This window comes from Streptomyces aculeolatus, assembly GCF_020400605.1.
In the GTDB taxonomy this organism is placed as follows: Bacteria; Actinomycetota; Actinomycetes; order Streptomycetales; family Streptomycetaceae; genus Streptomyces; species Streptomyces aculeolatus.
In genome coordinates, this window is the sequence record NZ_JAINRD010000015.1 from 114,394 (window position 1) to 204,331 (window position 89,938).

Annotated in this window: 90 protein-coding genes and 2 pseudogenes (1 of these 92 cut by a window edge); 48 read left to right on the forward strand and 44 right to left on the reverse strand. The window is 70.3% G+C overall.

The annotated features are described in order from the left end of the window. Nucleotides 1-171: the 5' end (the start) of an SAM-dependent methyltransferase gene (locus LG396_RS23765; protein ID WP_225796296.1), read on the reverse strand. 312 nt of this gene lie to the left of the window's left edge; 171 of the gene's 483 nt are visible here — the first part of the coding sequence; the start codon lies at nt 169-171; its stop codon lies off the left edge, out of view. 61 nt (nt 172-232) lie between these two features. Next, complete coding sequence (locus LG396_RS23770) at nt 233-1,618, reverse strand: NsdA family TPR-like regulatory protein (protein ID WP_225796297.1); 1,386 nt, start codon at nt 1,616-1,618, stop codon at nt 233-235. A 523-nt stretch (nt 1,619-2,141) separates the two neighbouring features. Between LG396_RS23770 and LG396_RS23775 the strand changes: the two genes are divergently transcribed. From LG396_RS23775 to LG396_RS23880, 22 genes are all read left to right on the forward strand, one after another. Next, on the forward strand, nt 2,142-2,744 hold the full coding sequence (locus LG396_RS23775; protein ID WP_225796298.1) for a class I SAM-dependent methyltransferase: 603 nt from the start codon (nt 2,142-2,144) through the stop codon (nt 2,742-2,744). Nucleotides 2,745-2,871: 127 nt separating this feature from the next. Then, nucleotides 2,872-3,516, forward strand: coding sequence for an HAD family hydrolase (locus LG396_RS23780; protein ID WP_225796299.1), 645 nt, complete (start codon nt 2,872-2,874; stop codon nt 3,514-3,516). Next, nucleotides 3,513-5,369, forward strand: a complete 1,857-nt coding sequence (locus LG396_RS23785) for a CDP-glycerol glycerophosphotransferase family protein (RefSeq protein WP_225796300.1) — start codon at nt 3,513-3,515, stop codon at nt 5,367-5,369. Before LG396_RS23780 ends, LG396_RS23785 begins: the two co-directional genes overlap by 4 nt. Continuing rightward, nucleotides 5,366-6,316 carry a thymidylate synthase gene (locus tag LG396_RS23790; protein WP_225796301.1) on the forward strand — a complete coding sequence of 317 codons (951 nt, stop codon included), beginning with the start codon at nt 5,366-5,368 and terminating at the stop codon, nt 6,314-6,316. The genes LG396_RS23785 and LG396_RS23790 overlap by 4 nt, the downstream gene beginning before the upstream one ends. A gap of 8 nt (nt 6,317-6,324) precedes the next feature. Then, nucleotides 6,325-8,043: a carbamoyltransferase family protein gene (locus tag LG396_RS23795; RefSeq protein WP_225796302.1), complete on the forward strand. Its 1,719-nt coding sequence runs from the start codon at nt 6,325-6,327 to the stop codon at nt 8,041-8,043. Further along, a complete protein-coding gene (locus LG396_RS23800; protein ID WP_225796303.1) occupies nt 8,040-9,092 on the forward strand; it encodes a glycosyltransferase family protein in 1,053 nt (350 codons plus the stop codon). The genes LG396_RS23795 and LG396_RS23800 overlap by 4 nt, the downstream gene beginning before the upstream one ends. 96 nt (nt 9,093-9,188) lie before the next feature. Continuing rightward, the gene (locus tag LG396_RS23805) at nt 9,189-9,701 is read left to right on the forward strand and encodes a P-loop NTPase family protein (protein ID WP_225796304.1); all 513 of its coding nucleotides are present in this window, start codon (nt 9,189-9,191) and stop codon (nt 9,699-9,701) included. A 31-nt stretch (nt 9,702-9,732) separates the two neighbouring features. Beyond that, a complete protein-coding gene (locus LG396_RS23810) occupies nt 9,733-10,578 on the forward strand; it encodes a class I SAM-dependent methyltransferase (protein ID WP_225796305.1) in 846 nt (281 codons plus the stop codon). Next, nucleotides 10,575-11,336 (forward strand): phosphotransferase, encoded by a 762-nt coding sequence (locus LG396_RS23815; RefSeq protein ID WP_225796306.1) that lies wholly within the window; start codon nt 10,575-10,577, stop codon nt 11,334-11,336. Before LG396_RS23810 ends, LG396_RS23815 begins: the two co-directional genes overlap by 4 nt. Next, a complete protein-coding gene (locus tag LG396_RS23820) occupies nt 11,333-11,989 on the forward strand; it encodes a histidine phosphatase family protein (protein WP_225796307.1) in 657 nt (218 codons plus the stop codon). The genes LG396_RS23815 and LG396_RS23820 overlap by 4 nt, the downstream gene beginning before the upstream one ends. Further along, a complete protein-coding gene (locus LG396_RS23825) occupies nt 11,986-12,822 on the forward strand; it encodes an aminoglycoside phosphotransferase/kinase family protein (RefSeq protein WP_225796308.1) in 837 nt (278 codons plus the stop codon). Before LG396_RS23820 ends, LG396_RS23825 begins: the two co-directional genes overlap by 4 nt. Before the next feature lie 34 nt (nt 12,823-12,856). Beyond that, nucleotides 12,857-13,855, forward strand: coding sequence for an NAD-dependent epimerase/dehydratase family protein (locus tag LG396_RS23830; RefSeq protein WP_225796309.1), 999 nt, complete (start codon nt 12,857-12,859; stop codon nt 13,853-13,855). 29 nt (nt 13,856-13,884) lie between these two features. Beyond that, on the forward strand, nt 13,885-15,006 hold the full coding sequence (locus LG396_RS23835) for an adenosylhomocysteinase (protein WP_225796310.1): 1,122 nt from the start codon (nt 13,885-13,887) through the stop codon (nt 15,004-15,006). Between the two features lie 5 nt (nt 15,007-15,011). Continuing rightward, the gene (locus LG396_RS23840) at nt 15,012-15,563 is read left to right on the forward strand and encodes an NUDIX hydrolase (protein ID WP_225796311.1); all 552 of its coding nucleotides are present in this window, start codon (nt 15,012-15,014) and stop codon (nt 15,561-15,563) included. A 34-nt stretch (nt 15,564-15,597) separates the two neighbouring features. Continuing rightward, nucleotides 15,598-16,362: a 3-deoxy-manno-octulosonate cytidylyltransferase gene (locus LG396_RS23845; RefSeq protein WP_225796312.1), complete on the forward strand. Its 765-nt coding sequence runs from the start codon at nt 15,598-15,600 to the stop codon at nt 16,360-16,362. Between the two features lie 211 nt (nt 16,363-16,573). After that, nucleotides 16,574-17,188 (forward strand): hypothetical protein, encoded by a 615-nt coding sequence (locus LG396_RS23850; RefSeq protein WP_225796313.1) that lies wholly within the window; start codon nt 16,574-16,576, stop codon nt 17,186-17,188. Nucleotides 17,189-17,953: 765 nt separating this feature from the next. Beyond that, nucleotides 17,954-18,478 (forward strand): hypothetical protein, encoded by a 525-nt coding sequence (locus LG396_RS23855; RefSeq protein ID WP_225796314.1) that lies wholly within the window; start codon nt 17,954-17,956, stop codon nt 18,476-18,478. A gap of 1 nt (nt 18,479) precedes the next feature. Further along, nucleotides 18,480-21,020 (forward strand): hypothetical protein, encoded by a 2,541-nt coding sequence (locus LG396_RS23860; RefSeq protein ID WP_225796315.1) that lies wholly within the window; start codon nt 18,480-18,482, stop codon nt 21,018-21,020. Between the two features lie 83 nt (nt 21,021-21,103). Beyond that, nucleotides 21,104-21,799, forward strand: coding sequence for a hypothetical protein (locus LG396_RS23865; protein ID WP_225796316.1), 696 nt, complete (start codon nt 21,104-21,106; stop codon nt 21,797-21,799). Nucleotides 21,800-22,696: 897 nt separating this feature from the next. After that, nucleotides 22,697-23,485 carry a DUF1883 domain-containing protein gene (locus tag LG396_RS23870; protein WP_225796317.1) on the forward strand — a complete coding sequence of 263 codons (789 nt, stop codon included), beginning with the start codon at nt 22,697-22,699 and terminating at the stop codon, nt 23,483-23,485. Nucleotides 23,486-23,691: 206 nt separating this feature from the next. Beyond that, the gene (locus tag LG396_RS23875; protein WP_225796318.1) at nt 23,692-24,399 is read left to right on the forward strand and encodes a hypothetical protein; all 708 of its coding nucleotides are present in this window, start codon (nt 23,692-23,694) and stop codon (nt 24,397-24,399) included. 191 nt (nt 24,400-24,590) lie between these two features. After that, entirely contained in the window at nt 24,591-26,720 is a 2,130-nt protein-coding gene (locus LG396_RS23880) for a toll/interleukin-1 receptor domain-containing protein (RefSeq protein WP_225796319.1), read from the forward strand. A gap of 953 nt (nt 26,721-27,673) precedes the next feature. Here the strand turns inward: LG396_RS23880 and LG396_RS23885 are convergent. Together LG396_RS23885 and LG396_RS23890 are read right to left on the reverse strand one after the other, a co-directional pair. Further along, a complete protein-coding gene (locus LG396_RS23885) occupies nt 27,674-28,087 on the reverse strand; it encodes a hypothetical protein (RefSeq protein ID WP_225796320.1) in 414 nt (137 codons plus the stop codon). 440 nt (nt 28,088-28,527) lie between these two features. Next, the gene (locus LG396_RS23890) at nt 28,528-28,842 is read right to left on the reverse strand and encodes a PadR family transcriptional regulator (RefSeq protein WP_225796321.1); all 315 of its coding nucleotides are present in this window, start codon (nt 28,840-28,842) and stop codon (nt 28,528-28,530) included. A gap of 150 nt (nt 28,843-28,992) precedes the next feature. Between LG396_RS23890 and LG396_RS23895 the strand changes: the two are divergent. After that, a pseudogene (locus LG396_RS23895) lies at nt 28,993-29,674 on the forward strand (winged helix-turn-helix domain-containing protein); the annotation flags it as partial. Nucleotides 29,675-29,743: 69 nt separating this feature from the next. Here LG396_RS23895 and LG396_RS23905 read toward each other — a convergent pair. Both LG396_RS23905 and LG396_RS23910 read right to left on the reverse strand, forming a co-directional pair. Next, complete coding sequence (locus tag LG396_RS23905) at nt 29,744-30,700, reverse strand: DUF6615 family protein (RefSeq protein ID WP_225796374.1); 957 nt, start codon at nt 30,698-30,700, stop codon at nt 29,744-29,746. Between the two features lie 125 nt (nt 30,701-30,825). Then, nucleotides 30,826-31,950: a hypothetical protein gene (locus LG396_RS23910; RefSeq protein ID WP_225796322.1), complete on the reverse strand. Its 1,125-nt coding sequence runs from the start codon at nt 31,948-31,950 to the stop codon at nt 30,826-30,828. Between the two features lie 699 nt (nt 31,951-32,649). On the opposite strand from LG396_RS23910, the gene LG396_RS23915 reads away from it, so the two are divergent. Then, entirely contained in the window at nt 32,650-33,948 is a 1,299-nt protein-coding gene (locus tag LG396_RS23915; RefSeq protein WP_225796323.1) for a geranylgeranyl reductase family protein, read from the forward strand. A gap of 99 nt (nt 33,949-34,047) precedes the next feature. Here the strand turns inward: LG396_RS23915 and LG396_RS23920 are convergent, their stop codons facing one another. Next, a complete protein-coding gene (locus LG396_RS23920) occupies nt 34,048-34,734 on the reverse strand; it encodes an NADPH-dependent F420 reductase (RefSeq protein WP_225796371.1) in 687 nt (228 codons plus the stop codon). A 79-nt stretch (nt 34,735-34,813) separates the two neighbouring features. Here LG396_RS23920 and LG396_RS23925 point away from each other — a divergent pair, with 79 nt between their 5' ends. Beyond that, nucleotides 34,814-35,191: a winged helix-turn-helix transcriptional regulator gene (locus tag LG396_RS23925; RefSeq protein WP_026276981.1), complete on the forward strand. Its 378-nt coding sequence runs from the start codon at nt 34,814-34,816 to the stop codon at nt 35,189-35,191. Between the two features lie 164 nt (nt 35,192-35,355). Here LG396_RS23925 and LG396_RS23930 read toward each other — a convergent pair whose 3' ends face one another. The 7 genes and pseudogenes from LG396_RS23930 to LG396_RS23955 all read right to left on the reverse strand — a co-directional run bounded on the left by LG396_RS23930 (nt 35,356) and on the right by LG396_RS23955 (nt 40,089). Continuing rightward, a complete protein-coding gene (locus LG396_RS23930) occupies nt 35,356-36,186 on the reverse strand; it encodes an ABC transporter permease (RefSeq protein WP_225796324.1) in 831 nt (276 codons plus the stop codon). After that, nucleotides 36,186-37,109 (reverse strand): ABC transporter ATP-binding protein, encoded by a 924-nt coding sequence (locus LG396_RS23935; protein ID WP_225796325.1) that lies wholly within the window; start codon nt 37,107-37,109, stop codon nt 36,186-36,188. Before LG396_RS23935 ends, LG396_RS23930 begins: the two co-directional genes overlap by 1 nt. Nucleotides 37,110-37,195: 86 nt before the next feature. After that, nucleotides 37,196-37,864 carry a response regulator gene (locus tag LG396_RS23940; RefSeq protein WP_225796326.1) on the reverse strand — a complete coding sequence of 223 codons (669 nt, stop codon included), beginning with the start codon at nt 37,862-37,864 and terminating at the stop codon, nt 37,196-37,198. Continuing rightward, complete coding sequence (locus LG396_RS23945) at nt 37,861-39,048, reverse strand: sensor histidine kinase (RefSeq protein ID WP_225796327.1); 1,188 nt, start codon at nt 39,046-39,048, stop codon at nt 37,861-37,863. The genes LG396_RS23940 and LG396_RS23945 overlap by 4 nt, the downstream gene beginning before the upstream one ends. A gap of 147 nt (nt 39,049-39,195) precedes the next feature. After that, nucleotides 39,196-39,333: pseudogene (locus tag LG396_RS40040) on the reverse strand (tyrosine-type recombinase/integrase); the annotation flags it as partial. Continuing rightward, nucleotides 39,284-39,466, reverse strand: a complete 183-nt coding sequence (locus tag LG396_RS23950) for a hypothetical protein (RefSeq protein ID WP_225796328.1) — start codon at nt 39,464-39,466, stop codon at nt 39,284-39,286. The gene LG396_RS23950 and the pseudogene LG396_RS40040, both read right to left, overlap by 50 nt. A 329-nt stretch (nt 39,467-39,795) precedes the next feature. Next, complete coding sequence (locus tag LG396_RS23955; RefSeq protein ID WP_225796329.1) at nt 39,796-40,089, reverse strand: DUF1330 domain-containing protein; 294 nt, start codon at nt 40,087-40,089, stop codon at nt 39,796-39,798. A gap of 266 nt (nt 40,090-40,355) precedes the next feature. On the opposite strand from LG396_RS23955, the gene LG396_RS23960 reads away from it, so the two are divergent. From LG396_RS23960 to LG396_RS23965, 3 genes are all read left to right on the forward strand, one after another. Further along, the gene (locus tag LG396_RS23960) at nt 40,356-40,652 is read left to right on the forward strand and encodes a winged helix-turn-helix transcriptional regulator (protein WP_225796330.1); all 297 of its coding nucleotides are present in this window, start codon (nt 40,356-40,358) and stop codon (nt 40,650-40,652) included. Nucleotides 40,653-41,477: 825 nt separating this feature from the next. Continuing rightward, nucleotides 41,478-41,600 carry a hypothetical protein gene (locus LG396_RS39385; RefSeq protein WP_263979520.1) on the forward strand — a complete coding sequence of 41 codons (123 nt, stop codon included), beginning with the start codon at nt 41,478-41,480 and terminating at the stop codon, nt 41,598-41,600. A 1-nt stretch (nt 41,601) separates the two neighbouring features. Beyond that, nucleotides 41,602-42,126: a hypothetical protein gene (locus tag LG396_RS23965; protein ID WP_225796331.1), complete on the forward strand. Its 525-nt coding sequence runs from the start codon at nt 41,602-41,604 to the stop codon at nt 42,124-42,126. A 473-nt stretch (nt 42,127-42,599) separates the two neighbouring features. Here LG396_RS23965 and LG396_RS23970 read toward each other — a convergent pair whose 3' ends face one another. Further along, complete coding sequence (locus tag LG396_RS23970) at nt 42,600-42,914, reverse strand: hypothetical protein (protein WP_225796332.1); 315 nt, start codon at nt 42,912-42,914, stop codon at nt 42,600-42,602. Nucleotides 42,915-43,038: 124 nt separating this feature from the next. Here LG396_RS23970 and LG396_RS23975 point away from each other — a divergent pair, with 124 nt between their 5' ends. Then, nucleotides 43,039-43,827 carry a class I SAM-dependent methyltransferase gene (locus tag LG396_RS23975; RefSeq protein WP_372483556.1) on the forward strand — a complete coding sequence of 263 codons (789 nt, stop codon included), beginning with the start codon at nt 43,039-43,041 and terminating at the stop codon, nt 43,825-43,827. A 232-nt stretch (nt 43,828-44,059) separates the two neighbouring features. Here the strand turns inward: LG396_RS23975 and LG396_RS23980 are convergent, their stop codons facing one another. Further along, nucleotides 44,060-45,301 (reverse strand): PP2C family protein-serine/threonine phosphatase, encoded by a 1,242-nt coding sequence (locus LG396_RS23980; protein WP_225796333.1) that lies wholly within the window; start codon nt 45,299-45,301, stop codon nt 44,060-44,062. Between the two features lie 534 nt (nt 45,302-45,835). Between LG396_RS23980 and LG396_RS23985 the strand changes: the two genes are divergently transcribed. Continuing rightward, the gene (locus tag LG396_RS23985; protein WP_225796334.1) at nt 45,836-47,077 is read left to right on the forward strand and encodes a PP2C family protein-serine/threonine phosphatase; all 1,242 of its coding nucleotides are present in this window, start codon (nt 45,836-45,838) and stop codon (nt 47,075-47,077) included. 271 nt (nt 47,078-47,348) lie between these two features. Here LG396_RS23985 and LG396_RS23990 read toward each other — a convergent pair whose 3' ends face one another. The 5 genes from LG396_RS23990 to LG396_RS24010 form a co-directional block, all read right to left on the reverse strand. Continuing rightward, nucleotides 47,349-47,711, reverse strand: a complete 363-nt coding sequence (locus tag LG396_RS23990) for a GvpU-like protein (RefSeq protein WP_225796335.1) — start codon at nt 47,709-47,711, stop codon at nt 47,349-47,351. A 54-nt stretch (nt 47,712-47,765) separates the two neighbouring features. Continuing rightward, entirely contained in the window at nt 47,766-48,599 is an 834-nt protein-coding gene (locus LG396_RS23995; RefSeq protein ID WP_225796372.1) for a DUF1206 domain-containing protein, read from the reverse strand. Between the two features lie 66 nt (nt 48,600-48,665). Next, on the reverse strand, nt 48,666-51,125 hold the full coding sequence (locus tag LG396_RS24000; protein ID WP_308190121.1) for a SpoIIE family protein phosphatase: 2,460 nt from the start codon (nt 51,123-51,125) through the stop codon (nt 48,666-48,668). 110 nt (nt 51,126-51,235) lie between these two features. After that, entirely contained in the window at nt 51,236-52,156 is a 921-nt protein-coding gene (locus LG396_RS24005; protein ID WP_225796337.1) for a hypothetical protein, read from the reverse strand. Then, entirely contained in the window at nt 52,153-52,560 is a 408-nt protein-coding gene (locus tag LG396_RS24010) for a hypothetical protein (protein ID WP_225796338.1), read from the reverse strand. Before LG396_RS24010 ends, LG396_RS24005 begins: the two co-directional genes overlap by 4 nt. Nucleotides 52,561-52,761: 201 nt before the next feature. On the opposite strand from LG396_RS24010, the gene LG396_RS24015 reads away from it, so the two are divergent. Genes LG396_RS24015 through LG396_RS24025 form a run of 3 tightly spaced genes read left to right on the forward strand, consistent with a single transcriptional unit; the run spans nt 52,762 to nt 56,114 of the window. Next, complete coding sequence (locus LG396_RS24015) at nt 52,762-53,169, forward strand: tetratricopeptide repeat protein (RefSeq protein WP_037750276.1); 408 nt, start codon at nt 52,762-52,764, stop codon at nt 53,167-53,169. Nucleotides 53,170-53,175: 6 nt separating this feature from the next. Continuing rightward, nucleotides 53,176-55,011: a helix-turn-helix domain-containing protein gene (locus LG396_RS24020; RefSeq protein ID WP_225796339.1), complete on the forward strand. Its 1,836-nt coding sequence runs from the start codon at nt 53,176-53,178 to the stop codon at nt 55,009-55,011. Further along, entirely contained in the window at nt 54,972-56,114 is a 1,143-nt protein-coding gene (locus tag LG396_RS24025) for a CHAT domain-containing protein (RefSeq protein WP_225796340.1), read from the forward strand. The genes LG396_RS24020 and LG396_RS24025 overlap by 40 nt, the downstream gene beginning before the upstream one ends. A 76-nt stretch (nt 56,115-56,190) precedes the next feature. On the opposite strand, the gene LG396_RS24030 is transcribed toward LG396_RS24025, so the two are convergent. Then, nucleotides 56,191-57,288 (reverse strand): beta family protein, encoded by a 1,098-nt coding sequence (locus tag LG396_RS24030; protein ID WP_225796341.1) that lies wholly within the window; start codon nt 57,286-57,288, stop codon nt 56,191-56,193. Nucleotides 57,289-57,551: 263 nt separating this feature from the next. On the opposite strand from LG396_RS24030, the gene LG396_RS24035 reads away from it, so the two are divergent. The 4 genes from LG396_RS24035 to LG396_RS24050 all read left to right on the forward strand — a co-directional run bounded on the left by LG396_RS24035 (nt 57,552) and on the right by LG396_RS24050 (nt 59,279). Continuing rightward, nucleotides 57,552-57,866, forward strand: a complete 315-nt coding sequence (locus LG396_RS24035; protein WP_225796342.1) for a hypothetical protein — start codon at nt 57,552-57,554, stop codon at nt 57,864-57,866. Nucleotides 57,867-57,963: 97 nt separating this feature from the next. Then, nucleotides 57,964-58,434 (forward strand): hypothetical protein, encoded by a 471-nt coding sequence (locus tag LG396_RS24040; RefSeq protein WP_225796343.1) that lies wholly within the window; start codon nt 57,964-57,966, stop codon nt 58,432-58,434. 105 nt (nt 58,435-58,539) lie between these two features. Beyond that, nucleotides 58,540-58,965: an ester cyclase gene (locus tag LG396_RS24045; protein ID WP_225796344.1), complete on the forward strand. Its 426-nt coding sequence runs from the start codon at nt 58,540-58,542 to the stop codon at nt 58,963-58,965. A gap of 56 nt (nt 58,966-59,021) precedes the next feature. Beyond that, nucleotides 59,022-59,279 carry a hypothetical protein gene (locus tag LG396_RS24050; protein ID WP_225796345.1) on the forward strand — a complete coding sequence of 86 codons (258 nt, stop codon included), beginning with the start codon at nt 59,022-59,024 and terminating at the stop codon, nt 59,277-59,279. A 4-nt stretch (nt 59,280-59,283) separates the two neighbouring features. Here the strand turns inward: LG396_RS24050 and LG396_RS24055 are convergent, their stop codons facing one another. The 3 genes from LG396_RS24055 to LG396_RS24065 form a co-directional block, all read right to left on the reverse strand. Then, nucleotides 59,284-60,210, reverse strand: a complete 927-nt coding sequence (locus tag LG396_RS24055; RefSeq protein WP_225796346.1) for a hypothetical protein — start codon at nt 60,208-60,210, stop codon at nt 59,284-59,286. A gap of 229 nt (nt 60,211-60,439) precedes the next feature. Next, entirely contained in the window at nt 60,440-61,024 is a 585-nt protein-coding gene (locus tag LG396_RS24060) for a TerD family protein (RefSeq protein ID WP_027744029.1), read from the reverse strand. Nucleotides 61,025-61,182: 158 nt separating this feature from the next. Beyond that, a complete protein-coding gene (locus tag LG396_RS24065; RefSeq protein ID WP_225796373.1) occupies nt 61,183-62,553 on the reverse strand; it encodes a BTAD domain-containing putative transcriptional regulator in 1,371 nt (456 codons plus the stop codon). A 97-nt stretch (nt 62,554-62,650) separates the two neighbouring features. Here LG396_RS24065 and LG396_RS24070 point away from each other — a divergent pair, with 97 nt between their 5' ends. Then, on the forward strand, nt 62,651-63,193 hold the full coding sequence (locus LG396_RS24070) for a hypothetical protein (protein ID WP_225796347.1): 543 nt from the start codon (nt 62,651-62,653) through the stop codon (nt 63,191-63,193). A gap of 37 nt (nt 63,194-63,230) precedes the next feature. On the opposite strand, the gene LG396_RS24075 is transcribed toward LG396_RS24070, so the two are convergent. The 15 genes from LG396_RS24075 to LG396_RS24145 form a co-directional block, all read right to left on the reverse strand. After that, nucleotides 63,231-63,518, reverse strand: a complete 288-nt coding sequence (locus LG396_RS24075; RefSeq protein WP_225796348.1) for a type II toxin-antitoxin system RelE family toxin — start codon at nt 63,516-63,518, stop codon at nt 63,231-63,233. After that, nucleotides 63,515-63,802: a type II toxin-antitoxin system Phd/YefM family antitoxin gene (locus tag LG396_RS24080; protein ID WP_225796349.1), complete on the reverse strand. Its 288-nt coding sequence runs from the start codon at nt 63,800-63,802 to the stop codon at nt 63,515-63,517. Before LG396_RS24080 ends, LG396_RS24075 begins: the two co-directional genes overlap by 4 nt. Before the next feature lie 74 nt (nt 63,803-63,876). Beyond that, nucleotides 63,877-65,460 (reverse strand): AfsR/SARP family transcriptional regulator, encoded by a 1,584-nt coding sequence (locus tag LG396_RS39790; RefSeq protein WP_225796350.1) that lies wholly within the window; start codon nt 65,458-65,460, stop codon nt 63,877-63,879. Continuing rightward, complete coding sequence (locus LG396_RS24090; protein WP_225796351.1) at nt 65,457-66,266, reverse strand: S1 family serine peptidase; 810 nt, start codon at nt 66,264-66,266, stop codon at nt 65,457-65,459. The genes LG396_RS39790 and LG396_RS24090 overlap by 4 nt, the downstream gene beginning before the upstream one ends. Continuing rightward, a complete protein-coding gene (locus LG396_RS39795; RefSeq protein ID WP_308190122.1) occupies nt 66,263-66,571 on the reverse strand; it encodes a CU044_2847 family protein in 309 nt (102 codons plus the stop codon). Before LG396_RS39795 ends, LG396_RS24090 begins: the two co-directional genes overlap by 4 nt. 89 nt (nt 66,572-66,660) lie before the next feature. Then, nucleotides 66,661-67,653, reverse strand: coding sequence for an ABC transporter ATP-binding protein (locus tag LG396_RS24100; protein WP_018840537.1), 993 nt, complete (start codon nt 67,651-67,653; stop codon nt 66,661-66,663). After that, a complete protein-coding gene (locus tag LG396_RS24105) occupies nt 67,650-68,666 on the reverse strand; it encodes an ABC transporter ATP-binding protein (protein WP_225796352.1) in 1,017 nt (338 codons plus the stop codon). Before LG396_RS24105 ends, LG396_RS24100 begins: the two co-directional genes overlap by 4 nt. 17 nt (nt 68,667-68,683) lie before the next feature. Continuing rightward, nucleotides 68,684-69,589: an ABC transporter permease gene (locus LG396_RS24110; RefSeq protein WP_018843226.1), complete on the reverse strand. Its 906-nt coding sequence runs from the start codon at nt 69,587-69,589 to the stop codon at nt 68,684-68,686. Then, complete coding sequence (locus LG396_RS24115) at nt 69,586-70,512, reverse strand: ABC transporter permease (protein WP_018840540.1); 927 nt, start codon at nt 70,510-70,512, stop codon at nt 69,586-69,588. The genes LG396_RS24110 and LG396_RS24115 overlap by 4 nt, the downstream gene beginning before the upstream one ends. Beyond that, nucleotides 70,512-71,600, reverse strand: coding sequence for a LacI family DNA-binding transcriptional regulator (locus tag LG396_RS24120; RefSeq protein ID WP_018840541.1), 1,089 nt, complete (start codon nt 71,598-71,600; stop codon nt 70,512-70,514). Before LG396_RS24120 ends, LG396_RS24115 begins: the two co-directional genes overlap by 1 nt. Nucleotides 71,601-71,619: 19 nt before the next feature. Further along, nucleotides 71,620-73,155: an ABC transporter substrate-binding protein gene (locus LG396_RS24125; protein WP_225796353.1), complete on the reverse strand. Its 1,536-nt coding sequence runs from the start codon at nt 73,153-73,155 to the stop codon at nt 71,620-71,622. A gap of 15 nt (nt 73,156-73,170) precedes the next feature. Next, the gene (locus LG396_RS24130; RefSeq protein WP_018840543.1) at nt 73,171-73,557 is read right to left on the reverse strand and encodes a hypothetical protein; all 387 of its coding nucleotides are present in this window, start codon (nt 73,555-73,557) and stop codon (nt 73,171-73,173) included. Between the two features lie 5 nt (nt 73,558-73,562). Further along, on the reverse strand, nt 73,563-74,498 hold the full coding sequence (locus LG396_RS24135) for a DUF6772 family protein (protein WP_018840544.1): 936 nt from the start codon (nt 74,496-74,498) through the stop codon (nt 73,563-73,565). Next, nucleotides 74,495-75,583 carry an exonuclease/endonuclease/phosphatase family protein gene (locus LG396_RS24140; RefSeq protein ID WP_225796354.1) on the reverse strand — a complete coding sequence of 363 codons (1,089 nt, stop codon included), beginning with the start codon at nt 75,581-75,583 and terminating at the stop codon, nt 74,495-74,497. The genes LG396_RS24135 and LG396_RS24140 overlap by 4 nt, the downstream gene beginning before the upstream one ends. 235 nt (nt 75,584-75,818) lie before the next feature. Next, nucleotides 75,819-76,754, reverse strand: a complete 936-nt coding sequence (locus LG396_RS24145; protein ID WP_225796355.1) for a threonine ammonia-lyase — start codon at nt 76,752-76,754, stop codon at nt 75,819-75,821. A gap of 24 nt (nt 76,755-76,778) precedes the next feature. On the opposite strand from LG396_RS24145, the gene LG396_RS24150 reads away from it, so the two are divergent. The 5 genes from LG396_RS24150 to LG396_RS24170 all read left to right on the forward strand — a co-directional run bounded on the left by LG396_RS24150 (nt 76,779) and on the right by LG396_RS24170 (nt 81,629). Further along, nucleotides 76,779-77,306, forward strand: coding sequence for a peptide deformylase (locus LG396_RS24150; protein ID WP_225796356.1), 528 nt, complete (start codon nt 76,779-76,781; stop codon nt 77,304-77,306). Further along, complete coding sequence (locus LG396_RS24155) at nt 77,303-78,037, forward strand: GntR family transcriptional regulator (RefSeq protein ID WP_225796357.1); 735 nt, start codon at nt 77,303-77,305, stop codon at nt 78,035-78,037. The genes LG396_RS24150 and LG396_RS24155 overlap by 4 nt, the downstream gene beginning before the upstream one ends. A 138-nt stretch (nt 78,038-78,175) precedes the next feature. Next, a complete protein-coding gene (locus LG396_RS24160) occupies nt 78,176-79,471 on the forward strand; it encodes a family 43 glycosylhydrolase (protein ID WP_225796358.1) in 1,296 nt (431 codons plus the stop codon). After that, nucleotides 79,468-80,940, forward strand: a complete 1,473-nt coding sequence (locus LG396_RS24165; RefSeq protein WP_225796359.1) for a sulfatase family protein — start codon at nt 79,468-79,470, stop codon at nt 80,938-80,940. The genes LG396_RS24160 and LG396_RS24165 overlap by 4 nt, the downstream gene beginning before the upstream one ends. A 14-nt stretch (nt 80,941-80,954) precedes the next feature. Beyond that, on the forward strand, nt 80,955-81,629 hold the full coding sequence (locus LG396_RS24170; protein WP_225796360.1) for an N-acetylmuramoyl-L-alanine amidase: 675 nt from the start codon (nt 80,955-80,957) through the stop codon (nt 81,627-81,629). A gap of 31 nt (nt 81,630-81,660) precedes the next feature. On the opposite strand, the gene LG396_RS24175 is transcribed toward LG396_RS24170, so the two are convergent. Continuing rightward, entirely contained in the window at nt 81,661-82,383 is a 723-nt protein-coding gene (locus LG396_RS24175; RefSeq protein ID WP_225796361.1) for an alpha/beta fold hydrolase, read from the reverse strand. A gap of 249 nt (nt 82,384-82,632) precedes the next feature. Between LG396_RS24175 and LG396_RS24180 the strand changes: the two genes are divergently transcribed. Next, nucleotides 82,633-83,379 (forward strand): hypothetical protein, encoded by a 747-nt coding sequence (locus LG396_RS24180; protein ID WP_225796362.1) that lies wholly within the window; start codon nt 82,633-82,635, stop codon nt 83,377-83,379. A 118-nt stretch (nt 83,380-83,497) separates the two neighbouring features. Then, on the forward strand, nt 83,498-84,892 hold the full coding sequence (locus LG396_RS24185) for a serine/threonine-protein kinase (protein ID WP_225796363.1): 1,395 nt from the start codon (nt 83,498-83,500) through the stop codon (nt 84,890-84,892). Between the two features lie 18 nt (nt 84,893-84,910). On the opposite strand, the gene LG396_RS24190 is transcribed toward LG396_RS24185, so the two are convergent. Next, entirely contained in the window at nt 84,911-85,585 is a 675-nt protein-coding gene (locus LG396_RS24190; protein ID WP_225796364.1) for a formylglycine-generating enzyme family protein, read from the reverse strand. 836 nt (nt 85,586-86,421) lie between these two features. Between LG396_RS24190 and LG396_RS24200 the strand changes: the two genes are divergently transcribed. The 3 genes from LG396_RS24200 to LG396_RS24210 all read left to right on the forward strand — a co-directional run bounded on the left by LG396_RS24200 (nt 86,422) and on the right by LG396_RS24210 (nt 88,500). After that, entirely contained in the window at nt 86,422-87,267 is an 846-nt protein-coding gene (locus LG396_RS24200) for a helix-turn-helix domain-containing protein (protein WP_225796366.1), read from the forward strand. Then, nucleotides 87,251-87,469, forward strand: coding sequence for a DUF397 domain-containing protein (locus LG396_RS24205; RefSeq protein WP_225796367.1), 219 nt, complete (start codon nt 87,251-87,253; stop codon nt 87,467-87,469). Before LG396_RS24200 ends, LG396_RS24205 begins: the two co-directional genes overlap by 17 nt. 128 nt (nt 87,470-87,597) lie before the next feature. Then, the gene (locus LG396_RS24210; protein WP_225796368.1) at nt 87,598-88,500 is read left to right on the forward strand and encodes a TIGR03619 family F420-dependent LLM class oxidoreductase; all 903 of its coding nucleotides are present in this window, start codon (nt 87,598-87,600) and stop codon (nt 88,498-88,500) included. A gap of 17 nt (nt 88,501-88,517) precedes the next feature. On the opposite strand, the gene LG396_RS24215 is transcribed toward LG396_RS24210, so the two are convergent. Together LG396_RS24215 and LG396_RS24220 are read right to left on the reverse strand one after the other, a co-directional pair. Continuing rightward, on the reverse strand, nt 88,518-89,204 hold the full coding sequence (locus tag LG396_RS24215; protein WP_037752281.1) for a ribonuclease H family protein: 687 nt from the start codon (nt 89,202-89,204) through the stop codon (nt 88,518-88,520). A gap of 143 nt (nt 89,205-89,347) precedes the next feature. Further along, a partial coding sequence (locus LG396_RS24220; protein ID WP_504968324.1) for a phosphatase PAP2 family protein occupies nt 89,348-89,938 on the reverse strand: 591 nt, incomplete at its 5' end.

Consider the following 89,938-nt stretch of genomic DNA (forward strand, 5'->3'; position numbering starts at 1 on the left):
GAAGTGCCACGTCACGGTCAGGTGGGAGAACTCCTCGATCCCCTGCAGCGTTTCGAGGGGGTACGCCTCGTTGAGGCGGATGACCGACTCGACCCCGGCCTGGTAGTCGTCCTGGACGCGGGTGTGGCCCCCGACGACCGTTCCGATCGATTCGACCTGGTACGTCGCCATCGGCGCTCGTCCCTCCCTCAGAGATGCAGCCGTCAACCGGCACCGCAGAGCTGCTTGGCGGTCAGCCTACGATCCGCAGCAAGTCCCGTGCCCGGCGGTCCAGCTCCGCGACCTGCCGGCCACCCCGTTTCCGGACGGGCGAGAGGTCACTCTGCATGCGGACGATGACGTCACGAGCACGACCGGAGTGAATGCCAGACATGGCGTCCAACGACTGCGTCCAAGTAGCGCACGCCTCGTCGAGACGCCCCTGCCGCACCTGAACCGCTCCGAGATATCCCAGCGTCACGCTGTGGGTACGGGCGTAGAGCTGGCGACGGCGGGTCGCGACGCTGCGCCGGAAATGGATCTCGGCGTCGCGCGGCTGCCCGAGGTCGCGCAGCGCGCAGGCTGTCTCGTGGGCCAGCGATGCTTCCTGGAAGAACCCGACGCGGCTCGGGGCCTCGTCTGCGTCGGCTTGGGACAGGTCACGTTCAGCGCGGCTAACCGCGGAGAGGGTGCCGGACCGGTCGCCGGTCACGGCGAGGGCACGGGCGTGCACGATGCCGAGCAAGGCTCGTTCTCTGGGGCCGGCCTGTCCGTAGCGGTCGTTCGACATGGAGGCGCCTGCGAGTTCAAGCGCTCGTTGGGGATGTCCCAGATCCACGGCCTGGTGGGCGAGGGCTCGCAGGATGTGGCCGCTAAGCGGCCCGTCGCCCGCCTCTGCCGCGATCCGGGCCGCGAGCGTCAGGTAGCGCTGGGCGGTGCGGTGCTCGGAGGCGTCGAAAGCCATCCAACCTGCGAGGTACGTCATTTCAGCGACGGCCGAGTACGTCTCGCGCCGCCGCGACTCGGTGCTGAAACGACTGCTGAGCAGCGGTAATGCTTCCCCTCGCAAGTACCCGACGAGCGCACGGCGTCCTTTGCTACCGCCACGCTGCTGATCACGCGCGGAGAAGAAGTCGGTCAGCTCGCGCACATCGTCAACGTCCGCAGACGTAACCCGCTGTGGAGAGGCAGGTTGTCGCTCCTGGGCAACCCTGGGTGCGGATTCCCACCACGCCGCTGGGGGAAGCGCAAGGCCGGCTACAGAGTAGGCAGTCGAGGCCAGCATCTTGCGTCGGTGCATGTCCAGGTCGTCGCTTCCCAGTTCGGCCAGCAGGGTCAAAGGGTCGACGCTCCAGTCGGAACCGTCTGCCGCCTGCGCGGTTGGGGCTGCGAGCCCGATCTCCGCCAGGGTGATCCGGCGTCCGAGCTTGCGCGACAGCGTCTCGCAGAGGATATGGGGCGCCTGCCCGCTCGGGCGCGTGCCCGCCAGCCACATCGAGACGTGCGACCGCGTGACCCTCATCTCATCTCGGGCTCCGCACGCCGACGCGACACGGACGAAGGCAGCCGCTGTCTGAGTCTGTGACCAGCCGGTTTCGGTGAGCACTGCGGCAAGGGCGGTGTTACGCGTACGGGCCATGGCGTGCCCCTCCGTTCCAAATGATCTTTGGCGCTTTGGCGGCCTTGGCAGCCGCTCGGGGATACCCCTCTCCGCGAATCCACGGTTCGCTCAACGTAGTCGCCAGATCACGCACTCTGCACTGCATCTGCATAGCCCCCGACTGCCCGCACCTGCAAGTGGCCGACGTCAGATGGGAGTTCCGGAATGTCTCGATCACTGCGATCCCTTCTGGGACCGCTCGTGGCGCCATCGTCGAGCACCCGATCCGATCGTGACGTGCGGAGGGCACGATGACGTTTGAAGGTCACACCGACCGTGCGCCGCGCCTCCTGCCGGACCGCGAGCGGGGCGAGGCCCCGCTCGCCATTCAGGAAACCGTCCCGGAATCGCCCTGGGAAGCCAGCAGCGCTCTCTTCGCCATCCCCGCCGCCGAAGTACAGGGAGGCGGCTCCAGCCGGACCCGCTTCCACCACCCCTCCCGACTGCCTTCAGCGGAGAACACGACGCCCCCGGCATCTACCGATGACCCCCAGGACGCGGCATGAAGACGGGCACGGAGCACGTCACCGCCGCCCGGTGGGACGGCTGGTACCGAGAACGCCGGGCGATAGACCGCCTCGTCACCGACGCCGAATCCGACCGCTTCACGCAGCACATGAGACCGCGCTCAGGAGCGACCGTGCTCGACGTCGGCTGCGGCATCGGCAGCTTCAGCAGGCAGCTCTTCCGCTGGGGCTACGACGTGCTGGGCCTGGACTTCTCACCGGCCGCGATCCAGATCGCACGCGGCCAGGGCATCGAGAAGCGGCTGCAGTACGGCGTACACGACTTCGACGCGGCGGCGATTCCTCCCGCCCTGCAGCCCGGCTCGCTCGACGTCGTGGTCTGCCGCAACGTCCTCCCGTTCATTGACCATCCGCGCTTCATGGGTGACGTACGTCGGTGGCTCAGGCCCGGCGGGCAGTTGTACGTCCTCGTCCGCGTCTGGCCCGAGCGAGGAGCCGAGCCGGACGACAGACCGTGGCAACGAGGCTTCACCGAGGAGCAGGTACAGGACCTCCAAAACGGCTGGGCGCACCGGGAACGCTGCTGGCTCGGCCGGCACACCGCCCTCTATCTGTCCGGCGAGCCCCGGGATTGCTGACGGGTCGCCTGCACGGCCCCGTCACATCGACAGCCCGACACCTCATTCCCCTCGACCAGGGAGAACTACCGTGCCGCATCAACCGCCTCCTCCCCCTTCGGGGCCTTTCCGGCTCGTGAAGCAGTCCATGTCACCCCGCGCTCTCCTCCTCGATCTCGACGGTGTGCTGCTGGACACACGGCCGGTCATGGAGGTCGCGTGGCAAGAGGTACGAAGCGCGCACGGTCTCGACATCCCGTTCGCCTCGTACGAGCGGTATCTGGGACGCGAGTTCGGCGACATCATGCAACGGCTGGGCGTGGCCGATGGCGAGGCAGTCCGCCGGACGTACGAGGCCAAGGCCGTGGCCGCCTCACACCTCGCCCAGGAATTCCCCGGCGTTAGCGAGATGCTCCACGACTTCGTGGCCGCCGGCTGGCGTCTGGGTGTGGTGACGTCGAAGCACATCGACCGCGCCGCCCCGCTCCTCGGACGGTTCGACTGCCACTTCGCGACCGTCCGTACCCCCGCTGGGTTGGGCCGCGCGAAGCCGGCCCCCGATCCGATCCTCCTCGCCCTGGTCGATCTCGGAGTCGACCCCGCCGCCGCCGTCTACGTGGGGGACATGGCGGTCGACCGGGAATCGGCTGCCCGCGCCGGCATCGCCTACATCCATGCCGGGTGGGGATACGGGCAGCCCAGCTCACCCGCACCAGAGATCGCCGGTTCGCCAGAGGAGTTGCTGCAACTCCTCTGCTCCGCCGAGCCGTTCGTCGAGGGGAGCCTGGTGTGAACCACCTGCGTACGACCGGTGGGCTGGGTCTGGTCCGCTCCGACTGGCCCGGCAAGCCCAGGTGGACTCTCGTCGGCAGCGGCGCTCTGGACCACGTGAAGACCGACTACACCCGGACCCGGCATCTGGAGACCCTCCCCGTCGACCGGCGGGAGGTGCGCGATCTCGTCACGAACGTCATGGACGCCTTGGAGCGCTACGGCTCCGCGCTCACCTCCACACCGGGCGGGGCCGACTGGCTTCACGTCCAGCACGTTCCCGTGAGGCGCTTCGTGACCGAGATCGTGCGCAAGCTCCTGGCCCTCAACGCCTGGGAGCCCTTCGCGTCGGCTCCAGGGCCCCTGGCTCTGGCCCCGTACGAAGGGCTCGTCGGACTACGTACGAACAGCTCGCGCGAGTATCTCGCCTACACCGTCACCTGGTCCGGCATCGCCTACCTGCTCGGGACCGCCGCTCCGCACAACCCGAGCCGCTCGGCCCAGTTACGCAATCGCACACGTGCCGGAACGGTGCACACGGAGCCGGACCCGCTTCCCTCGGACCTCCGGCAGCGAGACGTCGTGGCGCTGTCGTGGAACTCGCGGCACGCAGGCACCCTCATGCCTGTTCTCGTCGAGCTGGAGCGCGACGGACGGTCGAGCCTCGTGCTCGACCTGGCCACCGATCCGGCGGAGCGGTGCTCTGCGCCGACGGCCGCGGACATCGACTTGCGCTCGGCGCCGAGTGCCCTCTTCACCCTCTCCGGCACCGTCGAGGGCTTGCACCGCACCGATGATGCGCAGCTCGTCCACATCAGGGGCCACGACCTCCAGCTCGCACGTCTCGTACGGCTCTTGTCCGTGCTTCTCGAAACCAGCGGCGGATGCACCCAGCCGTCGTGGCGGACCCTGGTGCAGGCGGAGAGCTGGCTCGACGGCGTCCTGTCCGCGATCCGGCCGCACACCGTCCTCCTCAGCAACGACACCAGCCCACTGGGTGCCCTGGCCGCGCACGCGGCCGAGCGTCACGGCGCGAACACCGTCCACGTCCAGCACGGCGCGTGGACCGCGGAGTCGGTGGCCTGGCCGGCACTGCACAGCCGCGACATCGTCGTCATGGGCGAACGGGACCTTCCCCTGGCCCGCGCGTGGGTACGCCACCCCGCGGCCGAGGTGCACGTGCTGGGACAGCCACGCTTCGATGTGCTCGCCGGCCTCGGCCGTCAGACCCAGCGGCGGTACCTGGAGAAGCTGCTGGCCCCGGGCAGCCGCCGCACTCCCGCCCGGATCGCGGTGTGGGCCTCCCAGCCGTTCAGACCCGATCACCTCAAGGCACAGGCGGACCTCCTCTTGGATGGCCTGAGTAAGGCGGACGGCGACTGGGGGCTCGTCATTGCTCCGCATCCGGCGCAGAACGCCGATGCCTTCACGACGCTGCTGAAGCAAGGCGGCGGGCCGCCCGTGGCCGTGGCCGATCCGCGGGTCGGCGCGCGGGGCTGCCTCGCCGGGGCCGACGCGCTTGCGAGCGCGTACTCAACGTGCGGGATCGAGGCTGCGCTGCTCGATGTCCCGGTCCTCGAAATCGGCCCGCCGGGCGAACGCACGCTGGCACTGGCAGACCACGGCCTGGCGACCCGGTGCCACAACGCGGTTGACGTCGCCGAAGCGCTCTCCGCACTGCGTGAATCACGCTCGCCCGTCCCGCAGACGTGCATGGACGCGGTGTGCCGCTGGCGCGGCGACAGCGCGGCACAGGTCGCCCGCCTCATCATCCACCGCGCCGAAACCCCCGCCAGATCATCCGACCCCGTCCACCACGATGCCCGGGGCGCGGCCCCGACATCGCCCCAGGGCGAAGGAGCATCCGTCCGATGACACACCTCACCGCCGACAGCATGGCCGAGCTGTTCGCCGGCGCCGTCACGCTGGCCAAGTCCGGCGAGAAGGTCAGCCCGCGGGGCATGTCCACCCGGGAAGTCCGTGACGTCCACCTGCTGCTCACCCAGCCGCGCGCCCGCCTGCTCTACGCGCCACCAACCCGGCTCGTGAACCCCGCCTTCGCGGTCGCCGAGACCGTCTGGCACCTCTCCGGATCCGACGCCCCGTGGATCTTCGACTACAACGCGCGGCTGCGGCAGTACGCCGACGATGGCGTCCTCCGCGGTGCGTACGGGCCGAGGATGCGGAACTGGGCCGGCAGGGTGGACCAGCTCGCGCGTGTCGTGGAGATCCTCAAGGAAGACCCCGACTCCCGGCGGGCCCTGATCCAGCTCTACGACCCGGCCCAGGACGCCGCCGGGCACAAGGATGTGCCCTGCACCCTCGGCTTCCGCTTCCACCTTCGCAACGGCCGCCTGCACATGGCGACGATGATGCGCGGCCAGGACGTGTGGATCGGCATGCCGTACGACGTGTTCTTCTACTCCGTGCTGCACGAGCTGGCCGCCGGGTGGCTCGACGCGAAGCTCGGCGAGTTTCACCTGCACATCGGCTCGCTGCACATCTACGACGAGCACGTCGAGCAGGCCGAGCTGCTGACCTCGCTCACGGCGAGCCCGCTCATGCCCGAGCTGCGAACGCCGTGGACGGGCTTCGACGACCTGCTCGACCAGGTCGAGGCCCACGACGTGACCGGCCACCCCGGCTGGGACGCGATGGCCGAGACGCTGCACAGCTACCGGCTGTGGAAAGACGATCAGCGAGCGCAGGCGTGGCGAGCGGCTGACAAGATCGACGGTCCCCTCGGCCAGGCCCTCACCGCCTGGTACGGCGAGTTGCAGCGACGCTCGTCCAAGCCCGCCGCTACCGCTGGCGTGAGGTGACCGCCGTCATGAAGCGCACCCCTGCGGTCATCCTCGGCCTGTGCTCGTACACCCACGACTCGTCAGCAGCCCTCCTGGTGGACGGCGAACTGGTCGGCTTCGTGGAGGAGGAGCGACTTTCCGAGCAGAAGCACACCAAGCTCTACCCGGCCCGCGCCATCGAGTGGCTGCTCGGCCAAGCCAAGCTCACCGCCGCCGACGTGGAGGCCGTCGCCTACAACTTCCAGCCCATCCGCTACCTCGCCGAGTCACCTGCCGCCCTACGCCTGGCGCTCTCCCCGGCGACGCGCGATCGGAGCCTTGCCCGAGCCCGCGGGTTCGCGAAGGTGGCCGTGCGCACCCAACGGCGCCTGCGGATGCTCGGCCGGCGGTTCCCCTCTGCCCGCGTCACGCCGATCCTGCACCACCGTGCCCACCAGCTCACCGCCTTCGCCGCCGCAGGCTGGGATGAAGCCGCCGTACTCGTGGTCGACAGCCTCGGCGAGCGGCAGACCACCACCATCGCCTGCGGCTACGGCACACTCCGCCCGCGCACGCAGACTCTGGAAGCGATCAACGACCCGGCCTCCCTGGGGTACGTGTACGGCGCCGTCACCGAGCACTTGGGCTGGCGACGGGGCGACGAGGAAGGCACCGTCATGGCGCTGGCCGCCCTCGGTGACCCCGCCCGCTTCCGCCCCCTGTTCGCCCAGGCCGTCCGCACGACGGAGACGGGCTTCCGCATCCACCCTGGCTACTTCCCCACGCGCACCCTCACGTCGGGATACCCGAGGACATCCCGGCGGTTCGTAGCCGAGACCTGCCCCGAGCGGCACCCAAGCGAGTCCCTGACCGACGTCCACCGGGACCTGGCGGCTGCCCTCCAGGAGCGGACCGAGCAGGTGATGGTGTACCTGGCGCGCCGCGTCCGCGTGCTCACCGGCTCCCGGCGCCTATGTGTGGGAGGCGGTGTCGCCACGAACTGCGTGAGTATCGGCCGGATCATCGAGGCTGGCATCTTCGACGAGGTGTTCGTGCCGCCCGCACCCGGTGACGCCGGCACCGCGATCGGCGCAGCCCTCGCCGTCCACGTCGACGGATGCACCCCTCGCCCGATCTCCGGCGTCGCCCACACCTGCTACCTCGGCCCCTCCTACGAGGACCAGCCCCTCGACCTCACGCCCTGGCCCAGCCTCCGCCAGAAGACCCTGGGCCTCGAAACTGCCGAGTTCCTCGCCGAACAGCTCGCCCGTGGCACGATCGTCGGCCTGTTCCAGGGGCCCGTCGAAGCCGGGCCCCGCGCCCTGGGCAACCGCTCGATCCTCGCCTCCCCGCTGGAGCCCGGCGTCGTCGAGCGACTGAACGCCACCGTGAAGTTCCGCGAACCGTTCCGCCCCTTCGCCCCCGTGGTCCCGGCCGAGCGCGCCGACGAGTTCTTCACGCTCGGCCAGCAGACGCCGTACATGTCCATGGCCTCCGGCGTGACGGCCAAGACGCGCGAACGTGTGCCGGCCATCGTGCACGCCAACGGCACCTCCCGCCTGCAGACCGTCACGCAGTCGCAGAACCCGTTCATGCACGCGGTCCTGACCGCCTTCGGCCGCCGTACAGGTGTGCCCGTGCTGATCAATACCTCGCTCAACGTCAAGGGCAAGCCGATCTGCGGGACGCCCGAGATGGCCCTGGACTGCCTGGCCAGCTCCGGACTCGACGCCCTGCTCCTCAAAGGGCGGTGGATCACCAAGTGAAGATCGGATACAGCTTCTGGGGCTTCCTCGGCAACGGCGTCACCGACACCCCGGACGGCGGACGCAGCCACCGCCGCCCCTTCATCGACGCCCTCATCGCCCGCGGCCACGACATCGTGTTCCTACAGGCCGACCGCGACCGCCTCGAAGCCGGCGACGACCTCGGCGGCGCGTACAACTTCGACGACGGCACGCCGGACATCGAGGTCCTCTTCCTGGAATGGCGCTGGGCGATCACCGGCCGCAACACCACGGCCTGCGGGACCGAGGGGCACACCTGCGACCTGCACCGCCAGGCCCAGCTCATCAACCACTTCACCGTACGGCAGCAGACGCCCACCGTGATCTGGGACAAGGACCGCACCCTGCGGGCCGAGAGCGTATGGCGGCGCACTGCCCACACCCTCGTCTGCGAGGCCGCCCTCGCCCCCACCCCGGGAGCGCGCTCCCTGCTCTTCCCGGTCCCGGAGACCCTCATCGCCCAGGCCGACCCTCTCGCCCTCGCCGCGCGACCGCGGGACCTCGCGCTCGGCTACGTGGGCAACCAGTACGACCGCGACGAACCCTTCGACCGCTTCTTCGCCCCTGCGGCTGCCCAGGTCGAGCACCTGGTCGCGGGGAAATGGACGAAGACCGACCGCTGGCCGCATATTCGCTTCGTCGGCCGGGTCCCCTTCGAAGCCGTCGCCGGCGTCTACAGCAGGTCCCTGGCCACGGTCCTCATGCTGCCCGAGCGGTACGCCGCCGTCGGGCAGATGACACAGCGCATCTTCGAGGCCGTGCTCGCCGGATGCCTGCCTCTGGCCCCGGCGGACATCCGCTTCGCGGACCACTTCGTACCGGAGGAGCTGATCGTGCACTCCGGACGGGATGTCATCGAGCGGCTGTCCCACCTCCGCAGGATCGACGGCACGCAGCAGCACGTCGACCTGATCGCCGCCTGCGTGGACCGCCTGCGCCTGTTCAGCCTGACCAAGCAGGTCGACACCCTCGAATCCGTGCTGCGCGGGCTCGTCCAGACCACGGCGGCCAATCAGGGAGCTGCCTGATGGCTTCCGCCCGACAGGCCCTGTCGCCTGGATCAGTCGAACGTGTCCGGGGGGATGCCCCCGCCGCCCACCCGAACCTCTCTACGCTGGAGCACCGTGAAGAAGGTCGCCATCGTCGGCTGCGGAGGCAGCGGCAAATCCCACGTGGCCCGCGAGCTGGGCAGGATCCTCGACGCCCCGGTCACGCACCTGGACGCCGCGTTCTACGACGACGAGTGGAACGCGCTGCCCATGGACAAGTTCGCCGAGTTGCAGCGCGAGCTGGTGGCGCAGCCGCAGTGGGTGATCGACGGCAACTACAACTCGACGCTGCCGGTGCGGCTCGAAGCCTGCGACACGGTGGTTCTGATGGACGTGTCGACCGTGGCGGCCCTGTACGGGATCTTCTCCCGGCAGATCCGGCATGGCGCCGGGCACAAGGGCAACGGCGTGCACAACCGCATCCACTGGGGCGTGATCAAGTACGTCGCCACGTACCGCCGCAAAATGCGGCCCCGGGTGATGGCGAAGATCGAGGAGTACGCCGCCGGCCGAGCCGACGTGGTGCTGCTGGCCAACCGGCGCCAGACGCGCCGCTGGCTGCGGAAGGTGGCCGCCGAGCAGTCCTGAACGGCCCGCGCCCCCGGAGCGGGGGTGCGGCATGAACCAGCCCAACCCGTTCCTCGACCCCGCCCGCCAGCGCGAGCTGTATGGGCACGCCTCCCGGCTGGCCGGACGGGCCAGCGCCTTGATGCGCGCGAAGTCCTCCGGCCGCCCCGTGCCCGAGGCGATCGTCGCCCTGGTGCAGACCCACCATGCGCGTCCGGACCGCCTCGGCGTGGTGCTCGACATCGGCTGCGGTCGTGGCACGAGCACCCTGGCCATCGCCGAGCAACTCAGGCCCCAGCGCGTCGTCGGCCTGGACGCCGCCCCCACCCTGCTCGCTCAAGCCCGCGAACGCGCCGAGGACCTGCCCGACACCGATGTGGATTTCATCGAAGGAGACTTCCACGACCTCCCGCTGCCCGCTGGGACGTGCGATGCCGCCGTCGCCGCGTTCTGCCTGTACCACTCGACGCAGCCCGAGGGCGCCATCGCGCAGATCGCCAAGGTTCTGACCCCTGGCGGCCTGGCCGTACTCGTCACCAAAGGACTCGACAGCTACCGAGAGATGGACCAGCTGGTCGCTGCGGCCGGCCTCGATGTGCGGGCCGAGAAGCACGAGAGCCTCTACACCGCTGCGCACAGCGGCAACCTCGCCAAACTGGCCGCGACCTCACTCGACGTCATCGCCACCCTGGACGAGGACCACGTCTTCACCTTCGACGGCCACGACCACGTGGCACAGTACGTCGCCACCAACCCCAAGTACGACCTCCCGCCCGGCCTGTACGGGAATCCCGAGGCCCTGGCAGCGGCCTTGCACGAGGTCGTCCCGGACCAACCGCTGACCACTCGGTCCCTCATCACCTTCGTCGTCGCGCAGTCGAAGGAGGGACCGGCATGACTCTCCCGCCCTTCACCAAGCGCTACGAGACACCTGGGCGCGCGGCGGAGGCTGTGCGCCACTACCGGTGGATCAGCGAGCACGCGAGGCCGCTGCGGCAGCCGGCCCTCCACGACATCGGGGCAGCCAGCCTGACGTTCGAGCGTGTCGAGGGCCGCTCCGTACGCCCGGAAGACCTGCGGCGCATGGCGGAACTGCTGGGCCACGCACACGGTGCCGCCTGGCACAGCGACCTCCAGTCCGCCTCGCCGGGCACCCCGCACCACCACCAGGACGGCACGCCGTTCGACGACTACCTCGGCCCCCGGGAGATTGCGCTCCGGCGACGCCACGACCAGGGCCATCTGCCGAACAAGGTGGCCCTGTACGCGATGCTCGGCCTGCTGGAAGACACAGCGCAGGGACCGTTCGCCTTCTACAAGGACAGCAACCCCCGGAACTTCATCATCACCGCGGCCGGCGACATCGTCACCGTCGACACCGACGACCTGTCCCTCGCCCCGATGGGATACGACCTCGCCAAGCTCATCGCGACGCTCCACCTGACGTACGGACCGCTCGCGGACCAGGCCGTCAACGCCGCCCTCTTCGCGTACAACGCGGCGGCCGGATGCTACGGCGCACGGCTCGGCACAACGGACCGCGGACGCCTCGACGACTTCCTGGCACTGCACGCCGTCCTCACCGCTCCGTACGTCGGGCGCAACGGCTACCGCCACCGCTGGCCGCTCCGCTCCCACCTCCGAGGAACCCGATGATCACCACCGAACTCGTCTTCGTACGGCACGGCCAGGCCCAATGCAACGCCGACGGCCTCGTAGGGGGCCCGCGCACCTGCACCGGACTGACCAACCTCGGGTACGCCCAGGTCGAGCAGGCCGCAGGTCGCCTGGTCGCCGAACACAGCAAGCAGCCCTTCGACCTCGTCTACACCGGTCCGCGCATCCGGCTGGCCCAGACCGGCGAGATCATCGGCCGGACGCTGCGGATACCGGTCTCCACCGACGAGCGCCTCGACGGCCCTATCCACGGCGACGCCGACGGCAAACCCTGGGCCGCGGTGAAAACCGCCGCAGATGGCGGCCCCCACGCTCATCCAGACCAGCAGTGGGCCGCCGGCTCCGACACCTGGAACGGATACCTGGAGCGCGCCAGCGCCTTCCTGCGCGACATCATCGACGGGCTCCAGGGCCAACGGATCCTCTTCGCCGCTCACGGCGAGACCGTGATCACCGCCCACACCCTGCTCCTGGACATTCCGATCGGCTCCCCCGCAGGCTTCACGGTCGACCACGCCTCCATCACCCGCTGGCAGCAGCACCACAACCGGCTCGGCCAGACCCGCTGGATGCTCGACCGTCACAACGACACCGAGCACCTGGTCTCCCTCGCGCCCGAGGAGTCCTCGTGATCACAGTGGCAGACGATCCGAGGATGCAGCTGGCGCGCGACGTCCTCGGCGCCGTTGAGATCGCTCCCGACCCCCTGCTCCCTCCACGAGTTCTGCGGCTGGTGACCAGCGACGGGAGGCACTTCGTCGCCAAGCAGCACGCCCAGCCCGCCCGGTACGCGAGGGAACTCCACGCCTACCGTGCCTGGGGCGCCCACCTGAGCGACCACGCCCCGACACTCGTCGGCCGCGACGACACCACCCGCACCCTCCTGCTTACGGCGCTGGCGGGAGACCGGGCAGACACCGTGGCACCGGGCTCATCCGAGGAAGAACTCGCACACCACCAAGCCGGCCACGTCCTCGGCACACTCCACCGGTCCACCTCCATGCCCCAGGGCGGCGCCGTCGGCGCAGCGCTCGCCGAGCGCCTCCGGAGCTGGATCGACCAAGCCGCTCACGCCCAGCTCATCGACACAGCCGAGCAGGACCTGCTGAACCACCACGCGGCCATTCTGGACACCAGCCTCATGGACAGCACGATCTGTCACCTTGACTACCAGCCGCGCAACTGGCTGGTCGGCGACGCCTTCGGTGTCTGCGACTTCGAGCACATGCGACGCGACGCCCGCATCCGCGACTTCGCCCGGCTCGAATTCCGCCGCTGGCAAGCCGCACCCCACCTGCGTACCGCGTTCCTCGACGGGTACGGCCGCCCGCTGACCGACACCGAACGGCGCCTTCTGGAGTCCTTCGGCGCCATCGAGGCGATCACCGCCCTGGTCAAGGGCCACCAGGAGAACGACCTCACCTTGAGCACGCACGGCCGAACCGTCCTGTCGCGCCTCACGTGACCTTCCCCCTTCGATCACCTTCCTGGAGATTTTCGTGCCGCAGCATGAGCAGCACCCGACGACCGCACCTCTCCGCCGGGCCGTGGTGACCGGCTCCGCCGGATTCATCGGCTCCCACCTCGCACACGCCCTCGTCCAGGCCGGCACCACCGTCATCGGCGTCGACCGCCGCGCCCCCGCCACCGACGCCACGGCCCACGCCAACCTCGCCTGCTTACGCGGTCTCCCGGGCTACCACCACATCACCGCCGACCTCCTCAACTGCGCGATCGACCCACTCCTGATCGACGCGGACGCCGTATTCCACCTCGCCGGCATTCCCGGCGTTCGGCCCTCCTGGGGCCCGCAGTTCGGCGACTACCTCGCCTCCAACGTGCTAGCGACCCATCGAGTCCTGGAAGCCTGCACCCGCATCGGCGTCCCGCGACTGGTCGTCGCCTCCTCCTCCAGCGTCTACGGACCGACCGGCGGCGGCGCGAGCGTCGAGGCCGACCGCCCCAGGCCACCCTCCCCGTACGCCGTGACCAAACTCGCCGAGGAACAGCTCTGCCTCGCCTACGCCGAGCACCCCGCAGGCCCCAGCGTCGTCGCCTTGCGGTACTTCACCGTGTACGGCCCCCGCCAGCGCACCGACATGTTCACCCACCGCGCTTTGCACGCTGCCCTGACCGGGGAGCCGCTGCGCCTGTACGGAGACGGTCACCAGCGACGCGACTTCACCTACATCGACGACGTGGTCGCCGCCACGATCGCCGCTGCGACCGTGTCGACCGGGCAGGGCGCGATCAACGTGGGTGGCGGATCGAACGCGTCGCTGCTGGAAGTGATCAACATCGCCAGCAGACTCACCGGCCGCGACATCCAGCTCCAGCAGGAACACGCACGCAGCGGTGATGTCCTGCTCACCCGCGCCGACCCCAGCCGTGCCCGCGAAGTCCTGGGCTGGCAGCCGCGAGTCGACCTCCACAACGGTCTGCGCGCCCACATGCAGGCCCTGACTGCCCAGGTCCCCGACTACAGCCGAGCCGCGTAACCCGCGGTCCGGAACCCGAGAGGAACGCGATGGAGAGTCCCGAGCGAGCGCGGTTGGACGCCTTCTTCCGGCAGATCACCACGCAGTTCCCCGCCGGGGAGGAGATCACGACGCTGGTCATCACGCATCTGCTCCCCGAACGGCCAGCGTTCCTACGAGCGATGACCGCGGTGTCCACAGTCGGCGCCGTGCTCCCGAAACCCCGGTCGATCCACCAGCCAACTCTCGACGCCGTACGCCGCACCTTCCGCGTCCACGCCCTGACCCGAGAACGGTTCACCGACAACACCCAGGCCCTGCACTACCTGGAGGACACGGCGGGCGGCCGGGACGTCATCCTGGTAGACATCGGCGGCTACTTCGCGGCAAGCCTCGACACCCTCGCCAGCAAGTTCTCCGGTCGCCTCCTCGGCGTCGTCGAGGACACCGAGAACGGACACCAGCGGTACGCCGCCCTCGGAAACCTGCCGTGCCCGGTCGTCTCCGTGGCCCGCTCCCCGCTCAAGGACTGCGAAGACCACCTCGTCGGCCGCTCGATCGTGTTCTCCACCGAAGCCCTCGTCCGCGCCCACGGGGACATTCTCACCAGCCGCAACGCCTGCGTCATCGGCTTCGGCAAGATCGGCCGCGCCATAGCCCAGACCCTGCGCGCCCACGACCTGCGTGTCACCGTGTACGACAGCGACCCGGTCAAGCGAGTCCAAGCGCACTCCCTCGGCTTCCGCACAAGCGCCTCCACCGCTGATGGCATACGCGACGCGGAACTCGTCCTGTGCGCCACCGGCAACCTCGCCCTGCGGCAGGGCGACTTCGCCGCCCTGCGCAACGGCGCGTACCTCGGATCGGTGACCTCCTCCGAGGACGAACTCGAACTCGGCAGCCTCCACGACCTCTACCAGCGCACCCCGGTCAGCGCTCAGCTCACGCGATACGAAGTCACCGGCCACTACTTCTACGTGCTCGCCGACGGCGGCGCCGTCAACTTCGTGCACGGCGCCGCCGTCGGCACGTACATCCACCTCGTCCAGGCCGAGATACTCGCCGCCACTGCCGCCCTCAGCCACACCCGCTTCCAGCCCGGACTGCACGAGATGCCGGCGGCCGACCGCGACGCCATCGCCAGAACCTGGCTCCACCACTTCGAAAGGTGATCTCAGTGCCGCCGTCCGTCGACCACATCCGCTCGGTCACCGAGGCGTACCTCGCCCGCCGTCCACACGAACGCAACACCCTCGCAGCGCTGTTCTCCGCGCTGGCCGCCTCGGACGATCCCACCCGCCGAAAGACGTTCCCCACCCACGTGACGTGCAGCGCCATCGTCATCGACAGCGACCGTCGCGTACTCCACATCGCGCACAGGGCGTCCGGGAAACTGCTGGCACCCGGAGGCCACAACGAACGGGACGACCACGACCTCCGCGGCGCGGCACTGCGTGAACTGCACGAGGAGGCGGGCATCCCGCCCAGTGCCGTCGTTCCTCTCCCGGGCTTCGAGGACGTGCCCCTCGACATCGACGTGCACAGCATCGACGCGAACCCGGCGAAGGACGAGCCGGCCCACCAGCACGTGGACTTCCGCTGGGTCTTCCATCTCGCCGCCGAACACGCGGTGACGCTCCAGGCAGACGAGGTCGACGCCTACGAGTGGCGGCCGTTCGCGAGCGCCGCCTCACCCACCATCCGCTCCAAGCTCGCCCTGCTGCCCTGAACCCACCGGCCCACCCGACCACCAGGAGGACGCCGTGACCAACGCCAAGCCGCGCCGGCACATCGCCGTCATACCCTGCCGCTGGGGCGCCTCACGCTTCCCCGGCAAGCCGTTGGCCATCCTCGGCGACAAGCCTCTGCTCTGGCACGTCCACCAGCGCTGCCTGGAGGCCAAACGCCTCGACGGAGCCGTCGTCGCAACCGACGACGAACGCATCGAAGCGGCATGTCACGACCTGGGCATCGAATGCATCCGCACGGGAAAGCACCGCACCGGCACCGACCGCGTCGCGGAGGCCGCCGGGCGCCTGCCGGCCGAGGCGTACCTCAACGTCCAGGGCGACGAACCGTTCATCTCACCGACCGCCATCGACGCGGTCTCCCAGGCCCTAGGCCACCTTCCTCCGGGCACGCACGCCGTGAACGCGTACACCGAACTGGTCGACGCCGGCGCCGTCCTGGACCACAACGTCGTCAAGGTCGTCGTCACGGCCCAAAACGAGGCGCTGATGTTCTCCCGCCAGCCCATCCCCTACCCCAAGGGCGACCGACCCAAATACCTACGCCAACTGGGCTTATATGGCTTCACCAGCGCAGCCCTGCAGTGCTTCCGACAGCTCCAACAAGGTCCTCTGGAGCGCGTCGAGGGGGTGGAGATGCTGCGCTACGTCGAACACGGCCACACAGTGCGGATGATCTCGGTCACCGACGACGGTGTTGCGGTAGACACCCCGGAGGATCTCGCGCGAGCCGAGAGCCTTCTCACCAATTACGCAGAGCGACGATCTGCCACCCGCTGACCCTCGACCGACCGTCTGCAGACGCCTGTGAGGCGACGCAGCCAGCCGCCAAGGCTGCTCCCTCGATCGAGTGGATCGTTGATCTCCTGGCCGAAGCCATGAAGCAACGCTCCTATTGTCGGTCCGCATGACAAGTGGAACAGGTCCTGTGCAGCAGCGGATTCGCGAGGCGCTCCAGTCTGCTCGCTCAACTGAGCCGTACCCGGTGTGGATGACCTGGCGCAGCCTGGCTCGCCAGGTGTACGGCGGCCCGATCTATGACAACAAGATCCGCAACGTACGCCAGGCTGCCGACGGCATGGCGGACGTTCAGTTTCTGCGTTACGCCAGCGGTCGTCGCCATGCCGGAGCCCGCTTCACGCCGACCGACGAAGAGCGATGGCTCGTGTCCCAGGTGGCCAAAGTGGTACCGGCAACCTTCTTCGCGGTTGACTATGCCGGCTATCGGGCCCCAACACGCGCGGAAATCCTGGAGGCGTTCGATCGGGGTTCCCGCGACGAACGCATCTGGGCCGACTTGGGCAAGGTCGCTCTGCTGGTGAACGAGTTCTGCCAGACATCGTTCGATCCCCCCGAGGTCCGCTGGTGGCGTGTGGCCCTTGAACGATGGCGTGATGAAGAGCGAGCCGCACTGATGATGCGTTTGCGGAACGGACTTGAGCGAGCACGTCGAGAGAAGGAGCGACAAGCGGTCGAGGCCCGGAAAGTGACCTTGGGGCCTTACCGAGTAGATCCATTCGCGACTGTTGATCGATGTCCGTGCTGCCTGCAATCGGTGGAAGCGGCCAGACTTCTCCAAGACTTGCCCCAAACGCTGAGCGGGTAGATGCAGGTCCCGAGAAACTCGCCATGCTGAACCACCATCCGTCGACGAATACCTGTGGTGCAGCCGTCAAGTAACTGCGTGGAGAATTCTGGGAGCGGTAAACCATCTTGGCGAGGCGACACGTAGCGACCGGCTACGCCGCAACTACAACAACACCCTCGCCAACGCTTTACACCTCTCCCCTGGCATCACCCCCAGTCGAGACATCCGATCCCAATCGCAGCCCTTGTCGCGCATCGCTGCACACCACGCGCCGAGGGGGCACTCCCCCTTCCCGAGGCCCTCCTACACCACCCGAGAACGCCCATTCTTACCCCCTGACCAGGCAGAACAATAAGATCATCCGGCATCAGTCTCGTCCGAACCTCATCGGCCGCAACGCGTCCACGCCAGCGAAGATCAGTCGTTAGCCCTCATCACGTGGAACGACACCGCGAGAACGTTCGCCGGCGACCCCCAGCGACAGAAACCAGACAACGCTGCACTGCGAACAGCCATCGAACATGGCGTGCTTCCGGCCGTCCATCGACGAGTGCGCCGCACTCGATGTCCGCCCCCACCACACAGTCACCTCCTGTCAAATCGAAGACACTCACCGTCAACACCGCCTCGTCGGCCACCGTGCGGACTGACTGGTTTCTCCCCTATCCTTCATAATGATCACTCTCATACGGTTAACTCTGATCTTGTCTGGATACGTGCCAGTCGCCTCCGTCACGGACGCGACCGCCTTGGAGACCCATGGCGCAGGGGGAGGAAGCACACATGGATCCGTTCGCATTTCCTGTACTGGCCGGGACGGTGCTAACCGAGGCGGTCAGGTTTCTCTTTGATCGAGCAAGCGCGGTGCTGGACCGACGAGCAGGTCGGTTGCCAGTAGAGGAGCCGGAGCAGAATCTAGGACAGCCGCAGCCCTTACTGATCAGGGAGACCGCGCTCACCGACGAGCGAATAGCACGCATCACCGGGGCCCACGGTGCGCTCCGTGTCTATCTTTCACGGCCCGAACTCCTTCAGGGCGACGACAACGATCTGAGGGATGTGCTGGGGGGACTGCGGCAGGATTTGGAGGAGGTTTACGGACGTCGATTGCCCTTTGGCGACGAGGCGGAGGCAGCCCGACCTGGTGTAGAGGTCTATCAGCAGGCCGATTCGCTTAAGGGCAAGCAGGTCGGCATCCGCGTCGGTGACACCACGGAGCGTGGACGAGCACGAGTTGACCAGAAGGCCGGCACCATCGAAGAGGCAGGTGAGCAGGTAGGCATCGAGGTAGAAGGCACCATCGGATGAGGTGGGCGGCAACAGCATGAACTTCGATGACGATCGCGTTGGCCAGAGCCCGCAGCAGATGCTGTCTCCGCCGAGTGATGACGGGACACGCAGGGGTGTGCAGTCAACACCCACAGGGCAAACAGCACCGGTACCGCCAAGCCCAGGCACCGACCCGAACAGCGCGCCCGAACAGCTCTCCCGGCCTCCTGGACCGCCCGGCACCGTCCCTCTGTCCCCGCTGCCAAACGGAACGTCTCACGATGAGAACGCGGCAGCCGAGCAGGCTCTCAACGACCGCTCCCCGCAAACTCCTGCAGCAGGGGCACCCGCGCGCGAAGCGGTGGAAGCAGTCGGGCAGGATGCCGTACTCCAATGGGCTTTCGTCAACTACGGCGAGCAGATCGGCACCAAGTACGTGTACGAGCAGACGCTCGACTCGCACGCCCCGATCTCGTCCGAGTACCTGGCCGTCGTCCGCGAGGTGTACGCCGAGCCACGCCGTGACGACCGCCACGCGCCGACTACGTTCGCGGAGGCAGTGGAAGCACTGCGTGCGGCGGGGGCCGTGCTGGTCATCAACCGCCCGCCGAATAGCAGTCGTACCTTCACCGCCTACGCGTTGCTCGCGCATCTTCTGGACGACGAGGTCATCACTGAGGTGCGGCCGTTGCCCTTCGGTGGCTCCAAGCACTTTCCGACCAAACGATTGCCACACGACCAGCAGTGCGGCTTCCTGCTGGAACTTCCACCCGACGAAGACGACTTCGCTGTCGATGAATCATTCGGCGGCACGCTGAACAAGCTCGTCGTGCGACTCCAGCGACGCAACTGCCGACTGATCGTCCTCACTCGCCCCGAGCAGTGGAGGCGGTTAAGTCACGGGGCACCGGACAGCCTCGCACCGGAGTTGGGTGCAGTGAGCCCTCACGACATCGCCGAACGGTGGCTTTGCGGGCTGGAGCCTGGCTTCCCGGTGGCCCGGTGGCTTGCGCACAACGACATCAAGCCGCTGCTAACCGGCCAGCCTCCTACCGATGTGCTGAATCTCGTGCACCTCATGCTGCAACAGCACCGGGCATCGCAGTCCTCCGCGACGGATGCCACTGCGCCGGGCAGAGCGGTTGGTCCCCGACGGGGACGACCTGCACCCCTGACGTTCGAACAGCAGGTGGCCAACGTCGCAGCGGCCCAGCAGAACTGGGAGGACGCGCTCTACGGCTGGCACGAGCCCGCAGAACGGTCTCGTACAAGTTTCGAACGTAACTTCCTACTCACTGCGGCTGTTCTTCGCGGTGCACCGGTGGGGCATGTGTACGCGCAGGCCGCTGAGTTGACCGAGCAGCTCGGTGACACAAACGTCCAGATCGAAGGGCAGCGCGAACCCGGTGTCATCGCCATGACCAGGGCCATCGAGGCCGAACGTGAGGTTGATGGCACCCTCAACTTCACCCGTCCAAATTGGGATGACGCCGTCATCGAGTACTTCTGGAACGACCGTCCTCTGGCACGTGCGGCCTTCCTCAAGTGGCTCGCAAAGGCCCCCGTTGGAGATTCCAGCACGAGCAAGGAAGCGCTGGAAGTCATCAGCAAGGAGGGACGGCTTGCCCTAGCCAAGCGCGTGGGGCAGTTCGCTCTGCGTTGGGCGGTTCGGCACCGTCGCCAGACCCCCCTGGAGCAAATAGTCGAGGAGTGGTACCAGTCAGGCGCAGCCAAGGAACTGTGGCCCTTGGCTGTGGAACTCCTGGATTCCGCGGCTACCCACGCTGCCAGCGCACCGTACGTGCACTCCATGCTGCTCACCTGGTCGAACCGGAATCCGCCACACCTGCAAAGAGCCGTCGTAGAGGTGTGTACAGGCACGTTTGGCCGCAGGCACACGGCCAAGGCGCTGCGTCGACTCAGGAATGTCGCCGCGAAAGGTCACCCTGAAGTGCTAGATGCGCTTCGCGATGCGGTTCGCGTTCTCTGGGAGGACGCGACCGTACGGCAGATGCTGTTCGGGTATGTCATTGACTGGTGCAGGTCGGAGGAACTCAGTCAGACCGTGGGGCACCGTACATTCACGGCGTTGGCGCTGAACTCCCCTCCCGAGGCGGCCGGCCTACCGCCTCTCCTGCAGGCATGGGCAGACGTGTCCCCTGATGCGGAGGACGCCTTCCGTCCTACCCCGCAGGGACTCGTAATCGGCTGGCGCTGCCTGTTGCACCAGGCAGCCGGAGCGACCGGAGAACGAGACCTTGACAAGGCAGTCTTCACCTGGCTGGATGCGGCTCTTCAACAGCAGGCACTCAAACCCCTCGTCTTCGACACTCTGCGCCATGCCGTTAACGTCCATGGGTCCGCCGGACCACCCCTTCGCGAGGCACTGCGCACCTCCGCCCAGTGGTGGGTGCAAGGGCCAGATCGCTCCTACAGCGCGGAGAAGGCGGAGCTGAAGGTCGAATTGTCCGCCTTGCTCGACCAGGATCTCACCACCCGACGAAGCCAGCCGCCTGCACAGCAGGAGTCGTCGATCCCACCCGAGGAGCCTTCGGCGATTGCAGGAAGTGGCGCTCCATGAAACGCCATAGAGCCAAGAGGCGTAGCTCCGAGGCAGGGGGCGCCCCTGGTTGGACGTCAGTCTTCACGGATCGTCCCACAAGCATGGACCGCACGCTGTCGTTCACAGCCGAGATCCGAGCGACATGGCGTTACCACACCGACTCCACCACCGTGCCGAGCTCTCATACGGCGTCGCTCCTGGCTAGGCAGGAAATCGAGAAGGCGGCCCAGCACTGTGACGTGCTGCGGCCGACGGCTGCCGAGCAGGACATCGCTACCGCTGTCCGCAAATGCCTACCTCTCACACAAGACGGTGTCGTGGTGCTTGACGTCCAGGTACGCATCACCGTTGACGACTCGACCCGTGAGGCCGCCCTCCTCGCAGAGCGCTTGCGACAGGAATACCAACGGAAAAGGGAACGCCTCAGACGCGACCACGAGCTCGACGACTTGGCACAACGACAGGCGCGAGCTCGCGAAGCGTTCCTCCGCGAGGAAATCCTCTCCGACCCTGCAGCTGCCCGTCTGTACGGGCTTCTGGAAGGTGCATCCAACAACTGGCCCAGACTAGGCGGACCACCTGCTGGTACCAATCTCGAAGAACTGGTACGCGAAATCCGTCAATGGCAGCCGGGCCAGCGATGGGTCACCGCTGCGCAGCTCCTTCACACCTTTGTCTCTGGCTTATCGGAGGAGGGGCGCAAGGAACTGCTCATCATCTTCTCCGACGCTGTCCGCGCGTTTGGCGACGAGCACACGGCTCACCGACTCGCTCGATTGTCAAGCGAGGAACGGTGAAGACCGCCGCGCTACGCTGGGCACTCGATCCACTCACCAGTCTGTTAGCTCTGCGGCTGCGCGCACGGGAGCACGGCCGTATTTCCTACGACGCCGCCTGGCGGATGGCACGAGTAATGCGCCACCCTGACGAGATGGGCTACCGCCTGCGCGGACACCAGCGCGACGATAAATAGCGACACTCAGAAAGCCAGACGGGCCTTCAGGAGGTCGTCAAGTACCGGAGAGGTCGGGGACAAGCCCCTCGCTGATCCATCGCCATCTCCGACCACTTGGTCAGCCCAAACATGAAGTGCTTACGCATGCCGGGGTGGGTGCCGCGCGCGGGGAGCGAGCCGTCGACGTGTCCATGCCTTCGCCCCTGAGCACCTTCACGGTGCCGAGTTCGTCCGTCATCATCTGATGGGCTGTGGCGGAGGCCGTGGCGCTGGGCCAGGACGCCGAGGCCCGTGGGCGGACTTCGGCATCGCCTGGTTCACGCCCCCGTTGTGTCGCGCACCCTCCGCTTCGACGGCGGGCAGCGGGCGGAGGGCTTCGCCCGCGGTGATTCCCCGACGCCTGACAGCTCTGCTGTGCCACGGAGCCTGCCGCCGAGGGCTGGCCCTTATCAGTCGTCCCACCCATATCCACAGGCCGGCGCGACAGGGAGGTACCAGGTCAGGCCCTGATCCGCTCCCTTGAGTGGCTCCGGGGGAGTTCTTGGAGCCGTTTGGGGGTCGAGTTCCGGATCCGGCTCCCAATGGAGCACCGATAGGGGCTGCGATCAGGACGCGGATCCCGGGGCGGTAGCCAGCCACCGTGGCGGAGCCGCCCAGGACGGCTCCCGTTCCGCGAAGTGTCCCTGTCAGTGCCGGTCCCTAGACTTAGACGTGCGTACACGCCTCCCCTAGGAGAGCTATGCAGTACCTCTACAAAGACCTCGGCAGCCTCAAGAGAGGCTCGACCGTCGTCGTTACTTTGCGCAAGCAAGCCAATGTCCAGGTGATGACCCGGAGCGAGTACGGTAAGTACAAGTCGGGGAAGCGGTACCGGTACCTGGGTGGTCGTGTCACTCGCTCCCCCTTCAAGGTCACCATCCCCAGCAGCGGGCACTGGGTCGTGGCCTTCGACCTTGGGGGGTACGGGGGACGCATTGACGCATCTGTGCAGGTACAGCCGCCCCCGCGGGGTTTCCTCCCTCCGGCCAGGGAACCGCAGCGTAACCCGGCTCGGTCCGTCGCAGTCCATGAGCCGGAAGTACCTCCCGCAGACGTGCTGGGCGGCCAGACCTGGGATGTCTTCATCTCGCACGCTTCTGAGGACAAGGCGGCCGTTGCCCGCCCCCTCGGGGACGCGTTGGCCACGTTGGGTGTGGCTGTCTGGCTCGACGAAGCCCAGATGCGGATCGGCCACAGTCTCCGCCGCAAGATCGACGAGGGCATCAAGGCAAGCCGAATTGGCGTCGTTGTTCTCTCGGCGTCTTTCATCACCAAGGGCTGGCCCAACCACGAGCTTGACGGACTAGTAACTCGCAACGTGGCTGGAGAGCAGTCGCTCCTGCCGATCTGGCACAACCTGAGTGCTGATGACGTTCGGCGCTACAGCCCATCCCTCGCAGATAAAGTGGCGATGAGCACCGACGCCTACTCAATCGAAGAGATCGCAGCGCAAATCGCTGACGTAGTTCGGGAGGAGTGCGCCACTTAAGCCCGGCGAAGCTGTCTCCGAGTCAGCTACAGATGCGCCCGTCTAGACTGGCATGACCACGCCCGCCGGAGCAGAGTCCAACATACCTCGGCGAGCAGGAGCGGCTGCCACGGGAGAGGCGAGGGCCGCCAGACATAACGGAACGTCAGCGCTAGGGGGGGCAGGTGGCCAGGCGGAATGGGCGTGTAGGCAACGACACGGTTCGTATGGCTTTGCGCGCGGTGTTAGCCGGCGTGACCGGCAGCGTGATCGGTATCGCCGCGTACTCGATCAGCCAGACCGGTGGTCAGCGGCTGTCGATCATCGTGGGCACCCTCATCGGCGTCGCAGCCGCCCTCGGTCTGGAGCTGTACCGCAGATCCGCTCAGCTGACCGAGGTGCGCCTCGTCCTCCTCGGCAACGAGATGTCGTTCACCACCAAGGCTGACATGCGTCAGGCTGCTCAACGGATGTTCTTCCAAGCCGCCACTCGGGTAGCCACCCGTCCGCTGGAGGACGGCAGCGGGAACCTGCGCGAGGCCCTGACTTCGCTCAAGACGCTGTTCGATCTCTATCGCGAGCCGCTGGAGGGCTACACGACCCCTCCTCCCCCTGCCAAGGGGGACTCGGTATACGAACTGGCCCTGGACATCCTCAACTTCGAGCTGGCTCCTTTCCTGTCCAAGTGGCATCCCAGCCTCAAGGAGTTTGAAGACCGTCACCCCGACCAGGACGAGTCGGAGTGGCCGCAGAACGCCATGTTCCGCACAGAGCTCCGCCACTTGCAAGAGCGGCTGAGACCGTACGTGATCGGGCTGGGGGAGATCGCCGGCATCCGCGATCCGGAGCGGCATCTACGCCCGTCGCGCCGCTCGGTAGAGTCCGGTCCCACTCTGCCGCAGCAGGACGGGCCGAGACCTGGGCCGCGGGAATGACACGGCCCCCGCCGGGGTCGTGCAGCGGACGTGGTGTCGCATGATGGCAAGGTGACGATCTTCATCGTGCAGTCGCCTCGTGGGCCGGCCCCGGACGACCGAGCAATCTACTCACCCCCCCCCCCGTCGATTTTGGGTCATCGAGCGGGAGGGGACAGTCCATCGACTGAGGTCCACGCGAGGAGGCCGAGATGAGCAGTCGCGACGCCTCCGAACCAGAGTGGGACGTCTTCATCAGTTACAGCCGGTCGGATGCCGGCAAGGTCGGCTCGCTGGTGCCCGCGCTCCAGGCACTCGATCTGCGGGTGTTTGTCGACGACACCGCCGTGGACGATTTCGCGTCTATCACTGCCACCATCACGGACGCACTTTCTCATTCAAGGATTCTGCTCGCCCTTTACTCGGCGGACTATCCGCAGCGGCGAGCGTGCCAGTGGGAATTGACCTACGCCTACCTGACTGGACAGCGCGAGGGAAATCCTCGTGGGCGCGCATTGGTAATCAACCCCGAACCGGATTCCGACCACGTGCACCCGGTGGAACTGCGAGACACCCGGCACTGGCCCTGGCCCACCACCCCGGAGGGATTCAACCGCCTCGCCGCACGGGTGACCGACCACCTTGGCACCGTCACCACCGTCATGGGAGACGCGGCGGACACGCCTTTCGTACCGTGGCTGCCCGCGCCGGCCCGCACAGGCTCGTTCCGGTTCACCGGCCGCCTGGCTGAGCAGTGGCGCATTCACACAGCCCTCCACCGCCATCGTGCTCCACTGGTCGCCCAGGCCGGTGGGGGACGCGGCGCGCAGCTACGGGGCATGGCCGGGATGGGCAAGTCCCTGCTAGCCCAGGAATACGCCCTGCACTTCAGTTCAGCCTTTCCTGGCGGAATCTTCTGGTTCGATCTACACGCTTACGAAGAGGCACCCTCGGAAGCGATGGAGTCCTACGCCGATCAGGTCTCCACGGTGCTGGCGGCTCTCCGGCTCACTGCCTCGACGTCCTCCCTGCCCGGCCTGCTCAGCCACCTCGCGGTCGCGCTGGGAGAGCACAACCTGCCCTGTCTTTGGGTAGTGGACGGTGTCCCCGACGGACTGACGCCGGACCAGCTCAATCTCCTGCGCGGCCCGCACCTACTCACGGCGACCTTGATCACGACCCGGTCCCAGCGGTACACGGCCTTCGCCGAGTGCGTCGAAGTGGGTCCGTTGTCAGATGCCGACGGGTACCACCTCCTCACCTCGCGCCGCACACCCCACAACGAGCTGGAACACGCTGGCGCTCTCGCGCTCGTCCGCGATGTCGGCGGGCATCCAGAGGCGCTGGATCTACTCGCCGAACTCGCAGCCACCGGTGACTTCGCCGCGGTGCGCAATCGCCTGCATGCACACGGCCCGGACGTGCTGGCCACCCGCCGAACCGCGTCCGATACCGGCGCGTACGCTCCCCGTCCACTCGCAACCGCCTTGCTGCCGAGGCCACTCTCCGACACGAACCCCGCTGATGACGTCCTGCGACTGCTTGCGCTCGCCTGCCCAGCGCCGCTGTCCCAAACAGCCCTGGAAAACGTGCTGTCCTCCATTGGCCCCTACGATCCATGGGAGGTGGGCGTCCTCGTTACAGAAGCCGTGGAAGTTCTTCGCGGCGCCGGCGCGCTGTACCACGAGCCCCTGCGCGACCGTTCCTGGACCACCCATCCGCTGATCGCCCGAGCCGTACATCGCCGTGACTCGAACGTGGCCCGCCAAGAAGACCTCCGTCGCCTGCTCCTGCACACGCTCGTGCCGGACGCCTCGGCCCGGACCGCAGTCCCGGACCGGCCTGCGAAGACAAGCCCGGCTGACACCCGGCGCACCCCTACCGCTTCAGTCGGCACCCGCCCCAGCCTGCTGGAACGAGCTGCGGCCTTCGACCTCCAGGTCGAGTTGGTCACCCGAGTCGGTGTCCAACCCCTCCCAGAAGACCATGGCTCCCTACGAGAAGCGCTGACCTCCCTGCACTCAGTGTTCGCCACAACACGCGATCTCCTCCACCGAGTCGCGACCGAAACCGCCACCCCGCTGGCACTTCCCGCCATCGCCGCGCGGCTGATCAACACCCATCTGCGGCCCTTCCTCACGACTTGGCACCCCGCTCTCCAAGAACACGAGACCAATCGGCCGCCGACCGTCAGCCCCGTCGAGCATGAGCGGCGCTGGAAGCACGCCCCCGACATGCGTGCGGACCTGACCGAGCTACGAAAACCACTCACCTCCATCGCCGAAGAACTCGCAGACCTGTGCGGCGTCGACCTCCTGACTCCTTCTCCACCCCGTAAGTGAACTGCAAGAGGCGGCCCATGAGCCCTCGAAGCCAGCCCGAGTAACGTGGCGCAGCTCTATCGAGGCGCGTCAGAATCAAGGCTGGCGATATGGACGCAGCGCGCCGGCTGCCAGCACCGGCGCCGGCGCCGCGCGGCATGCGTAGCCGGGTTGAAGAATCCAGGGCAAGCCAGCGGAAGACCCTGCCGCTGACCGCCTTCCATGACCAGTTCGGCGTACGCTCCCCTCCTCTCAACGCCAACCCAAAAGATCAACACGGCTCGCAGGAGCAAACGCAACCGCGTCCCTCAAACGAGAGAACCAACGCCACATAGCCCTCCCGCCAACGAGGCACCGAGGCCCGGCCGATGTCCGCCCCTCCGTGCTACTCGCATGCCATACATCAAGGAGGGGACGGTCAGCAACGGACACAGAGCATGCCCACCGGCGCCCCGCGGTACGTGCGTCGCCGCAGGCCAGAGACATATGAGCGTGACGAGGCGGTGGGATTCCCAAGCTCAGAGCGCGGGTTCGATTCCCGTCGACCGCTCCAGACAGAGGGCACAGGTACACTTGGGGTGTCGTCAGCTGAGGCTAGGGGCAGGAGTTTGGGGTTCGACTCCCCTTGCGCCCTTCCTCGTACTCGCTTCGGCCGCGTTGGCCTTGAGGTTCGTTGCTCTGACCCTAGGGAAAATAATGTCAGGGAATCCAACTGCCGGCGCTACGCGAAGGGAGAGCACTATGAGCAGAACGCGAAATTCAGTTGAGGTCGTCTCGATGGTGGCCGCGGCAGTCGCAGAAGGTTCCGCAGCGGGTCTGCTGCTCCCCGCCTGAGCTGACGAACCGTGGCCCTGACGCCTGCTAAGGCGTCAGGGACACGCCTTGCCCGATCCAAGGCCGACATAATTCGTTTCCTGCACTTCAAGACTGTCAGTCGCAACTTGTTGCGGGATGTAAGTTCCAGTTTGAGTTGCCTACTCGTCCCGACGCGCCGCCGCCAACTCGATACCCCGCACGGCACGCATCCAGCGAGCCAGGACGTAGAGTGCACCGCCGAGCACTCCGCACGGCTCCCAGATCTCGGTCACCAATGCCGGAATTCCACCGTCGCCCACGATGTAGATCGCCTGTGCGCCCACAATCAGCGTGATGAAACAATTGGTGCGTGATTCCTTGGACAGGAGCCAATCGACAGGACGCAAGAGTGGGGTCGCCAGGTCATGGAGGCGCATTCTCAATGCTGCGAGGACGAAACCTCGGGCAAGATACTGCTGTTCAGCCAGGGGCAGGGAGATTCCTGGGTCGGCGCTGCTTGCCAGTATGGCCGTCCACTCATCATGGAGGTGCGATCGCCCTCCCCCGGCAATCGACGCGGCAAGCATCGTCAAGCGCTGGACCCGACGGGCTGACGCCGGCGCCGGAAGAGTTCGAATAAATACACCCCCGACGAAGAGGAGCCCCGCGATGCTTCCGACAACGCCGTACCGCCACTGAAACAATTGTACAAGTGTCATGGCCGCAGCCACTGCTAGCGAGAGGAGCGTCGTGAAGCCGATGTTTCGGAAAGTCGCAACGTGCCGACATCCTCTCCACAGTGCTCGCCAATCGAGGCTGCGTAGCCATCGATAGATCCTCACACGCCCGTGCCAGAGCCCCGGCAGGAAGAGCATTCCAAAGAGCATCAATGGCCCGTAATCAATCCAGAGAATGCCTGTCGAGAGATCAAGTACCGTCGATGCCGAACTGAACGTTGTGGAGACCGAAGGAGAGAACTCCGTTCCGATGAGGAGAGCGGGCCCAGAAGCTGCCACGGCCAAGCCAAGCCGTCTCAAGCGACACCCCCCGCGAAGCCCAGACGAGCCCGACGCTTGCGGCGAGCTTCAAGCACTGCATTGGCGCTCGCTCGACCTTCCCCTGTGAGTTGGTAATACCGCCGTGGCGGTCGGCCTGGATGTGGCTCCGCCTCCTTCCAACTAGTCACCCACCCACGCTCGGCGAGTCGGTCAAGGATCGGATAGACCGTTCCAGATCCGAGGTCGGCGTCGCGGCAGATACTCAGCCCCCACGCGGGAGAATCGTCCGTCGACGCCAGCAGCACCTCCAGCACAGCGATGGTCGGCTTGGTCAGCCTGGGAGTTGACATAGCGTCAGTCAACCATGTGTCGACTACGACATACAAATCAGATGACCTTGATCCGGAGCAGGGACCGGCCTCAGCTATGCGCGCTACTGAGCTTCAATGGGTGGTGTCGTGTGGGCTGACGCCTCGTGATCCCTGCGGTATGCCGGGTGTGTGAGGTATGCGCAAGGTGGTGGGCTGACTGATGAGCGGCGGGCCTTCCGGGAGAAGTTACGGCTTGAGGCGGCCGAGCGGTTCAGGGCCGGCGACGACAATGCGGTGATTGCGCGTGACCTGCGGGTCAGCGTGCGGTCGGTGCAGCGCTGGCGTAAGTCTGGTCGCAGGGCGGGGCACGAGCGCTGGCGTCCAAAGGGCCGGCGTCGCTGCCGTTGCTGAGCGACGAGTTGTTCACCGTGCTGGAGCGTGGGCTGGCCATGGGTGCGGTGGCGCACGGCTGGCCGGACCAGACATGGACCCTGTCGCGGATCAAGATCTTGATCGGGCGCCGGTTCCACAAGAGCTACACCGTCCAGGGCGTGGCCGCGCTGCTGCGGCGGCACGGCTGGAGCTGTCAGGTCCCGGCCCGCCGCGCGATGGAGCGCAACGAGGCGGCGGTGGCCGGCTGGGTGAAGGAGACCCTGGCCACACGTGGAAGGACCGCGGCGGCACTCGACATCTGGCTCGTCTTGAAGACGAAGACGGATTCTCGATGACGCCGCCAACCACCCGCACCTGGTCCCGCCACGGAGACACCCCCGTTGTCCGCGTGCGGGGCCGATCCCGCCGACGCTTATCGGTGGCCGCCCTGGTCTGCTACAAGCCCGGCCGGCGCCCCCAGCTGATCTACCGGCCTCAGCCAAGGGGAGAAGCAACACGATGCGCAGGTTCCGGCATGAAGCTTAGTGGCTGGCGCTACGGGACTGACTCACCGTCGAGGGGCGCGTTTTCGCTTCGGTGGTCGTTCCACGATCACCGTATGCTGCGCCGCGGGAACCTCGCCCTCCGTGCTCGGCTCAAAGAACCCAGGAGCCGTTCTCCGCATGCTCTGGACGTAGGTTGGCAGGTCGAAGGTTCGCTTACCTCGGTCCAGCGGAATCTGGTGCAGGTGTCCGGCGGCGTCTCGCGCACCGCTTGCCCCGCCCCTTTCACTCAGAACCACCAGCGTGCCATGGATGCGGTCCAGCCAGTTCCCACGGTCTATCCGGGAATCCCACCGGTGTTCTTGGTTCATCTTCGGCGGGGGGAAGCCGAAGGCATACGACCAGGGCACTGCTCTGGAAAGGAGATTCACGATTGAGTACCTGGATGGATCCTGGGCATCACACAAGTGCTTGACGTCATGGCTCGATGCGATGGCACATCCGTAGTGTCTGGGCTCGGCGTGACCGCACTCGACGTAACTACGCATGTTTGGGCAGGCGTTCCACTGGGCCGGGACTGCCCAATGCGTACCTGGATGGAAATACCCCTTGGGCCACCCGTTGTAAAATACATGGAAGGGGTAATAGCCCTTATCAGCGTCGCAACCGCGGATCAAAGTATCGTATTGGAAGCTATCTCCATCGGCTCCTCCATGCCGCAACTGGGCGTATGTGTCGTCCTCGTATGCGCGCTTGGCCTGCATCCTGAGAGAGAGCCACCCTTCATTATCGTCGCCGATCCACCACTCCCAGTCAGCTCCTGTTTCCCGTTCATTCGACTGTGAGCTCTGCCAGATCAGCAGCCCTGGCACACGCCTTCTCATGGCGTCGAGGTTGCTATCCGTAATACTTGTCTCATCAAAACGGCGACCCGGAAGCCGGCTATCCTCCAACCGCCGCCACGTCTGCAGTGCGACTTGGTCCATCGCAGTACACAATGCCTGCAAACTCTCGATCGCCATTTTCGCACCCTTTCGCAGCATGCAAGGCACTTCGCCTTCGGTGCCCCCGACTCAAGGTCGTCCAGTTCGTGCAGGACGATCTAGTCTCAGTGTGGGGTCCTCCACGACAGTTGGTTGCGCGGGCGTCACTCCTGTCCGTCGGAAGCACCACCCGTACCGGATTCTTCCGCCTCCTCGGCGGGCCCATCCGCCGCGTAGGGATGCACGTACCGGTCGTCGTTAAAGGGCCTGAACCAGTCTGCAAGCCCCATGGGGGCCATGCCCAGCATCTCGCCGACAGGGCTGTCCTCGATGCCGTCCTTGGAGTCGTCGTAGAGCCACTCGTGGTCCGTGTCCTCGTACACGAGGTCGGCGAAGCAGTCGAGGGCCTCCGAGACGCCGTCGTCGAGCAGGCCGAAGGTCTCAAGGCAGACCTTCGCCTCGCTGAGCAGGAGCCGCAGCGCCAGTTCTTCGGCCACACAGCTGAGCTGGGTGAAAGTCCCCTGCGTGAACCGGGTGGTCATGGCGATCACGGTGGCCAGGAAGCGGCGCGCGAACTGCTCGTCATAGCGCAAGGCGTACCGGCGAGGCAGATCCTCCAGGTGCCAGAGCACCCCCTCGCACTCGGCGACGTTCGTGCCCTCTTCCGTCAGCGTGTGGACGTCCATGAACAGCTGATCCACCAGCACGTCCGTAGCCCACACCAACGCGCCGGCGGCCAGCCGCGCGTCCTCTTCCGAGGTGCCCTCGTAGCCGGAGCCTTCCTCGAACTCCTCGTCCTCCTCTGAGACCACCCCGAACATCTCCGGCCCGAAGGACTTGAGCTGCGCCGCCAGCCCCAGCATCTGCCCCCTGGTCCTCGCGGAGTTCGCCGCCAGTTCCTCCTCGCTCGGCGCAGCAGTCTCCGGACCCCGGGCGAGGTGCGCGCGACGTTCCGCCGGATCAGCCGGCGGAGCCTCCGGCCCTTCGGCCGCGTCCAGGCTCTCCTCGGCGAGATGCGGGTGGAGTTCCACCTCGCACTTCACGACGGTCCACTCCGACAGCAGCTCCGAACGCTCCAACAGCTCCCCCACCAACGAGCGCACCGCGTCCTCGGCGAACTCCAACGCGGGGCCGTCCACGAAGACCTTCAGCAGCGCGCCACCGGGGTAGACGGCCACGACGGTGTCGAGGACCTCCACCTCCACGCCGTCCGGGCCGTCGATCCCGTCCACCGTGTCGAAGCCCTTCTCCAGCAGAGCGATCGCCCCGACACGCTGCAACTCATCCATCTCCGGAGCGCCATCGGCGATCCGGGCATCCACTGTCACGACGTACGTCACACCGCCAGCCTTGCAGGACCAGGGCAGCTCACGGGAGCAAACGCCGGACACCGCGACACTCTCGCCTACCGCACCTGCTGAGCCGCCCCGCCAGTTGCGCCACAGCCCACTGTCGTTGCTGTCCTCCGTGCCACTCGCGTGCCATTCACCGCGGGGAAAACGGGACAACCAGGGTCACAGATCACCCGCCACTAACGTCAGCGCCTCGCGCGTCACTGCAGGCCAGGGACGCTCTGGCGTTCGAAGGCCGTGGGATTCCCAAGCTCAGAGCGCGGGTTCGATTCCCGTCGCCCGCTCCACGACAAACCCCCAGGCCAGAAGCCCGGGGGTTGTTTGCTGGGCGGGGTCAGCGCATGTCCGCGTGCCAGATCCGTGCCACATATGGGCCGTCGGGCGCTCGCACAGTCGCGCGTACACCAAGGCGCCCACGGCAAGTTCGGCATCCCCTCGGCTGACGACATGCTCCTCGCTGCGCTGCCGCAGTGTCGGCGCCCGGGGAATGCGGCCGTGCCCGCACCATGTCGCCATTCGGCCGGCCCCTCCCCGGACGCACCCGCCTGATGCTGGAGCGGCTGGACCCGGCATGGGCGCCATCCTCTGCGCGTGGCGTTCTTGCCATCGGCCGCCTGTACCCGAAGGGTTGGTGCCATGCCCCAGACCCCGAACGCCCCCGAGTCAGCCGATGTCATCGTGGTGGGAGCGGGCCCGGCCGGCTCGGCCGCCGCGTACCACCTCGCCCGGCAGGGCCGGGACGTCCTGCTGCTGGAGAAATCGGAGTTCCCGCGCGAGAAGGTGTGCGGCGACGGCTTGACACCCCGCGCGGTGCGCCACCTGATCCGGATGGGCATCGACACCGATGGCCCCGGCTGGCACCGCAACCGGGGTGTGCGGTTCTTCTCCCACGGCGCGGTCGTCGAGATCGACTGGCGCGAGAACACCCGCTTCCCCGGCTACGGCCTGACCCGCTCCCGCCACGACTTCGACGAGATCCTGGCACGCCGCGCCTCCGAGGCCGGGGCACGCCTGCACACCGCGACACGGGTCACCGAGCCCGTCCTCGACCGCACCGGCCGGGTGCGTGGCGTGGCAGCCCGTGTGGGAGCCGGCCAGGAGCCCGCCGTGTTCGAGGCGCCGCTGGTCATCGCGGCCGACGGCGTGGCCGCGCGGCTGGCCGTGGCGCTGGGCGTGGACCGTGTGTCCAGGCGGCCCATGGCAACGGCCATCCGCCGCTATCACCACTCGGCCGCCCGCCACGACAACCCCTACCTCGACATCTGGGCAGACCTGCGCGCCGGGCCCGGCAGCCCGCCGCTGGCCGGCTACGGCTGGATCTTCCCCATGGGCGACGGCCGGGTCAACGTCGGCCTCGGCCTGGTCCACGGCGCACCGTCCGGACAGCCGGACACGCGGCGGCTGCTGGACGCCTGGCTGGCCCGTACGCCCTCCGAATGGGGCCTGACGGACCCCGGCTCCGCCGACGGGCCGGTGCGCGGCGCGGCCTTGCCGATGGGGTTCAGCCGGCTGCCGCACTACACCCGCGGCATGCTGCTCGCCGGGGACTCCGGTGGCATGGTCAGCCCGTGGAGCGGCGAGGGCATCGCGTACGCCATCGAAGCGGGCGAGCTGGCCGCCGAGACCGCCGCCACCGCGCTCACCCGCCCCGCCGGCCCTTCGCGCGAGCGGGTCCTCCAGCGCTACCCGCTGGAGATCCACCGCCGCCTGGGCCGCTACTACCGGCTGGGCAACCTCTGGGCGGACCTCCAGACCAAGCCCGCCTTCACCTCGTTCCTCAGCCGCCGCATCGTCACCTCGCCCGCCGCCATGCGGTACCTGACGCGCCTGCTGGTGAACGTGACCGACGACGGCAACGGCCGGGACACGCCCGACCGCGTCGTCAACGCACTGGTACGCGCCGTCCCGGCGCAGGTCCCCCGCAAGCGGCGGTGATCACGCCCTCCTGTCTTGGAGCCCTCTGGGTCTGGCCGGGGCGGTGCGCGGCGAGCACACCCTCTTCTACGTCACCGCCACCTGGCGTCTGATCGAAGTTCAGGTGCTCGACCCCACCGCGCTGCGGCCCGATTCCTGCGGGCCCGGTCCTGTCGCGTACGCCAGTGGGGGTGCGATCGCCTGCACGTCGGCGCCTTCGCCGACCCACAGGCCGATGAACAGCGCGGCGGTCGCTTCCAGGAGGCCCGCTCGGTCGAGGCCACCGCCGGCCACGGGCCGGCAGCCGGCGTCCCGCACCAACGCACGCACCTGCGCCAGCGCCGCTTCGTCGTCCCCGCAGACCGGAACGGCCAGCGGCCGCCCGTCGAAGACAGGCGGCGCCATGCGCCACACATCCTCGTGACAGAGATTGAACGCCTTGACGACCTGCGCTCCCGGCGCCGCCGCAGCCAACTGCTCGGCGGCAGAACTGCCGCCGAGCGTCAGCAACCGGAAGCCCGGCCCGATCGGATTGGAACAATCAATCAGTGCCTTGCCGGCCAGGGCAGCCCGCAGTTCCCGCACCACCTCTGCTCCCGCGCCGAAGGGCAGCGCGGCCAGCACCACCTCACCGAACTCGGCCGCGGCATCCAGACCGGCAGGCTGAGCACCGTCCCCGATCCGCGCCGCGAGCCGCTCCGCCTTGGTCACATCCCGTCCCCCGATGGCGACGTCGTGGCCGGCTCGCGCCCAGTGGGTGGCAAGCGCGTCCGCCATGTTGCCCGTCCCCAGCACACCGATTCTCATCGCGCGGTTCCCTCCCAGGACTGCTTCTGCTTCGACCGTCACGACGACGCTATGGGGCTTGTCGGGCACCATTTGGTACGTGACCACCGACGCTCTCCTCGCCGACTGCCGCGCCCGCCTGGCCTTCGACCTGCTGTCCAACACCTGGAACGCGGTCGTGCTCTGGGCGCTGCGCGAAGGCCCTCGGCGCCCGGTCGACCTGCGCGAACAGATCGGGGGTATCAGCTCCAAGGTCCTCACCGAGACACTGCGGCGCCTGCAGTTCAACGGGCTCGTCCACCGCCAGGCACACCCCGGGGCGGCACCACCGCGGGTCGACTACCAGCTCACCGCACTCGGCCGTTCCCTGCTGGCCCCCATCGACGCCGTCGGTGCCTGGGCGTTCGAGCACGGAGACGACGTCATGGCTGCGCAAGAAGCCCACTGCACCGCCACCCGTGGACCTTCCTCACAGTGACCGCAGGCGTCGCCAGCAGCTGAGTGCAACGGTGGAACCCGGTCTCATCGCCCGAGTGGATCTACTTCACCCCGCCGAAAACAGAGGAGGCGTGAACCGGCCCCGGCCATGCACCGGTTCGGCAGATGTCGCCGACGACCGGTGTCCTGCGCCAGGGGCGCACGTCACGCGTCACGGCGCGCCAGTGCCACTCCCGCGGCGGCCAGGCTTGCGATGACGTAGCCGGCGAAGACCAGGCAGGCCGGAAGCGGGTCGAGGAGGTCGGGCTGATTCTGGACCGTCAACATGGCCTTGCCCGTGGTCGCGGGCAGATAGGGCGTCACCTCGTCGGCGAGCGAGGCCGGCAGCAGGCCGGCCAGCGAGTCGAGCAGGAAGACCGCGAAGCACACCGTGGTGACGGCCAGCGCCGTGCTGCGCATGAGCACGGCCAGGGCGACGCCGATCAGGCCGATGCCGGCGAGGTAGGCGGGGGTGGCCGCCAGGGCGCGCAGCACACCCGCGTCGGAGAGCGACGGGGCGACGCCGTGACCGTCCAGCAGCGGTACGGAGCCGAGGAAGGAGACCGCCACGGAGATCGCGCTCACGGTGGCCACGACCGCGCCGAAGACCAGGGCCTTCCCCCAGAGCAGGGGCAGGCGCGTGGGCACGGCGGCGAGGCTGGCACGGATCATGCCGGTGGCGTACTCGGTGGACATGAAGAGCACCCCCAGCGCTCCGGTGAGCAGTTGGGCGAAGAACACGCCGCCCAGGACGGCCCCGACCGGGGTGGTGGGGACGAACGGCGCGTCGTCGATTTCGGTGCCCGCCGCGAACGTCTTGGCCATGGCGGAGGAGGAGAGCGGGCCCAGGGCCATGAGCAGCACTGCCGTCGCGGCCAGGCCGACGGTCAGGGCACGGACCGAGCGGAGCTTGATCCACTCGGAGTGCAGCACCCGGGGCAGGGTGACGCCGCGGCGTCGGGTCTCCGCGCCGCCATCGGTCGTGAGTACGGTCATCAGGCCGCCCTCCCGGCGGGTTCCGGCGCGCGGTACTCCACCGCGTCGCGGGTCAGTTCCATGAACGCCTCCTCCAGTGATGCCTGTGAGGTGGTGAGCTGGTGGACGGGGATCTGGTGCGCGGCGGCGAGGTCGCCTATCCGCTCGGCTGCGACGCCTTCGACCGAGAGTTCGTTCCGCCCGGCGGTGGTGACGGTGACGTCGGGGCCGAGGAGCAGCTTTTCCAGCCGGTCGGCCTGCGGGGTGCGTACCGACACCCGGCGTCCGGACAGGGTGCCGGTGAAATCCTCGGCCGGCAGGTCGGCCAGCAGCCGGCCGCGGCCGATGACGATGACGTGCTCGGCGATCTCGGCCATCTCCCGCATCAGATGCGAGGAGACGAAGACGGTGCGGCCTTCTCCCGCGAGCCGGTTCAGCAGGTCGCGGATCCACAGGATGCCCTCCGGGTCCAGCCCGTTGACCGGCTCGTCGAGCACGACGGTCCCCGGATCGCCGAGCAGCGCCGCGGCGATGCCCAGGCGCTGCGCCATGCCGAGGGAGAAGCTGCCTGCCCGGCGCCGGGCCACGTCGGTCAGCCCGGCCAGGTCGAGCACCTGAGAGACACGTCGCCTGCCGATGCCGTTCGTGGCCGCCAGCGCGTGCAGGTGATCGAACGCCGACCGGCCCGGGTGCCCGGCCCCGGCTTCCAGCAGTGCCCCGATCTCCCGCAGCGGGGCCGGGTGCTCGCTGGGGGCGCGTCCGCCTACCCGCACGGTGCCGGCGGTCGGGGCGGCCAGGCCGAGGATGACGCGCATGGTGGTGGACTTCCCGGAGCCGTTGGGGCCCAGGAAGCCGGTGACGATCCCGGGCCGGACGCTGAAGGACAGCCGGTCCACGGCGGCGGTGGACCCGTAGCGTTTGGTGAGTTCGGTGACTTCAATCATGGGAGCCACGGTGCCGGGCGGCGGATGTCGCCGGCGTCCCCTCACCGGGGTCAGTCGGGCCTGCCCCGCGGGTGGTACGGGCAGGCTCAGCCCGAGGCCGTCACCAGGCCGGTCTGGAACGCGATGACCACGACCTGCGCCCGGTCCCGTGCCCCCAGCTTGGCCATGGACCGCTTGAGGTGCGTCTTGACCGTGGACTCGGCGAGGAAGAGCCGCTCGGCGATCTCGTCGTTGCTCATCCCCGTGGCCACCAGCGCGACGATCTCCCGCTCCCGCTGGGTCAGCACCTTCAGCAACTCCGGGACCGCACCGTCCGTACGGTCTGGCCGGGCCAGGAACCGGGTGATCAGGCCGCGGGTCGCCGTAGGAGACAGCAGCGCGTCACCCCGTGCCACCAGCCGGATCGCGTCGGCGAGTTCACGCGGCCCGACGCCCTTGCCCAGGAAGCCGCTGGCCCCGGCGCGCAGCGCCCGCAGCACGTACTCGTCCACTTCGAAGGTTGTCAGCACCAGCACCCGGACCCCGGCAAGACCGTCGTCCGCGACGATCCGGCGGGTGGCCTCAAGACCGTCCAGCTCCGGCATCCGGATGTCCATCACCACCACGTCGGGGCGGGTGCTGCGGGCCAGTTCCACCGCCTCGACGCCGTTCGCCGCCTCACCGACCACCTCGAGGTCATCGGCCGCGTCGATGAGGGAACTGACCCCCGCGCGAATCAGCGTCTGGTCGTCGGCGAGCACGACACGGACCGTCATCCGCCGCTCTCCTCTCCGCCCGTCGGCAGCCGGGCCAGCACCCCGAATTCTGCGCCGCCGCGCGGCCCGGCGTGCAGCGTGCCGCCGACGGCGGCGACCCGCTCGGCCATGCCGGCCAGCCCGTAGCCAGAAGGGCTGTCCGCGCTCCCACCTGGGCCGTTCACCCTACCGGGAGGCCGTGCAGCCCGGTTCTGTACGTCGATGCACAGCTCGTCCGGACGGTACGACAACCGCAGCCGTACGACGCCATGGCGGCTGCCGTGCTTGCCCGCGTTCGTCAATGACTCCTGGATCACGCGGTACGCCGACAGACCGACGGCCGGCGGCAGCTCCCGGGGTTCGCCGGACACACTCGACTCCACCCGCATCCCGGCCGTCCTCGCGTCGGCCACCAGCCGCTCCAGGTCCGCCAGCCCGGCCGGTGGCCGCACGGGCTCCTCGCCGGCATCACGGCCGTCGGGGTCACGGAGCACCCCGAGCACCGCCGTCAGCTCGCCCAGCACGGTGCGTGCGGCGTGCTGGACGTGCTCCAGCGCCTCCTCCGCCTGCTCGGGCCGCGACCGCAGATGCAGCGAGGCGACTCCCGCCTGCACGTTGATCACCGCGATGTGGTGCCCCACCGAGTCGTGCAGTTCACGCGCGATGTGCAGCCGCTGCTCCGCCGCCTGCCGCCGTTCCCGTTCCCGCCGCGCCACCTCCACGGCCCGTCTGCCGCGCACGCCGTTGCCACCGGCGAGAGCCGCCGCCAGCACGGCGATGAGCAGCAGCGGCCCCTCGGCGCTGTTCGCGCCGACTGCCGCCTCGGCGAGCGGAACCCCCGCCGACAACCCCACGACCGCCGCCGTGCCCGACCGCAGCACGGTCCGCCGCCCGCTCACGACGCCGACCCGGTAGCCGGTGAGCCCCACCGCGACCAGCCCCGGCTCCGCCATCCGGAGCGCCGTCACCAGTACGCCGGCGCCGCACGCCAGCGCCAGCGCGGCACTCGGCAACCGACGCCACAACCCCACGCCGGCGGCGGCCAGCAGCGCCGCGACGGGCACGACCGGGCTCCGCGCCTCGTCCAGTCCCCGGCCCAGCACACCGGCGCCCATCAGCAACCCCAGCGCGGCGTCGGCAACCCACCCCGGCACACGCCGCCCCACCCGCGCCCACCTGCCCACCCGCGCCTCCACCCGGTTCACGCTTCCACGCTAGGAAGCAACCCCAGGCAGCACGTCCCCCCACAGAGGGAGCCGGAACGTACCACCACAGGAGCAGCGATCTGTCGGGCGGCGCCTACAGGTACCCGCATTCGGCCCACCTAAGGGCTTGCAGATCATCAGCACGTCGAAGGCCGCGATGTAGACCATCAGGCGCCAGCGCGGCCCGGGGGCGTCGGCCAGGGCGTCCACCTGGGCGGCGGTGGCGATCGGCCGCTCAGTGGCCGACTCCTTGCCCGCTCTTGCCGATCTTGATGGTGAGTTTCTTGGCGGTCTCGAGGACCGCGGTGCCTCTGGCCTTGATCGCGACGGCGAAGGTGAGCATGTCGTCGTCCACCACCTTCGGGCGGCGCGGCGCCGGGCGCCAACGCTTGACCGCAGCGGACAGCTCCAGCCCCATGCGCGGACCGCAGAAGAGGACGGTCCAGTCGTCGCCTCAGTGTCCGTCGCGGACCACCGCTACCCCGCCGACCCGGGTCGTGATGCCCGCCGGCCCGCGTCGGGCCGAAGCGAGCACGCTGGCCGGCCGAACCGGACCGGCCAGCCACCGTCCGGCGCCGGCCCCGGGCCGAGGAACGCCGCGTGCGAGGTGCCGGCCGCAGCAGCGACCGCACGCCGGTCCGCGTCCGTCGCCACCGGGTCGTCGTCGGTGACGGCCGTGGGGCTACCGCCCCGGCCGTCGCGCCGCACACACGCATCAACCACCGTGACATCCGGCCAGGACATCGGTCAGTCGATGCCTTCGACGATGCGGAAGTCCCGCTCGGCGCCGTCGGAGAGGGCGACCAGCGCCTCCTGGTAGGCCGCACTCTCGCGCGCCGCGACGGCCTGCTCGAAGCTGTCGAACTCGACCAGGACGGTGCGCTCGGCGATTCCGGCGTCATGCGCCACGACCCGACCGCCGCGGACGAGGGTCCGACCGCCCGCGGGCTCGACGGCCAAGCGGGCAAGTTTGTTGTAAGCAGCCAGCTTCTCAGGATCTGAAATGGTGCGGTAGACGCTGACCCAGTAGCCCTTGGGCACGGAACCTCCAGTGTGGGAATGAGAGCGTCTGACTTACGGGTTGGTCTCGGACGAGCGCCGGGCGGGAGCGAGGCTTGTCAGCGTCGTGATCGCCATGGCACCGATGCCGACCAGCGGCGCGGTGGTGCAGGGCCCAGTCGAGTCTGTTTCGAAATCAGAAACGCTTGGATGGATGCTAGTGTTTCGAATAACGAAACGCAAGGAGGGTCATGCCGGCACCACGCCCAGGAACACCGGTTCGGGGTTCGACGACCGGCCGTCCGCTCATGGCCGCGCTGGACCTGTTCGGCCGTCGGTGGGCGCTGCGCATCCTCTGGGAACTGCGTGCGGGTCCGCTCGGTGCCCGCGCGCTGCTGGCACGGTGCGAAGGGCTGTCATCCAGCGTCCTCTACGAGCGGCTCCGCGAACTCGCATCGAGCGGGATCATCGCGCCATCGGCCGATGGCTACGAGCTGACTCGGCTGGGGACAGCGCTCCGTGACGCCCTACGTCCGCTCGACGAATGGGCGATCGCCTGGGCGCAGGAGCAGGAACACAACGATCAGGAGCCCACGGAGACGTGAAGGTCACGTCCGGCCACGTGGAGCGGAGATGTGACGGCCGCCGACTCGGGACACGGGCTCACGCGGCCTGCGAGAAACCTCGGTCGCCGGCCCGTCGCCGCGCAGATGCGTGAAGTCGGCATCCAGGCAAGGGTCGCCCTGGGCGTGGTGCCGACCCTGGTCCTGGGCCTCGGGAGGGCCGGCTCCGCGCAGCCGTCCGCCGCCGCCCCGGTGCCCGCAGCACCGTCGCAGTCCACGGAGGTGGAGATCACCGAGCAGCAGGCGGATGCGGCCAAGGAGTCCGCCGGCTCCGACGGGGACGTCTCCAGGAACAACGTCCTGGTCGAGCACGCGGACGGCGTGATGGATTGGATCGCACAACGACCTCCTCACCGAGGACGACGACCTCACCTTCAACCGCGACATCGCGTCCACCAGGCAGCACGGCGACGTCCAACTGACCACGCGGTCGGTCCGGGCACACGGCCGGGACTGGACGCCGTGGATCATCGGGGGCGGCGCCGCCGGGACGGCACTCGCCGGTGGCGTGTTGTTCCTCGTATGGCGTGGCCGCCGGGCTGCAGCCGAGTGGACCTTGACTGCTGAGCATCGGTAACGCTTCCCCTCGCGAGTACCCGACGAGCGAGGGGCACCACCGCCTGGCGCCGCCGCACAACGCTCTGGGGACTACCGATCGCCGACGGCGCGCCGGACGACGCGGCCGACACCCCGCTGCGGTTCCCCGGGCAGTACGCGGACTCCGAGACCGGCTGGCACTACAACGTCTTCCGGCACTACGACCACCGGCCACCAGCGGCGGACGGCGGCTTCCCGGGCGAGCAGTTCATGAACGCCGATCTGCTGAAGGACGAGTTCGACCTCAAACAGATGAAGAAAGTGGCCGGCACCCCTGAAGAGATGCTCGAAAAGCTCGACATCGGTCGGGGCGACCGGCCGAAGGGACGCTGACGTGATCATCATCCCGAAGCTGCTGGCCGAGTTGCTCGGCGAGGCCGACGAGGACCAGTTACGGCGACTCGCGCCGGACTTCGCCGAGCACGCTCTCGACACGTACCGGTCGGCCATGCGCGAGCCGTTGTACGAGGCGAGCGCGGAGTTGCTCCGTGCCGTCCGGGAGGGAGTCGACACCGGGCGGGCGGGGGAGCGGATGGAGACGGCGCGGCGGTCCTTCTTCGCCGTGCGGACGGACGAGGACGACAGCGGACCGGGCGGGTCGGTGAGCTGGACGGCTTTTCGGGCCTTCGACGTGGGTTCACCCAGGCTGCGGCGGCCCGTGGGGGTGATCCGGCACGACAAGCAGGTTGCCGACATCGCCGCCCGGGCACAGGAGGCCGCCGGGCAGTGGGATGCCGCCGGTGACCCGCGGAGTGCGCAGGCCGCGCGGGTGGCTCGGTGGGAGGAGGCGCGTTGGCAGATTGCACGGGTGGTCGCCACCGCACCGAACCCCAACGACGTGGCCAACGGCGGCAGGTGAGTGCCGGGACCAACTCCCCCGAGCGAGTTGCTTACTGGGGTAGTCCCACCGTTGCCCGATTGCTGTCGCGTGACGTGCTCAAACGCCCGCCCGTGCCAGATGCGTGCCCGTCAGGGGGGTCATCCACGGCCGCCGACGGTCACCAGGGAGCATGCCAAGAACAGCCGGGAGGGTCACGTTCTCGCCGGTCGGCGGCTCGGGTGCCGTAGAGGGCCGAAGACGACTCAATAGGCGGGCCGAGGCTCTGGGCAACGCGCAACGCGCAACGCAACGCCGTGGCGCTCAGGCCGTGCGGGAACTCCAGTGCCGCGCGAACAGCTCTTTCCAGGTCCGTGGGGCCGCAGGCGACCCGTAGGATGCGGCCGTCCGCAGAACTATGAAGCTGCGCCATCTTGAAGTAGCTGGTCAGGGTGCTGGTGTCATGTCGTTTCGGGGTGCTCGTGCTGGTCGTGGCCGGTTGTCTGCCGGGTAGATCATGTGGCAGCGGCGGCGTCGAGGTTCGTCAGCACGAGTAGGGCGCGCAGGAGGTGGGTGGCGCGGGCGGGGTCGGTGCGGAGTTTGGTGAGGATCCGCCAGTTCTTCAGGTGGGCGAAGCCGTGCTCGTTCGCCTTGCCGGTGCGGCGCTGGGTGGGGATGAGGGTGCCGTCGATCAGGACAACCTCCCCGCCCCGCTTGGCGATCTTCTTCAGGGCGCGGTCCAGCCGCGGGGCCTTCGCGGCCAGCAGCGCGATCAGCTCGTCCCGCCAACGGCGCACGGTGGTGGCGGAGATGTCGTTGCCGCCGGCCATGTCGGCCAGATGGAGTGCTGCCGCGCGCGATCTCCAGCCAGGAGTTGAACCACTGACAGGGCGGTTTCGTTGTGGATCATCAGGCACAGCCCTCCCCTGTCACCCCATGGATGTAGGTCTACTGATGGCAGAGCACCCCCAGCAATTCGCCCGGCAGCAGGCGAGCACGCAGGTTGCCGAGCCCGGCAGTATGCCGAGCCCTCGCACACTCACGGACGTACCGGGCTGGTTCTCATTTCTCGACCAGGCTCTCTTCGACTGGTTCCTCATTCGGCAGGGGCAGCGCGCCGAGCGCGGCGACCTACTGGAAATGGGGGTTTATGTCGGCAAGAGCGCTATCCTTCTCGGCCGCTACCTGCAGCAGGGTGAGTCGCTCACCGTATGCGACCTGTTCGAATCCCCTGCGCCGGACGACGCCAACAGTGCGGAGATCGCCCGTTACCTCCCTTTGGCGACGCGACAGGCATTCGAGTGCAACTATCTTTCCTTTCATGACGAGCTGCCGCAGGTGCTGCAAGCGCCCACCTCGGTTGTCGTGGACGAGGTACCGACGGGCTCCTGCCGCTTCGTGCACATCGACGCCTCGCACCTTTACGAGCACGTGTCCATGGACATCGCCGCAGCGCGCAGTGTCCTGCTTCCCAGCGGCGTGGTGGTCCTGGACGACTTCAGGTCGGAACACACGCCCGGCGTCGCCCTGGCCACCTGGGAGGCGGTCCTCGCCCAAGGTCTGAACCCCGTCTGCCTGAGCAAGGACAAGTTCTACGGCACTTGGGACGACCCGAAGCCCATCCAGGATGATCTTCTGGCGATGCTGTCCAGCCGCCAAGACTGGGGCTTCGACACGGAATGGGCCGCGGGCCGCCGTATCGTCAGGGTTCATTCCACGAACAGTGAAGCTGCGTCATCTTGAAGTGGCTGGTCAGGGTGAGCGGCTGCAGTGCGCGGTGGTTCCAGGTCAAGGTGACCGGATCCGCGGACTCGCCGACCCTGGTGGCCTGTTCAACGAGCAGCGAGCCGCGTCCGGCGCGGTGCATCGCGAGGCGGAGGGTCGACCTCATACCGGGCCGGATCCGGTCGATCCGACAACGCGGCGAGGCGCCGTGCCAGGCGTCGTGAGCCCGCCGTGGGTGACGGGACAGCCCTCAGGGCTTCGTGCGGCGGGGTGAGGCTTGCTGGTCGTCCGCGCCGGAGCCGACGTGCCGTTTGGTCACCTGGGAGCCGTGCCAGTCCAGGCACATCACCGTGGCGTCGTCTTCCAGATGGCCGCCGGCCGCGTCCAGGACCGCGGTGCTCAGCGTCAGCGCGGTCTCCCGTGGATGCAGGTGCCGGGTGTCCTTCACGAGGGCGGGCAGATCCACCTGCTCCGCGCCGCGTTCGAGCATGCCGTCGGTAAGCATGATCAACCGGTCGCCGGGACGCAGGTCGAGCTCCTGGACTCGGTACGGATGGGGGATGGCGACAGGCAGTCCGAAGGGCTGGTCCGCCTCCAGGACGATCTCCTCCACAACTCCGTCGCGCATACGGAGCGGCCGGGGGTGCCCAGCGTTGACCACCTCAGCGTGCCCGGTGTGGAGGTCGATGCGCACCAGTTGCCCGGTGGCGTGGCCGTGTGGCCTGTGGCCGGCCAGAGCCTGGTCGGCTTGCCGCGCCTGTTCCGTGAGGTCGGCCCCTTGGCGGCGGGCGCCGCGCAGGGCGCCCACCAGCACCGTCGCCGACAGCGCGGCCCGAAGGTTGTGGCCCAAGGTGTCGGTCAAGGACAGGTGGAGGGTGTCGCGGTCGAGGGCGTAGTCGAAGGTGTCGCCGCTGACCTCTTCGGAGGGCTCCAGATTCCCGCACAGGGCGAATTGCGCCGCCTCGCAGGTGAGCGACAGGGGCAGGAGCTGGTGCTGGATCTCCGCGGCCAGGGTCAGGGGCCTGCTGCGTTTTCCCCAGGTGTAGAGGTCGGTGAAGCGCTGGTTGGCGATCACGATGTAGGCCAGAAGGTGCGCGGCCTCACCCACCGCGTCGAGCACCCCCTGGCCGGAGCCGGGCGGCAACAAGAGTTCCAGCAGCCCGATGGCATCGCCTCGGTTGGTGACCGGAAAGATCACCCGCTCGCCCTGGCCCGTCGTCTCCCGGTACAGCCGCTGGGTGCGTACCACGTGCTCGTAGACACTGCCGAACAGGTCGATTCTGCCCGCTTGCCGCCCGGCTCCTGCCTCCGCCTGCGAGGCGGTGGACAGTGGCACCACCGCTCTCCCGGTCAGGTCCACGATGAGGAACGAGACCCGCTTGGCACCGAAACGCCGCAGCAGGTCCTCGGCGACCACGTCGACGGCCTCCACCGGAGCCGCTGTCTCCGCTGCCGTCAGCAGTCGCGGAAGCTCACCTTGCCCGTCCACCACACACCGCTCCCTTTGGCGGCCCCCCTCATACCAGAGTGAGGAACTCCCTGGGGAGCGACAACCGGGCACCGCTCACCGCGCAGGACACGTCACTCACTGCCACCGTACCGGTTTACCAGCTCGCAGTGGCCCACCGCCCATTGCTTGATCACCAAAGCCGGAGCTTGAGAAGGAGGCATGTGTCGTTTACCTCCGCGAGCGTGGTGTTCCTTGATCGACTCGGCGCGTTCTGCGGCCGTGCCGGCGTTGTGGTCCTTGGCCCGGTGTGTTCTTCGAGCCGGGTGGCCGCCCCGGGCCCGGTCCGGACGGTTTCGGTGCGGCTGCCGGGCGGGCCGCCGCCGTCGCGCGGACAACTCGAAACCCTCGGCTGACGGGTCCGCGCCGATGCATGTGCCGCCGACGCGAAGGCGGTATCGAACTCCTACTTGGAGGCTCCCTGGACCCCGACCCCTGGCACGGCTTCAGCGGTGCCCGTTTGACGCTCGCCGTGCAGCTCCGCACCCTGGTATCAGGGGTCTCGTCAAGGGAGTGTGCGTGTTGGATGCGCAGGATGAGCTTCCCCGGCTGCTGACGGCAGCAGAGGCAGCGGCTCCGGTGGAGGCCGTCGACGTGGTCGCCGAGGACCTGCTGCGGCGTTTCGGCGCCACACGGGTCTCCTTCCTCATCGTGGACCTGACCGGAAAAGCGGTGGTGCCGCTGACCACCGCCTCGCGGGCGAAGGCCGGGCGCGGGCGCCAGGCAGACAGAATCCGCCTGTTCGGCAGTGTCTACGAGCACGTGGTACGCACCCAGCAGCCGTACCGCGAGGCGACAGGCCAGGGCGAGCGGGTGATCTTTCCGGTCACCAACCGCGGCGACGCCATCGGGCTGCTGGAACTCTTGCTGCCGGCCGGCCCCGGCCGGGAGGTGCTCGACGCGGTGGGTGAGGCCGCGCACGTCCTGGCCTACATCGTGATCGCCAACCAGCGCTTCACCGACCTCTACACCTGGGGAAAGCGCAGCAGGCCCCTGACCCTGGCCGCGGAGATCCAATACCAGCTCCTGCCCCTGTCGCTCACCTGCGAGGCGGCGCAGTTCGCGCTGAGCGGGAATCTGGAACCTTCCGAAGACGTCAGCGGCGACACCTTCGACTACATCCTCGACCGCGACATCCTCCACCTGTCCCTGACCGACACCATGGGACACAACCTTCGGGCCGCACTGTCGGCGACGGTGCTGGTGGGCGCCCTGCGCGGCGCCCGCCGCCAAGGGGCCGACCTCATGGAGCAGGCGCGGCAAGCCGACCAGGCCCTGGGCGACCACACTCCAAGCGGTCACGCCACCGGGCAACTGGTGCGCATCGACCTCCACACCGGGCAAGCCGAGCTGATCAACGCAGGCCACCCCCTGCCGCTACGACTGCGCGACGGAGAGGTGGAGGAAATCACCCTGGAGGCGAACCACCCCTTCGGACTACCTGTGGCCCTCCGGCACCCGTACCGAGTCCAGGAACTCGACCTGCGTCCCGGCGACCGGTTGATCATGCTCACCGACGGCATGCTCGAACGCCGCGCGGAGAAGATGGACCTGCCCGCCCTCGTGAAGGACACCCGGCACCTGCATCCACGGGAGACCGCGCTGACGCTGAGCACCGCGGTCCTGGACGCGGCCGGCGGCCATCTGGAAGACGACGCCACGGTGATGTGCCTGGACTGGCACGGCTCCCAGGAGACGAAGCGGCACGTCGGCTCCGGCGCGGACCTCCGGCAAGCCTCCCCCCGACGCCCCGAGCGGTAGCACCACCGTCCCTCTGTGCCACTCGCGTGCCGTACACCGCGGTGAAACAGGGGCAACAAGGGTCGGTTATCGCGTGCTCCGGTCGACCCGCTTCCTGCGTCGCCGCAGGTCAGACACACGCAAGTGATCCAAGTCCTCGGACTTCCCAAGCTCGGAGCGCGGGATCGATTCCCGTCGCCCGCTCCACGAAAACCCCCAGGCCAGCGGCCCGGGGGGCGTGTGCTGCCTGGACCACTTCAGGTGCGGCGGCCCGTTCGCCCGGGCGGTGGTGTCACAGGCGTGGTTGGGTCAGGGACCAGCCGGAGACCGCTGACATCGGGCCGCGCCACAGGGACGTCTCCGCGCTCTCCGGGCCGTGGTGGTAGGTGACGTCGCGCAGGTGGAGGTGGGGCTCCGGCGACGGATCCGGGTCGTCGGGGTCGGTGAGTACCGCGGCCAGCGCGGTGTTGAGGAACGCGGCGACCGCGGGGTCGGATTCGTGGATCTGGTCCAGCCACGCCTCGCGCCAGGCGCGGTGGCTGATCATGTGTCCGTGCAGGACGCCGCCGCCCAGGTGCAGGGTCACCGCGATGCTTGCCTGGGCGTCGTCCGACTCGTCCAGCAGGGAGTTGAGCGCCTGAAGGTACACGTCCATCGTCGTTGTCACTCTCCTTGTCGGTCCGTCGCGCGGGAGTCCTCGCGGTTCGCTTCAGACTCGCCGCCAGCGGGCGCAGGCGAAGGAGAAGAGGGCGAAGAGCACCAGGCCCGCGGCGACCGCGACCAGTAGCCACGGCCCCGCCGCGGTGTCCGCGAAGGACTTCAGCGCCGCATCGACGCCCTTGGCCTCCTTCGGGTCGTACTGCAGAGCGGCCCGGGTGAGGAACACGCCGATCGCGCCCACGACCAGGCCGCGCGCCACGCCGCCCGTGACTCCGGCCGCGTCGACGAGGCGCCTGGTGGTCCGGGACATCCGGGACGTGCGCAGGTGTTTGCGGTACGAGCGCATCGCGGCGCGCACCGCGAGCACCGCGCCCGCCGCCGCGATACCCGCGCCCGCGATGCCCACCACCCACTCCCCGGCGGGCTGTTCCAGCGCGCGGGCGGTGATGTCCCGGCTCTGGCGGTCGCTGGAGGTGTTGTCCTTCTCGCCGGCCGCGAAGGCGAGCACGGAGTAGGCGACGAAGCCGTAGAAGACGGCCCGTCCGCCCGACAGCGCGCGTTTCGACGCCTTGTGCCCGCCGGGCCCGGCCGCTCCGAACGCGGCCTCGGACAGCCGCCACACCGCCATGCCCGCAAGGGCCGCGCCCAGCGCGTACAGCAGGAGCCCGCCGAGCGGTTGCGACGCGATCTCGCCGACGGCGCCGCTGCGGTCGGCCTCCCGCTTTCCCTCGCCGAACGCCACCCGGGCGGCGAGGACCCCGATCAGCAGGTAGAGCACGCCGCGGCCGGTGAATCCGGCCCGTGCGCCCCACTCCACCGCCTGGCTGTCGGCCGCCTTGCGCACCGTCCTGCGGGTCCGCGCCGTCGAGCCTGCCGCCTGCATCATCGACCTCCTCCTCGGTCCGCCTGCGACTGCCCAGGAAGAACCGGAGGAAACGCCGGCCGCAGCTCAGGCCTGTGGGCTTGTGGCTTCGGTGGGGAGGAGTTGTTCGGCCCAGATGGTCTTGCCCTCCGACGTGTAGCGCGTTCCCCAGCCCTGGGCGTACTGGGCCACCAGGAACAGTCCGCGGCCGCCTTCGTCGTCGGCCTGGGCCTGGCGCAGGTGGGGCGAGGTGTTGCTGCCGTCGGAGACTTCGAGGATCAGGTTCACGTCGCGGATGAGGCGCAGGTCCACGGGGCCGGAGGCGTGGCGGATGGCGTTGGTCACCAACTCGCTGACGATCAGTTCCGCGGTGAAGGCGAGGTCTTCCAGGTCCCAGGCCGCCAGTTGCTCGGCGGTGAAGGACCGGGCCTGGCCGACCGCGGTGAGTTCGCACGGCAGGTGCCAGCTCGCGACGTTCTCCTCGTCGATGGAGCGCGGGCGGGCGACGAGGAAGGCGACGTCGTCGCGGGGGCGGTCCGGGAGCAGGAGGCGCTCCATGACCTCGCAGATCTCCTCCAGCGGGCGGTCGGGGTACGCCAGCGCGAAGGCCAGCCGGGTGAAGCCGACGTCGATGTCGCGGTCGGAGGAGGCGGTGATCAGGCCGTCGGTGTAGAAGGCGAGGACGCTGTCGTCCGGGATCTCCAGGTGCGTGCATTCGAAGGGCAGGCCGCCCAGCCCGAGTGGGGGTCCTGCCGGGATGTCGAGGAATTCGACGGCCTTGTCGGGGTGGGCGATGGCGGGCGGGGGGTGTCCCGCGCGGGTGATGTCCGCGGTACGGGAGATGGGGTCGTACACGCAGTACAGGCAGGTGGCGCCGATCACGCCGGGGATGTGGCGGTCTCCGGTCTCCGCTTCGTCGAGGTGGGCGACCAGGTCGTCGAGGTGCGAGACCAGTTCGTCGGGCGGCATGTCGAGGGCGGCGAGGGTCTGGACGGCGGTACGCAGGCGGCCCATGGTGGCCGCCGCGTTCATGCCGTGGCCGACGACGTCGCCGACGACCAGTCCGATGCGTGCGCCGGAGAGGGGCAGCACGTCGAACCAGTCCCCGCCGACGCCCGCGTGGGTGTCGGCCGGCAGGTAGCGGTAGGCGACGTCCACGCCGGTAGGGGCCGGCAGGTCCTTGGGGAGGAGGTGGCGCTGGAGGGACAGGGCGGCGCGGTGTTCGCGGCCGAAGCGCCGGGCGTTGTCGACGCAGACGGCCGCGTGGGCGGCGAGTTCCTCGGCGAGGAGCAGGTCGTCGGCGTCGAAGGCCTCGGGGTTCTTCCAGCGCACCAGGGTGGCCACGCCCATGGTGACGCCGCGGGCGCGCAGGGGCACCACCAGGTGGGAGTGGATGCCGACTTCCCTCAGCTTGTCCGAACGCACCGCATCCTGCGCCAGCCAGGGCGTCGACAGATCCACGGTGGGGTCCAGCACGGGACGGCCCGTGGTGACGCAGCGCTGCTGGGGCGACGTCGCGGAGTAGTTGACGGGCGCCCCCAGCGGCACCACGGATTCCGGCAGGTCCTTCCGGATGGACTGCTGGGCGCGTCGGATCAGTTCGGCGGAGCCGGCGGTCAGGACCGGATCGGGCTCGTGGCCGTGGAGGACGGCGGCGGAGAGGTCGACGGCGACGAAGTCGGCGACCTGCGGCACCAGCACCTCGGCGAGTTCCTCGGCGGTACGTTCCAGATCCAGCGTGCTGCCGATGCGGATACCGGCCTCGCTGATCAGGGTGAGGTGCCGCCGTACCTGGTAGTAGCTGGTGACGTCGAGTACCGCCTGGCCCATCCCCAGGGTGTGGCCGGTGAGGTCCTGGAGTCTGAAGGACGAGCGGGAGCGGACGTGCGGCAGGTGGGAGGAGGAAGTGGCCGGGGGATCGACGTGGGAGACGGCGACCTGCGGCTCGCCCGTCTCCAGCACCTCCAGTGCGCGGGCTTCCGTGACCGGACCGGCCTCTTCGGGCACGGTGTCGGCCAGTGGCCGGCCCAGTTGCAGCCGTGCGGGGACGCCCTCCATGCGTTCCAGGGCAGGGTTGATCATGGTGAGCCGCAGTTGCGGGTCCACGACCGCCAGCCCGAACGGGGACTCGGTGAACAGCCCGCGCAGGATCGCGTGCTCGCGTTCCCGCGCCTGTGCGGTGGCGTAGTCCGTGGCCACGACGAGCCAGCTCGCCCCGCGATCGAGCCCCAGGGGCGTCAGCTGCGTCCTGACCTGGAGGCGGCTGCCGTCGTGACGGTACGCGGTGAAGGTGGCCGTCCACCCTCTTCCGGCCCCGTTGCGTCCGGCTGCCTCCCAGCGCTCGACCCACGGGATATCCAGGAACTTCGTGACCGGCTGTGCGACCGCGTCCGGCGCAGCGTAGCCGAAGAGTGTCTCCGCGCCGTCGCTCCAGTGCTCCACCAGGCCCTCTGGGTCGACCACTATCGCGGCATCGGTGATGTCGAACCGATAGCCCTCTGTCTCCCCGCCAGACGCTTGCGGCCTGTCGGCGTGCGGTGATCCCACATCTCAATGGTGCATCCGTTCGACGGAGCGCACCAACGGGCGCCGCGGGATCCGGGAGAAGATCACTGGTCAGAGGCTTCTTTGCCGTTCGGCCCGCGGTCAGGTGCCCGTCAGGTGCCCTTGCGGAGGACCCGGGTGACGGCTTCGCCCGCGGGGCGGGTGAGGGGGCCCGGGCTGGGCAGGCCGACCGCGGTGGCCAGTTTGCGGCCGTAGAGGTCGACGCCGGCCTCGACGAGTTCGGCGAGTGCGTCCGTAGCCGCGCGGCCGCGGCGCCATCCGGCGAGGAACGTCGCCGCGGCGATCAGCGCGGCCGGCCACCACCACGCGGCGAGCACGCCGTAGGGGACGCTCCAGGCCAGCAGGCGCAGCGCCGCGTCGTACGACTCCCGTGCGCTCCGGAGCTCGGTGCGTGCCGCGTCGGGGAGGATCAGCCACAGGCGGGACCAGGCGGAGTCCAGGTCGAGGCCGTAGGTGGCGAGCACCCGCTCGTCGACCGCGTGGACGCGGTCGCCCGCCCAGGTGGGGCGGGTGGGCTCGACCAGGGCGATCCGGTTGCGGGCGGCGTTGAGTTCTTCGATACGGGCACGGGCGGCAGCGGTGAGGCGGCCCCCGGGTGCGGCCGGTGCCGCGGCCGCCTCCTCCACCGCCCGCTGGAATGCCGCTTCGGCCGCCGTCCACCTGCCGTGGCGCCGCGCGGTGCGGCGGCGGGTGAGGGCGGAGGCGGGGCGGGGCCAGGAGCCGGTCCACCAGTCCTCCACGACGGTCGCGAACGCCTGCACCGCCAGGGCCGTCCCGGCGGAGGCGAGCAGTACCGCCGTCGCGGCCAGCGCCACGCCGCCCGCCGAGCGTGCGGCGGAGCTGGCGGCCAGGGTGTCCACCCGCTCGGCGGCGGCGGTGACGTCGTACCAGTCGGCGTGGCCCAGCAGCGCGCCCAGGGCGACCGTGCCGAGGAAGAGCAGGCCCGCGGGTACGAGCTGGCCGGCCCAGCGGGACGCCAGGTTCCTGCCGAGTTCGGTGAGGAAGGCGTTCATGACAGCGTGCGCCCGCGCAGGGGTTCGCCGTAGAGCCGGCAGGTGCGCGCCTCGGGGGCCTGGTTGCGGGCGGAGACCGTACGGGCGCAGAGGCCGCGCGGGCAGACCAGGACGTCCAGCACGGGGTGGCCGTCGAGCGGCGGGAGTCCGCCGATGCCCGCGCCCCGGGTGGCGGCGCCGAGCCCGCCCGCCACGCCGCTGCGCCGCAGCAGCTCGTTCAGCGCGCCGAGCGCCGCGAGGGTGCGCTGCTCGCGCGTCGCGTCGTGGCCCTGCCGCAGCTCCGCGACGATCCGGTCGAACTCCGCCTCCCCGCCGGCCGCGACCGCCGTACGCAACGTGTCCAGCAGGCCGCACACGCGGGCCAGGGTGTGCATGACGGTGTCGTCGGGTCGGGCGTCCGCCATGCCGGGTACCTCCCCATCGCCGTCCGCCGCTCGCGCCGCCGTCACTCGCGCCGGCGCTCACCCGGCGCTGTCAGGATGACACGGGCATGGCACCCGGATGAGGCATTCGGTCTGGTTTTGTTCTCGCCCGCTCTGTCGCCCCGTGCCAGACTTGTCGGAACTGCGCACGTGCTCAACTCGACTACCTGAGGAGCCGGTTGCATGTTTCGGCGAAGGCGCAGACAGAAGCAGGCCGAGGCCGCCGCCGCGGCTGCCGGTGACGCCACGGGCGGGAGCGTACGGTTCTCGACCCTGCCCTCGGAGACGGCGGCACGCCAGGAAGCCGCCACCGGCGACCCGGTCGCGATGAACCGGCTGGGCATCATCCTGAAGACGAACGGCCGGCCGGACGAGGCGGCCGAATGGTTCCGCAGGGCGGGCGAGGCGGGCAACAACGACGCCATGGCCAACCTCGCCACGTACCTGATGGGCCAGGGCCGCAACGAGGAAGCGGCGCAGTGGTTCGAGCGCGCGGGCGGCCCGCTGGGCGCGGCACTCGCGGCCAGGCTGCGCGGGCAGCCCGACGGCGACACCGGGCCACCGGGCGCCCCCGGAAACCGGGCCGGGTGAGCGGACTTGTTCGACGGCTGGGGCACCCCCGGCTATCAACTGCTGGTCACCGCCTGCCAGCAGGGCAGCGACCACCACTCGGAGTACGAGCGCACCGGACGCCTTCCGTCGCTGGAGCGCGCCATCGGCCTCTTCGAGTCCGTCCTCGCCACCGCGCACCACATCGACATCAGAGCCGCCGCGTCGAACGGCCTGGGCACGGCGCTGTGGTCACGGTACGAACGGTCCGGCCGGCCCGCCGACCTGGACGCGGCCGTCGACCTGTTCCGCAGCGCCATCGGGCTGTTCCCGCACGAGCGCGCCGCGATGCTCCCCGCCTTCCACGCCAACCTCTGCGGCGTCCTGCAACTGCGCTGGCTCCGCACCCGGTCCGAGGACGACCTCACCGGCGCGCTCACCGCGGCCCGCGCCTCGCTCGCCGCCACGTCCGACGGTGACCCCCTGCGGGCCAGCCGGCTCAACAACCTCGGCAACGTGCTGCTGAGCGTCCACGGCCAGCGCCACGACTCCGCCGCGCTCACCGAGGCGGTGGACGTGCTGCGGCGCGCGGTCGGCTGTGCTGCTCCCGGTACGGACATCCACACCTGGGTCCGCTCCAATCTGGCCGAGACGCTGTGCCACCGGTGCGCCACCGAGGACTACCGGGACGTCGAACTGCTCCACGAAGCCGACCGGCTGGCGCGCGAGGTCCTGCACACCACGCCGCGCGGCCACCCGCTGACCCCCCGATTCCGGTCGAACCTCGCCCTCGTCCTGCTGCACCGCTTCCGGGCCGAGGGCCACTGGCAGGGACTCGCGGAGGCGGCCACACTGTCCCGGCGCGCCCTCGCGGCGACCCCGAAGGGGCACCCCAACGCCGCGGAGCGGCGCACCACGCTGGCGGAGATCGATCGCGCGGCCGTCCTGCAGCGCCTCGGCGTGGACGCGACGGCGCTCTCCCGGCCCGGGGCCCTCGACGCGCTCTTCGGCGGTGACGCCGAGGACCCGGTCGGTGGCGGACGCACGGGACGTGGCCCGCGTGGGCCACGGCTCCGGCTGCGGTTCGCGCTGCGCGGGCTGGTACGCGTCCACGAACGGGCCGTGCTCGCCGTACCGCAGGGTCATCGCCTCCACCCCGCCGTACTGCAACTGCTGGGCGGCGTCCACGCGCTGAAGTACGCGGTCCTCGGCGACCGGGCGGCCGGTGCCGCCGCCGCCGAGTGCTTCCGCCGCGTGGCCGTCGACCCGACGGCTCCCGTACGCGACCGGCTCCACGCGGCGCGCCGCTGGGCGATGACCGCCCTCGACACGGCGGGCGACACCGCGGGCGACGCCGCGGGCGACACGGCGGGCGACGCCGCCGGCCTGGAGCCGTTCGCCCTCGCGGTCGCCCTGCTGCCGCGCGCGGCGTCGCAGCAGATCAGCCGCGCCCAGCGCGAACGCCACCTGGCCGAGGCCTCGGGGCTCGCCTGCGACGCGGCCGCCTCCGCCGTACGACTCGGCCGGCCCGAACGCGCCTTGCAGCTTCTGGAGCAGGGCCGCGGCGTACTCCTCGGCCAGGCGCTGGACGCGCAGACAGAACTTTCCGGGCTCCGCGCACACCACCCCGACCTGGCCGACCGGTACGTCGAGTTGAGCACCGCGCTGGACCGCCCGCCGGGCCCCGGCTTCAGCTCCGCCCAGGCGCTGCTGACCACCGCCACCGCGCCCCTCCAGAGCGAGGACCGGTACGCGCTCGCCAAGGACCTGGAGGCGCTGCTCGACGAGGTCAGGAGCCGCCCGGGCTTCGCCGACTTCCTGAAGCCCCCGCAGGTGGAGGACTGTTGTCGGCGGGATCGGCCGAGCAGCCCGTCGTCGTGGTGAACGCCTCGCGGCTGGGCTGCCACGCACTGCTCCTGGACGGCGGGGCCGCACGCGCCCTCCCCCTGCCGGCCCTCGAATACCCCGACCTGCTGCGCCGGGTCCGCGACTTCCACGCCGCGGTCCGTACCGCCGGCGACCCCGAAGCGCCCCTGGCCGAGCAGCAGGCGGCGCAGGGCACGGCCCGCGCCACCCTGGGGTGGCTGTGGGAGGTGCTCGCCCTGCCGGTGCTCGACGCCCTCGGCCTGGCCCCTGCGCCCGCCGGGCCGCACCCCGCAGCGCCCGCACGGCCGGGTGCCGGGCCGCTGCCCCGGCTCTGGTGGGTGCCCACCGGCCCGTTGACCGCGCTACCGCTGCACGCCGCGGGCCCCGCCGGCACGACGGCCGCCGACGGCGTCGACGGGGTTCTCGGCGGGGTCCTCGGCGGGGTCCTCGACTGCGTCGTGTCCTCGTACGCACCGACCGTCCGCTCCCTCATCCACGCACGGCGCCACGAGGGCACCCGGGACCCGGGCCGGACCGGCGCGGGGCCGCCCCGCCCCCTCGTCGTCGCCATGCCCAGGACCCCCGACGCGACCGACCTGCCCGGGGTGGACGAGGAGACCACCGCGCTGACCGCGCGCTTCCCCGGGAGCCGGGTGCTGACGGGACCGCGGGCGACCCGCGCCGCGGTGCTGGCGGAACTCCCCCGGCACCGCTGGGCGCACTTCGCCTGCCACGCCGTCGGCGCGGCCGACGCGGTCTCCGCCGGCCACCTCCTGCTCCACGACCACCGGACGGCCGCACTCACGGTCACGGACGTGGCCCAACTCCGGCTGCGCGACGCCCGGCTCGCCTACCTGTCCACGTGCGAGACGCACCTGGGTCCACGAGCGCTCGCCGACGAGGCGCTGCACGTGGTCGGCGCGTTCCACATGGCAGGGTTCACGCACGTCATCGGCACCTTCTGGCGCGTCGACGACCAGATCTCCCCGGCCGTGGCCCGGCACTTCTACGCCACCGACGACACCCCGGCCCGGGCCCTCCACGCCGCGATCCGCGCCCAACGCACCCGCTACCCGGTCACGCCGACGCTGTGGGCCGCGTACCTCCACGTGGGCGCGTAACCGGAACCTGGGAAGTCGCCCCAGGACTCGACCCGGCGAATCGTCATGCGGCTGCAGTGAGTTGGCGAAGACGCGGCTACGGCACGCCCAACGTGCGCAGGGAATCCGTGACGACCGCCAGGTGATGCGAGGTTGCCCAGGCACGCCAGTCGGCCGGACGGCCCGCCTTCCGGCGAAGCCTTCGTGCGCAGACGGCGAGTTGTTCATCTCCCCAGGAGACCGACTCTCCGTGAACGGGCCAGAGGCCGGAGTGCAAAAGATCCTCACAGAGGGCGAAGAAGCCGTCGTTCCCCGGGTGGTGGTTGTGCGAGATCGACACTGCCCAGTCCTCGCCCACGGTGTAGCGAAGGTTGGGCGCCGCACGTCGTCCCGGTGCGACGCTCATCGCGGTGTGAGTAATCCCGTAGTCCCCGAAGTCAGGCGCCTGGCCGCGGAAGGCGTGGGCGACCTTCCGCCAGAGTGCGGCGTCCCACCGACGGAAAGGGTGCAGGCGCTCGCGGGGAAGTCCGCGGAGTGTCGGGGGAAATGCGCCGGACGCCACGGTCACGGAACGCCAGGACGTCCGGCTCGCCCAGCGCAGGGCGTACAGCATCCGAGGTACGGCTTCGGCCACTGCGGTGTCGCAGGAGACATGGCCCGCGTCCAAGAGCAGGTCGATCTCCTCGGCCGCCAGAGACAGACCACTCAAGGTTTCTGCTGTCAGCCGGTCGGCCAGCACCGGGTCGCCAGGCATCCAATCCAGGCAGAGGCGCATCACCGCACCGCCCCTGTGCGCGCGCTGGACATCCCGTACCTCGGCGAGCGCGCACTTCGGATCGTCCGGCCGGAAGACCGGTAACAAGGTGAGCAGCCAGGCGCCGAACGACTCACTCAGCCAGCTCAGCGGGGGACCGCGCCAGACCCCTCCCACCGGCCCGTGCCGCCAGAGTGCACCGCAGTCCACAGCGAGGTCGAGGCCTGCGGGAAGGTGTTCCCAAGCGTTCTGGCGGAACGTTTCCAGAATGTCCCGCACCTCTCTGTCCGGCACGACCTCCATGACAGGCCGCACCATCTCCTGGACCTCCGGTGCCATGTGGCCGAGTGCGGTGAACTCGCCGAGTTTGCCCTTGAATATCGGAACGTACGCCATGGCAGCTCCCGAGACACCGGTGTGGCCAGCCGCCTCGGCTGCCATCTGCTTCGAGAGTGCGGGGAGCGGCCGCAGCACGACAGAACCAAAATGAGTCATTCACTCCTTTCATGGTTGATAGTGCGATGCGGGAGGAACCAGGGACGGAGGAGGTCCCCTCGCCGCGTACTCTCAGACCGGGTTGCCGGTGTGGAAAGCGGCCCGCATTGAGTAGCCGTACTCATGCCGTGCCGACGGCACCGCTGCACACTCGGGTCAAGTCCGCCGAATCCGGCTCACGGAGGCCCGCTGTGGATACCGCTCCGTCCTTGCACCCCCTCGCGACCGCGAGGCGGGGCAAGCCGTCCACCGCGGAGCGGGTGGTCCTGGTGGCCACCGTGGTGTTCCTGGACATGGTCGTCATCGCCTGGATGCTGTTCACCATCAGCTGGTCGAAGCCGTGGCTGCCCGGATCCACCGACATGTCGGAGTCGGCGCGGGTCGACGCCGCCCAGGTCGGAGCGGGCATCATCGCGTTCTGGGTGCTGACGCTCGGCTTCGGCCGACGCTGGGGCCTGCTCACCTTCCAGGTGCTGTTCCTGGGGGCGGCGACGCTGGTGTTCTGGCTGAGCGACTTCCCATAACCCCCACCGAATCCCCCGCCGAAACCCCACACCCGGCCCCCGCCACCCCGCACGTAGTCTTCTTCGGCAACAGATGGGCCGACCGTGGCGGGAGCGCATGCGATACGTCGTTGTGGAGCAGAGGGACCGAGGGGTCTTCTGGCACGACCCGAGCGCCTACCTTGCGGCTCTGCCGCACATCGCAGAGGACCTTCCTGCCGGCGCGCGAGCCCACGCCTCCGATCCCGGTCACTACGACTTCTACGCCGAGCGCTGCGTGAAGGACCTCAAGCTGACTGCCCTTCCGCCGACATCACCCACGCCGTCCGCGTTCGATCTGCGCTTGCTGTGCTGCCGGGGTGAAGACGAGCACGGCCTCACGTTGCGCTACTCGGGCGTGACCGAGGCGAGCGTGGCCGCGGACGACGGCGGACCGTTCGAGCTGACGGACTTCAACAGCCTCCGGCTCGACGAGGTCCTCCCCCACGAGCAGGGATGCAGTCACGAACTGCGGTTCACTCTGGGCACTCTCCATATCGTCTGCGCCGACTTCGAAGCGATCTGGGATCCTGCCCCGCTGCCGCGCTGACGGTGCACCCTGTCGCGTGAACCGGGGCGGCGGAGGCGGCGGGTCTCGGGGCGGTCGGCCTAATGTGAGGTCGTCCGTCTGCTCACCGCTCTCCGCGGAGGCGTCATGTCGTTCCGCAAGACCCTGGCACGCCGGTTCCTGGAGGAGACGGAGGACCGGGACCGCGTGGCCGCCTACGACGAGTTGTGCACCGGGGACTATCTGGAACACGACCCGGCCATGCCGCAGGACCCGGTTGGCCGCGACGAAGCCCGGCGGGTCTACCGGGAGTTGCTCGCGGCCTTCGAGCTCCGGCACACCGCGGACAGTCTGATCGCCGAAGGTGATCTGGTCGCCGCCCGGTTCACGGTCCGCGGGCGCCACGTCGGCGAGTACCGGGGCTTTCCGCCCAGTGGCAGGACCTTCGAGGTGACCGGCCAGGTCACGTTCCGGTTCCGCGAGCGGATGATCACCGAGACGTGGCTCAACTGGGACGCGCAGGGAATGCTGGAACAGCTCCGGCCCTCCTCGGGTGCGCCCGGGGCCGGGTAGCCCGACCAGTCGTCGGCCGTGCGGCGGCCATCCGCTCACACGGGCCGGCCGGTGCCGTGCTCGCCCGCAGCACGGCCGAGGGCACGCCGGACTTCCGGGTGCTCGAAGTGGAGGTGGGCGGGCGGCTCGCCCTCGACCGCATCACCGTCCGCGGCGGGTCCCTGGGCAGCGGCGCCGGCCTGTTCAACAATTACGGCACCCTCACCCTCAACCACAGCACCGTCGAGTCGAACCACGCCCGGGAGTTCGGCGGCGGTATCGCCACCAACGGCGATGCGGGTTCCCCCGCCCCGGTCCCCGGCTGCGTCGGCTGACCGGTCAGGATTCGCAGAGTGGCATGGCGCGTACGTATCCGCCGGCGTTCTCGTCGTCCGTGCCCAGGAAGGCGTCGGCCGAGCCGGGCCGGCACTCCACGGCCTCGATCTTGTAGCCCGGGAACGTACCGAGGACCCGCGGGGACGGTGCGAGCGTGATGCGTACGCGGCCGTTCTGCGCCACCGTCACCCGGCCCGCGTCGCTCACCGCGGAGTCGAACGGGCCGTCGTCTCCCGCGTCCGACGCCGAACCCGCGAGGATCCGCCCGGAGGCGGTCACCGAGATGTCGGAGATGTGCCGGGTGCCGTCGTCGACCGGATACGTCGACCGGTAGGGCCGGTGCGTCACCGCGCCGAACTGCGGCTGCCCCCACGGGGCGAACGTCAGGGGCGCCGCGTACAGCGTGGCCGGGCGCTCCGGGCCGGCGCCGCGGTCCGCCCACAGGGCCGCGAGCCGCCCGTGCTGCTCGACGAGCGCGAAGCTCTCGAAGTCGTCGCCCTCGCCGATGGCCGGCAGCGGCGCGTAGTCGACGACCGTGGCGGTGGCGGCGGCGACCGTCAGGCGGTAGACGATGCCGCGGCTGGCGAGCGCCAGGTACTCCCCCGGCGCGCCGGGGACGGCCTCGATGGCCTCCAGGTCGACGGGCTCCGGCCCGTCCCAGGTCATCGGGGTGGCCGTGGCGGACCCCTCCCCCTGGGTGATCCGCGACAGGCGGCGCTGCCCGGGCCCCTTGTTGTCGTGCACCACCAGGACCCCGGCCTCGGCTCCGGTCGCCGTGCCGGCCTCGTACGCGGCGCCGCTGACTCCGCTGCGGGCGTCGCCCCCGACCTGCTGCCACACCTCGTCCGCACCGGCGGGCGCGGTGCCGGCCACCGCCAGGAGTGCGGCCGCCGCGGCGAGCCAGGCCGTGCACTGCGTGGGGAGTTTCACCGGGGGGACTCGCTCTCTCTTGCCGACGGGGCGCGGGACTCACGCCAGGGCGGCAGGTTATTGATCACGGCGAGCGGGGCCGGCGGCGGTTACCCCGATTGCCGGAGCGCGCGGGCGGGCGCACCGAAGCACAACCCCCGGGTCCGTGGACCCGGGGGTGGGGGTGCCGGTACGGCGTTCGCCCAGGGGGCGGCGTCCTGGACGTTCGCTCCTCGGGGCTGCCGACCGGTTACTTGCCTGCGGCGAAGCGCATGAGCGCGCGCTCGTCGCCCTGCTTGATCTTCCCGTTCTCGTTGATCACCTGCAGTGTCCAGTTCGCGCCGTTGCGGGTCGCCTTCGCCACGGCGCAGCCGTTGTCCGCGGAGAGCAGGCTCGGCCAGATGTCGGCGACCTGCTGCGTGCTGCCCCCCGACGCGTCGTACACCTTGAAACTGATGTTCCGCGCCTTCTGGAAGCTGCTGCCCTTCTTGTACGCGGCGGCGACGAACACGATGGCGGTGATCTGGGCCGGGACCCGGGAGAACTCGACGGTCACGACCTCGTCGTCCCCGTCGCCCTTCCCCGTCTGGTTGTCGCCGCTGTGCACCAGCGCACCGTTGCCGAGCGGGTCCAGCGAGTCGAGCCCGGCCAGCCGGACCGGGTCCGCTCCCGCCATGGCGATGGCGATCAGGTCGAGGTCGGTGCCCTTCGTCTGCCGCAGCTTGCCGATGAGCCCTCCGCTGCTCCCGACCGTGGGGTCCCACGAGACCCCTATCGACAGGTGGGTGACACCGGCCAGGTCCGCCGGGTCGTCATCTTTGGTGAGCGTGATCATTCCCGATCCCTTGGTGGTAAGAGAGTGCCTTGCGAAGTGGCTCTGGTGCGTGCCCGTGGATACCCGGCGCGACAGACACTTCGTACCTGGAACATACCTTCCTCCGCCGAACGCCCGGAAAGGGCGACAGGCCGGAGCGCCGGGCATCGGTGTGCCCGTCACCCCGTACAGCCCGCGCCGTCCCGCGCCGCGCAGGTGCCCAGGGAGCACCAGCGGCGGCGGCCCGGGGCGTCGAGGAACAGCCAGCCGCAGTCCGGTGACGGGCATGCGGTGACGGTGAGGCGGTGCGGGTCGGCGAGGAGGTCGGCGGCGCTGCGGGCCACCGCGAGGACCGGGAGCCGCAGGCCCGTCGCGGCGGGGAGCCGCCAGCGGCCGAGGCCGTCCTCGTCGAGGTGGAACTCCGCCACCCGGGCGGCCGCTTCCGCGGCGCGCGCGACCTGCTTGAAGGCGCGCCGGTCCGCCGGGGCGACGAAGCAGGCGTGCATCGCGGTACGCAGTTCGCGGGCCTCCGCCAGCGCGTCGAGGGCGGCGGCGGGCTGCTGTTCGGCCTGTTTGAGGAGCTGGGTGACCAGCCAGTCCTCCAGCAGGCCGAGGTGCCCGGCCCACACCGCCAGCGCCCGGTAGCCGGTCAGCCACTCCGCGCCGGTCTCGCGGGCGCCGTCCCAGCCGGCCCACGTGTTGCAGAACTCCAGGGCGGGCTGGCCGCTGGTGTGCAGCGGCAGGCGTACGTCGCGGACCTGCACGGCGTACGCGGGCAGCGGCGGTTCGTCGAGCGACGGGTCGGCGCTGAGCACCTTCGCGTGCACGTCCCGCAGGGCGGGGCCGGGGGCGACGCCGAGTTCGGCGGCGAGGGCGAGGCGGGTGGTGCGGTAGACGTCGAGGGCCTCGGCCTGCCGGCCGGCGCGGTACAGGGCGGTCATCAGCGCCGCGACGAGCCGCTCGCGCAGGGGGTGGCGGGCGACCAGGGGCCGGAGTTCGGCGGCGAGGGGGGCGCCGTCGTCGTGCAGTCCGTCGCGGCCGGTGCGGAGCCGGTCCTCGGCGCGCTGTTCCTGGGCGGCGAGGCGCTGCTCGGCGAGTTCGCCGCCGAGGCGGTCGCGGAGTTCGCCGTCCGCGAGGCCGTCGAGGAGTTCGCCGCGCCACAGGGCCAGGGCCTCCTCGGTACGGCGCAGCCGCTCGGCGGGGTCGCGCAACGCGGCGGCGGCGCGGGCCCGGTCGGCGAACTCGGCGGCGTCCGTCCGCCACCCGCCCGGCTCGGCGGCGTAGCCGTCGCCGCGGGTGGCGATGCGCACCCCGTACGGCCGGAGCGCCCCCCGCAGCCGGCTGACGTAGGTGTGCAGGGTGCCGCGGCGTCCGTCCCGGTCCCCGTCGTCCGGCTCCCACAGCAACTCCGCCAGCCGCCCGGCGGCGACGGTGCGCCCGGGCGCGAGGAGCAGCACCGCGAGCAGCAGCCGCTCCTGGCGCCGCCGGCTGAAGGAGACGGGGGCGCCGTCGCGTACCGCCTCGAAGGGGCCGAGCAGGCGGAACTCCAACACGAGGGCAGCGTACGCCGGTTGTGGTGAGCGGATGGTGAGCCGGCGGGACCAGGCTCGGACGCAGGCACACCAGGCGAACCGAAGGAGTCCACCCATGCGCCGTTACGCAGCAGCCACAGCCGCAGCCCTCTGCCTCACCGCCACCCTCGCCGCCGCCCCCGCGGCGGCCTCCGCGGCGACCTCCGGCGACGAGGGCGACGGCGACAGGGGTTGGCGCCCGGTCACGTACGAGCCGGTCGACTACCCGGCAGGCGAGCGCTGCGACTTCGCCTTCCGCACGGAGCCCGTGCACAACGAGGTCATGGTCAAGACCGTCGCCACGTACCCTGACGGCTCCCCGAAGACGGAGCTGTTCAAGGGTGCGCTGACCGTCCGCGTCACCAACCTCGAAACGGGCGCCTCGTACGACGAGGACGCGAGCGGCCGGTCGGTGGCGCGCTACGCCCAGGACGGCGCCTACACCTACTACGCCGTCGGGCCGTTCCTCGTCGGCTTCGAGGAGGGGCAGGGGAACCTGCCGCGCGGCGAGTACGTGATCGACGGCGTGTACACCTTCGCGTTCGACGCGGCCGGCCAGCGAACCGTAACGTGGTTCGGCGAGAAGAAGCTGATCGACGTCTGCGACCAGATCGACTGACCGGGCCGCACCCCGCCCGCAAGACACCGCCGGTGAGCTACAGAGCGCGGTACACGTCGCGGCGGTCTCCGACGGCGACGACCCAGATGACGAGTTCACCGTTGTCGACCGTGTACACCACCCGGTAGTCCCCGACGCGCAGCCGGGACATGCCCTCGTGGCCGGTCAGCGGCCTGATGTCGAAGGCCGAGGTGTCGCCCTTGTCCATGGCGCGCTGGAACTCCCCGAGGCGGATGAGGATCCTGCGCGCCTCGCGGAGCGGCACGGCCCGCATCTGCCGCTGGGCGGCGGAGGTGAATTTCGTGCTGTGGACACCGTCGGTCATGCCTGGCCGGCCTCGCCCAGGATCTCAGCGGCGAGGTCTTCCAGGGTGACGGCCGGCTCGCGCCCCTCGGCCAGGGAATCCGCGGCAAGCCGGGAGAGCCAGGCGTCCTCGACGCTCTCCTCAAGTTTCGTGAGGCGCTGGTACTCGTCCAGGTCGAGAATCACGGCCTCGGCCTTGCCCCGCCGGGTGATGATGGTCGGGGTGGCTTCTCGGCGCGCACGGTCGATGCTGTCGGCCAGATGGGCCCGCACTTCGGCCATGGATTCGACGATGGGCTCACTCATGCAACCAATGTACCAGATGTACATCTGGGCGTTCCACTTTGTGTGCTCACGCCGGCACGCTACGCAGTGACAGCTCACCGCTCCGGCCGGCTGCGGTGCCGGGCCAGGACCAGCAGCTCACGCAGCCGGTCACTGAGGGGGCCCGTGGGGGTGAGGGCGGTCAGGTCCGCTACAGCCTCGTCGTGGCGGCCCGTGGCGAGGTCGAGTTCAACCCGTCGCTCCAGCAGGGTCTGCCGCCACCGTGAGAGCACGTCCCGGTGCCGTTCCGCGAAGGGGCCTGGCACGCCGCGGAGCGGTGTGCCGCTGAACATGGCCAGGGCGGCCACGTACAGTTCCCTGCCGCCCTCCGCGTTGCCGTCGGCGACGGCGGCCTCGGCGTCCGAAACCAGACTCTGCGCGATGGTGAGGTCGAGGTCCGAGTCCCGGATGCGGAGGGCGTATCCACCGGCCTCGTGGACGAGGGTGTCGTCGCCGAGGGTCTTCCGCAGTCGCCAGGCGTACGTGGCCAGGGTCTTCGCCGCCGACTCCGGGGGGTTCGCGCCCCAGATGCCGTCGATCAGTTCCCCGCGGGTCGCGGAGTGGCCGTTCCGCAGCAGCAGCAGCACGGCGAGCAGCGCACGTTGCTGCGGCGAGCCGGTCCGCAGCATCTCCTCCCCGCGCCGGGCGCCGACCGGTCCGAGCACCGAGAAGCGGAAGGTGCCCGCGGCGCGCCTGCTCCGGGCGGAGGGGCGCGCAGGCCGCGGGGGCCGCGGGGTCTTTGAGCGCGCCGCCGCCGACTCCACCAGGGCGCGGGCCGCGGCGCGGCGCTCCTCCGGCCCGAGCAGCGCGGCGGCCTCGTACTCCGCACCCGCGAACGCGCGCAGCGCGGCGAGCGCCTGGGGATGGGGCGCGCCGAGGACGGCCGCGGTCTTCTGGGCCGCCAGGGCGAGGACGTCGACCGCCCGCTCCATCCGGTCGCCGTCGGCGGCGGACACGGCCGCGCCGAACTCGGCCGACGCGAGCGCCACCAGCGCGGAGCAGGACCTCGGGTGGTCCTCGCCGCGCAGGTCCGCCACGCGCCGGGCGAGGCTTTCGAGGTCGTCGAGCAGCGACTCGGTTTCCTCGTTCCGACCGGCGCGGCCGGCCGCCTCGGCGAGGACCGACACCGCTGACAGCTCCACGTCCAGGCGGTCCTCCTCGGGTCCGGTCGCCGACAGGAGGGTCACTCGCGCCAGGTCCGCGAGCGCGGTGGCTTCCACCGCGTCGTCCGCAAGCAGCGCGAGGACCGCCGAAGTCGCCGCTTTGCGGGCCTCCGCGAGGTGGGTGGTGACCACCGACGTGTAGTGGGGGTCGCGGGTCAGCGCCGCTGCTCTGGCCGGCGCTCCCCGGCTCGCCACCGCGAGGGCCACCTGCTCGAACAACGTGCCGTCCACCACGGAGGGCCCGCGCCCGGGCAGCGTGCTTTCCAGCGTCCGCACCAGCTCACCCGACAGGTCGGGCCGTCCGAGGGAGTCGCAGAGGCCGGTGAGGTACGCGAAGTCCCTGCCCGCGGTGGGGCCGCGCAACAGGTCGGGTCCGCCGCTCAGTTCACGCAGGGCCTCCTCGAAGGCGGAGGTCTCGGGCTCGCCCGCCGCCACCCGCTCGGCCAGCGAGATCGCGGTCCGCCAGGCGTCGTTCACCCCTCCTCACCGCCCCCGAAGTCGCTGCTGATCGCGCGCTGGGCGACCATGAACCTGAGTTCCGCGATCTGTACGGGGTCCATGTACCCCTGCTCCGACCACTGCTCCAGCCGGTGGAACCACGCCTCGGCCTTCTCCTGCGGCTTTCTCTCGTCCGCCTCCGGCGCCTCCCACGCGTCCGCCCGCGGGCGCAGCACGTCGATGAGGTGCGAGACCTGGAGGTGGTCGAAGCGGGCTATCGCCTCGGCGATGGTGGCCGCGTACAGGACGTTTCCCGCCCGCTTCCCGTCGGCGCGGTCCGGCGCCTGTTCGAGCAGGATGCCCACCACCGCCGGATCGCCCCCGTCCGCGGCGCCCTCCACCGGGCCGCCCGAATAGCCGGAGTAGTCACCGAGAAGCTGTTCCACGGACAGTTGCAGGGCCTCGATCGACGCTCCGCCCTCGCAGGCGAAGTCGTCCGCCCGGTGGTCGATCGTGCCGCTGAGCGCGGCCTCGGCCGCGGACGGGCGGTACGGGCCCCGCCAATGCCAGCCGGGCAGCGCGTGCCCGGCGTTCGGGATGCGCGGGGAGAGCCGGTGATGGGCGGCGACCTCGATGAGGGCCAGGTCGGCGTCGGGGGCCCGACACCGTAACCGGCCGTCCAGGTGCTCGCCGTCCGCCAGGACGATCCCCACGTCGACGTCGTCCGGTGCCAGCCCGCGCAGGCAGTGCAGGGCCGTCAGCACGTAGCGCCGGGTGAGCAGGAAGCCGGCGCCCAGCCGCCGCCGGTCCTGGTACAGATCCACCCAGTACCCGGCGTCCGTCACGGTGTCTCCGCGACCCGCTCGATCGTCAGCGTCACCTCGAAGGAGGCTTCTGCGGACGCCTTGGAGAGCACCACGCCCGCCTCGGCCGCCAGCGTCAGGCCGAAGCTGACCTCCATCGTCGACACCCGCCAGCCGTCCCGGGCCGGGACCCGGGCCAGTGACTGCTGGGCGATGGCGGACGCCTGCACGATGGCCGCCTCGATCTCGGGCCCGCGGTCGGCGAGCGGTGCGGTCGTGCCGCTCCTCCTGCCGATCTGCCGGCCTCCGCCTCCACCTCCGCCGGAGTCGAGGTCCACAGTCTCCACTCTGACCACCGAGGTAGAGGCCGCCACCGTTTCCCCTGTCTGTACGCGCCGTTGGGAGTCGGGCCAAGCATGGCACTCCCGCCGCCTCCTCACCCCGCGAAGTGGCAGGCCGCCGGGTGGTCGCCTCCGTTCCGTACGCGCAGTTCCGGGGCCTCCGACTCGCAGATGTCCGTCGCCAGGGGGCAGCGGGTGCGGAAGCGGCAGCCCGTGGGCGGGGAGGAGGGGGACGGGACCTCGCCGGTGAGGGGGAGGTCCTTTGCGGCGCCCGGGCGGTCGTGGACCGAGGGGGCCGCCTTGAGGAGGGCCTGGGTGTAGGGGTGCTGGGGGGACTCGAAGACCTGGGCGGCGGTGCCGCGTTCGACGATCGTGCCCAGGTACATCACCGCCACCTCGTCCGCGATGTGCCGGACCACGTCCAGGTCGTGGGAGATGAAGAGGTACGCGATCCCCAGCTCCCGCTGGAGGTCCGCGAGCAGGTTGAGGATCTGCGCGCGTACGGAGACGTCCAGCGCCGAGACCGCCTCGTCGCAGACGATCAGCTTCGGCCGCAGCGCCAGCGCCCGCGCGATGCTCACCCGCTGGCACTGGCCGCCGGAGAGTTCGTGCAGGCGGCGGGTCGCGTACGAGGCGTCCAGGCCCACCTGGGTCAGGAGCCGCGCCACCTCCGTCGCGTGCTCCGCGGGCGCCACCACGTCCCGGTGGATGTGCCAGCCCTCCGCGACGATCTCCGCCACCCGCATCCGCGGGTTCAGCGACGTGTACGGGTCCTGGAACACCATCTGCAGGTCGTGCGCCACCCGCCGGCGCTCCCGGCGGCCCGCCGTCGCCAGGTCCAGGCCCGCGAAGGAGACCGAGCCGGCGAAGGGCTCCAGCAGGCCCACCACCGAGCGGGCCAGCGTCGACTTGCCGCAGCCGGACTCGCCGACGATGCAGACCGTCTGTCCCGGCCGTACCGTCAGGTCGACGCCCGCGACCGCGTCTACGCGGCGGCGGCCGAGGCCGGAGCGGCCGGGGACGGTGTAGCCGGCGTGCAGGTCCCGGATGTGCAGCAGCGCTTCCGGGCTCGTCCGGGTCGTACTCATGACGCGGCCTCCACATCCGTTGCCTGGGCCTGGACCTTGTCGCTGTGGTGGCACGCCGCCCCGTGGCCCTGCCCGACGGCCGAGAGTTGCGGGTCCTCCGTGCGGCACACCTCCGTCGCGTACGGGCAGCGGGGGGCGAACGCGCAGCCCGCCGGCAGGCCGCCCGGTGCCGGCGGCTGGCCGTCGATCGGGACCAGCCGCCCCGGCCGCGCCGGGTCCGGGACCGCGTCCAGCAGGCCGCGGGTGTACGGGTGTGCCGGTGCCGTGTACACGTCGTCCAGCGCGCCCGTCTCCACGATCCGGCCGGCGTACATCACCGCCACGTCCTGCGCGACGCGCGCCACCACGCCCAGGTCGTGCGAGACGAGCAGCATCGCCATCCCCGCGTCCGTCTGCCGGGCCGCGAGCAGCCGCAGGATCTGCGCCTGCACGGTGACGTCGAGCGCGGTCGTCGGCTCGTCGGCCAGCAGGACCGCCGGGTCCAGGGTGAGCGCCATCGCGATGACCGCCCGCTGCCGCATGCCGCCCGAGAACTCGTGCGGGTACGCGCCGTACTTGGCCTCCGCGTCGGGTATGCCGACCGTCCGCATCAGCTCCACCGCCCGCTCCCGGGCCGCGCGGCGGCCCGTGCCGCGGCGGCGCAGCGTCTCGGCGATCTGCCAGCCGATGGTGAACGACGGGTTGAGCGCCGCCATCGGGTCCTGGAAGACCATCGCGACCTGCGCGCCGCGCAGTTCGCGCCACTGCGCGTCGGTGAACCCGGCGGTGTCCCGGCCGTCGATCTCGACCGTCCCCGCGCTCACCGCGGCGCCCGGCGGCAGCAGGCCCATCAGCGCCAGCGACGTCAGCGACTTGCCGCTGCCCGACTCCCCCACCAGGGCGGTGACCCGGCCGGGTACGAGGTCGAGGTCGACCCCGCGGACGACCTCCCGGGGGCCGAAGGCTATGTGTACGTCCCGCAGGCGGGCCGCCGCGGGCGTCTCCGCGGGCGTCTCCACGGTCGTGGCAGGCATCTTCTTCTCCTCTGCGCTCATATCTGCGACCGCGGGTCCGACGCGTCACGGAAGCCGTCGCCGATCACGCCCACCGCGGTGACGACCAGCGCGAGCGCCGCCGCCGGCATCGTGGAGATCCACCACGCCGAACCCAGGTAGTCGCGCCCCACGGAGACCGTGGCGCCCCACGAGGACGTGTCGACGGGCACGCCGAGGCCGAGGAAGCTCAGCGACGCCTCCGCGACCATCACGAGGCCCACCTGCACCGTCGCCGCGACCAGCAGCGGCTGCCACAGGGACGGCAGCACGTGGCGGACCATGATGCGTACGTGTCCCGCCCCCAGCACCCGCGCCGAGTCGACGAAGCCGAGCTTCCGCGTCGCCATCGCCGAGGCGCGGGCGACGCGGGCGAAGATGACCCACCTCGTGATCGCCAGCGTGATGACGATGTTGGTGACGCTCGGGCCGAGCACGCCGGCCAGCAGGATCGCCAGCAGGATGGAGGGGAAGGCGAGCTGGATGTCGCCGATGCGGGAGGCGATGGTGTCGGGCCAGCCGCCGAAGTAGCCAGAGACCAGCCCGACGACGAGGCCGACCGCGCCGCCGACCAGGATGGTCGCGGCGGCGACGAGCAGCGAGATCCGGGCGCCGGCCAGCAGGTTGGCGAGCAGGTCGCGGCCCATCTGGTCGGTGCCCAGCCACGCGATGTCGCCGCCGTCGGTGCGCTCCCCGGGGGAGAGCAGCCGGTTCGGCAGGTCTGTCGCGACCGGGTCGTACGGGTGCAGCAGCGGCCCGACGAGGGCGGCGAGAACGAAGAGCGCCAGCACCCCGGCGCCTATCCAGACGCGCACCGGCACCCGCCGCGCGGCGTCGCCGCGGGACGTGTCCGTACGCGGGGAGTCGACGGCCTGCGCGGGTGCGGCCGTGGTCGTGCCGCTCATGCGTCCTCCGGGGTGAGGCGGGGGTCGATGACGAAGTAGACGACGTCCACGAGCAGGTTCAGCACGATGTACGCCAGGGTGATCGTGAGGATCGCGGCCTCGACGACCGCGTAGTCGCGGTTGGTGATCGCGTCGACCATCAGCGAGCCGATGCCAGGCCAGGAGAAGACGACCTCGATGATGACCGCGTTCGCGATGAAGTTGCCCATCAGCAGGCCGAGTACGGTCACCACCGGGATCGCGATGTTGCGGCCCACGTGCACGTACTGGATCGTGCCCTCGCCCACGCCCTTCGCGCGGGCCGTACGGGCGTAGTCCTTGCCGCCCTCCTCCAGCGCGCTGCTGCGCACCAGCCGCGCGAGCCAGCCGATGAACGGCAGCGACAGCGTGACGGCGGGCAGCAGCACCGCGGCGGGTGAGCCGTCGACGGTCGCGGGCAGCCAGTCCAGCTGGCGGGCGAAGATCAGGATCAGGACGATGCCGAGCCAGAACGACGGGATGGCCTGGCCGGCGAGGGAGCCGGTGGAGACCACCAGGTCGAGCAGCTTCCCGGGGCGGCGGGCGCACAGCATGCCCAGCGGGATCCCCACGGCGACGGTCAGCACGAGCGCCGCGAGCGACAGGCTCAGGGTCGCGGGGAAGCGGTCCAGGGTGTTGCTCAGGGCCGAGCCGCCCAGGCGCCAGGAGTCGCCGAGGTCGCCGCGTACGATGCCGGCGAGGTGGTCGACGTACTGCCGCCACAGCGGGTCGTCCAGGCCGAAGTCGGCGCGTACGCTCTCCAGTTGCTCGGCGGAGGCGTCGGGGCCGACGATCAGCTTGGCGGGGTCGCCGGGGACGACGCGCACGATGAGGAACACCAGCGTCAGCGCGCCGAAGGCGACGACGACGGCCTGCGCGAGGCGTTTGGCCAGGAACGCGCCCATCACTGCTCACCTCTTCTTCGGAGTGGTCCGGCGGAGGCGCGTACGACGAGTTCGGGGGCCAGCAGCGTACGGATCGGATCCGTGTCCTCCGCCACGGCCTCCGGGCCGGCCTGCACCCGCTCCAGCAGCCGGTCGACGCCGGCGCGGCCCACGTCGGGCGCGGGCAGGCGGACCGTGGTCAGGGCGGGGTCGAGGTACGCGGAGAACGGGTGGTCGCCGTGGCCGACGACGCCGATGTCCGTGCCGACCCGCAGCCCCCGCTCGCTGAACGCCCGGTACAGGCCCAGCGCGTGGTAGTCGTTGCCGGCCAGCACCACCGCGCCGGGCCCCGCCCGGCGCGCCAGGCCGGCGCCGACGGTGTACGCCACCCCGGGGTCGAACGGCCCGGAGACCGGCACCCCCTCCGGCGCGGACGCCGGATCCACGCGCACCACCGCGTCGTCGGGAGCCGCGACCCCGCGGGCCGCGAGCGTCTCGCGGAAGCCCCGGATACGTTCCGAGACCGGCGAGATCTCCAGGTCCTCCTCGACCAGGTACAGCTCGGTCGCCCCGCTGTCCAGCACGTGCTCGGTCGCCGCCCGCGCACCGGCGTAGTAGTCGACGCCGACGACGTCGGTGTCCAGCTCCGGCAGGTGCCGGTTGAGCAGCACCACGGGCGTACCGGACTTGCGCAGCCGGTTCCAGTGCTCGGCGCCGTGCTGCACGGGTATGGCGAGCACCCCGTCGACGCCCCAGCGCATCAGCTCCTCGGCGGCGCGGCGCTCGTTCTCCGCGGAGTCCTCGGTGACCATCAGCATCAGCGAGTAGCCGCGTTCGCGCCCGCGCTCCTCGATCGCGGAGATGAGGCGGGCGTAGAAGGGGTTGGCCGGGTTGGTGATGACGAGCCCGAGGGTCATGGCGTTCCGCAGCACGAGGGAGCGGGCCATGGTGTTGGGCACGTAACCGAGGCGTTCCGCCTCCTCCTTGACGCGCTCGCGCGTCTCGGGGCTGACCGCGTCCTTGTCGGCCAGCGCCCGGGAGACGGTGTTGACCGACAGGTCGAGCGACATGGCGATGTCGCGCAGCGTGGGTCGGCGGCGTGGGCTCATGGGATCCTCCGGCGCGGTCTCATCGGCGCCCCACCACGGCGAGGTCGGGCTGGTTGTTCGGGGCGGGAGTGAAGCCTGTCAGCTCCTTCGCGCGCCCGTACCCGGTGACGAGGGTGACGGGGAAGAGACCGACGGCGTCCGACCATATGGTCCCGCAGGCGTCGCCGTAGAGCGCGTCGCGTTCCGCGCCCTCCGGTGCGCCGGCGGCCCGGGCCAGGACGGCGTCGAGTTCCTTGTTGGCGTACCCGAGGCGGTTCGCCTCGGACGTGTAGAGGCGGCCGATGGTGAAGGCGGCGTCGCCGGTGGTCACGGTGTTCGTCTGGAGGTTCATGTCCCAGTCGAGGGTGTTCAGCCGCTCCAGCCACATCGCCTTCTCGATGCTCTGCGGCTCGACGGTGACGCCGATGTCGGCCCACGCCGAGATCAGCGCCTGCGCCAGCTCCCGCGACAGCGGGCCGGTGGCGTCGAACCACATCATCGACGTGGAGAACCCCCGCCCGAGGCCGGCCTGCTCCAGCAGCCGGCGCGCGCCGTCCGGGTCGTACGACCAGGGCTGCTGCGCCGCGAAGCCGGCCACGGTCTCGGGTATCGGCGCGCGCATCTGCTTGCCGCCGCGGCCGAAGAGGGCCTCGACGATCTGCGGCACGTTCACGGCCTGGCACAGCGCGCGGCGGACGTCGGGGTTGTCGAACGGCTTGCGCGAGCAGTTGAACCAGTTGAAGTAGTACGTCCACGAGGGCACCGTCTCGACGGTGACGCCGGACACCCCGGTGACCTCGGGCAGCTGGTCCGGCGGCACCGGCCAGAGCAGGTCGACGTCGCCGTTGCGCAGGGCGGTGATCGCCGTGGAGGTCTCCGCGATGTACGGCATGGAGACCGCCGGCAGCTCCGCCCGGCCGCCCCAGTAGTCGTCGAACCGCGCCAGCTCGACGGAGGTCGACGGGGTGAAGTCGGTGACCCGGAACGGACCGGAGCCCACCGGGCTCCGCTTCTGCTCCGGGTCCGCGACCAGCCGCGCCGGAACGATGAACAGGAGCGTGAGGTTGACCGGGAGCGAGCCGAGGGGCCCGTCGGTGGTGAAGACCACCGTGTGGTCGTCGGGCGCCTGCACGCCCGTGACCGTCGCCCACAGCGGGGTCTGCGCGGACGCGACCTGCTGCGTGTGCTTCAGGCACGCGACCACGTCGCCGGCCGTGACCTCGCTGCCGTCGTGGAAGCGGACGCCGCGGCGGAGCGTGAAGACCCACCTGGTGTCGCCCTCGCGCCGCCAGTCGGTCGCGAGCCCCGGCGCCAGTTCCTCGCCCTCGCGCCGCACGAGCGTGTCGAAGACGAGCCGCTTGACGATCAGCGACGCCTCGTCGACCGCGGTCGCGGCGTTGTACGGGTCCAGGTCGGTGACCGGCTGCCCGAACGCCGCGCGCAGCGCGCCGCGGGGCGCGGCGCTGCCGACGCCGCAGCCGGACAGCAGCACCGCCGCGCCGCCCAGGCCGGCCATGGCGAGGAAGTCCCGCCGCCGCGGCCTCCCCCGGCCACCCGTTCTGCCCGTCCCGGTCATCTCACCACCTCCAGGTCATGACTTCAGTGCCAGGTAGATCAGGACCTTGACGGACGCGGGTGCGCCGTCGCGGTCTTCGGATGTCCCGGCCGCCGTCTCGTCGACGACCGTGCCGTGCAGCCGCAGCCAGCCGCCGAAGCCCTCCGCGGGCCAGCTGTGCAGCGGGCCGTCGGCGGGGTCGACGGACTGTTCCGTGCCGGCGTCGAGGTCGCACCAGTGCAGGCCGTCCGGGGATATCTGGGTGCGGACGAGCATCCGCGGGGCGCGGCCCGCGGAGTCGAGGACGCGGACGAACCAGCGGGCCTCGCGGGCCCAGGCGGCCTCGTACGGCTCGGTGGCGAACTCGCCCGTCAGCGTCGCGTTGCGCTCGATGACGGCGGTGAAGGACTGTCGCATGGTCATGGCACTCACCAGTCCACCGAGATCAGCACGGAGTCGAGGTACAGGAAGTTCCGCACGTCGGTGTGGGTGCGGACGGAGACGTAGAAGTTGAGCAGGTTCTGCAGCGACCCGTACTCCTCGTCGTACGGCGGGACGGGGACGTCCCGCATGTCGTGGACGACGTCGTTGACCTGGAGTTCGACGTTGCTGCGGGTGCTGGTGTCGATGACCCAGCGCAGGTAGTGCCAGTTGACCTTGGTCGGGACCTCGTTGAAGCAGAGTTCCTGCCGCTCGCCGAACTGCTGCCAGTCGGCGGGGTCGGGGGCGGTGAAGTCCGCGGTCCTGGGGAGCTTGACCTTGCCCTCGAAGTGCTCGCGGGGGGTCGGCTCGGGGACCGTGGGGTACATCCAGCGGTGCTGCACGGTGTGGTCCAGATCGGTGTTCTGGTACCGCACCACGTTGTGGTAGCGCACGCCGTCGCAGATGTCGGTCGCGACGGTGAGGGCCCCGAACTGCTGTTCCGACGGGTGGTTGTTGGCGTCCCACGTGCCGCCGCCGGCGGCGGTGGCGGCGCCGTTGTCCGCCGAGGCGGCCTCCGCCTTGTACGCGAAGTACGTCTCGAACTGCACCCGGCCGCGGCCGGACATCGTCAGCCGCCGGATCGCCACGCCGGTGTGCCCGGTGACCGGGCGGGTGGCGACCTTCAGGGCGTACGTGCCGGACATGGCCCCGTGCGTGCCGACGTCGAAGAAGTTGCACGAGCTGAGCTGTGGCGGCCGGAAGTCCGACATGTGGGCGTCGACGGTGTCGAGGTCACCGTGCTGGTCGTGGTTGCCGATCAGCTCGATCCAGCCGTGCGTCCCGGTGTTGAAGTCGTCGTGGGCGAGGACGCGGCGCAGCGGGTTGAACTTCGCCAGCTTCGGGTCGAGCAGGCGCGGATCGGGGTGTGGTGCGGTCGTCACCGGTTTCCTTTCATGAGGCGGACGGTGGCGTAGGAGAGGTTGTGGTCGGAGCGCAGGAGTTCGGCCTGCGGCCCCTCGGTCGCGGTGGTCTGCGGGATCTGCACCCACTCGCTGACCTTCGTCCCCTTGCGGACGAAGAGGTGGTCGATCTTCTCGCCGAGGGGCAGCGGGATCTTGCCGCCGTTGAACGAGGCGTACTCGTCGCCGGTGCGGCGCTCGGCGATGTCGTGGGAGCTGACGTAGCCGAGGTCGCCGAAGGCGTCGATGGCGCTCGCGCCCTCGGCGTCGTTGCCGGAGTTCATGTCGCCGGCGAAGACGACGGGCAGGTTGCGGGTGTGCTTGTTGCGGAGGGTCAGCTCCTCGGCGGTGCGCTTGGCGTCGGCGTAGCGGACCTCGTCCCAGTTCTTGGTCCAGCCGTTGGGGTCGGTGGCGCCGTTCTTGCGGAACTCCAGGTGCATGTCGACGACGACGAAGCGGGCGCCGGACTTCTTCTCGCGCAGCACGTTCCAGGTCATGGTCTTGCCGTAGATCTCGGTGGAGTCCGGCAGCCAGAGCAGGTCGTGGGGCAGTTCGCGGCCCTGCTTGTCGAGGTGGGAGTAGCGCTCGGCGTCGTAATACGTGAAGCGGCCGGCGCCGGACTTGAGGGGGTAGCCCTTCTCCGGGTGCCGGGTCCCGGCGTAGTCGGCGGGCGCCTCGGCGTAGCCGTGCTCCTTGAGCGCGGCGGTCAGCGGCACCCGGAACGACTCGACGTCGACGCCGGTCTGCGTGGGCGTCGCGTTGTTGCCGATCTCCTGCGTGGCGACGACGCCGAGCCCGGCGTCGTCGATGTCCTGCGCGACGTCCGCGGCCCGCCCCTCGGCCCAGGGCCGCAGCTTGGTGGCGCAGTCGCGCCCGATGACGCGCTCGCACTCCTCCTTGGTGGGCAGGCAGCCGTGCCCGCACACGTTGTACGTCCCCACCCGGACCTCCACGGTCCGCGCGGACGAGCCGTGCTGACCGTTCTGCCCCTGATCATCCTGATCCGAGGCGGTGGCGGCGGGCCCGCCGAGCAGCGCGAGGGCTATCGCGATGCCGGGGACAACCACGGGGGATATTGCACGCAATCTTGGACGCATCTCGGCTCCAGCCTCGACATGAACGTTAACGTGATCGTTGCGAGGGGGACACTACGCATGCCGTGGCCGGAAGTAAACGGTCCGGACGCGACTACTTCGTGAAGGGGCGGCGGCCGGACGGCGGCAGGACGGCGCCCCCGGCCTCGGGTTGCGAGGCGCGGGGGCGCGGGGACGGGGGTGCGCGTCAGTCGGCGTTGCGGATCAACTACCGCAGTTCCGCGAGGAGTTCGGGGGAGAAGTTGCTGCCGGTCACGATGGTGGCCAGGGTGCCGGACGGGAAGCGGTGGTGAAGTGCGGCGGCGACGCCGAGGGCGCCGGACGGTTCGAGGATCAGGCCGACCGTGTCCCGTACCGCCCGCAGCGCCTCGCGGATCTGGTCGTCGTCGACCAGCACGACGTCGTCGACCAGGCCGCGCATCCGCTCCACCGCGGCGGGCACGGGCACCCGGACGGCGACGCCGTCGGCGATGGTCCGGGCCTGAGGGGTGCTGAACGGTGCGTTCCGGCGCCAGCTTTCGGCCATCGAGGGCGCGCCGGCGGCGCAGACCCCCACGATCCGCGTCTTCGGCGCGCGGGCCTTGGCCCAGCAGGCCACGCCGCCGATCAGGGCCCCGTTGCCGAGGGGCACGAGGAGGGTGTCGGCCATCGGCGCGAGTTCCAGGGCGATGGTGCCGGCGCCCTCGGAGATGCGCGGCTCGTGCCCGTCCTCGACGAAGAGGCGGTCCGCCCCGCCGTCCGCGTAGGCCCGCGCGGCGTCCTTCGCGGCGTCGAAGTCGTCGCCGTCCAGGACCACGTCGGCGCCGAGTTCGCGCATCCGGTCGACCTTGACGGGGTTCGCGGCGCGGGCGCAGAACACCGTGACGGGGATGCCGCGCGCGCGGCCCGCGTAGGCGATGGCCTGGCCGAAGTTGCCGGCCGAGGCGCAGACGACCTGCTGTCCCGCGGAGAGTTCGTGCATGAAGTAGTCGGCCCCGCGGCCCTTGAAGGAGCGGATCGGGTTGAGCGTCTCCAGCTTGAGCGCCAGGTCCCGGCCCACCCGGCGGGCGAGGGCGGCGTCCTCGACGTACGGACTGTCCCGGAAGACGGGATCGATGAGCCCGGCCGCCTCCTCGATGTGCTGCACCTGCAGTGGCTTCACCATCTGCGTATCGTATACGATGCGCAGATGGCTGTTCGATCGACCGTCCAACTCGGCGACCCCGCACTGCGCGTGCCCGCCACCGAGGTCCCGGACCCGGGATCAGCGCAGACCGCGCGGACCGCCGCCGACCTCGCGGACACGCTGGCCGACTGGGTCGCGCGCACCGGGTACGGCCGCGGCATCGCCGCCCCGCAGATCGGCGTGCCCCACCGGATCGTCCACCTCCACCTGGACACCCCCTGGACGCTGGTCAATCCGCGCATCGTGGGACGCTCCGAGGAGACGTGGGAGCCGTGGGACGCCTGCCTCAGCTTCTCCGTGCAGTTCTTCTGCAAGGTCCGCAGGGCGACATGGGTGGAGGTGGTCTACCGGTCCCCGGACGGCGAGCGGCACGAGCTGCGCGCGGACGGCGACCTCGGCGAACTGCTCCAGCACGAAATCGACCACCTGGACGGCATCATGGCCGTCGACCGGATGACCTCGACGAACACCCTGTGCATGCGCTCGGAGTTCGAGCGCCGCCACCGCGACGAAAGTCCTTACCACACATGACCTCCCACCCCGCCGGCGCCCGCGAGCCCATCGCCCGGGCCGAACCGCTCCGCGAAGCCGTCTACCTCCGCGTCGTCGACCTCATCTCCGCCGGCGAGTACGCCCCGGGCGACCCCCTCACCGAGGCCGGCCTCAGCCGCACCCTCCAGGTCTCCCGCACCCCGGTGCGCGAAGCGCTCCTGCGCCTCCAGGCGGAGGGCGTCCTGCAATCCGCGCTGGCCCGCGGCTTCACCGTCCGTCCCCTCGTCCGCCGCGACGCCGCCGAGCTGTACCCCGTCCTGGCGGCCCTCGAAGGGCTCGCCACCCGCACGATCACCTCGCTCGACGCCGCCACGACGCGGCGGCTCCACACCACGCTCGACGAACTCGCGCAGTGCGCCGACCCGGTACGCCGCTGGCAGCTCGACACCGAGTGGCACACGACGATCGCCGCGGCCTCGGGCAACCGCCACCTGCTGGGGATGCTCACCCAGCTGCGGACGAACCTGTCCCGCTACGAGCTGACGTACATGCGCGAGGTCAAGCACCGCGCGGAGGTCGACGACGAGCACCGGAAGGTGCTGGCGGCGCTCGCCGGAGGCGACTTCGGGCACGCGGCGGACCTGCTGGAGGCCCACTGGCACGACGGCATGCGCACGATCCTCGACTGGCTCGACGGCGGGGTGGACGGCGGGGTGGACGCGGACGGCGACGGGGAAGCGGACGGCCACGGGGAGCGGCCTGCATCCTGACCGGGAAATACCGGGGCTTTTCGCGTGGTACGGACCGCTGGGTCCGGATTAAATACCTCGCTCATTGACGTGATTCGGCGTGCGTTCGCATGGTGCTCGGTGGCACACCTCATCCCACGGCGGAGGCGAGCGCGACCGATGAGCACCGGCACCGGGTACGAGCGGCACGTCGACCGGCGGGCCCTGCTGCTGGGCGCCGCGGGCGCCGGGCGGAACTCCGCGAACTGGCCGGACCCCGAGCCGTACGGGCTCGCCGACACCCGCGCCGACCTGTGGCCGCGCGACGACAACTCCTTCGTGCTGCCACTGGAGTTGCGCCCCCGCGACGAGGACCTGGGCCGGGTCTGGATGCGCGACACCTACGTCAACTGCTTCGAGGTCGACGGCCGCCCGCTGTACGTCGCCACCGGCACCAGCCGCGTACCGGGACTGGAGGCGGCCGAGCCGTGGAACGACGGGATCTTCGTCTGGACCGCCCGCTCCCTGCGCGGCCCCTGGCGGCTCGCCGACACCACCGGCATCCGGCCGGATGCCGAGAAGGGCAAGGTGTGGTCGCCGGAGTTCGCCGGCGAGAACCGCCCGGGACGCACCGTCGTCGCCCCCTGGCAGGAGCACTGGTACGACGACGAGTTCGGCCGGCGCGGCAACGCCTGGGCGCCGGAGGTGCACTACTTCCGCGGCACCTGGTACATCGTGGCCTGCATGGGGGCGCACTCGCGGAAGGTCGGCTCGTTCCTGCTGGTCGGTGAGGGCGGACCGGAGGGCCCGTACCGGCTCGCGGAGGGCAACCGCGACAAGCCCTTCGGGGACCCCATCCCCGGCGGGCCGGCGTACATCGAGCCCGGCGCGCGCCACCACATCGACGGCAGTCTGTACGGCGAGGGCGGCGACGCCTGGCTGGTCCTCCACAACGACCTGTACGCGAAGTTCCGCGACGACATGGAGGACATCGTCCCCGCGACGGACCTCCCGCGCTTCGAGCAGCAGCGCTACTCCCCCGAGCCCTACCTCGAAGGCGCCTACGTCTTCAAGCACCACGGAAAGTACTTCCTCCTCCACGCCGCCTGGAACCGCGCCTCCCTCGACCCCTACGGCAGCACCCGCCACGCCTACGAACCAGGCGGCACCGGCCGCGTCCAATACCAGTACGACGCCGTGGTGGCCGTCGCCGACCGCTTCGAAGGCCCCTACTCCAAGCGCTGGACCGCCGGCGTCGGCGCCGGCCACAACAACTTCTTCACCGACGCGGACGGGCAACTGTGGGCCACGTTCTTCCGCAACCCCAACTTCGGCCACTGGGCCGACCCCGCCCGCATCGCCGACGCCGCCGTCCCCGGCGTCGTACGCCTCGAATGGACCGGCCCCCGCAACGCGCGCATCTACGTACAGCGCCGCCGCGGGCACCCCGTCGATGCGCAGGAAAGGACACCGTGACCTGCCCCACCGCGCCCAACATCGTGTTCGTGATGACCGACCAGCACCGCCCCGACTTCATGGCGGGCGAGGGCTTCGGCCTGGACACCATGCCCTTCCTCGACTCCCTCGCGGCCGGCGGCGTCCGGTTCCGCCGCGCGTACACCACCGCCCCCGCCTGCGTCCCCGCCCGCACCAGCCTGCTCACCGGCCGGTGGCCGAGCACCCACCGGGTGCGGCAGAACTCCACCCCGCAGGGCGTGGTCCGCGGCGACGACCTGCTCGACGTCCTCGGCGGCGCCGGCTACCAGCGCTTCTACGCCGGGAAGACCCACATGTACCGCGGCCGGAAGGAGTTCTTCGAGGCCTTCTCCGGCCCGTACGGGCACGAGAGCGGCCCCGACGAGACCCCCGAGCAGCAGGAGTTCGCCGCCTGGCTGCGCTCCGTCGACCACGGTCCGACGACCGAGCCGACCCCGTTCCCGGTGGAGCTGCAGTTCGCGCACCGGATCGTCTCGGACGCCATCGGGCAGATCGACGCCCGCGACCCCGACCGGCCGTTCTTCTCCTGGGTGTCGATGCCCGAGCCGCACAACCCGTACCAGGCGCCGGAGCCGTACTTCTCGATGTTCGGCGAGGACGAGGTCCCCGCGCGCGCCTGCGGCCCCGAGGCCGCGGAGCGCAAGGGCGGCGCGTACAAGTGGCTGCGGGAGCTGGTGGAGGAGAAGCGGCCCGGGTACGACCGGCTCTGGCGGCGGTACCGCGCCACGTACTGCGGGATGCTCCGCCTCATCGACGACCAGCTCCGCCGGCTCGTCGACCACCTGAAGGCGCAGGACGTCTGGCGGGACACCCTGCTGATCTTCCTCGCCGACCACGGGGACTACGCGGGCGACTACGGCCTCCAGCGCAAGGGCGCCGGGATGCCGGAGGTGCTGGCGCGGATCCCGATGGTCGTGCACGGCTGCGGCGTCGAGCCCCGGGACAACCGCCGGGACTTCGTCTCGCTCGCCGACATCCTGCCCACCCTCTGCGAGGTGATCGGCCGGCCCATCCCCCTCGGCGTCCAGGGCCGCAGCCTGTGGCAGATGCTCTCCGGCGCCGACTACCCGGCCGCCGAGTTCGCCGACATCATCACCGAGCGCGGCTACGGCGGCCTCCCGTACCCGGACGACGCGCGGCCGGAGCTGCACTTCCCGTACGAGGGCACCAGGTACGACGAGCTGAACACCGTGACGCAGAGCGGCTTCTCGCGGATGCTGCGGCACGACCGCTACAAGCTCTACCAGCACGTGGACGGGACGGGCGAGCTGTACGACGTCGTCGCCGACCCGATGGAGCTGGACGACCGCTGGAACCGGCCGGACATGCGGCGCGTGCAGACCGATCTCCAACAGCGGCTGCACCGCTGGTCGCTCCGCCTGACCGACGACCTCCCGGACGGCGTCTACGACCCGAAGCTGCCCCCGCACAACTGGCACCGGTCCTGAAGGAGGCACGGCGCATGCACCCCGGAGCGACCCCCCGCCGCCCCGACGGCGGCCGGCACCCGCTGCCTCCCCCGTCCCGCCGTACGGTCCTGCGCGGCACCGCCGCCGTCACGCTGACCGCCGCGGCCACCCAGGCCGCCGCATCCGCGGCCTTCGCCGCCCCGGCCGCCGGGGCCGCTGCCGTCGACCACCCGGGCGCACACTGGCTGCCCGCCTCCCCCGCCAACTACCGGGCCGCCCGCCGCCCGCACAGCCACGCCGTGGACCGCGTGGTCGTCCACGTCACGCAGGAGGACTTCGAGGACACCGCGGCCGCCTTCCGGGATTCCGGGCGGCGGGTCTCGGCCCACTACCTGGTGCGCTCGGCGGACGGCCGGATCGGCCAGTGCGTACGGGAGAAGGACATCGCCCTGCACAGCGGGGACCCCGGCCACGACGAGCGCAGCATCGGCATCGAGCACGAGGGCCGGGGGCACGACCCCCGCTGGTTCACGGAGGAGATGTACGCCGCGTCCGCGGCGCTCACCGCCGGCGTGTGCGCCCGGTACGGGATCCCGCCGGACCGCGCGCACATCCTGGGCCACGCCGAGGTGCCGGGCACGCTCCACACCGACCCGGGCGCCAACTGGGACTGGGACCGCTATCTCACGCTGGTACGGGCCGGCCTGGCGGTGCGCCGGGGTCCGTGACGGCCGGCTCTCCGGCGGGCCGTCCCGGCCCTCAACCGAGCGACCGGGCCGCGTCGTCGATGAGCCGGGCCACCGCCTCGGGCTTCGAGACCGACACCGCGTGGCTGGCGTCGAGCGTCACCGTGCGGGCCTTCGCGCGGTCCGCCATGAACCGCTGCGCGGCCACCGGGATGTTCCTGTCCTCCGTCGTGAGCAGGGCCCAGGACGGCACGGACTTCCAGGCCGCGGCGCCCGCGCCCGCCTCCAGCGCGGCGCTGGTGATGGGGCGCTGGGAGACGGCCATCTGCTGCGCCGTGGTGGCGGGCACGTCCGCGGCGAACTGGCCGTGGAACTTGTCCTGGTCGATGTAGAGGTCCGTGACCTCGCTGCCGTCGGGCAGCGAGGTGGGCACTTCCTTCAGCGTCTCGCCGAGGGTGCTGCCGGGGTACTTTCCGGACAGCTCCGCCGCGCTCTCGCCCTCGTCGGGCAGGAAGGCGGCGGCGTACACGAGCGCCTTCACGTTCTCGTTCCCGGCGGCGGCCTCGGTGATCACGGAGCCGCCGTAGGAGTGCCCGGCCAGGACGACGGGGCCCTCGATGCCGGCGAGTACGTCCTTGAGGTAGGCGGCGTCGGTGCGCAGGCCGCGCAGCGGGTTGGCGGGGGCGACGACCGGATAGCCCTGGTGCGTCAGCTTCTCGACGACGCCGTTCCAGCTCGATCCGTCGGCGAAGGCGCCGTGGACGAGGACGACGGTCGGCAGCTTGGCGTTCGGCATGGGAGCCTCCGTGGCTTGTTTCGTACGCCGCCGGCGGCTTCCGGCGACACCAATGAAACTAGCGCACAATTACCTTGTACACAAGTTACTTGAGGGCGAGTCGCATCGAGGGGGCGCGCCCGATCTCCTCGCACGCCCCTGGCGTTTTGGCGGTACGTGACTCCGCATGTAGCGTGTGCGGCTTCCCCGGCCCGGCCCTTGGTCAACTCGCCGGTGAAGCACAGCAGTCGAGGATGATCGAAGGTCGAAATGAAGTACGTCATACGCGGGCGCCGGGTCGCCGTCGCGGCGGCAGGGGCGGCGGCGCTGCTCGCGCTGACCGCCTGCGGCAGCGACGACGACGGCGGGAGCGAAGCGAGCGGCGGTCCCGCGCAGGCGGACGCCGTGGAGGCGATGCGCTCCGCCACGTCCGTGCACGCGGTCGGCGAGATGATCGTGGTCGCCGACCCCGCCCAGGTCGACGTGCAGACGGACAAGAAGGGCAACTGCGTCGGCAGCGCGAAGGAGGGCGAGAAGGGCGCGGTCGAGTTCGTCATGCAGGGCGACACCGCGTGGCTGAAGCCGGACGCCGCGTACCTGGAGTCCGAGATGATGTACGACGCCGAGCTGATCGCCGAGGTCGAGGGCTCGTACCTGGAGCAGCCGAAGTCCGACGTCCCGACGGCCCTCGCGGACCTGTGCAACCTGGGCACGTACGTCGAACAGACCGACAGCGTCGTGTCGTTCAGCCCGGAGATGACGCAGAAGGAGAAGACGGAGCACGAGGGCGTCGCGGTCGTGCCGTACGTGAACGAGGACCCCTCGACCAGCGACGGCGCCAGCATGAAGATCGCCGCCGAGGGCAAGCCGTACCCGGTGACCATCACGGACCCGGAGGGCGCGGAAGTCGACCTGGCCTTCTCGGCGTTCGGCAAGCCCGTCAAGGCGGAGGCGCCGGCCGCGGAGTCGGTGCTGACCGAGGACCAGCTCTCGGACATCCGGCTGGAGCAGATGTAGCGGGCGGCGGCGCCGCCCGTTCGCGAGACGGCGGCGGTACGGGTCGGGGGGCTCGTACCGTCGCCGTCGGCCGTCCGGTGCCCGTCGCCCGCCGCAGACCGGTGCCTACGATGGTGACATGGCTGGGGCGAGCGGTCTGCTGATCGCGGGCCGGTACCGGTTGGACCGACCGGTGGGGCAGGGTGGCATGGGCCGGGTCTGGAGCGCCCGCGACGAGCTGCTCGACAGACGGGTCGCGGTCAAGGAGATCCTCTTCGACCCCGACGTCGCCGACAGGCAGCGCGAGAAGCAGCTGCGCCGCATGGTCGGCGAGGCCCGCGCGGCGGCCCGGCTCAACCACCCGGGCATCACCACGGTGTACGACGTCGTCGAGCACGACGGCGCCCCGGTGATCGTGATGGAGTTCGTCGCCGGCCGCTCCCTGGCCGCCGTCCTGCGGGAACGCACGCGGCTGCCGGTGCCGCGGGTCGCCGAGATCGGGGTCCAGGTCCTCGACGCCCTCACCGAGGCGCACGCCGCGGGCGTCGTCCACCGCGACCTGAAACCGGACAACATCATGGTGACCGACCGCCGGGCAGTCATCACCGACTTCGGCATCGCCGCCATCGCCGACGCGGTCGGCCCCGAGGGGACGGCGGGCCTGACCACCACCGGCGGCATGCTGGGCACGCCCGCGTACGCCTCCCCCGAGCAGATGAGCGGCGAGCCGGCGACGGCCGCCTCCGACATGTGGTCCTTCGGCGCCACCCTCTACGCGGCCGTGGAGGGCCGCCTCCCCTTCCACGGCGCCGACCTGTGGACCCTGCGCCAGTCCATCTGCGAATCCGACCCCGCGCCCTTCCGCCACGCCGGCGCCCTGGCCCCGATCGTCACCGCGCTGCTGGCCAAGAACCCCTCGTCCCGCGCGACCCTCGCCGCCGCGGCGGCGGAACTCCGCGCCCACACCCCCGCGGCACCGCCGCCGGAGCACGGGGGCCACAAACCCCGCCGCTGGGGCCGCCTCCTCCCCACCCGCCGCGCGGCACCGGCCCCGGCACCCGCACCCGTCCCGCCGCCCGCGTACGCCCCGGATGTGCCCCCGACGCGGGTCATGCGGGCGGACCCGGTGGAGGAGCTGGAACGTACGGCACGGGAACGGCTGCACGGCCAGGTCGAGATGCACCTGGGCCTCCTGGCCGTCATCGCCGCGGCGCCGCCGTCGGACGCGGACCTGCTGACGGGCCTGAAGAACCTCAAGGACACGCACACCCACCGGGTGGGCCGCATCCTGGAGGACGAGGCCCACAAGCTGCTGCGCTTACGCGATCTGGAGGACGAGGCGTCCCGCCGGGCATGGGAGCCGTACGCCACCCACCACGGCGAATGGCTCGCCGCCCGGCGCCACGCGCTCACGGCACTGGACGAGACGCTGGGACTGTCGGAGTCGCTGCTGACGGGCGAGAGCCCGCGGGACGCGCTGCTCGTCGTGGTCGCGGCGTTCAGAGCCCACCTGCTCGCCCTTCAGTCGGACTGAGCGTCGCCGGGACGCGCGTCAGTCCACCACGGATTGCGCGAGGCGAAAGCCCACGTCCTCGACCCGGAAGGTCGGGTGGCTGCGCCGCCGCACCGAGGCCCGGCAACTCCAGTGCTCGTCGAACCAGCCACCTCCGCGCAGCACCCGGTAGCTGCCGTAGACCTCGGGGTCGTAGAGGTCCCAGCACCACTCCCACGCATTGCCGAGCATGTCGTAGAGGCCCCACGGATTGGGCTGCTTGCCGCCCACGTCGTGGATCCGCTCATCCGAGTTGCCGCGGTACCAGGCGATGTCGTCCAGCGGCCCGTAGCGCGGGCCCGACGTGCCGGCACGGCAGGCGTACTCCCACTCCGCTTCGGTCGGCAGCCGGTACCCGCCGGCCGCGGTGTCCCACCCGACGCCTTCCCCGCCGGCCTCGAGGCGATAGGCCGACGCGAAGCCATGGGCCCGGGACAGTCCGTTGCAGAACCGGACCGCGTCCCGCCAGGAAACCCCCTCGACGGGCAGCCGGCTTCCCTGGGCGCTGCTCGGCCGCCGGCCGGTGACCTCCGCGTACAGCGCCTGGGTGACCGGATATACCGCCATCCGGAAGGGTGCGAGCTCGACCACCCAACTGCGCCGCGTCCGCCGGTCCGACAGTGTGACGTGCCCCGGCGGGACCTCGGTCATCCCCTGCTCTGCGCTGACGCCCATGAACAGGCGATCTTACGTCGCCTGTTCACAGGTAGAGCTGCGCATCGCAGTCCCGGCAGAACGTCTTGCCGCCGCGCTTCCCCGTCCGCAGGTGCGTGCAGCCCTCCGGGGGGCACTGGGGTAACGCGGTGAGGTGCCGTACGTTGTCGGGCTGGTGGACGGGGAGGGTAAGTGTCGCGTACCGGCGGCGCGGTGGCCGCGGCGGTCGCGGCCGTGGGCCCGTACCCGCACCATGTGGTCGAGCTCCGCGATACACGCCCCGCAGGCGTACATCTCACCCCCCGCCCCGGGCGTGACCACCGAGCCGACCCACAACACCGCCACCCCCTCCCGCCGGCAGAACAACCAACACACCCCCGGCACCCACGCGTTCCCGTCCCCGACCCGCGCCACGGCCGGCCACGCCTCCCGCCACGGGCGCTCCGCGGCGGGCAGGAACCCGTTGCGGTCGGGCCGGTCCGGGGTCATCCCGCCGCCCGGGGCCGGAGCGCGGCGGCGAGCGCGCGGGCGGTGTCGATGTTGCAGCGCCCCAACGCGATCAGACCGAGGGGCGCGGCCCCCGTACACGAAACGGGATCGAGCCCCAACGAGGGCAACACCACCCCGGCGGCTTTGAGCGCAGCCCGCAATTCGTCACAGGCCTCCCCGGCCTGCACCACCCTGTCGGGAACCTGTCCCCTACTCCTGGTCGCCATTTCCGCCTCCGATTGCCTTGTTCTTTGGTGCTGGTAGCGGCTTTTCCGCAGGTACAGCCTTGCCGGTGGGAGGAGCCAGGCACACAGATCGTGTGTGACCAAATACGCTCTGTGGACAGCGAGGTGAAGGAGGTTTGCTGCGTGGAGCTTGAGCCTGAAGGTGCCGCCCTGCCCGCTTCACCAGCGGGATTGCTCGCTGCCCGCGCTTCGCGGGCACGGGCGAAGACGGGCCTCTCGCTGCGCGCGCTCGCTGAGAAGCTGGGCTACCCGCACACCTACCTGAGCCGTGTCGAGCGCGGCGATCAGCTCCCGTCCACCGCTCTGGCCGAGGCCCTTGACGACTTCTACGGGACGGACGGGCTCATCTCCGAGTTGCTGGCCGTCGCCAGGGCCGCCGAGATCCCGACGTGGGGTCGCCGGGTCCTCGAAGAGGAGAAGCGCGCGGCTCGTATCCAGACGTTCAACAGCAGCGTCGTGCCCGGACTGCTCCAGATCGAGCCGTACACGTCGGCTCTGTTCGTCGAATCCATGCCGGGCAAGGACGTGCAGAAGGTCGCGTTGCTGGTGGAGACGCGGGTGCACCGTCAGGCCGTGCTGGACTCGCAGACGCCTCCGCTGTACTGGGCGATCATGGATGAGGCCGCCTTACGCCGTCCCGTGGGGAGTCCGGCGGTCATGGCGGAGCAGATTCGGCACATCCGCGAGGTGGTCACTCACAACAGCGCCGTTCGGGTGCAGGTGCTCCCCTTCGCGCATGGAGTCCATCCGCTGTTGGGCGGTAGCCTGAGCTTGCTCACCCGTCATGACGGTGCGACCTTCGCTTACGTCGAGTCGTTCGCGTCCGGTGTGTCCGTGGATACCCCGGCTGAGGTCCTGGAGTTGACGACCCTCCTCGACATCGCCCGGTCGAAGGCCCTCGACAGCGGGGAGAGCGTGGCCCTGCTCAACAGGTACCTGGAAGGGTATGAGAATGACATCGACTCCTGATGACAAAACTCCGTCTCCGGTCTGGGTGAAGAGCAGTTACAGCAACGGCCAGGGCGGCGAGTGCATCGAGTGGGCGCCAGGACATGCAGCAGCCACCGGGGAGTTCCTGGTCCGCGACAGCAAGGATCCCCACGGCCCGCACCTCGCCCTTACCCGTGACGGCTTCGCCGCGCTCGTGGAGTTCGCCAAGCGTCACGGCTGAACCGCATATCTCCACAACGTGAGTTGGGCGTGATCACCGCCCCCTAGGCTGGCTGTCGCTCGAACACGACCACGCCGGGGCGCCGCCGCACCGTGCCGCCCCGGCGGCAACCTCAGGTGAAGGGCGCCATGAAGATAGGTTTCGCACTCCCGCAGTTCCACCGGCAGGCCTTCGGTATCGCCCAGACCTCCGCGTTCGCCTCGGCGATCGAGGAGGCCGGCGGTGCCAGCCTCTGGGTGGGGGATCGCAATCTGGCCGCGGTGAACCCCCTTGTGGGGTACGGCGGGCGGGGGAAGACGATTCCGGAGGAGTTGAACCCCGCCGCCGATCCGTTCGTACTGCTGGGGGTGGCGGCGTCCGCGACGAGCCGGGTGCTGCTCGGCTCGCACGTACTGATCGCCCCGCTGTATCCGCCCGTGCAGCTCGCCCGGTCGCTGACGACGATCGACCTGATCAGCGAGGGGCGCCTGCTTCCCGGGTTCGGGATCGGCTGGTCGCCGGAGGAGTACCAGGCCGCCGGGCTGAACTTCAGCCGCCGGGGCGCGCGGATGGACGAGTTGCTGGACGCCCTCGACGCCATCTGGACCACCGACCCGGCGCAGTACGAGGGCGACCAGCTCTACGTGCCCGAGCACCACGCGCCGCTGAAGCCCGCGCGGCGGCCCCGCCTGCCGTTCTACCTGGGTGCGCTGTCGGAGCGCGCCATGCGCCGGGTCGCCCGCCGCGCTGACGGCTGGCTGCCGGTGGTCATCGCGCCGAGTTTCGTCGACGTGGAGAGCCTCCTCGCCCAGCGCGCGCTGCTGGACGAGCTGGCCCGGGAGGCGGGCCGCGATCCCGGCGCCATCGACACGGTCCTGCGGGTGAACATCGAGGCGGGCACCAGTACGGAGAAGGTCGCCGACATCGTCAAGGACGTGCACGCACGGACCGGGATCGACCACTTCATGATCGACTCGATGTACGACGTGGAGACCGTCGAGGGCTCCATGGACCATGCCCGGCGGATCCTCGAACTCGTCGCGAAGGGCTGAGCCCGCGCCGACGCGCGTCAGGCCTCGGCGCACTCCACGTGGCCCCAGCCGGTGCCGTTCTTCGCGATGGTCGTACCCGCCGCGTAGGGCGTGCCGCACCGGCAGCGGCCCGCGTACCTGGCCTTGAGCGTCCCGCCGCCCGTCTTGCCCCCCGGCTTGCCGCCCGCCTTGGCCCCCGTGCGGCGCTTCGGCGCCGCGACCCGTGCCGGGGCGTCCTCCGCCGTCGGGAGCGGGGAGCCGTGGGCGGTGCCCGCGGGGTTCTGGGTACGGGCCGACTCGGCGGCGGCGGCGTCGGCGGCGGCGTTGTAGGGGTCGCCGTCCACCTGGTGCGCGCGGACGTGGACGAGGCGGACGTCGCGGCCCGTGAGGCGGTCGTCGATGCTGCGTACCAGCTCCTGGTTGGCCACCGGCTTGCCCGCCGACGTCTTCCAGCCGCGCCGCCGCCAGCCCGGCAGCCAGTCGGTGACCGCCTGCATCGCGTACGTGGAGTCCATCCGCACCTCGAGCGGCACGGCGGGGTCCGTCGATTCGAGGAGCCGCAGCAGGGCGGTCAGCTCGGCGATGTTGTTGGTCGCCCTGCCCAGCGGGCCGGCCTCCCAGCGCGCGACCGCGCCGTCCGGACCGGCCACCACCCACGCCCACGCGGCCGGTCCCGGGTTCGGACTCGCGGCGCCGTCGCACGCGGCGATGATCACGTCAGCCATGGGGCCGATTCTTCCATCCCGGCGCCGGGGGCCCGACGCCCGGCGGCCTCCCCGGGTACCGGGGGTTCCCGTACCCCGCGCGAAGGGGTCCTCCGGCACTGGTACCGAGCGCCGGAAGACCCCTTTCTGCTCAGCTCAGGCCGTCAGCCCTTGCCGCTTCCCTCGCCCTTGACGTACCGCGCCACGAACTCGTTGGCCAGGTCGCCGAACTGCTCGCCGAACACCATGGACCGCTCGACCGTCTTCTTGAAGTGCACGCCGCCGTCCACGCGGCTGTAGGCGCACCTCTTGTTGAAGTCGGTCCAGGTGGGGAAGCTCACCCGGACGTTCTCGACGGGGGTGATCCCCGGCTCCACGATGGACTTGCCGACCTCGAAGTCGAACTCCCAGTTCAGCTCGTCGGAGTCGAAGAAGCGCCGCGCCGCCTGCGAGGCGGCGGAGCCCACGGTCGTGGAGCCCGACGGGTACTCCGGGTGGTCGCCCACCGGCAGGAACCCGGCCCACTGGTCGGCCGGGATGTCGTCGACCGTGCCCATGCCGACGCCGCCCCAGGCGGTGATCTTGCGGTGGCCGTAGACGTGCCTGACGGCGGTGATCGGCCGCACGGCCTCGTACTTGCGCTTGTAGTGCCAGGCGGCTATCAGCGTGTCGAAGGTCGCCAGGATGTGCACGAGCATCCACTGCGCCCAGCCGTGCACGCCCAGCTCGTTGTTCTGGTCGTTCGCCAGGCCAAC

What these genes read in the sequence shown, in the direction of transcription:
- LG396_RS23770 (WP_225796297.1), bottom strand. Translation starts at nt 1,618, where the DNA reads ATGGCCCGTACGCGTAACACCGCCCTTGCCGCAGTGCTCACCGAAACC.
- LG396_RS23775 (WP_225796298.1), top strand. Translation starts at nt 2,142, where the DNA reads ATGAAGACGGGCACGGAGCACGTCACCGCCGCCCGGTGGGACGGCTGG.
- LG396_RS23780 (WP_225796299.1), top strand. Translation starts at nt 2,872, where the DNA reads ATGTCACCCCGCGCTCTCCTCCTCGATCTCGACGGTGTGCTGCTGGAC.
- LG396_RS23790 (WP_225796301.1), top strand. Translation starts at nt 5,366, where the DNA reads ATGACACACCTCACCGCCGACAGCATGGCCGAGCTGTTCGCCGGCGCC.
- LG396_RS23795 (WP_225796302.1), top strand. Translation starts at nt 6,325, where the DNA reads ATGAAGCGCACCCCTGCGGTCATCCTCGGCCTGTGCTCGTACACCCAC.
- LG396_RS23810 (WP_225796305.1), top strand. Translation starts at nt 9,733, where the DNA reads ATGAACCAGCCCAACCCGTTCCTCGACCCCGCCCGCCAGCGCGAGCTG.
- LG396_RS23815 (WP_225796306.1), top strand. Translation starts at nt 10,575, where the DNA reads ATGACTCTCCCGCCCTTCACCAAGCGCTACGAGACACCTGGGCGCGCG.
- LG396_RS23820 (WP_225796307.1), top strand. Translation starts at nt 11,333, where the DNA reads ATGATCACCACCGAACTCGTCTTCGTACGGCACGGCCAGGCCCAATGC.
- LG396_RS23835 (WP_225796310.1), top strand. Translation starts at nt 13,885, where the DNA reads ATGGAGAGTCCCGAGCGAGCGCGGTTGGACGCCTTCTTCCGGCAGATC.
- LG396_RS23850 (WP_225796313.1), top strand. Translation starts at nt 16,574, where the DNA reads ATGACCTGGCGCAGCCTGGCTCGCCAGGTGTACGGCGGCCCGATCTAT.
- LG396_RS23855 (WP_225796314.1), top strand. Translation starts at nt 17,954, where the DNA reads ATGGATCCGTTCGCATTTCCTGTACTGGCCGGGACGGTGCTAACCGAG.
- LG396_RS23865 (WP_225796316.1), top strand. Translation starts at nt 21,104, where the DNA reads ATGGACCGCACGCTGTCGTTCACAGCCGAGATCCGAGCGACATGGCGT.
- LG396_RS23870 (WP_225796317.1), top strand. Translation starts at nt 22,697, where the DNA reads ATGCAGTACCTCTACAAAGACCTCGGCAGCCTCAAGAGAGGCTCGACC.
- LG396_RS23875 (WP_225796318.1), top strand. Translation starts at nt 23,692, where the DNA reads ATGGCTTTGCGCGCGGTGTTAGCCGGCGTGACCGGCAGCGTGATCGGT.
- LG396_RS23880 (WP_225796319.1), top strand. Translation starts at nt 24,591, where the DNA reads ATGAGCAGTCGCGACGCCTCCGAACCAGAGTGGGACGTCTTCATCAGT.
- LG396_RS23890 (WP_225796321.1), bottom strand. Translation starts at nt 28,842, where the DNA reads ATGTCAACTCCCAGGCTGACCAAGCCGACCATCGCTGTGCTGGAGGTG.
- LG396_RS23905 (WP_225796374.1), bottom strand. Translation starts at nt 30,700, where the DNA reads ATGGCGATCGAGAGTTTGCAGGCATTGTGTACTGCGATGGACCAAGTC.
- LG396_RS23910 (WP_225796322.1), bottom strand. Translation starts at nt 31,950, where the DNA reads ATGGATGAGTTGCAGCGTGTCGGGGCGATCGCTCTGCTGGAGAAGGGC.
- LG396_RS23915 (WP_225796323.1), top strand. Translation starts at nt 32,650, where the DNA reads ATGCCCCAGACCCCGAACGCCCCCGAGTCAGCCGATGTCATCGTGGTG.
- LG396_RS23920 (WP_225796371.1), bottom strand. Translation starts at nt 34,734, where the DNA reads ATGAGAATCGGTGTGCTGGGGACGGGCAACATGGCGGACGCGCTTGCC.
- LG396_RS23930 (WP_225796324.1), bottom strand. Translation starts at nt 36,186, where the DNA reads ATGACCGTACTCACGACCGATGGCGGCGCGGAGACCCGACGCCGCGGC.
- LG396_RS23935 (WP_225796325.1), bottom strand. Translation starts at nt 37,109, where the DNA reads ATGATTGAAGTCACCGAACTCACCAAACGCTACGGGTCCACCGCCGCC.
- LG396_RS23940 (WP_225796326.1), bottom strand. Translation starts at nt 37,864, where the DNA reads ATGACGGTCCGTGTCGTGCTCGCCGACGACCAGACGCTGATTCGCGCG.
- LG396_RS23950 (WP_225796328.1), bottom strand. Translation starts at nt 39,466, where the DNA reads ATGGGGCTGGAGCTGTCCGCTGCGGTCAAGCGTTGGCGCCCGGCGCCG.
- LG396_RS23960 (WP_225796330.1), top strand. Translation starts at nt 40,356, where the DNA reads ATGGCCGCGCTGGACCTGTTCGGCCGTCGGTGGGCGCTGCGCATCCTC.
- LG396_RS39385 (WP_263979520.1), top strand. Translation starts at nt 41,478, where the DNA reads ATGAACGCCGATCTGCTGAAGGACGAGTTCGACCTCAAACAGATGAAG.
- LG396_RS23970 (WP_225796332.1), bottom strand. Translation starts at nt 42,914, where the DNA reads ATGGCCGGCGGCAACGACATCTCCGCCACCACCGTGCGCCGTTGGCGG.
- LG396_RS23975 (WP_372483556.1), top strand. Translation starts at nt 43,039, where the DNA reads ATGGCAGAGCACCCCCAGCAATTCGCCCGGCAGCAGGCGAGCACGCAG.
- LG396_RS23990 (WP_225796335.1), bottom strand. Translation starts at nt 47,711, where the DNA reads ATGGACGTGTACCTTCAGGCGCTCAACTCCCTGCTGGACGAGTCGGAC.
- LG396_RS23995 (WP_225796372.1), bottom strand. Translation starts at nt 48,599, where the DNA reads ATGCAGGCGGCAGGCTCGACGGCGCGGACCCGCAGGACGGTGCGCAAG.
- LG396_RS24005 (WP_225796337.1), bottom strand. Translation starts at nt 52,156, where the DNA reads ATGAACGCCTTCCTCACCGAACTCGGCAGGAACCTGGCGTCCCGCTGG.
- LG396_RS24010 (WP_225796338.1), bottom strand. Translation starts at nt 52,560, where the DNA reads ATGGCGGACGCCCGACCCGACGACACCGTCATGCACACCCTGGCCCGC.
- LG396_RS24015 (WP_037750276.1), top strand. Translation starts at nt 52,762, where the DNA reads ATGTTTCGGCGAAGGCGCAGACAGAAGCAGGCCGAGGCCGCCGCCGCG.
- LG396_RS24030 (WP_225796341.1), bottom strand. Translation starts at nt 57,288, where the DNA reads ATGGCAGCCGAGGCGGCTGGCCACACCGGTGTCTCGGGAGCTGCCATG.
- LG396_RS24040 (WP_225796343.1), top strand. Translation starts at nt 57,964, where the DNA reads ATGCGATACGTCGTTGTGGAGCAGAGGGACCGAGGGGTCTTCTGGCAC.
- LG396_RS24045 (WP_225796344.1), top strand. Translation starts at nt 58,540, where the DNA reads ATGTCGTTCCGCAAGACCCTGGCACGCCGGTTCCTGGAGGAGACGGAG.
- LG396_RS24060 (WP_027744029.1), bottom strand. Translation starts at nt 61,024, where the DNA reads ATGATCACGCTCACCAAAGATGACGACCCGGCGGACCTGGCCGGTGTC.
- LG396_RS24070 (WP_225796347.1), top strand. Translation starts at nt 62,651, where the DNA reads ATGCGCCGTTACGCAGCAGCCACAGCCGCAGCCCTCTGCCTCACCGCC.
- LG396_RS24075 (WP_225796348.1), bottom strand. Translation starts at nt 63,518, where the DNA reads ATGACCGACGGTGTCCACAGCACGAAATTCACCTCCGCCGCCCAGCGG.
- LG396_RS24080 (WP_225796349.1), bottom strand. Translation starts at nt 63,802, where the DNA reads ATGAGTGAGCCCATCGTCGAATCCATGGCCGAAGTGCGGGCCCATCTG.
- LG396_RS24100 (WP_018840537.1), bottom strand. Translation starts at nt 67,653, where the DNA reads ATGAGTACGACCCGGACGAGCCCGGAAGCGCTGCTGCACATCCGGGAC.
- LG396_RS24105 (WP_225796352.1), bottom strand. Translation starts at nt 68,666, where the DNA reads ATGCCTGCCACGACCGTGGAGACGCCCGCGGAGACGCCCGCGGCGGCC.
- LG396_RS24110 (WP_018843226.1), bottom strand. Translation starts at nt 69,589, where the DNA reads ATGAGCGGCACGACCACGGCCGCACCCGCGCAGGCCGTCGACTCCCCG.
- LG396_RS24115 (WP_018840540.1), bottom strand. Translation starts at nt 70,512, where the DNA reads ATGGGCGCGTTCCTGGCCAAACGCCTCGCGCAGGCCGTCGTCGTCGCC.
- LG396_RS24120 (WP_018840541.1), bottom strand. Translation starts at nt 71,600, where the DNA reads ATGAGCCCACGCCGCCGACCCACGCTGCGCGACATCGCCATGTCGCTC.
- LG396_RS24125 (WP_225796353.1), bottom strand. Translation starts at nt 73,155, where the DNA reads ATGACCGGGACGGGCAGAACGGGTGGCCGGGGGAGGCCGCGGCGGCGG.
- LG396_RS24130 (WP_018840543.1), bottom strand. Translation starts at nt 73,557, where the DNA reads ATGACCATGCGACAGTCCTTCACCGCCGTCATCGAGCGCAACGCGACG.
- LG396_RS24145 (WP_225796355.1), bottom strand. Translation starts at nt 76,754, where the DNA reads ATGGTGAAGCCACTGCAGGTGCAGCACATCGAGGAGGCGGCCGGGCTC.
- LG396_RS24150 (WP_225796356.1), top strand. Translation starts at nt 76,779, where the DNA reads ATGGCTGTTCGATCGACCGTCCAACTCGGCGACCCCGCACTGCGCGTG.
- LG396_RS24155 (WP_225796357.1), top strand. Translation starts at nt 77,303, where the DNA reads ATGACCTCCCACCCCGCCGGCGCCCGCGAGCCCATCGCCCGGGCCGAA.
- LG396_RS24160 (WP_225796358.1), top strand. Translation starts at nt 78,176, where the DNA reads ATGAGCACCGGCACCGGGTACGAGCGGCACGTCGACCGGCGGGCCCTG.
- LG396_RS24170 (WP_225796360.1), top strand. Translation starts at nt 80,955, where the DNA reads ATGCACCCCGGAGCGACCCCCCGCCGCCCCGACGGCGGCCGGCACCCG.
- LG396_RS24175 (WP_225796361.1), bottom strand. Translation starts at nt 82,383, where the DNA reads ATGCCGAACGCCAAGCTGCCGACCGTCGTCCTCGTCCACGGCGCCTTC.
- LG396_RS24180 (WP_225796362.1), top strand. Translation starts at nt 82,633, where the DNA reads ATGAAGTACGTCATACGCGGGCGCCGGGTCGCCGTCGCGGCGGCAGGG.
- LG396_RS24185 (WP_225796363.1), top strand. Translation starts at nt 83,498, where the DNA reads ATGGCTGGGGCGAGCGGTCTGCTGATCGCGGGCCGGTACCGGTTGGAC.
- LG396_RS24190 (WP_225796364.1), bottom strand. Translation starts at nt 85,585, where the DNA reads ATGGGCGTCAGCGCAGAGCAGGGGATGACCGAGGTCCCGCCGGGGCAC.
- LG396_RS24205 (WP_225796367.1), top strand. Translation starts at nt 87,251, where the DNA reads ATGACATCGACTCCTGATGACAAAACTCCGTCTCCGGTCTGGGTGAAG.
- LG396_RS24210 (WP_225796368.1), top strand. Translation starts at nt 87,598, where the DNA reads ATGAAGATAGGTTTCGCACTCCCGCAGTTCCACCGGCAGGCCTTCGGT.
- LG396_RS24215 (WP_037752281.1), bottom strand. Translation starts at nt 89,204, where the DNA reads ATGGCTGACGTGATCATCGCCGCGTGCGACGGCGCCGCGAGTCCGAAC.